103 protein-coding genes and 4 tRNA genes (2 of these 107 running past the window's edge) are annotated in these 112,688 nt (G+C 68.0%); 56 read left to right on the forward strand and 51 right to left on the reverse strand.

Annotated features, from left to right (window positions below; genetic code table 11):
* Nucleotides 1-27 carry the end of a bifunctional [glutamine synthetase] adenylyltransferase/[glutamine synthetase]-adenylyl-L-tyrosine phosphorylase gene (locus ACIOTO_RS15125; protein ID WP_400858460.1) on the forward strand. 2,949 nt of this gene lie to the left of the window's left edge, so the window shows 27 of its 2,976 coding nt (coding positions 2,950-2,976); the start codon falls outside the window, past its left edge; it ends in the stop codon at nt 25-27.
* A 48-nt stretch (nt 28-75) separates the two neighbouring features.
* The gene (locus tag ACIOTO_RS15130; RefSeq protein WP_105710047.1) at nt 76-996 is read left to right on the forward strand and encodes a diacylglycerol kinase family protein; all 921 of its coding nucleotides are present in this window, start codon (nt 76-78) and stop codon (nt 994-996) included.
* A gap of 28 nt (nt 997-1,024) precedes the next feature.
* Here ACIOTO_RS15130 and ACIOTO_RS15135 read toward each other — a convergent pair whose 3' ends face one another.
* The gene (locus ACIOTO_RS15135) at nt 1,025-2,173 is read right to left on the reverse strand and encodes an AI-2E family transporter (protein ID WP_029261807.1); all 1,149 of its coding nucleotides are present in this window, start codon (nt 2,171-2,173) and stop codon (nt 1,025-1,027) included.
* Between the two features lie 371 nt (nt 2,174-2,544).
* Here ACIOTO_RS15135 and ACIOTO_RS15140 point away from each other — a divergent pair, with 371 nt between their 5' ends.
* Nucleotides 2,545-3,366 carry a helix-turn-helix domain-containing protein gene (locus tag ACIOTO_RS15140; RefSeq protein WP_400858461.1) on the forward strand — a complete coding sequence of 274 codons (822 nt, stop codon included), beginning with the start codon at nt 2,545-2,547 and terminating at the stop codon, nt 3,364-3,366.
* 286 nt (nt 3,367-3,652) lie between these two features.
* Nucleotides 3,653-4,267, forward strand: a complete 615-nt coding sequence (locus ACIOTO_RS15145; RefSeq protein ID WP_262001024.1) for a hypothetical protein — start codon at nt 3,653-3,655, stop codon at nt 4,265-4,267.
* Between the two features lie 94 nt (nt 4,268-4,361).
* On the opposite strand, the gene ACIOTO_RS15150 is transcribed toward ACIOTO_RS15145, so the two are convergent.
* Entirely contained in the window at nt 4,362-5,837 is a 1,476-nt protein-coding gene (locus ACIOTO_RS15150) for a LuxR C-terminal-related transcriptional regulator (protein WP_400858462.1), read from the reverse strand.
* A gap of 213 nt (nt 5,838-6,050) precedes the next feature.
* On the opposite strand from ACIOTO_RS15150, the gene ACIOTO_RS15155 reads away from it, so the two are divergent.
* Genes ACIOTO_RS15155 through ACIOTO_RS15175 form a run of 5 tightly spaced genes read left to right on the forward strand, consistent with a single transcriptional unit; the run spans nt 6,051 to nt 11,441 of the window.
* Nucleotides 6,051-6,425 carry an SHOCT domain-containing protein gene (locus tag ACIOTO_RS15155; protein ID WP_029261811.1) on the forward strand — a complete coding sequence of 125 codons (375 nt, stop codon included), beginning with the start codon at nt 6,051-6,053 and terminating at the stop codon, nt 6,423-6,425.
* A 28-nt stretch (nt 6,426-6,453) separates the two neighbouring features.
* A complete protein-coding gene (locus tag ACIOTO_RS15160) occupies nt 6,454-7,410 on the forward strand; it encodes a DUF1214 domain-containing protein (RefSeq protein WP_400858463.1) in 957 nt (318 codons plus the stop codon).
* Nucleotides 7,411-7,438: 28 nt separating this feature from the next.
* Nucleotides 7,439-8,281 (forward strand): tyrosine-protein phosphatase, encoded by an 843-nt coding sequence (locus ACIOTO_RS15165; protein ID WP_400858464.1) that lies wholly within the window; start codon nt 7,439-7,441, stop codon nt 8,279-8,281.
* Nucleotides 8,278-10,581: an arylsulfatase gene (locus ACIOTO_RS15170; RefSeq protein WP_400858465.1), complete on the forward strand. Its 2,304-nt coding sequence runs from the start codon at nt 8,278-8,280 to the stop codon at nt 10,579-10,581. Before ACIOTO_RS15165 ends, ACIOTO_RS15170 begins: the two co-directional genes overlap by 4 nt.
* Before the next feature lie 20 nt (nt 10,582-10,601).
* Nucleotides 10,602-11,441, forward strand: coding sequence for a helix-turn-helix domain-containing protein (locus tag ACIOTO_RS15175; RefSeq protein ID WP_400858466.1), 840 nt, complete (start codon nt 10,602-10,604; stop codon nt 11,439-11,441).
* Nucleotides 11,442-11,970: 529 nt separating this feature from the next.
* On the opposite strand, the gene glnA is transcribed toward ACIOTO_RS15175, so the two are convergent.
* Nucleotides 11,971-13,395 (reverse strand): type I glutamate--ammonia ligase, encoded by a 1,425-nt coding sequence (glnA, locus tag ACIOTO_RS15180; protein ID WP_029262830.1) that lies wholly within the window; start codon nt 13,393-13,395, stop codon nt 11,971-11,973.
* A 146-nt stretch (nt 13,396-13,541) separates the two neighbouring features.
* Here glnA and ACIOTO_RS15185 point away from each other — a divergent pair, with 146 nt between their 5' ends.
* Complete coding sequence (locus ACIOTO_RS15185) at nt 13,542-13,970, forward strand: RDD family protein (protein ID WP_029262829.1); 429 nt, start codon at nt 13,542-13,544, stop codon at nt 13,968-13,970.
* A gap of 9 nt (nt 13,971-13,979) precedes the next feature.
* On the opposite strand, the gene ACIOTO_RS15190 is transcribed toward ACIOTO_RS15185, so the two are convergent.
* On the reverse strand, nt 13,980-14,471 hold the full coding sequence (locus tag ACIOTO_RS15190; protein WP_400858467.1) for an ATP-dependent zinc protease: 492 nt from the start codon (nt 14,469-14,471) through the stop codon (nt 13,980-13,982).
* 20 nt (nt 14,472-14,491) lie between these two features.
* On the opposite strand from ACIOTO_RS15190, the gene ACIOTO_RS15195 reads away from it, so the two are divergent.
* Complete coding sequence (locus tag ACIOTO_RS15195) at nt 14,492-15,679, forward strand: RimK family alpha-L-glutamate ligase (protein WP_029262827.1); 1,188 nt, start codon at nt 14,492-14,494, stop codon at nt 15,677-15,679.
* Between the two features lie 60 nt (nt 15,680-15,739).
* On the opposite strand, the gene ACIOTO_RS15200 is transcribed toward ACIOTO_RS15195, so the two are convergent.
* The gene (locus tag ACIOTO_RS15200; RefSeq protein WP_105710038.1) at nt 15,740-16,450 is read right to left on the reverse strand and encodes a DUF4191 domain-containing protein; all 711 of its coding nucleotides are present in this window, start codon (nt 16,448-16,450) and stop codon (nt 15,740-15,742) included.
* 164 nt (nt 16,451-16,614) lie between these two features.
* On the opposite strand from ACIOTO_RS15200, the gene ACIOTO_RS15205 reads away from it, so the two are divergent.
* Entirely contained in the window at nt 16,615-18,114 is a 1,500-nt protein-coding gene (locus ACIOTO_RS15205; RefSeq protein ID WP_400858468.1) for a hypothetical protein, read from the forward strand.
* 13 nt (nt 18,115-18,127) lie between these two features.
* On the opposite strand, the gene sucB is transcribed toward ACIOTO_RS15205, so the two are convergent.
* From sucB to ACIOTO_RS15220, 3 genes are all read right to left on the reverse strand, one after another.
* Entirely contained in the window at nt 18,128-19,885 is a 1,758-nt protein-coding gene (gene sucB / locus ACIOTO_RS15210; protein ID WP_400858469.1) for a 2-oxoglutarate dehydrogenase, E2 component, dihydrolipoamide succinyltransferase, read from the reverse strand.
* Nucleotides 19,886-19,952: 67 nt separating this feature from the next.
* Entirely contained in the window at nt 19,953-21,326 is a 1,374-nt protein-coding gene (gene lpdA, locus ACIOTO_RS15215; protein WP_400858470.1) for a dihydrolipoyl dehydrogenase, read from the reverse strand.
* 3 nt (nt 21,327-21,329) lie between these two features.
* Nucleotides 21,330-22,802 (reverse strand): leucyl aminopeptidase, encoded by a 1,473-nt coding sequence (locus ACIOTO_RS15220; RefSeq protein WP_400858471.1) that lies wholly within the window; start codon nt 22,800-22,802, stop codon nt 21,330-21,332.
* Between the two features lie 114 nt (nt 22,803-22,916).
* Between ACIOTO_RS15220 and ACIOTO_RS15225 the strand changes: the two genes are divergently transcribed.
* The 3 genes from ACIOTO_RS15225 (at nt 22,917) to ACIOTO_RS15235 (ending at nt 25,957) form a co-directional block, all read left to right on the forward strand.
* A complete protein-coding gene (locus ACIOTO_RS15225; RefSeq protein ID WP_400858472.1) occupies nt 22,917-23,858 on the forward strand; it encodes a proteasome assembly chaperone family protein in 942 nt (313 codons plus the stop codon).
* Between the two features lie 168 nt (nt 23,859-24,026).
* Nucleotides 24,027-25,265, forward strand: a complete 1,239-nt coding sequence (locus ACIOTO_RS15230) for an RNA polymerase sigma factor (protein ID WP_029263253.1) — start codon at nt 24,027-24,029, stop codon at nt 25,263-25,265.
* On the forward strand, nt 25,262-25,957 hold the full coding sequence (locus tag ACIOTO_RS15235; RefSeq protein WP_029263254.1) for a coenzyme F420-0:L-glutamate ligase: 696 nt from the start codon (nt 25,262-25,264) through the stop codon (nt 25,955-25,957). The genes ACIOTO_RS15230 and ACIOTO_RS15235 overlap by 4 nt, the downstream gene beginning before the upstream one ends.
* 63 nt (nt 25,958-26,020) lie before the next feature.
* On the opposite strand, the gene ACIOTO_RS15240 is transcribed toward ACIOTO_RS15235, so the two are convergent.
* Entirely contained in the window at nt 26,021-27,037 is a 1,017-nt protein-coding gene (locus ACIOTO_RS15240) for a sugar-transfer associated ATP-grasp domain-containing protein (protein WP_029263255.1), read from the reverse strand.
* 80 nt (nt 27,038-27,117) lie between these two features.
* Between ACIOTO_RS15240 and ACIOTO_RS15245 the strand changes: the two genes are divergently transcribed.
* Nucleotides 27,118-27,822, forward strand: coding sequence for an alanine racemase (locus tag ACIOTO_RS15245; protein WP_400858473.1), 705 nt, complete (start codon nt 27,118-27,120; stop codon nt 27,820-27,822).
* Complete coding sequence (locus tag ACIOTO_RS15250) at nt 27,819-28,859, forward strand: alanine racemase (protein ID WP_400858474.1); 1,041 nt, start codon at nt 27,819-27,821, stop codon at nt 28,857-28,859. The genes ACIOTO_RS15245 and ACIOTO_RS15250 overlap by 4 nt, the downstream gene beginning before the upstream one ends.
* A gap of 14 nt (nt 28,860-28,873) precedes the next feature.
* Here ACIOTO_RS15250 and ACIOTO_RS15255 read toward each other — a convergent pair whose 3' ends face one another.
* On the reverse strand, nt 28,874-29,092 hold the full coding sequence (locus tag ACIOTO_RS15255; RefSeq protein WP_029263258.1) for a hypothetical protein: 219 nt from the start codon (nt 29,090-29,092) through the stop codon (nt 28,874-28,876).
* A gap of 181 nt (nt 29,093-29,273) precedes the next feature.
* Between ACIOTO_RS15255 and ACIOTO_RS15260 the strand changes: the two genes are divergently transcribed.
* On the forward strand, nt 29,274-31,400 hold the full coding sequence (locus ACIOTO_RS15260; protein ID WP_029263259.1) for a DNA topoisomerase IV subunit B: 2,127 nt from the start codon (nt 29,274-29,276) through the stop codon (nt 31,398-31,400).
* Between the two features lie 60 nt (nt 31,401-31,460).
* On the opposite strand, the gene ACIOTO_RS15265 is transcribed toward ACIOTO_RS15260, so the two are convergent.
* The gene (locus tag ACIOTO_RS15265; RefSeq protein WP_400858475.1) at nt 31,461-33,902 is read right to left on the reverse strand and encodes a DNA topoisomerase (ATP-hydrolyzing) subunit A; all 2,442 of its coding nucleotides are present in this window, start codon (nt 33,900-33,902) and stop codon (nt 31,461-31,463) included.
* Nucleotides 33,903-33,946: 44 nt separating this feature from the next.
* Between ACIOTO_RS15265 and ACIOTO_RS15270 the strand changes: the two genes are divergently transcribed.
* Complete coding sequence (locus ACIOTO_RS15270; RefSeq protein WP_400858476.1) at nt 33,947-35,068, forward strand: alkaline phosphatase family protein; 1,122 nt, start codon at nt 33,947-33,949, stop codon at nt 35,066-35,068.
* A 47-nt stretch (nt 35,069-35,115) separates the two neighbouring features.
* Here the strand turns inward: ACIOTO_RS15270 and sepH are convergent, their stop codons facing one another.
* On the reverse strand, nt 35,116-36,159 hold the full coding sequence (gene sepH, locus ACIOTO_RS15275; RefSeq protein WP_400858477.1) for a septation protein SepH: 1,044 nt from the start codon (nt 36,157-36,159) through the stop codon (nt 35,116-35,118).
* 196 nt (nt 36,160-36,355) lie between these two features.
* Here sepH and ACIOTO_RS15280 point away from each other — a divergent pair, with 196 nt between their 5' ends.
* Entirely contained in the window at nt 36,356-36,649 is a 294-nt protein-coding gene (locus tag ACIOTO_RS15280) for a DUF4193 domain-containing protein (protein ID WP_029263263.1), read from the forward strand.
* A gap of 75 nt (nt 36,650-36,724) precedes the next feature.
* Here ACIOTO_RS15280 and ACIOTO_RS15285 read toward each other — a convergent pair whose 3' ends face one another.
* Entirely contained in the window at nt 36,725-37,189 is a 465-nt protein-coding gene (locus ACIOTO_RS15285; protein ID WP_400858478.1) for a DUF3093 domain-containing protein, read from the reverse strand.
* Nucleotides 37,190-37,201: 12 nt separating this feature from the next.
* Between ACIOTO_RS15285 and dut the strand changes: the two genes are divergently transcribed.
* From dut to dxs, 5 genes are all read left to right on the forward strand, one after another.
* Nucleotides 37,202-37,672: a dUTP diphosphatase gene (gene dut / locus ACIOTO_RS15290; RefSeq protein WP_400858479.1), complete on the forward strand. Its 471-nt coding sequence runs from the start codon at nt 37,202-37,204 to the stop codon at nt 37,670-37,672.
* Complete coding sequence (locus ACIOTO_RS15295) at nt 37,669-38,256, forward strand: DUF3710 domain-containing protein (RefSeq protein WP_029263266.1); 588 nt, start codon at nt 37,669-37,671, stop codon at nt 38,254-38,256. The genes dut and ACIOTO_RS15295 overlap by 4 nt, the downstream gene beginning before the upstream one ends.
* Nucleotides 38,253-38,987: a DUF3159 domain-containing protein gene (locus ACIOTO_RS15300; RefSeq protein WP_029263267.1), complete on the forward strand. Its 735-nt coding sequence runs from the start codon at nt 38,253-38,255 to the stop codon at nt 38,985-38,987. Before ACIOTO_RS15295 ends, ACIOTO_RS15300 begins: the two co-directional genes overlap by 4 nt.
* A gap of 153 nt (nt 38,988-39,140) precedes the next feature.
* The gene (locus tag ACIOTO_RS15305; RefSeq protein WP_105710030.1) at nt 39,141-41,975 is read left to right on the forward strand and encodes an aconitate hydratase; all 2,835 of its coding nucleotides are present in this window, start codon (nt 39,141-39,143) and stop codon (nt 41,973-41,975) included.
* Between the two features lie 159 nt (nt 41,976-42,134).
* Nucleotides 42,135-44,075, forward strand: coding sequence for a 1-deoxy-D-xylulose-5-phosphate synthase (dxs, locus tag ACIOTO_RS15310; protein WP_029263269.1), 1,941 nt, complete (start codon nt 42,135-42,137; stop codon nt 44,073-44,075).
* Nucleotides 44,076-44,114: 39 nt separating this feature from the next.
* Here dxs and ACIOTO_RS15315 read toward each other — a convergent pair whose 3' ends face one another.
* From ACIOTO_RS15315 to ACIOTO_RS15325, 3 genes are all read right to left on the reverse strand, one after another.
* A complete protein-coding gene (locus tag ACIOTO_RS15315) occupies nt 44,115-44,810 on the reverse strand; it encodes an SPFH domain-containing protein (RefSeq protein ID WP_029263270.1) in 696 nt (231 codons plus the stop codon).
* A 140-nt stretch (nt 44,811-44,950) separates the two neighbouring features.
* Nucleotides 44,951-46,351: a glycerol-3-phosphate dehydrogenase/oxidase gene (locus tag ACIOTO_RS15320; RefSeq protein WP_400858480.1), complete on the reverse strand. Its 1,401-nt coding sequence runs from the start codon at nt 46,349-46,351 to the stop codon at nt 44,951-44,953.
* Between the two features lie 47 nt (nt 46,352-46,398).
* Nucleotides 46,399-46,977: a helix-turn-helix domain-containing protein gene (locus ACIOTO_RS15325; RefSeq protein ID WP_400858481.1), complete on the reverse strand. Its 579-nt coding sequence runs from the start codon at nt 46,975-46,977 to the stop codon at nt 46,399-46,401.
* 20 nt (nt 46,978-46,997) lie between these two features.
* Here ACIOTO_RS15325 and ACIOTO_RS15330 point away from each other — a divergent pair, with 20 nt between their 5' ends.
* Genes ACIOTO_RS15330 through ACIOTO_RS15340 form a run of 3 tightly spaced genes read left to right on the forward strand, consistent with a single transcriptional unit; the run spans nt 46,998 to nt 51,142 of the window.
* Nucleotides 46,998-48,620: an FAD-binding oxidoreductase gene (locus tag ACIOTO_RS15330; protein ID WP_400858483.1), complete on the forward strand. Its 1,623-nt coding sequence runs from the start codon at nt 46,998-47,000 to the stop codon at nt 48,618-48,620.
* 1 nt (nt 48,621) lies between these two features.
* Nucleotides 48,622-49,527, forward strand: coding sequence for a YegS/Rv2252/BmrU family lipid kinase (locus ACIOTO_RS15335; RefSeq protein WP_400858484.1), 906 nt, complete (start codon nt 48,622-48,624; stop codon nt 49,525-49,527).
* Nucleotides 49,520-51,142, forward strand: a complete 1,623-nt coding sequence (locus ACIOTO_RS15340; protein ID WP_400858485.1) for an FAD-dependent oxidoreductase — start codon at nt 49,520-49,522, stop codon at nt 51,140-51,142. Before ACIOTO_RS15335 ends, ACIOTO_RS15340 begins: the two co-directional genes overlap by 8 nt.
* Before the next feature lie 64 nt (nt 51,143-51,206).
* Here the strand turns inward: ACIOTO_RS15340 and ACIOTO_RS15345 are convergent, their stop codons facing one another.
* From ACIOTO_RS15345 to ACIOTO_RS15360, 4 genes are all read right to left on the reverse strand, one after another.
* On the reverse strand, nt 51,207-53,351 hold the full coding sequence (locus tag ACIOTO_RS15345; protein ID WP_400858598.1) for a 3-hydroxyacyl-CoA dehydrogenase NAD-binding domain-containing protein: 2,145 nt from the start codon (nt 53,349-53,351) through the stop codon (nt 51,207-51,209).
* 8 nt (nt 53,352-53,359) lie between these two features.
* Nucleotides 53,360-54,568 (reverse strand): thiolase family protein, encoded by a 1,209-nt coding sequence (locus ACIOTO_RS15350; protein WP_400858486.1) that lies wholly within the window; start codon nt 54,566-54,568, stop codon nt 53,360-53,362.
* A 72-nt stretch (nt 54,569-54,640) separates the two neighbouring features.
* Nucleotides 54,641-55,834, reverse strand: a complete 1,194-nt coding sequence (locus tag ACIOTO_RS15355; RefSeq protein ID WP_400858487.1) for a ribonuclease D — start codon at nt 55,832-55,834, stop codon at nt 54,641-54,643.
* A complete protein-coding gene (locus ACIOTO_RS15360) occupies nt 55,827-56,408 on the reverse strand; it encodes a DUF3000 family protein (RefSeq protein ID WP_029263278.1) in 582 nt (193 codons plus the stop codon). The genes ACIOTO_RS15355 and ACIOTO_RS15360 overlap by 8 nt, the downstream gene beginning before the upstream one ends.
* A 25-nt stretch (nt 56,409-56,433) precedes the next feature.
* On the opposite strand from ACIOTO_RS15360, the gene ACIOTO_RS15365 reads away from it, so the two are divergent.
* Nucleotides 56,434-57,588, forward strand: coding sequence for an alpha/beta hydrolase family protein (locus ACIOTO_RS15365; protein WP_400858488.1), 1,155 nt, complete (start codon nt 56,434-56,436; stop codon nt 57,586-57,588).
* On the opposite strand, the gene ACIOTO_RS15370 is transcribed toward ACIOTO_RS15365, so the two are convergent.
* Nucleotides 57,572-58,003 (reverse strand): SufE family protein, encoded by a 432-nt coding sequence (locus ACIOTO_RS15370; RefSeq protein WP_029263280.1) that lies wholly within the window; start codon nt 58,001-58,003, stop codon nt 57,572-57,574. The two genes, ACIOTO_RS15365 and ACIOTO_RS15370, sit on opposite strands and share 17 nt — an antisense overlap.
* Before the next feature lie 19 nt (nt 58,004-58,022).
* Nucleotides 58,023-58,916 carry a sulfurtransferase gene (locus tag ACIOTO_RS15375; protein ID WP_400858489.1) on the reverse strand — a complete coding sequence of 298 codons (894 nt, stop codon included), beginning with the start codon at nt 58,914-58,916 and terminating at the stop codon, nt 58,023-58,025.
* A gap of 145 nt (nt 58,917-59,061) precedes the next feature.
* Here ACIOTO_RS15375 and zapE point away from each other — a divergent pair, with 145 nt between their 5' ends.
* The 3 genes from zapE (at nt 59,062) to ACIOTO_RS15390 (ending at nt 62,074) form a co-directional block, all read left to right on the forward strand.
* Complete coding sequence (gene zapE, locus ACIOTO_RS15380; RefSeq protein ID WP_105710020.1) at nt 59,062-60,099, forward strand: cell division protein ZapE; 1,038 nt, start codon at nt 59,062-59,064, stop codon at nt 60,097-60,099.
* 134 nt (nt 60,100-60,233) lie between these two features.
* Nucleotides 60,234-61,472 carry an ammonium transporter gene (locus tag ACIOTO_RS15385; protein WP_029263283.1) on the forward strand — a complete coding sequence of 413 codons (1,239 nt, stop codon included), beginning with the start codon at nt 60,234-60,236 and terminating at the stop codon, nt 61,470-61,472.
* A 20-nt stretch (nt 61,473-61,492) separates the two neighbouring features.
* A complete protein-coding gene (locus ACIOTO_RS15390; protein ID WP_400858490.1) occupies nt 61,493-62,074 on the forward strand; it encodes a type II toxin-antitoxin system PemK/MazF family toxin in 582 nt (193 codons plus the stop codon).
* Here ACIOTO_RS15390 and ACIOTO_RS15395 read toward each other — a convergent pair.
* From ACIOTO_RS15395 to ACIOTO_RS15425, 7 genes are all read right to left on the reverse strand, one after another.
* Entirely contained in the window at nt 62,040-63,197 is a 1,158-nt protein-coding gene (locus ACIOTO_RS15395) for a DUF1611 domain-containing protein (protein ID WP_400858491.1), read from the reverse strand. The two genes, ACIOTO_RS15390 and ACIOTO_RS15395, sit on opposite strands and share 35 nt — an antisense overlap.
* 168 nt (nt 63,198-63,365) lie before the next feature.
* Nucleotides 63,366-64,241, reverse strand: coding sequence for a DUF1684 domain-containing protein (locus ACIOTO_RS15400; RefSeq protein ID WP_400858492.1), 876 nt, complete (start codon nt 64,239-64,241; stop codon nt 63,366-63,368).
* A gap of 2 nt (nt 64,242-64,243) precedes the next feature.
* Nucleotides 64,244-65,629, reverse strand: a complete 1,386-nt coding sequence (locus ACIOTO_RS15405) for an acyl-CoA thioester hydrolase/BAAT C-terminal domain-containing protein (RefSeq protein ID WP_400858493.1) — start codon at nt 65,627-65,629, stop codon at nt 64,244-64,246.
* Nucleotides 65,626-66,642: an Ldh family oxidoreductase gene (locus ACIOTO_RS15410; RefSeq protein ID WP_400858494.1), complete on the reverse strand. Its 1,017-nt coding sequence runs from the start codon at nt 66,640-66,642 to the stop codon at nt 65,626-65,628. Before ACIOTO_RS15410 ends, ACIOTO_RS15405 begins: the two co-directional genes overlap by 4 nt.
* On the reverse strand, nt 66,627-67,442 hold the full coding sequence (locus ACIOTO_RS15415) for an ABC transporter permease (protein ID WP_215066344.1): 816 nt from the start codon (nt 67,440-67,442) through the stop codon (nt 66,627-66,629). Before ACIOTO_RS15415 ends, ACIOTO_RS15410 begins: the two co-directional genes overlap by 16 nt.
* Nucleotides 67,439-68,203, reverse strand: a complete 765-nt coding sequence (locus ACIOTO_RS15420) for an ABC transporter ATP-binding protein (protein ID WP_091036603.1) — start codon at nt 68,201-68,203, stop codon at nt 67,439-67,441. Before ACIOTO_RS15420 ends, ACIOTO_RS15415 begins: the two co-directional genes overlap by 4 nt.
* The gene (locus ACIOTO_RS15425; RefSeq protein WP_400858495.1) at nt 68,200-69,258 is read right to left on the reverse strand and encodes an ABC transporter substrate-binding protein; all 1,059 of its coding nucleotides are present in this window, start codon (nt 69,256-69,258) and stop codon (nt 68,200-68,202) included. Before ACIOTO_RS15425 ends, ACIOTO_RS15420 begins: the two co-directional genes overlap by 4 nt.
* 192 nt (nt 69,259-69,450) lie before the next feature.
* Between ACIOTO_RS15425 and ACIOTO_RS15430 the strand changes: the two genes are divergently transcribed.
* Nucleotides 69,451-69,837: an SPW repeat protein gene (locus tag ACIOTO_RS15430; RefSeq protein WP_262000996.1), complete on the forward strand. Its 387-nt coding sequence runs from the start codon at nt 69,451-69,453 to the stop codon at nt 69,835-69,837.
* 68 nt (nt 69,838-69,905) lie between these two features.
* Here ACIOTO_RS15430 and ACIOTO_RS15435 read toward each other — a convergent pair whose 3' ends face one another.
* Genes ACIOTO_RS15435 through ACIOTO_RS15445 form a run of 3 tightly spaced genes read right to left on the reverse strand, consistent with a single transcriptional unit; the run spans nt 69,906 to nt 72,014 of the window.
* A complete protein-coding gene (locus tag ACIOTO_RS15435; RefSeq protein WP_400858496.1) occupies nt 69,906-70,346 on the reverse strand; it encodes a GIY-YIG nuclease family protein in 441 nt (146 codons plus the stop codon).
* A 40-nt stretch (nt 70,347-70,386) separates the two neighbouring features.
* On the reverse strand, nt 70,387-71,436 hold the full coding sequence (locus ACIOTO_RS15440) for a 2,3-butanediol dehydrogenase (RefSeq protein ID WP_091036592.1): 1,050 nt from the start codon (nt 71,434-71,436) through the stop codon (nt 70,387-70,389).
* A gap of 26 nt (nt 71,437-71,462) precedes the next feature.
* The gene (locus ACIOTO_RS15445) at nt 71,463-72,014 is read right to left on the reverse strand and encodes a TetR/AcrR family transcriptional regulator (RefSeq protein WP_400858497.1); all 552 of its coding nucleotides are present in this window, start codon (nt 72,012-72,014) and stop codon (nt 71,463-71,465) included.
* 260 nt (nt 72,015-72,274) lie between these two features.
* Here ACIOTO_RS15445 and ACIOTO_RS15450 point away from each other — a divergent pair, with 260 nt between their 5' ends.
* Nucleotides 72,275-73,231 (forward strand): PQQ-dependent sugar dehydrogenase, encoded by a 957-nt coding sequence (locus ACIOTO_RS15450; RefSeq protein WP_400858498.1) that lies wholly within the window; start codon nt 72,275-72,277, stop codon nt 73,229-73,231.
* On the opposite strand, the gene ACIOTO_RS15455 is transcribed toward ACIOTO_RS15450, so the two are convergent.
* Together ACIOTO_RS15455 and ACIOTO_RS15460 are read right to left on the reverse strand one after the other, a co-directional pair.
* Entirely contained in the window at nt 73,209-74,090 is an 882-nt protein-coding gene (locus ACIOTO_RS15455) for a helix-turn-helix domain-containing protein (RefSeq protein WP_029263291.1), read from the reverse strand. The genes ACIOTO_RS15450 and ACIOTO_RS15455 overlap by 23 nt on opposite strands.
* A gap of 60 nt (nt 74,091-74,150) precedes the next feature.
* Complete coding sequence (locus ACIOTO_RS15460; protein WP_400858499.1) at nt 74,151-74,861, reverse strand: SDR family NAD(P)-dependent oxidoreductase; 711 nt, start codon at nt 74,859-74,861, stop codon at nt 74,151-74,153.
* A 128-nt stretch (nt 74,862-74,989) separates the two neighbouring features.
* On the opposite strand from ACIOTO_RS15460, the gene ACIOTO_RS15465 reads away from it, so the two are divergent.
* The gene (locus ACIOTO_RS15465; RefSeq protein WP_400858500.1) at nt 74,990-76,225 is read left to right on the forward strand and encodes a multidrug effflux MFS transporter; all 1,236 of its coding nucleotides are present in this window, start codon (nt 74,990-74,992) and stop codon (nt 76,223-76,225) included.
* Nucleotides 76,226-76,335: 110 nt separating this feature from the next.
* On the opposite strand, the gene ACIOTO_RS15470 is transcribed toward ACIOTO_RS15465, so the two are convergent.
* A tRNA-Val gene (locus ACIOTO_RS15470) sits at nt 76,336-76,411 on the reverse strand.
* Nucleotides 76,412-76,562: 151 nt separating this feature from the next.
* On the opposite strand from ACIOTO_RS15470, the gene ACIOTO_RS15475 reads away from it, so the two are divergent.
* The 3 genes from ACIOTO_RS15475 to ACIOTO_RS15485 all read left to right on the forward strand — a co-directional run bounded on the left by ACIOTO_RS15475 (nt 76,563) and on the right by ACIOTO_RS15485 (nt 76,859).
* Nucleotides 76,563-76,635 (forward strand) — tRNA-Gly (locus ACIOTO_RS15475).
* A 54-nt stretch (nt 76,636-76,689) separates the two neighbouring features.
* A tRNA-Cys gene (locus ACIOTO_RS15480) sits at nt 76,690-76,760 on the forward strand.
* A gap of 27 nt (nt 76,761-76,787) precedes the next feature.
* Nucleotides 76,788-76,859: transfer RNA gene (locus ACIOTO_RS15485), tRNA-Val, on the forward strand.
* Nucleotides 76,860-77,083: 224 nt separating this feature from the next.
* Here the strand turns inward: ACIOTO_RS15485 and ACIOTO_RS15490 are convergent.
* From ACIOTO_RS15490 to ACIOTO_RS15510, 5 genes are all read right to left on the reverse strand, one after another.
* Nucleotides 77,084-78,316, reverse strand: coding sequence for a Dyp-type peroxidase (locus tag ACIOTO_RS15490; protein ID WP_400858501.1), 1,233 nt, complete (start codon nt 78,314-78,316; stop codon nt 77,084-77,086).
* Complete coding sequence (locus tag ACIOTO_RS15495) at nt 78,316-78,849, reverse strand: copper chaperone PCu(A)C (RefSeq protein WP_400858502.1); 534 nt, start codon at nt 78,847-78,849, stop codon at nt 78,316-78,318. The genes ACIOTO_RS15490 and ACIOTO_RS15495 overlap by 1 nt, the downstream gene beginning before the upstream one ends.
* Before the next feature lie 11 nt (nt 78,850-78,860).
* Nucleotides 78,861-79,478, reverse strand: coding sequence for a copper resistance protein CopC (locus ACIOTO_RS15500; RefSeq protein WP_400858503.1), 618 nt, complete (start codon nt 79,476-79,478; stop codon nt 78,861-78,863).
* Between the two features lie 119 nt (nt 79,479-79,597).
* Complete coding sequence (locus tag ACIOTO_RS15505) at nt 79,598-80,203, reverse strand: hypothetical protein (protein WP_400858504.1); 606 nt, start codon at nt 80,201-80,203, stop codon at nt 79,598-79,600.
* A gap of 157 nt (nt 80,204-80,360) precedes the next feature.
* Nucleotides 80,361-82,277 (reverse strand): heavy metal translocating P-type ATPase, encoded by a 1,917-nt coding sequence (locus tag ACIOTO_RS15510; RefSeq protein WP_400858505.1) that lies wholly within the window; start codon nt 82,275-82,277, stop codon nt 80,361-80,363.
* 145 nt (nt 82,278-82,422) lie between these two features.
* Between ACIOTO_RS15510 and ACIOTO_RS15515 the strand changes: the two genes are divergently transcribed.
* Entirely contained in the window at nt 82,423-83,367 is a 945-nt protein-coding gene (locus ACIOTO_RS15515) for a DUF1254 domain-containing protein (RefSeq protein ID WP_400858506.1), read from the forward strand.
* Nucleotides 83,368-83,405: 38 nt separating this feature from the next.
* Here ACIOTO_RS15515 and ACIOTO_RS15520 read toward each other — a convergent pair whose 3' ends face one another.
* Genes ACIOTO_RS15520 through ACIOTO_RS15530 form a run of 3 tightly spaced genes read right to left on the reverse strand, consistent with a single transcriptional unit; the run spans nt 83,406 to nt 86,193 of the window.
* Complete coding sequence (locus ACIOTO_RS15520) at nt 83,406-84,755, reverse strand: cryptochrome/photolyase family protein (protein ID WP_400858507.1); 1,350 nt, start codon at nt 84,753-84,755, stop codon at nt 83,406-83,408.
* A gap of 39 nt (nt 84,756-84,794) precedes the next feature.
* Complete coding sequence (locus ACIOTO_RS15525; RefSeq protein ID WP_400858508.1) at nt 84,795-85,208, reverse strand: hypothetical protein; 414 nt, start codon at nt 85,206-85,208, stop codon at nt 84,795-84,797.
* Nucleotides 85,209-85,242: 34 nt separating this feature from the next.
* Nucleotides 85,243-86,193, reverse strand: a complete 951-nt coding sequence (locus tag ACIOTO_RS15530) for an alpha/beta fold hydrolase (protein ID WP_400858509.1) — start codon at nt 86,191-86,193, stop codon at nt 85,243-85,245.
* Nucleotides 86,194-86,358: 165 nt separating this feature from the next.
* Between ACIOTO_RS15530 and ACIOTO_RS15535 the strand changes: the two genes are divergently transcribed.
* The 4 genes from ACIOTO_RS15535 to ACIOTO_RS15550 all read left to right on the forward strand — a co-directional run bounded on the left by ACIOTO_RS15535 (nt 86,359) and on the right by ACIOTO_RS15550 (nt 90,852).
* Nucleotides 86,359-87,516, forward strand: a complete 1,158-nt coding sequence (locus ACIOTO_RS15535; protein WP_400858510.1) for a sensor histidine kinase — start codon at nt 86,359-86,361, stop codon at nt 87,514-87,516.
* Nucleotides 87,513-88,196 (forward strand): response regulator, encoded by a 684-nt coding sequence (locus ACIOTO_RS15540; protein ID WP_400858511.1) that lies wholly within the window; start codon nt 87,513-87,515, stop codon nt 88,194-88,196. The genes ACIOTO_RS15535 and ACIOTO_RS15540 overlap by 4 nt, the downstream gene beginning before the upstream one ends.
* A 170-nt stretch (nt 88,197-88,366) precedes the next feature.
* On the forward strand, nt 88,367-90,292 hold the full coding sequence (gene thrS / locus ACIOTO_RS15545; protein ID WP_400858599.1) for a threonine--tRNA ligase: 1,926 nt from the start codon (nt 88,367-88,369) through the stop codon (nt 90,290-90,292).
* Nucleotides 90,289-90,852 (forward strand): HIT family protein, encoded by a 564-nt coding sequence (locus tag ACIOTO_RS15550; protein WP_400858512.1) that lies wholly within the window; start codon nt 90,289-90,291, stop codon nt 90,850-90,852. The genes thrS and ACIOTO_RS15550 overlap by 4 nt, the downstream gene beginning before the upstream one ends.
* 1 nt (nt 90,853) lies before the next feature.
* Here the strand turns inward: ACIOTO_RS15550 and pdxY are convergent, their stop codons facing one another.
* Together pdxY and ACIOTO_RS15560 are read right to left on the reverse strand one after the other, a co-directional pair.
* The gene (pdxY, locus tag ACIOTO_RS15555) at nt 90,854-91,705 is read right to left on the reverse strand and encodes a pyridoxal kinase PdxY (protein ID WP_029263306.1); all 852 of its coding nucleotides are present in this window, start codon (nt 91,703-91,705) and stop codon (nt 90,854-90,856) included.
* 45 nt (nt 91,706-91,750) lie between these two features.
* A complete protein-coding gene (locus ACIOTO_RS15560; RefSeq protein ID WP_262000978.1) occupies nt 91,751-93,058 on the reverse strand; it encodes an aminotransferase class I/II-fold pyridoxal phosphate-dependent enzyme in 1,308 nt (435 codons plus the stop codon).
* Between the two features lie 90 nt (nt 93,059-93,148).
* Between ACIOTO_RS15560 and pdxS the strand changes: the two genes are divergently transcribed.
* Nucleotides 93,149-94,042, forward strand: a complete 894-nt coding sequence (gene pdxS / locus ACIOTO_RS15565; RefSeq protein WP_400858513.1) for a pyridoxal 5'-phosphate synthase lyase subunit PdxS — start codon at nt 93,149-93,151, stop codon at nt 94,040-94,042.
* A complete protein-coding gene (pdxT, locus tag ACIOTO_RS15570; RefSeq protein ID WP_105710348.1) occupies nt 94,032-94,643 on the forward strand; it encodes a pyridoxal 5'-phosphate synthase glutaminase subunit PdxT in 612 nt (203 codons plus the stop codon). Before pdxS ends, pdxT begins: the two co-directional genes overlap by 11 nt.
* Here pdxT and ACIOTO_RS15575 read toward each other — a convergent pair.
* The 4 genes from ACIOTO_RS15575 to ACIOTO_RS15590 all read right to left on the reverse strand — a co-directional run bounded on the left by ACIOTO_RS15575 (nt 94,640) and on the right by ACIOTO_RS15590 (nt 99,147).
* Nucleotides 94,640-95,320 carry an alpha/beta fold hydrolase gene (locus ACIOTO_RS15575; protein WP_400858514.1) on the reverse strand — a complete coding sequence of 227 codons (681 nt, stop codon included), beginning with the start codon at nt 95,318-95,320 and terminating at the stop codon, nt 94,640-94,642. The two genes, pdxT and ACIOTO_RS15575, sit on opposite strands and share 4 nt — an antisense overlap.
* Nucleotides 95,321-95,394: 74 nt before the next feature.
* A complete protein-coding gene (locus ACIOTO_RS15580; RefSeq protein WP_400858515.1) occupies nt 95,395-96,765 on the reverse strand; it encodes a reverse transcriptase family protein in 1,371 nt (456 codons plus the stop codon).
* Between the two features lie 301 nt (nt 96,766-97,066).
* Nucleotides 97,067-98,410: an FtsX-like permease family protein gene (locus ACIOTO_RS15585; protein ID WP_400858516.1), complete on the reverse strand. Its 1,344-nt coding sequence runs from the start codon at nt 98,408-98,410 to the stop codon at nt 97,067-97,069.
* A complete protein-coding gene (locus tag ACIOTO_RS15590; RefSeq protein WP_219860756.1) occupies nt 98,407-99,147 on the reverse strand; it encodes an ABC transporter ATP-binding protein in 741 nt (246 codons plus the stop codon). Before ACIOTO_RS15590 ends, ACIOTO_RS15585 begins: the two co-directional genes overlap by 4 nt.
* Before the next feature lie 123 nt (nt 99,148-99,270).
* Here ACIOTO_RS15590 and ACIOTO_RS15595 point away from each other — a divergent pair, with 123 nt between their 5' ends.
* Together ACIOTO_RS15595 and ACIOTO_RS15600 are read left to right on the forward strand one after the other, a co-directional pair.
* The gene (locus ACIOTO_RS15595; RefSeq protein WP_400858517.1) at nt 99,271-100,554 is read left to right on the forward strand and encodes a histidine kinase; all 1,284 of its coding nucleotides are present in this window, start codon (nt 99,271-99,273) and stop codon (nt 100,552-100,554) included.
* Nucleotides 100,535-101,197 (forward strand): response regulator transcription factor, encoded by a 663-nt coding sequence (locus tag ACIOTO_RS15600; protein ID WP_105709979.1) that lies wholly within the window; start codon nt 100,535-100,537, stop codon nt 101,195-101,197. Before ACIOTO_RS15595 ends, ACIOTO_RS15600 begins: the two co-directional genes overlap by 20 nt.
* Here the strand turns inward: ACIOTO_RS15600 and ACIOTO_RS15605 are convergent.
* Complete coding sequence (locus tag ACIOTO_RS15605; RefSeq protein WP_400858518.1) at nt 101,173-102,120, reverse strand: aminoglycoside phosphotransferase family protein; 948 nt, start codon at nt 102,118-102,120, stop codon at nt 101,173-101,175. The two genes, ACIOTO_RS15600 and ACIOTO_RS15605, sit on opposite strands and share 25 nt — an antisense overlap.
* Before the next feature lie 93 nt (nt 102,121-102,213).
* Entirely contained in the window at nt 102,214-103,608 is a 1,395-nt protein-coding gene (locus tag ACIOTO_RS15610) for a pyridoxal phosphate-dependent decarboxylase family protein (protein WP_400858519.1), read from the reverse strand.
* 68 nt (nt 103,609-103,676) lie between these two features.
* On the opposite strand from ACIOTO_RS15610, the gene ACIOTO_RS15615 reads away from it, so the two are divergent.
* The 9 genes from ACIOTO_RS15615 to ACIOTO_RS15655 form a co-directional block, all read left to right on the forward strand.
* Nucleotides 103,677-104,279 carry a hypothetical protein gene (locus tag ACIOTO_RS15615; protein WP_105709977.1) on the forward strand — a complete coding sequence of 201 codons (603 nt, stop codon included), beginning with the start codon at nt 103,677-103,679 and terminating at the stop codon, nt 104,277-104,279.
* A gap of 108 nt (nt 104,280-104,387) precedes the next feature.
* Nucleotides 104,388-105,149, forward strand: coding sequence for a YebC/PmpR family DNA-binding transcriptional regulator (locus ACIOTO_RS15620; RefSeq protein WP_029263315.1), 762 nt, complete (start codon nt 104,388-104,390; stop codon nt 105,147-105,149).
* Nucleotides 105,150-105,194: 45 nt separating this feature from the next.
* Nucleotides 105,195-105,761, forward strand: a complete 567-nt coding sequence (gene ruvC, locus ACIOTO_RS15625; protein ID WP_400858520.1) for a crossover junction endodeoxyribonuclease RuvC — start codon at nt 105,195-105,197, stop codon at nt 105,759-105,761.
* Between the two features lie 27 nt (nt 105,762-105,788).
* On the forward strand, nt 105,789-106,409 hold the full coding sequence (gene ruvA, locus ACIOTO_RS15630; protein WP_262000975.1) for a Holliday junction branch migration protein RuvA: 621 nt from the start codon (nt 105,789-105,791) through the stop codon (nt 106,407-106,409).
* Nucleotides 106,402-107,427, forward strand: a complete 1,026-nt coding sequence (gene ruvB / locus ACIOTO_RS15635) for a Holliday junction branch migration DNA helicase RuvB (protein WP_105709974.1) — start codon at nt 106,402-106,404, stop codon at nt 107,425-107,427. The genes ruvA and ruvB overlap by 8 nt, the downstream gene beginning before the upstream one ends.
* A gap of 72 nt (nt 107,428-107,499) precedes the next feature.
* Nucleotides 107,500-107,901: a preprotein translocase subunit YajC gene (yajC, locus tag ACIOTO_RS15640; RefSeq protein WP_372466779.1), complete on the forward strand. Its 402-nt coding sequence runs from the start codon at nt 107,500-107,502 to the stop codon at nt 107,899-107,901.
* A 56-nt stretch (nt 107,902-107,957) separates the two neighbouring features.
* The gene (gene secD / locus ACIOTO_RS15645; RefSeq protein WP_105709973.1) at nt 107,958-109,706 is read left to right on the forward strand and encodes a protein translocase subunit SecD; all 1,749 of its coding nucleotides are present in this window, start codon (nt 107,958-107,960) and stop codon (nt 109,704-109,706) included.
* Nucleotides 109,706-110,695, forward strand: coding sequence for a protein translocase subunit SecF (gene secF / locus ACIOTO_RS15650; RefSeq protein ID WP_029263321.1), 990 nt, complete (start codon nt 109,706-109,708; stop codon nt 110,693-110,695). Before secD ends, secF begins: the two co-directional genes overlap by 1 nt.
* Nucleotides 110,696-110,775: 80 nt before the next feature.
* Nucleotides 110,776-112,688: the 5' portion of a bifunctional (p)ppGpp synthetase/guanosine-3',5'-bis(diphosphate) 3'-pyrophosphohydrolase gene (locus tag ACIOTO_RS15655; RefSeq protein ID WP_029263322.1), read on the forward strand. 340 nt of this gene lie beyond the right edge of the window; 1,913 of the gene's 2,253 nt are visible here — the first part of the coding sequence; the start codon lies at nt 110,776-110,778; the stop codon falls past the right edge of the window.

The following is a 112,688-nucleotide window of genomic DNA, read 5'->3' on the forward strand; positions in this document are numbered from 1 at the left end:
ACCTTCGAGGAGCTGTTCTACGGATAACCGCCGCCTCGGTTTGCAGTATCGGGCGACGTGTCCCAAGCTGACGATATGACCCCTACGCGCATCGGAATCGTCTGGAATCCCTCGAAGGTCGATCAGAACGTTCTGCAGGACGCGGTGAGCGACGTGTTCGACGAGCAGTACGACATCCGTTGGTGGGAGACGACGCCGGAGGACCCGGGCCGCGGCATGGCCCGGGAGGCTCGCGAAGACGGCCGGGGCATCGTGATCGCCGTCGGGGGAGACGGCACTGTCCGTGCGGTCGCGGAGTCGCTGGCGGGTTCGGAGACGGCCCTCGGGATCGTTCCGCAGGGCACCGGCAACCTCCTCGCCCGCAATCTCGAAGTGCCGCTGAACAACGTCGCCGCAGCCCTCCAGAGGGTTCGGGACGCGGAGCCGCGTCGCATCGATCTCGGTTGGGTGTCGTACGACGGCACCGAGCACGCGTTCGCCGTCATGGTCGGGTTCGGGATCGACGCGCAGATGCTGGTCGAAACCGACGACGACCTCAAGTCGAAGGCCGGCTGGCTGGCCTACGTCGAGGCGATGGGGCGTGCCCTGGCCGGGACCGAGATGACCGACATCACCCTCGCCATCGACGGGGAGAAGGCCGTGGCGGTGCGCGGGCACACCATGCTCATCGGCAACTGCGGAATGGTGCAGGGCGGCATCCGCCTGCTCCCCGATGCCGTTCTCGACGACGGCAAGCTCGATGTGCTCATGATCAGTGCAGACGGCGCCCTGCAGTGGTTGGACACCCTGCGCTCCTTCGTCTGGGACAACGGCATCCGACGGATCTTCGGTGCGACCGATGAGGCGGTCAGCACCGATTCCGCGCGCCACCTGCCCGTCGAGAACATCTCGGTTCAGTTGAAGACGCCTCTCATGTTCGAGATCGACGGTGAGGAGATGGGCGAGCTCTCCGCATTCGAGGTGCGCGTGGAAGCCGGCGCCCTGCTCGTACGCTGAAAGGTGTTCGGCCGGCGGACTGCGCGGGTCAGACGGCGGTGACCGGGGGTACGATCTTCCGGTCCTGAGCGGGGAACGTCACCTTCTGCACGATGATGATGATGCTCGCGGCGACCGGGATGGCGACGAGCGCTCCGAGGATGCCGCCCAATGCGCCACCGGCGACCGCGGCGATGACCACCAGCGCCCCGGGAACCGCGACGGCCTTGCTCATGATCCGCGGCGAGAGCACATATGCCTCGATCTGCATGTAGATCAGGTAGTAGATGATCGCGATCAGTGCGGTCAGCGGCGAGACGAAGAGGCAGATCAGCGAGTTGATGATCGATGCCGTCAGCGTTCCCACCAAAGGGATCATGGATCCGATGAAGGCGATGAGGGCGAGTAGCGCGGGGACCGGCGCCCCGATGATGCTGAGGAAGATCAGGCTCAGGACGCCGTTGATGAGCGCCAAGCTCGCCTGCCCGATCACATAGCGCCCGACCGCGCCGGAGACGTCTTCGAGCAGTCCGCTGAAGGTTCCCCGCTGGTAGGCGGGGACGAAGCGGGCGGCCACATGCTTCATGCTCCGCAGGGACGCCATGAAGTACAGCGTCAGGATCAGGACGATCGTGATGCCGGTGAACCCACCGGCGATCCCCGCGCCGACCGCGAACACGCCGCCGCCGATGTCGAGGAAGTTGTCCGGGTCTCCGACGAAATCGAGGATGCCCTGGACGGCATCCTGGATGCTCGAGCCGAACTGGCCGCTGACGTCTTTGTACCAGGCGCTGGCCATGAAGTCCTCGACCATCTGCGGGCCGTCCTTGATCAGGTTGCTGATCTGCTCGACGAGGATCGGGACGATGGCGAGGATGATTCCCGCGAAGGCGAGGACCACACCGGCGACGACGATGGTGACGGCGGCCGGGCGCGGGAGTTTCTTCTCGATGAACGTGACGATCGGGTCCAGTCCGAGGGCGAGGAAGATCGCCACGCCGATGTAGACGAGCACGGTCGCGAGCTGACCGATGATGCTGCCGACCGCCAACGCGACCAGGACCCCGAGCGCACCGAGCAGACCGAACATGAACGGGTTCGTGCGCGCATATGCGGCCACCGCGTTCGACGGCTGTGACGGCGCGGCTTCCACAGGTGTGCGCGGTTCGGCCTTCGCGATCACTCTTCTACGGCGCATGGTTCCCCCGGTCGATGGTCAGACTCACCAGTTGATCATTCGTGTGCCCGGCGGTCAAGCGCAGAGTCCGCGCGGCGGCGTAGTCGGTCGTCTCGGCACGGCTGCCGGACCGATATGGTGGGATCGAGGGCCCCGTACCCGGGGGGCCGGGCTGCGGTGGGGAACCGCATGGGGAGGGTTTCATTGTGCTGTGGGGACGCGTTTCACCGAGAGAAGTCGACCGGTCGTCGACGTTCGAACCCGACGCGCCACGTGCGCTCAGGGGGAAGCACACGCTGACTCGCTCGCGACGCCGCTGAGGTGGCCGGAGAGAACCGCCCGTCGCCCTTCCCGGCGCTGGGCGTCTGTCGAGCGCGATCGGGAGTCGTGTCGTGCCCGTGACGAGAGCGCGCACGCTGGCCATGTTCGGGAGCGTGCGCATCCGCGAGTTCGTGGCGGGGCGCGATGACGCGCGTTCGAGGCTCGACCGCATGCCGGGACTGATCGGACTGCACAGTGTCCGCTCCGGCAGCATCGATATCGGCTCCCCGTCCGGAACGGTGCGACTGGCGGAGAACGATGCTTTTCTGCTCAACCACGATGCGACCGTTCTGACTTCGCCGCTGAAGCGACTGCGTCTGCTCTCGATCGTCCTGCCCGCGGAGGTGCTCGCCGGGTTCGCGGCGCCGGCGCCGGGCGAGATCCGGCCCGTGTCACCGTCGACGTCACTGCTCGACCCGGCGGTCGCGTTCGCCGAGCGGGCGGCCGTCGTGGACGCCGATCCGGTGAGCGCCTTCGGGAACTACTACCTCGAGCGTCTCCTGCAGGAGATGGTGCTGGGCGTGGCTGTCGAGGCCACCCGTGCCGCGGCGGCCGGCCTTCCGCCCGATCATCATCGCGATGCCCTGAACCTGATCACCGCGCAGGCATCAGATCCTTTGCTGTCGCCGCGCGGCGTCGCCGAGCAGCTCCGGCTTTCCCTGCGTCAGCTGCAACGTGCGTTCCGGGCACAGGGTACGACGGTGGAGCGGGAGATCCGCCGATCGCGCGTCGAGCATGCGATCGGTCTGCTCACGGATCCCGCGTACGACCGCCTGAGCATCGAGGAGATCGGTCGGTACTCCGGCCTCGCCGGCGGGTCGAGCCTGGCGCGGGCGATGGCGCACGAGGGGCGGCGTGCCCCGTCGGAGGTCCGACGGCGACGAGAGGGGTGACCTCCGTCGGCGGTGCGCGTCATACCCAGCGCGACACCCCTGGTCGAGAAAGCGACATGTGCGTGCCGGACGGGAAGTGCCGGTCGTCCCCGCTGCCAGCATGACGGATGGCCGGCCGTACTCCCATTCGCGGCTGCCGCACGAGCGCGGAACCCGCCGCGCGATCCACACGGGTCCAGCGAGTGTGCCGATGCGTCGAAGCTCCGCGTGGCCAGTGCCACGCGGCGAGACGTCGTGACACCGGTCACCCGAGTGGACTGTGCCGACCCCCAAGGAGAACATCGAGATGAATGAGAACGAGAACCAGCGCGGTGCCGGCTTCGACCGCCGCACCGTGATCAAGGCGGCGGCCTGGTCGGCACCGGTCATCGCGGTAGCCGTCGCCACCCCGCTCGCCGCCGCGAGCGAGAACACGCCCGACCCCCAGCCGCAGCCGGCCCCTGGAGGGGGGCTCTCGTCGTGGCAGGGCGGCACCTCGGTCCAGACCTGGACGGCCACGCAGCCGAACCGCGTGCAGGTGAACACGGGGCAGACCCTCGGCTTCAACGCTTTCGACGGCACCACCGGCGACATGGAGCCGGCGGGCAAGTTCACGTCGGGGACCGCCACCGTCACCGTCGCGTGGGGTGCCGGTAACGGCGTGACCAACCCGGGCAGCTACCGCCTCCAGGAGCAGAACCTCCACGGATGGACCCGCGTCGGATCGCTTCCGGCCGACGGCACCTCGGGGAGCGTGACCTACACCTACAGCGGTGTGCTGAACGGCGCGGAGAACCTCGTGCAGCTGCCGGTGCTCTGGCTCCTGCCGTCCGCGGGGGGTGCGCTCGTCGACACGTACGTGAACACCACGCTCTCGTCGGACTTCCTCAGCGAGAAGACCTCCGGCTCGAAGGTGCCGTAACCACCGCGTATCGACGTCGTGATCGGAGAAGCGCCCGCCGGGATGACCGGCGGGCGCTTCGTCGTGCGCGTCTTCTCCCACCGGGCTGTGCACATCATCGGGCAAGCGTCGAGCGCACGGCCTCGCGTCGGGTGGTCACACCGAGCTTCCGGTAGACCGAGCGGATGTGCGTCTTGACGGTCGGGTAGGCCACACCGAGGTGCGCGGCGATCTCCTCGGCCGTCATCGTCGTGCGCAGGCACCCGAGAACCTCGCTCTCCCGCGGCGTGAGCACGCCGGCGAGGCGTCGCGACAGTTGTCCTCGTCGCTCCAGGACGACGGCGAGGAAGGGATCATGACGTGATCCCCGATGCGCGTGTGCGCTGAGGAGGTCACCGATCAGCGGGTCGTCCGACAGGAACGGGGCGAGGATCCGCTCCGACGAGGCGGCCTCCAGCGCTCGGTCCAGGAGCTCGTGTGCTTCCGACCCGCGACCGGCCGCAGACCGCAGCGCGGCGGAGGTGATCAGCGTGCTCACACGTGCGTACCGGGGCAGGGCGCCCGCCGACGCCAACCGCAGCGCCTGAGCCGCGAGCGCTGGCTCATCGAGGACCCGGTAGAGCTCGGCGAGCACTGCGTGCGCCACCGCGGCACCGGGTCGTGTGAGCGCGGGCGCCGCGATGGTTCGCGCGCGCTGGTCATGCCCCTCCGCATGCGCGAGCAGCGCGGAAACCACCCGCCGTAGCGTGTCCCACGGAATGCCGTGCTTGTCGGCCCTGCTCACGCCACGGATCAGCTCGGATGCCGCGTAGTAGCGGTCGTCACGCTTCAACGCGACGAGGCTCATCACCAGGTAGAGGCGGGCGAGGGCTTCGAAGTTGTGGCCGGGAGCGGTATCGGCGACCGCAGGATCCAGGTGGCGGATCGCCTCGTCGTAGTCCCCGCGCCAGTAGGCGATGGTTCCACGATTCGCCTGGGGGAGACCGCCTTCGAAGACGTCCCAATCGGACGGTGCCGCCGCGACCGGGAGCGCATCGAGGGTCTGCTCGGCCTCTGCGAAGAGCCCGGCGTGGGTCAGCGCGAAGGCGAGGTTCGACTGGGCGAGCCGGAAGGTCTCGTCTCGGTCGTGCAGACGCGCCTCGTCCGCTGCGGAGCGGAGCAGTGCGATGGCCTCGCCGAGGTCCCGCCGGAGTCGGACCTCGGTCCACCCCAGCAGGAAGAGCGCGGAGGGATAGTCGTCCTCCGGGCCGCATCGGGTGAGGGCGTCCCGGGCGCGGTCCGCGGCGACGGCCTTGGCGGAAGCATCCGTCGCGAGAAGAAGCTCGGTGAAGCAGACGACGAAGTCCTCTGCGGCGACGCTCAACCCCTGACCGCGCAGGAATGTCGCACCGTGCGAGTCGCCGAGCAGGTCGCGGCAGCACGCGCGGATCAGGAGAACGTGCGCGTCGTGCGGGTCCGGCTGAGCGAGACAGAGCTGCTCGAGTTCGCGGGTCCGGGACTCGAGGATGAGGCGGAGCCAGTTCCGGCGCAGAGCCGTACGGGCGAGCTCCGGATCAGTGGGGGAGATGTCCTCGCGGACGGCGTCGATCACGCGTCAACGATATCGGCGCCGGGAGAGGCGGGGGCGGCGGATGACTCCGGCTCTCATCCGGCGCGGATGAGAAGCGCATTCCGAGGGGGCGGGACTGGCCAGAATTTCAGCGACGCTCGTGTCTTCGGCCAGACCGCAGAACGGGCACCCGACACTGCTCTTCATCCTCGCGGGACGCTAATGCGCTCCGGCGGGAGAACGGAATCAACAGACATGCTCTTCTGGGAAACGCTCGGCTGGATGCTGTGGGCGACCGTCTTCATCGGCTACCTGTTCGCGCTCTTCGCCATCATCGCGGACCTGTTCCGCGATCGCGGCCTGAACGGGTGGTGGAAGGCGGTGTGGGTCGTCTTCCTGATCTTCCTGCCGTTCCTGACCGTCCTGGTCTACCTCATCGCGCGCGGCCAGGGGATGGCCGAGCGGAGCAGCAGGGCGGCGCGTGAATCGGCGGAGGCGACCGAGTCCTACATCCGGGAGGTCGCAGGCAAGACGGCGACCGAGGAGATCGAGGCCGCGGCCCGACTCCGTGATGCGGGCGCGATCAGCTCCGAGGAGTTCGACCGGCTCAAGGCCAAGGCTCTCGCCTGATCCGTTGACACCGATAGCAGGGAACCTCATGCCCGCAACGAAAGTGACCGTGCGCAACTTCGGTCGCGCCGAGTCCGACCTCATGTTCTCCCGCCTCGCGGCCGGGGTCGGACTCGGCGCGTGGAATCACAGCCGCGGCCTGAAGTCTCTCGATGATCAGCCGATCATCCGGCAGAACCGCGACACCCTCTACAGCAGCGCCGTCATCGATGTGCGCGAAGATGTCACCCTCACGCTGCCGGACACCGCGGGTCGTTACATCTCCGCCTTCGTCGTGAGTCAGGACCACTACGGTCCACTGCTGCTGCGGGATGCCGGTCCCCACCTGCTCACCCGCGACGCGATCGGGACCGACTACGCGGTGACCCTGGTGCGCATCCTGGTCGACCCGAACGATGCCATCGACGTCCTGGAAGTGAACCGTCTCCAGGATGCGATCGTCTTGGAGGGTGGCGGCGTGGGGGAGTTCCCGCTGCCGGAGTACGACGAAGCGTCTCAGGCAGAGACCCGCGACGCGCTCCTCACCCTGGGACGCGGCGTCGCCACCTACGACCACGCCTTCGGAACGCCGGCGGAGGTCGATCCGGTCATGCATCTGCTCGGCACCGCCGGCGGCTGGGGCGGCCTTCCCGAATATGAGGCCACCTACATCAGCATCGATGAGGGGCTGCCGGTGGCCGACTACCGGCTGCGGCTCGAAGACGTGCCGGTCGACGCTTTCTGGTCGGTGTCGCTCTACAACGCCGCCGGCTACTTCGAGCAGAACACTCTCGGGGTGAACAGCATCAACAGTCTGACGGCGGTCGCAGACGACGACGGCGGAGTGACCATCCACTTCGGCGCCGACCCGGTGGGCCACTCGAACGCGTTGCCCATCATGCCGGGTTGGAACTACACACTGCGGCTCTATCGTCCGCAGCAGTCGGTCCTCGAGGGAAGCTGGGTCCCGCCGCGCCCTGAGCCGATTCCGACCGACGAACGTTGACGACGGTCGAAGAACAGGAGAAGAGTCGATGAGCATTCCGATCACCCGCCGCATTCCCCTGCGCAGCGCCCCGAACCTGCGTGATCTCGGCGGGTTGCGCGCAGCCGGGGGAGTCCTCCGGTCCGGTGCCGTCTATCGCTCGGCCACCCTCGCTCGGCTGGAAGGCGATGACGTCGAGGCCTTCCTCGGCCTGGGCATCACGACCGTCTATGATCTCCGTACGGTCGGCGAGCGCGGCGCGTCACCCGATCGGTTGCCCGACGGCGTGCGGCTCGTCGGCCTGGATGTGCTGGCCGACAGCACGACGGATGTCGCGGCGGGCGTCGGCCAACTCGCCAGCGACCCGGCCGGGCTCGCTGCGACGCTCGGAGACGGGCGCGGCGTCGAGCTGATGCGCGATTCCTACCGGAACATCGTGAGTCTCCCGTCCGCACTCGCGGCCTACCGGGCGTTCTACCTCGACCTCATCGATCCGGCTCGTCGCGGTGGGGCGCTGTTCCACTGCACGACGGGCAAAGATCGCACGGGGTGGGCGGCGGCTTCGTTGCTTCTGCTGCTCGGCGTCAGCGAGGGCGACGTGCGTGCCGACTATCTCGAGACCAACACCGACTTGCTGCCCGCTCTGCAGCCGCTTCTCGCGGCCGCCGCGGCGAAGGGGGTGGACACGAGATTGCTCCTTCCCGTCCTCGGCGTGCGGGCTGAGTATCTCGACGCAGCGATCGACGAGGCGCACACGAGGTTCGGAGGGATCGAGGGCTACGCCGTGGATGGGCTCGGTCTCGACCCTGCTGATCTCGTCGCGCTGCGTCGGCGTCTCGTCCTCCATGACGGCGAGGCGCAGCCGTCGATCCCCGAAAGGTACTCCTCATGAACCCGCAAGACGTCCTCCCGTTCCCGCCGACCCCGTCTGTGAGCATCGCGGGTCGCACGATGCAGGAATCGGTGTACGGCCAGAGGGCGACTTCGTCTCGGCTTCCCGATGACGCGCCGAACATCCTCATCGTCCTGATCGACGATGCCGGGCCCGGTCTTCCGGACACGTTCGGCGGTGAAGTGCGCACCGACACACTGTCCCGCGTGATCGACGAGGGAATCGGGTTCAACAGGTTCCACACGACCGCGATGTGTTCGCCGACGCGGGCTTCGCTGCTCTCCGGCCGCAATCACCATCGGATCGGGAACGGACAGATCGCCGAGTTGGCGAACGACTGGGATGGGTACGCGGGGGAGATCCCGCGCTCCAGCGCCCTCGCCGCGGAGGTGTTGAAGGACTACGGGTACTCGACCGCCGCATTCGGCAAGTGGCACAACACGCCCGCGATCGAGACCGGAGCCACCGGGCCGTTCCACAACTGGCCCTCCAGCATCGGATTCGAGTACTTCTACGGCTTCCTCGCGGGTGAAGCGTCGCAGTATGAGCCCCACCTCGTGAGGAACACCACGAGCGTCCTGCCGCCGAAGACCGCCGCCGAGGGATACCACCTCAGTGAGGATCTCGCCGACGATGCCATCGGCTGGCTCCGCGACCACAAGGCGCTGGCTCCGGACAAGCCGTTCTTCCTCTACTGGGCGTCCGGCGCGATGCACGGCCCGCATCACATCATGAAGGAGTGGGCGGACAAGTACTCGGGACGATTCGACGGTGGCTGGGACGAATACCGCGAGCGGGTCTTCGCGCGTGCCAAGGCGAAGAACTGGATCCCCGAATCGGCGGAGCTGACCGAGCGGGACGCGCGGATGCCCGCGTGGGATGACATCCCCGAAGACGAACGGGAGTTCCAGACCCGGTTGATGGAGATCGCCGCCGGTTTCGGCGAGCACGCCGACGTGCAGGCGGGACGCGTCATCGACGAGATCGAGGCGCTCGGATACGGGGACAACACCCTGATCATGTACATCTGGGGAGACAACGGGTCGTCCGGTGAGGGGCAGAACGGCACAATCAGCGAACTGCTCGCCCAGAACGGCATCCCGTCGACCGTGCAGATGCACATCCAGGCGATGAACGAGATGGGCGGCCTGGACGCTCTCGGCACGGCCAAGGCCGACAACATGTACCACGCGGGATGGGCTTGGGCGGGCAGCACCCCGTACAAGGGTATGAAGCTGCTCGCCTCCCACCTCGGTGGCACACGCAATCCGTTGGCGGTGCGCTGGCCGGCGCGGATCACCCCGGACTCCACGCCGCGGTCGCAGTTCGTGCACTGCACGGATGTCGTCCCCACCCTCTACGACCTGATCGGGATCACTCCGCCTCGCGAGGTCCGCGGCGTGCACCAGGATCCGATCGACGGATCCAGCTTCGCCGCGGCGCTCACGGACCCGGATGCCGAGGAGACGCACGTCACCCAGTACTTCGAGATCCTCGGCAGCCGGGCCATCTATCACGACGGGTGGATGGCGTCGGCCTTCGGTCCCCGAGCCCCCTGGGTTCCCGGACTGCCGGAGGGGATCGCCGACTGGAGCCCAGACCAGGATGCCTGGGAGCTGTATCACCTCGACGAGGACTGGACGCAGGCTCATGACCTCGCAGACGCGCACCCCGACAAGCTCGCCCAGCTCAAGGAGCTGTTCGCCATCGAGGCGGCGAAGAACAGCGTCTATCCGGTCGGCGGTGGCCTCTGGGTGCCGATCTACCACCCCGAGTTCCGCATCTCGACGCCGTACCGGAGTTGGAACTTCACCGGCGACCTGCGACGGATGCCGGAGTTCATCGCACCGGCGCTCGGGAACCGCGCGAACAGGGTGACGATCGACGCATCGCTGCCGGAGAACGCCGAGGGAGTGCTCTACGCGCTGGGCGGCGCCGGAGGAGGCCTCACGTGCTACCTGGACGACGGCTACCTCTGCTACGAGTACAACACGTTCATCGTTCACCGCACCAAGATCCGGTCCGCAGAGCGGTTGCCTGCGGGGCGCGCGGAGATCGTCGTGGAGACCGGCTACGTCGAAGCGAGGCCGGCCGGACCGCTGCGCATCGACATATCGCTCGACGGCCGGCAGATCGCGACCGGCACCGTGCCCGTCAGCGTCCCGCTGCTGTTCACCGCCAACGACTGTCTCGACATCGGCGTGTGCCTGGGTGGTTCCGTCTCGCTCGACTACTTCGACCGTGCGCCGTTCGCCTTCACCGGTGAGATCCACGCGGTCGACGTGATCTATACGAGCTGACGCCGGCGGTCGAGGTGGAGGTGCTGAAGCAGAGCCTCAGGCACGGGTGGAGTTACGACGCTCGACCGCACGTCTACGAGTACGACGAGACGGCCACCGACGACTTCGGGTTCGCGCGGCTGTGGAGCGGAGGGATGAGTACTGCGCTCCACAGTCGCGCGGGCATCGTTCACGTGGCGGCGATCGTGGAGGGAATCGCCGAGGTGACGGTGGACGGCAGCACCGTGCAGATCGAGGCGGGGCAGATCATCCTGCTCGCCGGCGACTCTGCACTCCGAGCCCACTCGCCGAAACCATGGGCGCGCTACGGCTGGTTCTTCCGCGACAGCATCCTACGGGGGCGGGAGTATCGCCGATTCATGGGTGAGCCGCGGTCGATCACGCGAGAGTCCCTCCTCGCCATGACCTCTGTGGCCAACACATCGCTCGACGCGAACCGAGCCGGGGTGAGGCCCTCCATCCACTCTCGGATCGCGATGGAGCATCTGGTCGCCGCTGCGGCCTATGAGCACTCGGCTCGAGTGCGCACCGATCCGGTGCACCGAGACGGCTTGTTCCTCGCCGCGCAGACGATCATCTCCGAGCGGTACCGCGACCCTGCCCTGACCGTCGAGGCGCTGTGCCGAGAGCTCGCCGTGAGTGCCAGCTCGCTGCATCGCGCCTATCAGCCGATGGGCACGAGCCCGCGGAGAGAGATCGAGCGTCATCGCGTCGCGGAGGGTCTGCGCCTGTTCGCATTGGACGACGGGAAGCGCGGTCCCTCGATGGCGGACATCGCTGCCGATTCAGGATTCACCTCCGTCGTCACGATGCGACGTGCGCTCACGAGGGCGGGGCACCGCTCACCCCGCGGGAATTGACCGCTCCCACGCTCGACGCCGCCGCGCGGCTCGGCGTGCCCGAAGGGGAAGTTGCGACAGAGCAATTCCTGTCACGGAGGACCTCTTTGTCGCAGATGCCGCTCCCGCTCTTCAGTCGGGAATGTCGTGTCGAGAGACTGACACTGCTTCACCACCCGCCGCTGGAAGCCGCGATGGAGCAGCACCCGAATCTGTGACGAAAGGCGAACCATGTCGCATACAGCCTCATGGCTTCTCACGTCACCCCCGGGCGTTCCTTTCCTCGCCTCGGGGAACGACACCTTCACCCCGCACGTGGTATCCCCAACATGTGCGTGGTGATGCTCGCCGGCTCTTCGTGACCGGCTGGAGCGGCGAGGACCTTCGGGAATCATGTTCGGCCCCCAGCCGGACTCGTTCCCGGAGGTCCTCGCAGTCGCGTCGGCGACGTCGTGATCCACTCCCGCTACCGCGTCGCGTACGGGACTGTACGCGGAAGAGCCCGCCTCAGCCGAAGCTGAGGCGGGCTCTTCACGATGCGCTGCGGTCGTCAGACCCCGAAGTACAGCTCGTACTCGAACGGGTGCGGGCGCTGGGCCATCGGCAGGATTTCGTTCTCGTACTTGTACGAGATCCAGGTCTCGATGAGCTCCTTCGTGAACACGCCGCCCTCGAGGAGGAACTGGTGGTCGGCCGCCAGGGCGTCGAGCGAGTCGAGCAGCGAGTTCGGAACCTGAGGGATGTCCTTGGCCTCCTCGGGCGGAAGCTCGTAGAGGTCCTTGTCCACCGGCTCGTGCGGCTCGATGCGGTTCTTGATGCCGTCGAGGCCCGCCATCAGTTGCGCGGCGAAGGCGAGGTACGGGTTTCCGGAGGCGTCGGGCGCACGGAACTCGATGCGCTTGGCCTTCGGGTTGGAGCCCGTGATCGGGATGCGGATCGCGGCGGAGCGGTTGCCGGCCGAGTAGACCAGGTTGACCGGAGCCTCGAAGCCCTTGACCAGACGGTGGTAGCTGTTCAGCGTCGGGTTGGTGAAGGCGAGCAGGGCCGGCGCGTGCGCCAGGATGCCGCCGATGTACCAGCGTGCGATGTCGCTGAGCTGACCATAGCCGGCCTCGTCGTAGAAGAGCGGCTTGCCGTCGCTCCACAGCGACTGGTGCGTGTGCATTCCTGAGCCGTTGTCGCCGTAGAGGGGCTTGGGCATGAAGGTCGCGACCTTGCCCCACTCCTCGGCGGTGTTCTTGACGATGTACTTGAACTTCAGGATGTCGTCCGCCGCGTGGACCATCGTGTCGAAGCGGTAGTTGATCTCCTGCTGGCCACCGGTGCCGACCTCGTGGTGCGAGCGCTCGAGGATGAAGCCGGCGTCGATCAGCTTGAGGGTGATGTCGTCGCGGAGGTCAGCGGTCTTGTCGACCGGGCTCACCGGGAAGTAGCCGCCCTTGTACGGGGTCTTGTTGCCGAGGTTGCCGCCCTCTTCTTCGCGGCCGGTGTTCCAGGCGCCCTCTTCCGAGTCGACGCTGTAGAAGCTGGAGTTCGAGGTGACGTTGTAGCGGACGTCGTCGAAGATGTAGAACTCGGCCTCGGGGGCGAAGAACGCGGTGTCGGCGATGCCCGTCGACGTGAGGTACTTCTCGGCCTTCTTGGCGACCTGACGCGGGTCCTTCGAGTAGATCTCGCCGGTGCGCGGGTTGTAGATGTCGAACAGCATCACGAGGGTGCTCGCCTCGCGGAAGGGGTCGACGTACGCGGTGGTGACGTCGGGGATGAGCTGCATGTCCGACTCGTGGATGCTCGCGAAACCGCGGATCGAGGAGCCGTCGAACAGCTGACCGTCGGTGAAGAAAGCCTCGTCGACCGTCGATGCAGGAATGTTGAAGTGCTGCTGTACACCAGGGAGATCGGTGAAACGGATGTCAAGGAACTTGACGTCGTTCTCCTTGATGTAGGTCAGTACCTCGGACGAATCTTTGAACATGTACGACTCCTGTAATGCGGATCGATGGCTTCACGGCCACTCTGCAGAGTACGGACGGGGGATTTCTCTACGGTATCCGCTTTGTTTCGGGCGTGTTACAGGAGCCCGGCGACGATGCGGCATTTCGCTCTCGGTAGGCTGGGGGAGTGACGGACGCTGTGAACACGTACCCCGGTGAGCGACTCGGACTGCCGGAGTCGGGTCCCGGCAGCATCGCCCGGCCGGGCCGCCGCATCGGGGCACTGCTCATCGATTACCTCGCCGCGACCATCATCGCCACCGCGTTCCTCGGCTACGACCAGTTCGCGCTTCCCACCGAAGCCGGGCTCACGCAGTTCGCGCCGATGCTGGTGTTCGCCGTGCTGCAGATCCTCTTCATCCCTACCGCGGGAGGCAGCCCGGGCCACCGGATCCTCGGAATGCGGCTCGTGCGCCGCGACGGTGCCTGGGTCGGCCTGTGGCGGCCGATCGTGCGCACCCTCCTGCTCGTCGTGGTCGTGCCGGCGGTGATCTGGGACGCCGATCAGCGCGGCCTGCATGACAAGGCCGTCGGCACCGTTCTCATCCGCGCCTGAACGTAGCGTTCAGATCTTGCCGCGGTTGCGGCGACGCGCCTCTCGGGGTGCGCGTCCGCCGAGGAACGATCGTGCCGGGTCGACCGAGAATCCCTGCCGCAGCGCTTCTCTTCCGATGAGCATCCGGAAGCCCATCTCGTCGCGGTTGCTCAGCGTCACCTCGGCGAGCACTTCGCGGTCGACGAGGCGGATCAACAACTCCACCACGAGGCGCTCCTGTGCGTGCCCCGACGAGCTGCGCACGGCGCGCCGGTCGTGGACCGGGCACTCGACGACCACGGCGTCCTCCTGGCTGTCCTGCCAGGGTTTGACCTTGAAACGGACCCAGGGCTGGGCGTCCTGTTCGAACTCGAAGATGTCGAACGCGTGCAGTGAGGAGGTGCGCGCACCGGTGTCGATCTTGGCTTTCAGCCAGTCGACTCCGAGATCGGGCAGGCTCACCCATTCTCGCCACCCCGTAAGGGTGTTTGAATGGGGGGTAGTCCTACTCACCTGATACATCCTGGCAGGAAAAATCCCCCGTGAAGATCGCAGTGCTCTCCCGTGCGCCGCAGGCGTACTCCACCCAGCGACTGCGCGCAGCTGCGCTTCAGCGCGGACACAACGTCAAGGTGCTCAATACGCTGCGCTTCGCGATCGATCTCACGGCCGATGAACCTGACCTCCACTATCGGGGTCGTCAGCTCAGCGACTACGACGCGATCCTGCCCCGCATCGGCAACTCGATCACTTACTTCGGCACCGCCGTGGTGCGGCAGTTCGAGCAGATGGACGTGTACACGCCGAACACCGCGAACGGGATCTCCAGCGCACGGGACAAGCTCCGCGCGAATCAGATCCTGTCACGGCACAACATCGCGATGCCGCCGACGGCGTTCGTACGCAATCGCGCAGACGTGCGTCCGGCGATCGAGCGCGTCGGTGGGGCGCCGGTCGTGATCAAGCTGCTGGAGGGAACCCAGGGGATCGGAGTCATCCTCGCGCCCCAGGTGAAGGTGGCCGAGGCGATCATCGAGACGCTGCACTCCACCAAGCAGAACGTGCTGATCCAGAAATTCATCTCGGAGAGTCGCGGACGCGACATCCGGGCCCTCGTCGTCGGCGACCGTGTCGTGGCCGCGATGCGGCGTTCGGCCGCCGGAGACGAATTCCGCTCGAACGTGCACCGCGGGGGATCCGTCGAGGCCGTCGAACTCGACCCCGTGTACGAACGTGCCGCCGTCCGTTCCGCGCAGATCATGGGGCTGCGGGTCGCCGGCGTCGACATGCTCGAAGGTGACGACGGACCGCTGGTCATGGAGGTCAACTCCTCGCCGGGGCTGCAGGGCATCGAGACGGCGACGAAGCTCGATGTCGCCGGCGCGATCATCGACTACATCGCCGGTCAGGTCGCGTTCCCCGAGATCGATGTGCGGCAACGGCTCACGGTTTCGACGGGATACGGCGTCGCGGAACTGATGGTGCATGGCGCCGTCGACCTGGTCGGCAAGACTCTGGGTGAGGCGGGCCTCTGGGAACGCGACATCACGGTCCTCACGCTCCACCGCGGCGTGAGCGTGATCCCGAACCCGCGCAAGCACGTGGTCCTCGAGGCGGACGACCGACTGTTCTGCTTCGGCAAGCTCGACGAGATGCGTTCGATGGTTCCCGAGCGTCGTCGTCGGCGTGCGAAGGTCCGTCGCCTGCCTCGGCAGCCGCTCTCCGAATGAACGAGAGCGCGGCCGCCCTCAGAGGAAAACGGCCGCGCTCTTCGTTTCAGAGTGCTGGGCTCAACGAGGTCGCTGCGAGCGCACCTTCGTCGGGTCGATCCCCTTGGGGATCGGCAGCGAAGACAGCGACTGCGAGACCGAGTCCACGCGGCGGATGACCGCTGCCATGGTGGTCTTGTCGATGGCCTTCGGGAGCTTCTTGATCGTCTTCGCCAGGTCGGCGATCGCGACCTCGTCCTCGCCGTGCCCGACGTAGAGCACCGTGACGGGAACTCCGTGCGCGACGCGCTGGGCTTTGCTGCGCTCCTCGTTGACGAGGCGGGTCAGGCGGCCCCGCGCACCTTCTCCCACGACGACGATGCCACCGCGACCGATGGTGCGGTACACCGCCTCCTGCGTCTTCGGGTTGATGCCGACGGGCGTCTCCGACGCCTGCCAGCTGCGTCCGAGGCTGGTGCTGAGCACGTGGCCGGTGGCGCCGGGCATGCCGTCGATCTTCGTGTACATGGCCGAAGTCGACATTCGGGTCATGAGGAACAGCGCGCCGAGGACGCCGAGCATGAGACCCGTGATGCCCCAGAGGACGAGCGTCCAGATCTGGAATGGCGGGATCAGGTAGCCGGCGACGAGGCCGATGAGGACGCCGCCGACCAGGATCGCGAGCTGAGCCCACGGAAGCCACGGGTAGGCCTCACGGGTGAACCGGAAGAGGGACTTGATCTGGGAGAAGAACCCAGGACGCTTTTCGGGTTCAGGAGCACGCTTTGCCATGGGGACCAGCCTACCGAGTCCGCGGCCCTCGTGATGTCGGCGTTCGCGTGAAGCGGAGTCGGATGTGACGGCACTCTTCCTGCACATTCTCGGCATCGGCCGGAACCCGTTCGGTGAGGCCCGGATCACGCAGATCCCGGTGTGCGGTGGGCTGTGATGGAGGAATGACAGACATCGGCACGCATGACGCTCGGGGGACGGCCCTTCTTCCGGCCGCGCATCGGGTCGTTCGGGTTCTCGACGCGGATGAGGGGCCGTTCGAGGGCGCACTGGTCACTTCGGGGGACGCAGTGGCGGTGCGGGTGGACGCCTCGGCTCTCGGAGGATGGATCGGATGGCGGCACTCGGGGGCGGAGCATGTGGCCGCACCGATCGACGTCATCCGACGAGGCGGTGGCCACGATGTGCTGCTCCCGTGGTGCACGGATCAGGTGCTGGGGCTCCTGATCCGTCGATCGGCCACGGGGGCAGTGCTGAAACCGGGGGAGTGCTGCACCCTCGTGATCAGCCTGCTGCGCGGTCTCGACGAGATCGGCGATGGTGCGGAGGGGACACGCACCGGAGCATGGTGGGTGACCGACGGCGGACGGCCGATGTTCGTCTTCGGAGCAGGGGTGGATGCGCGAGAAGGAGCGGCGCAGATCGTCCGGCGACTGGGCGAAGACAGCACCGACAAGGTGCTCACGCGGGCGCTCAGCGTGATCGAGAAGGGGCTCGAGAAGGCCGCCACACAGCCGCGCATCCCGCGCCGGCTCCTCGATGTGTGGGAGCAAGAGCTCCTGAGCGTCGCTGCTCCACAACCTCTCGATCGCGGGTCGCATGCGCCGGAGCGTGCGAGGGAGGTCGCGCGCGTGATCACGGCGCATCAACCGGTCCTTTCGCGGAACGGTCAGCGTCTGCGGGCGGATCGTCGCCGCGGGAGCCGGGGGATCGCGACCACAGCCGTGACACTCGCCGACGCCGCGAAGGAGTCCTTCCGGGTCGCGTATGCGCGGATCGCGGCGGGGGTACCGGGGCGGCGAGGCCGAAGGACGGGTGAGGCAGGGGATCAAGGCACGCGGTCGCACTCGCGGCGACGTCCGTTCATCGTGGCGGCAGCCGTGGCGGTCGTCGTGCTCGCCGCGGGCCTGCTGTGGCCGGACGGTGGCGAGCCGGGCGAGGCTGCTGATGCAGGAGGGCGGCGGGCGGCCGAATCGGCATCGGCACCCTCGGGGGGTGAGCCATCGGCCACGCCCGTGTCGGAGGACGCCGGGGCGCACGAGGAATCCGAGGGGTCTACGGAGAAGGGGACGGCGGACGAGACGAGGGCAGGTGGAGATCCGAACAGGAACAGCTCGTCGGGAGGAGCCGATCCTGTGGCCGCAGCGGCAGTTCTGCTCACGACGATCACGACCTGCCGTGCTCGTGCCGACGTCGCGTGCCCTGAGGCCGTGGCCTCAGGGTCTGACGGTGTGGTGAATCAGCTCGGGGCGGCGGAGGGGACCGTCGTCGAGCTGGTCGACGAGTACGGGGACGTCGCCGTCGTGCGGCTCGAGGTCGGTCATGGCGATGAGGAGGCCGGAGAGGTGAACTCTCGGGAACCGGCGCACATGATGGTCGTCCTCATCCGGACGGAAGAGAAATGGCTGGTCCGCGACGTGTATGACGTCGCGGACCAGCCATGAGGTGCTCTATCGGTCAGGCGCCGAGCTGAGCGGCGAACTGCGCCGACTCGAGGCGGGCCTTCACCGCACCCAGGAACCGTGCTGCATCCGCACCATCGATGATCCGGTGGTCGTACGAGAGGGCGAGGTACACGTACGAACGGATCGCGATGGCATCCGCACCGCCGACCTTCACGAGGCCGGGACGCTTGACGACCGTGCCGGTGCCGAGGATCGCGGACTGCGGAAGGAAGACGACCGGGGTGTCGAACAATGCGCCCCGCGAACCGGTGTTGGTCAGCGTGAACGTTCCTCCGGCGAGCTCGTCCGGCTTCAGCTTGTTGTCACGCGTGCGGGCGGCGAGATCAGCGATCTCGTGTGCGATCTGCGCGATGTTCTTCGAGGCCGCGTCGCGCAGCACAGGCGTGAGCAGACCGCGCTCGGTGTCGACCGCGATCGACACGTTCTCGCTCGCCGGGTACACGATGTTCTCACCGTCGACGGTCGCGTTCACGATCGGGAACGCCTGCAGCGCCTCCGCGGTCGCCAGCGCGAAGAACGGCAGGAACGACAGCTTGTCGCCGGTCTTCTCGAGGAACGACGCCTTCACGCTGTCGCGGTAGTCGGCCAGAGCCGTGACATCGACCTCGACCACCGTGGTGAGCTGAGCGGTCTGCTGCATGGACTCGACGGCGCGCTTGGCCAGAACCTTGCGCAGGCGCGACATCGGCTGCGTGGTGCCACGCAGCGGAGACACCTCGAGCGGTGCCGAGGCCGACGCGGCTGCCGCAGCGGGTGCCGTGGCGGTCTCGGCAGCCTTGAGGACGTCTTCCTTGCGGATGCGGCCACCCACACCGGTTCCGGTGACGGAGGCGAGGTCCACGCCCTGCTGTGCGGCGAGGCGGCGCACCAGCGGCGTCACGTACAGGTTGTCGTTCTCGGTGGGCAGCGCGAGCTTCTGTGCGGCCGGAGCAGCAGCGGCAGGAGCCGGAGCAGCAGCCGGTGCCGGTGCGGCGGCGGGTGCGGGAGCGGCGGCGGGTGCGGGAGCGGCAGCAGGTGCCGGTGCGGCGGCGGGTGCCGCGGCAGGAGCGGGAGCCGGGGCGGCAGCAGGTGCCGCAGCGGCCGGTGCCTCAGCTGCCGCTGCCGCGCCGGAACCGACGCGAGCGAGGACAGCGCCGACGGCGACGGTCTCGTCTTCGCCGGCAACGATCTCCTGCAGCACACCGGCGACCGGCGACGGGATCTCGGTGTCGACCTTGTCGGTCGAGATCTCCAGAAGCGCCTCGTCGACGGCGATGCTGTCGCCGACCTGCTTGAGCCAACGGGTCACGGTGCCTTCGGTGACACTCTCGCCGAGCTCGGGAAGCACGATGTCGGTCGCGTCGCCGGCGGGAGCGGATTCTGCAGCCGGCGTCTCCGCGGCGGGTGCGGGGGCCTCAGCGGCAGGTGCGGCCGCAGCAGGTGCGGATTCCGTGGGCGCTGCCTCGGCGGGCGCGGGTTCAGCGGGTGCAGCCTCGGCGGCAGTAGGAGCGTCTCCCGCAGGAGCCGACTCGCTGCCATCGCCGATTCGCGCGAGAAGCGCACCGACCTCGACGGTCTCGTCTTCGGCCACGAGGATCTCCTCGATCACGCCGGAAACGGGGGAGGGGATCTCGGTGTCGACCTTGTCGGTCGAGATCTCGAGCAGGCCCTCATCCGCCTGCACGGTGTCTCCCACCTGCTTGAGCCAGCGGGTGACCGTACCCTCTGTGACGCTCTCGCCGAGAGCGGGGAGGACGACGGATGTGCTCATGACTGAGTCTCCTTCAAGAAGTTGTATGACGCTTGTCTAGCTTAGTGACTCGGGCACCGGTTGGTGCTCAGAGGGCGTGCAGGGGCTTGCCGGCCAGTGCGAGGAAGGCTTCGCCGAGTGCCTCGCTCTGGGTCGGGTGGGCGTGGATCAGGGGGGCGATGTCCTCAGGATGCGCTTCCCAGGCGACAGCGAGCTGTCCCTCGGTGATGAGCTCGCCGACGCGATCGCCGAGCAGATGCACGCCGAGAACGGGGCCGTCCTTGAGCCGGACGACCTTGACGAGCCCGCTCGTCCCGATGATCTCACTCTTGCCGTTGCCGGCGAGGTTGTACTCGTAAGCGGCGACCGCATCGGCACCGTGCTCGGCGATCGCAGCCTCCTCGGTGATGCCGACCGAGGCGACCTCGGGGCTCGAGTACGTGACCTTGGGGATCTGCACGTCCGGGATGTTCGCGGGGGACAGACCGGCGATGCGTTCGGCGACGGCGATGCCCTGCTGGAATCCGCGGTGGGCGAGCTGCAGGCCGGGAACGATGTCCCCCACAGCCCAGACCCCGGGAACGCCGGTGCGCAGGTTCTCGTCGACCGTCACGAAGCCGCGGTCGAGGGTGACGCCTGCCTCTTCGAATCCGAGGTCTGCGGTGACGGGGCCTCGTCCGACCGCGACGAGCAGGTAGTCGGCCGTGAACTCCTTGCCGTCTTCGAGCGTGACGGTGACCGAGGAGTCGTCCTGCGTCGCCGTCTGGAAGCGGACACCGAGCGAGTACTGGATGCCGCGACGACGGAATGCGCGCTCGAGGCCCTTGCTGAGGGCGATGTCCTCGTTTGGAACCAGGTGCGGCAGAGCCTCGATGATCGTGACCTCGGAACCGAAGGAGCGCCACACGCTGGCGAACTCGACGCCGATCACGCCACCGCCGAGGATGAGGACGCGCTCCGGGATGACGTCGAGCGCGAGCGCCTGCTCGCTCGTGAGGATCCGTCCGCCGATGTCGAGGCCGGGAAGTGAACGACTGTACGAGCCTGTCGCGAGCACCACATCGGCGCCGACGTACACATCGTCGCCGACACTGACGCTGCGGTCGGCGTTCAGTCGGCCGAGACCGGCGACGGTGATGATGCCGCGGGCCTTCACGAGGCCTTCGAGGCCCTTGAACTTCTTTGCGACGATGCCCTCGCGGTACGCCCGGACACCAGCTGGATCGATCCCCTGCAGCGTCGCGGTGACGCCGACGGAGGCGGCGTCGCGCACATGCTCGGCGACCTCGGCGGCGTGCAGCAGCGCCTTGGTCGGGATGCAGCCGCGGTGCAGGCAGGTGCCGCCGACCTTGTCCTTCTCGACGAGTGCGACGGACTTGCCGAGCTCACTCGCGCGCAGAGCCGCGGCGTAGCCGCCGCTTCCGCCGCCCAGGACGACGACGTCGAAGGTGTGGGTTGTCATGTGTCATGCCTCCTTGTGGGATGCTGCGGCGAAGGCGACGATCGATCGGACCATCGCCCCCGTGGGGCCCTTCTCCGTGAAGCCGTACGGTGATCCACCGTGCTCGCCGGAGCCGGCGATGTCGAGGTGGACCCAGGGGATGCGCGGGGCGTCCTCGGCCTCGGAAGTGCGGCCGACGAAACGGCGCAGGAACAGACCGGCGAACGAGGCGCCTCCCATCCGGTCACCCATGTTCGCGTTCTGCAGGTCGGCGATGGGCGACTCGAGGGACTCCTCCATGTAGCTGGGGAGCGGCATGTGCCAGGCGGGCTCGTCGACCTGCTCGGCGGCGGCGAGGAACTCGGCGACGGTGTCGTCGTCGCCGAAGACGCCCGTGTGCCGGTGTCCGAGGGCGGCGACGATCGCACCCGTGAGAGTGGCGACGTCGATGATCACGTCGGGTTGCTCGCGACTCGCGGCGACCAGGCCGTCGGCGAGGACGAGCCGGCCTTCGGCATCGGTGTTCTGGACTTCGACGGTCGTGCCGTCGAGGATGCGGATGACGTCGCCGGGACGGAGTGCTCGCCCGGACGGCATGTTGTCGGTGATGCAGAGCCACGCCGTCACGCGCACCGGCAGCTGCAGCGCGGCGATCGCGCGGAGCGCCGCAAGAGACGTGGCCGCTCCCGCCATGTCGAACTTCATCCCGACCATCGACGCCGCGGGCTTCAGGGACAGTCCCCCTGTGTCGAACGTGATGCCCTTGCCGACGAGGGCGATGTGTCGATTCGCACCCGCGGGGGAGTAGTCGAGGCGCACGAGCCGCGGCGGCCGGTCGGAGCCCTGTCCGACGCCCAGGATGCCTCCGAAGCCCTTCTCCGCCAGCTCCTTCTCGTCGAGGATCTCGACCGTGACGTCGAGGTCGGCGACGCTGTCGGCGGCAGTCTGCGCAAGCTGCGCAGGGCTCTGCCACTCGGCAGGCACGTTGACGAGGTCCTTGATCAGCGCCACCGCATCGCCGATGGTCTGGGCATGGGCTGCCTCCTCATCGGTGAGCACCGCGTGGAGGGTGACCGCGGTGGCGCGGGTCTTGCCTTTCTCGGAACGGTATCCGTCGAAGCGGTGGCCGCCGAGGACCGCGCCCTCGGCCGCTGCAGGGGCGAACCCCTCGAGGCCGTCGGCGAGACCGAGCGCGACGTGGTCGAATCCGGTGAGGGAGCGCAGCGCGGCGCCGGCCGCATTGCGCACGGCGGCGGCATCGGGCTTGTCGCCTGCTCCCACGACCGCGAACGGCAAGGTGCTGACCTCGGGGAGGTGCACACGGGCGAATGATCCGGCGGAGCCGGTGAATCCGATGCCGGCCAGCGCGTCCGCCAGGCCGGGGTAGGCGGATAGCGATTCCGCAGACTCGGGAAGAGTGGCGACGACGAGCACTGCGGCATCTGCAGCGCTTCCGGGGAACTGAGCGGTGTTGTGCGAGAGCACGGGAAGCGTCATGTCTTCCATCCTAGGATCTTCGCCGCAGCATGGTCGTCCGCCGCCCATGGGAGTGTTCGCTCTCAGCATGATGCGTCGCGCCCCGGTATCCGGACCTGCTCGTAGCATGGGGGTATGCCCTTCTCCGGTGAGATCCACGAACGTGTCGCGAATGCGCCGAAAGTGCCGCACGGCCTGCCCCTGGTGGTTCTCCTCACCGGTTTCACCGATGCGGGCAGCGCTGTCTCCGGGCTCATCGACCACCTGCGCGAGACCGCGTCGCCCGAGCCGGTCGTCGTCTTCGACAACGACGCTCTGCTGGACTATCGCGCACGGCGTCCGGTGATCTCCTTCGATCAGGACCACCTCACCGAGTTCCGTCCGCCCCGGCTCGAGCTCTCCCTCGCGACGGATGCCCTGGATCGGCCCTTCCTGCTCCTCGCCGGCTATGAGCCGGACTTCGCCTGGAACGCGTTCGGGAGCACGGTGCTGGATCTGGCCGCGGAGTTCGAGGTTTCCGGGCTCCACTGGGTCCACTCGATCGCCATGCCGGTGCCGCACACGCGTCCGATCGGCACGACGGTGAGTGGCAACCGACGCGACCTCACGGTTGCGCATTCGGTGTGGAGGCCGCGCACACAGGTCCCGGCCACCGCGGGACACCTGCTCGAGTACCGCTTCATCGAACGCGGCGAGCGTGCCGTCGGATTCGTGCTCCTGGTGCCGCACTATCTCGCGGAGACGGAGAACCCCGATGCCGTGATCGCCGCCGCCGAGAAGCTCATGGCCTCGACGGGCCTGGTGCTCATGCTCGACGCGGTGCAGGAGCGGCGCGAGGATTACCTGACCCGAGTGGGGGAGCAGGTCGCCGGGAACGACGAGCTGCAGCAGATGGTGCACAATCTCGAGCGCCGGTACGACGCCTATATGGCGGGGCGTAACCCCGACGACGACTCCTATGACGAGGGCGGATTCAGCGAGCGCGACCTGCCCAGCGCCGATGAACTGGCGGCTGAGCTGGAGCGCTATCTCGCCTCTCGTCCCTCCGGCGACGAGGACAAGCCCGGTCGCGGGTGAGATCGATACGGCAGAACTTCGTCGGAATGCGTCCGCATCGCCACACGTGTGCGATACTAGGACTCTGACCCGTTGTCAATCAGTGTTTTCGAACGCTGGACTTGACAAGGGTCTTACTAGTGTCCGAAATGTCCCGGGGCTACACAGCAGCTCCGTGAAAGGCGAAACGTGACTCCTGCCACGACGAAGAACACCCGGACGAAGAAGGCTGCCGAAGAGACGACCGCCGACGCTCCGGTCGAGGCTGATGCGCCCGAGAAGCCCGCGCCGTTGAGCGCAGCGAAGCGTGCTGCCGCAAAGCGCGCCCCCGTCAAGAAGAAGAAGGCCGAGGACGTCGTCGAAGAAGACGAGGCTCCTGCCGTGGCCGCTGTCGACGACGATGAGGACGAAGACGCCAAGCCGAAGTTCACCGAGCCGCTGCCGACCGGCGCGATCGTCATCTCGTCGAACGACGACGAAGACGTCCCGGTCTACTCGACGCAGATCACCGGTGCGACGGCTGACCCCGTCAAGGACTACCTGAAGCAGATCGGAAAGGTCGCGCTACTGAACGCGGCCGAAGAGGTCGAGCTCGCCATGCGCATCGAGGCGGGTCTGTTCGCCGAAGAGAAGCTGTCGGCGATGACGGCGGCCGAGAAGACGAGCCAGCTCGGACTCGACCTGCAGTGGGTCGCCCGCGACGGCCAGCGCGCGAAGAGCCACCTGCTCGGTGCCAACCTCCGTCTCGTCGTCTCCCTCGCGAAGCGCTACACGGGCCGCGGCATGCAGTTCCTGGATCTGATCCAGGAGGGCAACCTCGGGCTGATCCGCGCTGTGGAGAAGTTCGACTACACCAAGGGCTTCAAGTTCTCGACCTACGCCACCTGGTGGATCCGTCAGGCGATCACCCGTGCCATGGCCGACCAGGCCCGCACGATCCGCATCCCGGTGCACATGGTCGAGGTCATCAACAAGCTCGCCCGCGTGCAGCGTCAGATGCTGCAGGACCTCGGTCGCGAACCCACTCCGGAAGAGCTCAGCCGCGAGCTGGACATGACGCCGGAGAAGGTCGTGGAGGTGCAGAAGTACGGCCGCGAGCCCATCTCGCTGCACACTCCGCTCGGTGAGGACGGCGACAGCGAGTTCGGCGACCTGATCGAGGACACCGAGGCCGTGGTCCCCGCAGACGCCGTGGGGTTCACCATGCTGCAGCGTCAGCTGGAACAGCTGCTCGACTCGCTCTCCGAGCGCGAAGCAGGCGTGATCCGCATGCGCTTCGGCCTGGGCGACGGTCAGCCGAAGACCCTCGACCAGATCGGTGACACGTTCGGCGTGACGCGCGAGCGCATCCGCCAGATCGAGTCGAAGACGATGGCGAAGTTGCGTCACCCGAGCCGTTCGCAGTCCCTGCGGGACTACCTCGAATGAGCCAGGCGAACGACGGCAAGGCTCTCGAGGCGAGCGTCGACGGCAAGAACTATGCGCGCATTCCGCTGCGCACTCGCGTGGTCATGCCCGAGGACGACCTCGATGCGATCATCACCGAGTACGCCAAGGACGCGGTGCAGCCGGGCGATCTGCTGTTCGTGACCGAGAAGATCGTGGCGATCACGCAGGGGCGGTCGTACCGTCTCGATGAGATCAAGCCGCGCAAGCTCGCGTTGTTCCTGTCGAAGTACGTCACACGCACGCCGTACGGCATCGGGCTCGGCATGCCGGAGACGATGGAGATGGCGTTGCGGGAGTGCGGTACGCCGCGGATCCTCTTCGCTTCGGCTGTGGCGGCGGTCACCAAGGCGTTCGGTCGCCGGGGAGACTTCTATCGCATCGCGGGCGATAAGGCACGCGCGATCGACGGACCGACCAAGCACACGATCCCGCCGTACAACGAGGCGGTCGTGCTCGGGCCGAAGGATCCCGACGGTGTCGCGGCCCGCCTCAAGAAGCTCGTCGGCGGTCACGCGGAGGTCGCCGTGGTCGACATCAACGATCTCGGTGGCAACATCCTCGGTTCGACGCTCGACAAAGACGGTGAGCGTCGTCTGGTGAAGATCCTCGGCGACAACCCGCTCGGCCAGGGCCTCGAGTCCACGCCGCTCGGTATCGTCCGCGCGATCTGATCTCTCGGAACTCACGAAGAAGGCCCCGGATGCTCGAGCATCCGGGGCCTTTCTCTTCATGGTTCAGAAGCCGATGACCTCACGATAGCGGGGCTTGTGACCGGTGCGGATGCCGGTGACGCTGGGCTTGTTCTCATAGACGCCGGCGCCCCAGTTGCCCTCGACGAGCACGGGGCCGTCGGGGGACACGACGATGTCCCAGCCGACGTACTGCACCTGCGGCACGACACGGGCGACCTCATCGATGAATGCCCGCACCTCGTCCATGTACGGCAACTGGAAGTCGGCGATGCGGAAACCCGAGTCGGGGTGCGTCTCGTGCACGTGCCCGTGCGAGTCGTACCCGGCTCCCACGGCGTGGCCGTTCTCATCGAGCATCGTGTAGAAGCCGCCGAAGGTCATCTGATCGCTGACCTCGCCGCGGCCGAACTTCTGCGCCATCGCGAGGATGTGCGCCTTCTCGCCGTCGAAGAACGCGGTGATGCGGGTGGTGTTCACGGTGCCGGGGCACACGGCCGCCAGGGCGTCGTGCTGACGGATGACCTCTTCGATGAGCAGTTCGCCGCGCTCCAGCAGTCCGCGGTGGAACTCGTTCCAGTCCTCGATGTCGGCAGCGTGGTAGCGGTGCACTCCGGTGCCGGCCTGCCCCACCGGCTCCTTCGTCACGATCGTGCCGAGGCGCTGGGTGAGCTCACGCACGGCGTCGGCGTTGCCTTCTTCGACGACCATCCACTCGCGCTTCAGGAACGCGGAGAACTGCTTGTCGAACTCGACCTTGTCCTGGAAGATCCAGCGGTAGTCCGGGTGGTCGTACCGCTGCGAGAGCTGGTTCGACACCGGATGCGTCATGTAGGTCTCGCGCTCGGCCTTGGTGAGCATGGCGAAGTCGTAGTCGATGTAGTCCTGGAAGCCGACGTTGTGACGGGCGGCGGACCACAGCATGTCGACGATGATGCCGGGTACGGCCTTGTGGTGCTGCTCCGAAGCCTCTTTCGCTCGTTCCACCACCGATCCGACATCGATGCGGCGGGCACGTCCCAGCAGGTAGCGGATGCGGGGCGTGAGGGAAAGACGAGACATATGGCTCCAGGGTCGGGGTCTCCACCAGTCTACGGGGGCTGCGCAGGTCCACCTGGGAGTCGGAAGCTAGGGTGGAGGACGTGTGTGAGACGACTTCCAGCGCCCTGCCGCGAGCGATCATCTCCCGGTCTGCCCTGGCTGCAGGGGCGTCAGCGGCGGTGATCGCCGGCGGGCGCGTCGCCGATCTGCGTCGCGATGCCTGGGGGCACGGCGTGCTCGCTGTCGCTCAGGCGGTGACCGCCGCCGGCGCGGAGCAGGTGCTGGTCGACGCCGACGGAGAGGTCGAGGCGCTGCGTCTGGAGGGGATCGTCGGGGTGACCTCCGGCGACGCCGATATCGATCCGACTCTGTTGTACGGACTTCCTGATGAGTCAGGCGTCCTCGTGACGGAGCCCGTGATGCGCCTGACCGGCCGCGTGATGTCCACCAAGCGCCTTCGTGCAGGCGACGCAGTCTCGTACGGCTACACCTACCGCGCGTCCGCAGACACGACGGTGGCGCTCGTGACGGGCGGTTACGCACAGGGCATCGTGCGAGCGCTCGGGAACCAGGGGCTCGTCGACATCGACGGTGTCGCGCGACCCATCATCGGGCGCGTCGCCATGGACGTCTGCGTCGTCGACCTCGCCGGCTCCGACGTCGAAGCCGGCGCGGAGGTCACCTACTTCGGTGGACACGGCACCGCTGCGGACGGACTCGCCCGATGGAGCACGGTCACCCGGATGGCGGCGGCGGAGCTCGTCACGGTGGCCGGTGCACACGCGGTTCGGGGGTGGGAGGCGTGAGCCGCCCGGAGCTGCGCGTCAGCAGCAGCGTCTTCCGCACGAACATCGAGGCCGTGCGCACGCGGATCGCGCCGTCGGCCCTCATGCTCGTGCTCAAGGACGACGCATACGGACACGGGCTCGCGTGGGCCGTCGAGACGGCGGTCCAGGCAGGCGTCGAGCGGTTCGGCAGCTACGACATCGCAGGTGGACTGAGCGTTCGACGCATCGCCGGCGGGGATGCGCGGATCTTCGCATGGGCGACATCGACGGATGCTGAGGTCGACGACGCCCTCCTGCAGCAGATCGATCTCGGAGTGGGAACGACCGCCTACCTGCGGCGGATCATCACCCGCGCCGAAGCCCTCGGCGTGTGCGCGCGCGTGCACCTGAAGATCGACACGGGGCTGCACCGCAACGGCATCCTGCCGGAGGATTGGGCAGCGACGGTGGCTGAGGCCCGGGCGGCGGAGCGTGCAGGACTCCTCGAACTCGATGGCGTGTGGAGTCACATCGCCGAGGCGAGCGACGAGGAGGACGACGATGCGCAAGAGATGTTCCTGGACGCGGTGCGCGTTGTGGGGGAGTCGGGGCCGGTCCCCGCTTCGCTGCACCTGACCGCCTCAGCGGCATCCTGGTGGCGTCCCGAGATGCGCGGCACGGTGTCGCGAATCGGAGCGTTCTGCTACGGCATCCGTTCCGCCGACGGCCCTGAGCTGCCGGGCGTCCGTCCGGTGGCGAGTCTGGTGGCGACCGTCGTCGATGTCGACGCAGGCGACGCCGTGATCTCGATCGGCAGTTTCGACGGTTTCCCCTCGACGCTCAGGGGTGTCGACGTGGGGACGCCGGACGGTGCCCGGAATCTGATGGCCGTCGATCAGACGACGTCGGTCGTCGCCGGGTGGCCGGGCCTCAGGGTGGGGGACGAGGTCACCCTGTTCGGCGCGGGTGAGCGCGGAGAATCGTCTGCGACCACGCTCGCTGAGAGTATCGACACGGTGGGCGAGGAGATCCTCACCCGGCTGACCGCTCGGGTCCGCCGGGTCGTACAGGACTGACGGGCTGAAGGGCGTCAGACCGCCTGGATCAGGCGTGCTGTCTCGTCGTGCCAGCTGGTCGCGATGCTGCGGAGCTTCTCTTCGTACTTGCGGCCGTGGTGGGCGCAGAACAGGAGCTCGGAGCCGTTCACCTCGGCGGCGATGTACGCCTGAGCGCCGCAGGAATCGCAACGATCCATGGCCGTCAGACGGAACTCGATGGTGGAGGTGTCACGTTCGGTCGTTGCATTCATCTCGGTGCCTCCTCGGGTGTCGGCTTCGCTTGCTGATTTGGTCAATACAACCACGCTGCACCTGTGTGCATGCCCGGTTTGCGGCGTGTTTCGCTCAGCGCGTACGGGACGGGAACGGACTGGACGCGCGCGGGGAGTGTCTGCGGCTGGAGCGCAGGTCGCGAGAATAGACTCAGAGATTGTGAATGCCGAGTATTCTGCCCACCATCTCCAGGTGCTTGAAGGGCTCGAAGCTGTCCGCAAGCGCCCGGGCATGTATATCGGGTCGAACGGCTCGCCGGGCCTCATGCACTGCCTCTGGGAGATCATCGACAACTCCGTCGACGAGGCGGTGGCAGGCAACGGCACGAAGATCGACATCATCCTGCACGCCGACGGCAGCGTCGAGGTCCATGATCGCGGCCGCGGCATCCCCGTCGACGTCGAGCCGCGTACCGGCCTCACCGGCGTCGAGGTCGTCTACACCAAGCTGCACGCGGGCGGAAAGTTCGGCGGTGGCTCCTACGCCGCATCGGGTGGTCTGCACGGCGTCGGCGCATCGGTCGTGAACGCGCTCTCGGAGCGCCTCGACGTCGAGGTGGATCGTGGCGGGAAGACCTATGCGATGTCGTTCCATCGCGGCGAGCCCGGCATCTTCAAGGATTCGGGAGAGAAGCGCCCGGACGCCCCGTTCACACCGTTCCAGGAGAATAGCGAGCTCCGCGTCATCGGCAAGGCGCCTCGCGGCGTCACCGGGACCCGCGTGCGCTACTGGGCCGACCGTCAGATCTTCACGAAGGATGCGGCCTTCCAACTCGCGGAGCTCGAGACGCGGGCGCGCCAGACGGCCTTCCTCGTTCCGGGGCTCGAGATCGTCGTCAAGGACGAGCGCGCTGCCGGTCAGGTCGTCCCGATCCCTGATTCCGACGGTGAGACCACCACGCTCGGCCCCGTCGAGACCTCCTACCTGTACGAAGGCGGCATCTCGGAGTTCGTCGAGTACCTGGCGACCGATCCTCCTGTCACGGACACCTGGCGCATCCAGGGGGAGGGAACGTTCAAGGAGACCGTTCCCGTGCTGCAGGCCGACGGGCACATGGTCTCCACCGAGGTGGAGCGAACGTGCGCCGTCGACATCGCGCTGCGCTGGGGCACCGGTTACGACACCCGCGTCCGTTCATTCGTCAACATCATCTCCACGCCCAAGGGCGGTACCCACCAGCAGGGGTTCGAGCAGGAGCTCCTGAAGGTGTTGCGGACCCAGGTCGAGCAAAACGCGCGCCGCCTCAAGGTCGGCAACGACAAGCTCGAGAAGGACGACGTCCTGGCCGGTCTCACGGCGGTCCTGACGGTCAACGTTCCGGAGCCGCAGTTCGAGGGCCAGACCAAGGAGATCCTGGGCACGCCGGCGGTGCGCGCGATCGTCGCCCAGGTGATCCGCAAGGACCTGGGGGAGCGCTTCAGCTCGACCAAGCGCGACGACAAGAACCAGGCGTCGCAGCTGCTCGACAAGATCGTCTCCGAGATGAAGGCCCGCGTGTCCGCGCGCGCCCACAAGGAGACGCAGCGCCGGAAGAACGCCCTCGAGTCGTCGACTCTTCCCACGAAGCTCGTCGACTGTCGAACGAACGAGGTGGACCGCAGCGAGCTCTTCATCGTCGAGGGCGACTCGGCGCTCGGTACCGCGAAGAACGCGCGCAACAGCGAGTTCCAGGCCCTGCTGCCCATTCGAGGAAAGATCCTCAACGTGCAGAAGGCCTCCGTCGGCGACATGCTGTCGAACGCCGAGTGCGCCTCGATCATCCAGGTGATCGGTGCCGGCTCCGGCCGCACGTTCGACCTCAGCGCCGCTCGCTACGGGAAGATCATCCTGATGAGCGACGCCGACGTCGACGGCGCGCACATCCGCACGCTGCTGCTGACGCTGTTCTTCCGTTACATGCGGCCGCTGATCGAGGACGGACGCGTGTTCGCCGCCGTTCCACCGTTGCACCGGGTCATCGTCATGAACCCGGGGTCGAAGCCGAATGAGACGATCTACACCTACAGCGAGCAAGAGATGCACGCGCTCCTGACGAAGCTCCGCAAGGCCGGCAAACGCTGGCACGAGCCGATCCAGCGCTACAAGGGTCTCGGTGAGATGGACGCCGAACAGCTGGCGAACACGACGATGGACCGCTCCGGCCGTCTGCTGCGTCGCGTGCGCATGGAGGATGCCGAGGCCGCGGGCCGTGTCTTCGAGCTCCTGATGGGCAACGAGGTGGCCCCGCGCCGCGAGTTCATCATCGACTCGTCCGACCGGCTGTCGCGCGAATCGATCGACGCCTGACCCCGATCGGGGGAAGAAACGGGAGAGGGGCCGCGGATCGCCGCGGCCCGTCTCCCGTTCTCAGACGAGTGTGCGGCCGATGCTGCCGATCACGCCGTCGATGGGCTGACCCGAGGCGTCACGTCGTGCTCCGGCTTCAGGGAGCTTGCGCACGGCGCCGGTCGGGTCGACAGCCAAAGGCGGGTTCGGTCCCACCCAGGCGACGGTGAGCCGATCTTCGCCCTTCAGGAACGAGTGCGCGCGCACGCCGCCCGTCGCGCGGCCCTTCGCCGGGTATTCCGTGAAGGCCGAGACCTTCGCACGTCCCGGGTCCGTGCCGGGCAGGATGCTCTCGCCACCGGAGACCGTCGCCACGACGGCCTCCGCCGTGGGATCGACGACGCCGAAGAACAGCACGGTCGCACCGGAGCCGAGCTTGACACCGGCCATGCCGCCCGCAGGTGCACCCTGAGGGCGCACGTTCGCGGCGGGGAAGTGGAGCAGCTGGGCATCGCTCGTGACGAACACGAGATCGGAGTCGTCGCGGGCCTCTGCTGCTCCCACGACCGTGTCGCCGGGCTTCATGCCGATGACTTCGAGGTCGGGGCGCACCGGCAGCGACGACGGGACGATGCGCTTCACCGTTCCCTGCGCCGTCCCGAGGGCGATCGGCGTCTCGCTGTCGAAACGCACGAACCCGAGGATCCGCTCGTTCCTGGTCGTGATCCCGAGGTAGTCACGCAGCGGTGTCCCCGCAGCGAGCTGGACGGAGGTCGCGGGGACGGAGGGCAGGTCGACGGGGGAGAAGCGCACGACACGGCCGAGGCTGGTGAGAGCCCCGATCTCCGCGCGGACCGTCGTCTCGACCGTCGTCAGGATCGCGTCGTGCTTGCTGCGGCGTGCCGGAACCGTGAGCTCCTGTCCCTCACCGAGGTCGACCCGCACGGCGCGGCCCGTGGTGGAGAGGACAAGGGCCGTGGGGGCGTCGGCGATCTGCAGATCGACCGCTCCCTTGGTCGCTCGTGGCTTCGGGGGAGCGGCGTTCATCAGAAGCGTACGGCGCGGTGTGCCGTAGGCATCGGCCGCAGCATCGAGCTCCTTGGCGACCACGCCGCGCAGGAGCACCGGGCTGCCGAGCAGCTCACGGAGCGAGGCGATCTCCGCCAGCAGCGCATCGCGCTCGGTCTCGAGCTCGATGCGTGAGAACTTGGTCAGGCGCCGCAGTCGAAGCTCGAGGATGTACTCGGCCTGCAGCTCGCTCAGATCGAACACCGAGCGCAGACGTGTGCGCGCCTGCTCCGAGTCGTCGGAGGAGCGGATGACCTGGATGACCTCGTCGATGTCGAGGATCGCGATGAGCAAGCCCTCGACGAGGTGAAGACGTTCCTCGCGGCGCGCGAGGCGGTAGCGACTCCGCCGCGTGATCACTTCGAGGCGATGGCCCACGTAGACGCTCAGCATCTCCTTCAGGCCGAGGGTGCGCGGCTGGCCGTCGACGAGTGCGACGTTGTTGATGCTGAACGAGTCCTCGAGCGGGGTCAGGCGGTACAGCTGCTCGAGGACCGCGTTCGGGTCGAACCCGGTCTTGACGCCGATCGCGACGCGAAGCCCGTGGTTGCGGTCGGTCAGATCGGTGACGTCGCTGATCCCCTGCAGCTTCTTCGCCTGCACGGCGTCGCGGATCTTCTCGATCAGGCGTTCCGGGCCCACCATGTAGGGCAGCTCGGAGACGATGATCCCGGTGCGCCGCGGACCCAGGGGCTCGATCGACGTCTTACCGCGGACCTTGAGCGCTCCGCGTCCGTTCGCGTACGCGTCCTTGACGCCGTCGAGACCCATCAGGATGCCGCCCGAGGGGAAATCGGGACCGGGGACGAACTCCATCAGCTCCTCGGTGGTGGCATCCGGGTTCTCGAGCAGGTGGGTCGCGGCCGCCACGACCTCGATGAGGTTGTGCGGCGCCATGTTCGTAGCCATGCCCACGGCGATACCGCTGGCGCCGTTGACGAGGAGGTTCGGGAACGCGGCCGGCAGCACAGCCGGCTGCTGGAACTGACCGTCGTAGTTCGGGATGAAGTCGACGACATCTTCGTCGAGGTTCTCGGTGAGGGCGAGCGCCGCCGCGGCAAGCCTGGCCTCGGTGTACCGCGCAGCCGCCGGACCGTCGTCGAGGGATCCGAAGTTGCCGTGGCCGTCGATCAGGGGCACACGCAGCGCCCACTCCTGCGCGAGACGAACCAGCGCGTCGTAGATCGCGGAGTCGCCGTGAGGGTGGAGCTTTCCCATCACCTCGCCCACGACACGGGCGCTCTTGACGTGGCCGCGGTCGGGGCGCAGCCCCATCTCGGCCATCTGGTACAGGATGCGGCGTTGCACCGGCTTCAGACCGTCACGGGCATCGGGCAGAGCGCGTGAGTAGATCACCGAGTACGCGTACTCGAGGAACGAACCCTGCATCTCGGCGGAGAGATCGATGTCCTGGATGCGCTCCTCGACGGGCTCGGGCGGCGGGGTTTTCGGCATGGACTTCCTGAGGGCGTACGGGAGCCTGTGTCAGACTGGCTCGGATGTCCCTCATGCTACCGTCCGCGTCGCCCAGCGCCCGGAGCGTCGTCGGGGTGGCGGACGACCTGTTCGCCGCGCTCCGAGGCGGATCCGAGGTGCTTCCGCGTGCGGGCTCCGTCGTCCTCGTCGTCGTCGACGGTCTCGGGGCGATCAGCCTCCGCGCACATGCTGGTCACGCCCGCACACTGACGGCCGGCATGGCGAAGAAGGATGTCGCGCAGTCGGTGTTCCCCTCGACCACGGCCGCCGCACTCACCAGCATCGTCACGGGAGTGTGGCCGGGGGAGCACGGCCTCGTCGGCTACCGGGTGCTCGATGTGAACCGCGACGTGCTCGTCAATCAGCTCAGCGGCTGGGAGACCGACGGGATCGACCCGCTCACCTGGCAGCCGGTGCCGACCATCTTCGAACGGGCAGGTCGCGACGGACACGAGAGCTTCGCGGTCGGATTCGCCGGATACGCGCACAGTGGATTCACGAAAGCCACGCTCCGAGGCGCGGAGTTCGTCGCCGCGACCACGGCGGCAGCGCGCATCGAAGCCGCGTACACGCTCGCCCAGACCCACCCGGGATCCCTCGTCTATTGCTATCTGCCCGAGGTGGACAAGGCCGGCCACAAGCACGGGATCGCGTCTCGCGAGTGGGTCGCGGCGCTCGAGGACATCGATGCCGCTCTGGCCACGCGGGTGCCACCGGCCGTCGGGGTGCTCGTCACGTCGGACCACGGGATGGTCGACGTCGGAGCGGATCGCCAGGTCGTGTTGGAAGAGTCGCATCTGCGGGGCGTGCATCACGTCGGTGGCGAGCCGCGGATGCTGCACGTCTACCTCGACCCCGACGCCGACGCCGCGGCGGTCTCTGCTCGGTGGCGGGCGGATCTGGAGGGGGTCGCCGACGTCGTCACCCGCGAGGAAGCCACCCGCGGCGGACTGTTCGGCGCGACTGTCACCGCAGCAGCGTCGGCACGGATCGGCGACCTGCTCGCCATCGCCCGCGGCACCTGGGCCCTCTACGACGGCACTGCGGCCGACCAGCGCGGGCGCGGCATGATCGGGCAGCACGGAGCGCTCACGCCCGAGGAGCGGCAGGTGCCCCTGATCAGGCTCGGCGCGTTCGCGCGCTGACGCTGCCAGCGCGAACCGGCAGAGGAGCCGTCACTCCTCGGCGCCGCTCACTCGTCGGTGCGAGCTCCGAAGACGATCTCGTCCCACGAAGGCATGGCATTGCGGCGGCGACGGCGACCGCCGGAGTCGCCGGCGTCGGAAGGGGCGGCCTCGGCCGAAGGCTGCGCCGGCTCGGGCTCGTCATCGGGCTGCTCGAGGGCGTCGAACAGCGAGATCGGGTCGGAGTGCTCGTCATCGTCGGGCTCGTCGAGTAGCGGAGCGGTCTCGCGCTGACCGCGACGGCGACGGAGCGCCTCCAGCAGGTCGGCGGTCTCGGGGCTCGTGTTCTGTGCGGAGGGAGCGCGCTTGATGGCGGCATCCTGCGCGGCGATGTCGGAGCGCTCCGGGAGCGAGGGGTCTTCGAACTCCGCTTCCGGCGCCGGAAGCAGACGCGGACCGAAGGCGCCGGAGTCGAACCGGCTCTCGTCCTTGTAGGGGGAGTTGGTGCGTTCCGCATCCACGGCACGAAGGCGCGGGATGAGCCCTTCGGGCAATGATCCCTGGCGCGAGAGCTGGGTGGCGTCGGCATTCAGCGGCGAGAGAGCGCTGCGGCGAGGGTCGAAGCTCCAGCGGGCATCGTGGTCGACGTCGTTCGCCGTGAATTCGAGCTTGATCGTCCAGCTGGAATCCTCTTTCCAACTCGCCCACCGCTCCGCCGTCGCTGCGACCTCGGCGAGCTTCGCGCGGACCGCGACGCCGAAGGTCGGCTGGGCGTCTGGTTCGACCTCGCTGCCGATCAGCACGGGAACCGCGAGTGCCTGGCCGATGATGTGCTCGCGCTCGGCGAGGACCGGACCTTCGAAGCGGGCGACGTCGTCGACGCTGATTCCCAGCAGTTCGGCGACCTCGGGAGCCGTGAGTCCGGCGCGGATCTGCGCCTGGATGTCGCGCGGGCTCGCGGCGAGCTTCTGCGCGGTGGGCTCTGCCTGGCGGGTGGCGCGACGGATCTCACGCTGCAGCACGTCGTCGATGGGCAGCGAGAACCGCTCGCCCGACTCGGTCGCGAGTACGAGGACTCCTGCTTCTGTGCCGACGATGGTGACGTTTTCCATGCGAATGCCCCTCTGATGGGTGTCCGTTCATGGTGTCACGCATGCGGCGTCTGGGCCGGGAATACCCTGGGCGTGCCGTGAGTTTGCTCTGTCGCACGGACCGCATTTGCGTTATGTCTCCGGGTCGTGCAAACTATGGCCGCCGATACCCGACGGCGCACCACCCACTCGCACCATGAAAGTGGAGATCTACCGCATGGCAACCGATTACGACGCCCCCCGAAAGAGCGAAGACGACTCCGAGTCGATCGAAGCCCTCAAGGAGCGTGTGCCGGACAAATCTTCCGGCTCAAGCGGGGACGAAGACTCCGACAACCCGTCGAACTTCGACCTTCCGGGTGCCGACCTCTCCGACCTCGAGCTCGACGTCGTCGTGCTGCCCGCGCAGCAGGACGAGTTCACGTGCATGAGCTGCTTCCTCGTGAAGCACCAGTCACAGCTCGACCACGAGGGCGCATCCGGGCCCATCTGCAAGGAGTGCGCTGCGTAAGCAGTCCTCCGAGCGACGTCTCACGCGCCCCCGACCGTTCGGTCAGGGGCGCGCTGTCGTATGCGGGCGGGCCCGTCAGGAACGGGCAGCGCGGATGGCCGCCGCGAGTCGGTCCGGCGTTCGGGTCGAGATGCTCCACGTGTCGACCGGGTCGTCCGCGTCGAGATTCGGAACGACGACGATCCCGTCGATCCCGCCGCGGATCAGGTGCCAGCCGCGTGCGGGGAGACCGGGACCGCGTGCCTGTCGGGCTTCTTCGCCGACGAGCGCCAGCGGTTCGCCGAGGTGCTCGACATCGATGTGTGCGCGACCGGTGCGCAGGATGCGGCCCTCCACCGACACGACCGGCGTCGCCGCGATGAAGCCGAGCACCAGGAGCGCGGAGACGGCGGCGCCGACGATGAGCGCGAAGGTCGACCCGATGGGCACGAAGACGAGAGACACCATCGGTCCTGCCACCGCGACGGTGACCAGCAGCCAGAGGCTGGGCGAGAGTCGTTCGCGGTAGTGGACACGTGCGTCTGTGGCGGGGTTCTGCATTAGCCTCATGGGGTGACCGATTCCGTTGATGTCCCCATTATCGCTGCAGTGGTGCCCGGATACGCACATCCGGGCGATGCCGGCGCCGATCTGGTCGCGGCCGAGGCTGCGCATCTGGAACCGGGCGAGCGCGCTCTCGTGGCCACTGGAGTCCGGATCGCGCTTCCCGACGGATATGCCGCTTTCGTCGTTCCGCGCAGCGGGCTGGCGGCCAAGCACGGGATCTCCATCGTGAACTCGCCGGGGACGGTCGACGCCGGGTACCGGGGCGAGATCAAGGTGAGCCTGATCAATACCGATAACAGGAGCGCGTACGATGTGGCCGTCGGCGATCGCATCGCGCAGCTGATCATCATGCCGGTGACACGCGCCACGTTCATCTCGGTGGACGAGCTCCCGGACAGCGTCCGCGGCGCCGGCGGTTTCGGCTCCACCGGGTACCAGGCGGGGCTCACGCAGAACGAAGCGGGACAGAACAGATGACTGACAACAACGCGACCCCCTCCAAGTCGGCACCCGCGAACCGCGGCACCGACGGACCTTTCGATGACTCCGAGGCGAACCCGGTTCGCCCGTACATCGACCTGGGCGGGATCAAGATCCTTCCACGCGAGGGGCTGAACCTCCGGCTCGAGGTGGAAGAGCAGACCAAGCGTATCGTCGCCGTCGGCCTCGACTATGCGGAATCTTCGCTGCAGGTGCAGCCGTTCGCGGCGCCGCGCTCCGGCGGACTGTGGGATGAGACGCGCGTGCAGCTACGCGACCAGGTCAAGGCGCAGGGCGGCCGCGTCGAAGAACGCGACGGCCCGTTGGGCAAAGAGCTCCTCGCCGAGGTCCCGGCGACCGCGAGCGAAGGTTCCGGACTGCGCCTCGCCCGATTCATCGGCATCGACGGTCCCCGCTGGTTCCTTCGCGGCGTGATCGGCGGAGCGGGTGCGTCGGATCCCGAGGCCGGCGCCAAGGTCGAGGATCTGTTCCGCTCGATCGTCGTCGTCCGCGGTGGCTCTCCGATGCCCCCGCGTGATCTGATCCCACTCAAGATGCCGGCGACCCCGGGCTCCGCGTGAGCGTCCCCGAACCCGACCCGGAACGCGAGAAGAGCACCTCCGAGATCCTCGGGGCGGCTCTCGGCAGCGCCGCCCGCCGTGCCGGGCTCGACCCGGCGGAGACCGCCAGCACGCACAAGGTCGTCTGGTCGGCGATCGGCGGGGTCCGCGGCATCCTCGAATCGGTGCTGCCGAGCCTGGCCTTCGTGATCATCTTCACGATCCGCCCCGAGCCGCTGATCCTGTCGCTCGGTATCTCGGTCGGCCTCGCTGCGGTCTTCACGATCGTCCGCCTCGTGCAGAAGTCGCCGCCCTCCGCGGCGATCGGCGGACTCGTCGCCGCGGCCGCCGCGGCTGCGCTCGCGCTGTGGACCGGTCGCGGAGCAGACAACTTCGTCCCGGGTCTCATCACCAACGCGGTCTACGGTTCGGTCATCCTCGTGTCGGCCCTGATCGGGTGGTCGTTGATCGGCCTCGCGGTCGGTTTCCTGATGGGGGAGGGCACCACCTGGCGGAACGATCGGCGCAAGCGCCGCGCCTACTTCTGGCTCGGGATCGCGTGGGCTGCGCTGTTCTTCGCCAGACTCGCCGTGCAGCTCCCGCTGTACCTCGCAGGCGATGTGACCGCACTCGGCACGCTCAAGCTCATCATGGGCCTCCCGCTCTTCGCGCCGTTGATCGCGGTCACCTGGCTCGTCGTACGCGCTCTCCATCCGCGTGGTCCGTCGCGCGAAGACGCCGCCGAGGCATGATAGATTTATCTTGACATCAAGATAAATCGCAGGCTTTCGCCGGTGAGCTGCGCGGAGCAGACTGGTTAGGTCCGCCTTGCTAGCCGCAGGGGCTCGCTGGCGAGCAAGATGGAGGCGCCTGTCGCTCCCATCCGAATAGAAGGAGACGGATTCGTGTCCACGGTGAACAGCTTCGGTGCCAAGAGCACCCTGACAGTCGGCAGCACCGACTATGAGATCTTCCGCATCGACACGGTGCCCGGTTTCGAGAAGCTCCCCTTCAGTCTCAAGGTCCTCCTGGAGAACCTGCTTCGCACCGAGGACGGTGCGAATGTGACGAAGGCGCAGATCGAGGCGCTGGGTTCGTGGGATGCCGCGGCAGAGCCCAATACCGAGATCCAGTTCACGCCCGCACGCGTGGTCATGCAGGACTTCACCGGTGTGCCCTGCATCGTCGACCTCGCCACGATGCGCGAGGCCGTGACGGCCCTCGGCGGTGACGCGAACAAGATCAACCCGCTCTCGCCCGCCGAGATGGTCATCGACCACTCCGTCATCGCCGACCTGTTCGGCTCGGAGAACGCCCTCGAGCGCAACGTCGAGATCGAGTACGAGCGCAACGGCGAGCGCTACCAGTTCCTGCGCTGGGGCCAGACGGCCTTCAGCGACTTCAAGGTCGTCCCGCCCGGAACCGGCATCGTCCACCAGGTGAACATCGAGCACCTGGCCAAGGTCATCTACGACCGCGACGTCGACGGCGTGCTCCGCGCATACCCCGACACCTGCGTCGGCACCGACTCGCACACCACCATGGTCAACGGCCTGGGTGTGCTGGGCTGGGGTGTCGGCGGCATCGAGGCCGAGGCGGCCATGCTCGGCCAGCCCGTGTCGATGCTGATCCCGCGTGTCGTCGGTTTCAAGCTCTCCGGCGAGATCCCCGCCGGCGTGACCGCGACCGACGTCGTGCTCACGATCACCGACCAGCTGCGCAAGCACGGCGTGGTCGGCAAGTTCGTCGAGTTCTACGGTGAGGGCGTCGCCTCTGTGCCGCTCGCGAACCGCGCCACCATCGGAAACATGTCTCCCGAGTTCGGCTCCACGGCGGCGATCTTCCCGATCGATGACGTGACCCTCGAGTACCTGCGCCTGACCGGCCGCAGCGAAGAGGCCGTCGCGCTGGTCGAGGCGTACGCCAAGGAGCAGAAGCTCTGGCACGACGCGAGCGTCGAGCCGACCTTCAGCGAGTACCTCGAGCTCGACCTCGGCACCGTCGTGCCGTCGATCGCCGGCCCGAAGCGCCCGCAGGACCGTATCCTCCTCTCCGAGGCGAAGGCCCAGTTCGAGCACGACATCCTGGGCTACACGACGGCGTCGACCTCCGACGACATCGTCGACCTGGAGTCGAAGCACTCCTTCCCTGCATCCGACCCGGGCTCTGTCCCCGGCGAAGAGGAGCCGACCACGCGTCCGGTGCACATCAACAGCGGCGCTCCGGCGAACGCTTCGAAGCCCGTGCCGGTCACGACGCCGTCGGGGGAGAAGTACATCCTCGACAACGGCGCCGTCACGCTCGCCGCCATCACCTCGTGCACCAACACGTCGAACCCGTCGGTGATGATCGCCGCCGGTCTCGTCGCACGCAAGGCGCTGGAGAAGGGCCTGAAGCAGAAGCCGTGGGTCAAGACCACGCTCGGCCCCGGCTCGAAGGTCGTCACCGACTACTACGAGAAGTCCGGCCTGGACAAGGACCTCGAGGGCCTCGGCTTCTACACGGTCGGCTACGGCTGCACGATCTGCATCGGCAACTCCGGTCCTCTGATCGAAGAGGTGTCGGAGGCGATCAACTCCCACGACCTCGCCGTCACGGCCGTCCTCTCGGGCAACCGCAACTTCGAGGGGCGTATCAGCCCCGACGTGAAGATGAACTACCTCGCCAGCCCGCCGCTGGTCATCGCCTACGCGCTGGCCGGGTCGATGCACTTCGACTTCGAAAACGACGCGCTCGGCAAGGGCACCGACGGTGAAGACGTCTTCCTCAAGGACATCTGGCCGACTCCGGCCGAGGTGCAGGAACTCGTCGACTCCTCGATCTCGCGCGAGCAGTTCATCAAGCAGTACGCGACGGTCTTCGACGGCGACGAGCGCTGGCGCAGCCTGCCCACGCCGGATGACGCGATCTTCCAGTGGGACGAGAACTCGACCTACGTCCGCAAGGCGCCGTACTTCGAGGGCATGACGATGGAGCTCACCCCGGTGAAGGACATCGAGGGCGCACGTGTCATGGCGACTCTGGGTGACTCGGTCACCACCGACCACATCTCGCCCGCCGGAAACATCAAGGCCGGCACGCCGGCGGCCCAGTACCTCACGGAGCACGGCGTCGACCGCAAGGACTTCAACTCCTTCGGTTCGCGTCGCGGCAACCACGAGGTCATGATCCGCGGAACCTTCGCGAACATCCGTCTGAAGAACGCGATGGTCGCGGCCGTCAACGACGGACAGGTCGTCGAGGGTGGCTTCACGCGTGACTTCACGCAGCCGGGCGGCCCGCAGTCGTACATCTACGACGCGAGCATGAACTACCAGGAGCAGGGCACGCCCCTCGTCATCTTCGGTGGCAAGGAGTACGGCTCCGGTTCGTCGCGCGACTGGGCGGCCAAGGGCACGAGCCTGCTGGGCGTCAAGGCGGTCATCACCGAGAGCTTCGAGCGCATCCACCGCTCGAACCTGATCGGCATGGGCGTCGTCCCGCTGCAGTTCCCCGCCGGCGAAAGCTGGGAGTCGCTGGGCCTCGACGGCACCGAGATCGTCTCGATCACGGGGCTGGAAGAGCTCAACAACGGTGTCACGCCCAAGACGGTCAAGGTCACGGCCACCCCGAGCGAGAACTCGCCCGAAGGCAAGCAGCCGGTCGAGTTCGACGCGGTCGTCCGCATCGACACACCCGGTGAGGCGGACTACTACCGCAACGGCGGCATCCTGCAGTACGTGCTGCGTTCGCTGGTCTGATCGCACAGACGAAGGGACTCCGATCCATGGATCGGAGTCCCTTCGTCATGTCAAGGGGGGGGGCGGCGCTCACCGGGTTCTCCCCACCTGGCGCGGTAGGATCGACGGGCGTCCGCACCCTCGTCGGGCGCTTCTGGCGAAGCCTGTGAGGAGGCGCAGATGCCCATTCTTCCGAGCATCTCAGGACCCCGTGATCTGGACGCGCTATCGACCGTTCAACTGGAGGAGCTCGCCACCGAGATCCGCACATTCCTGGTCGAGAACGTCTCGCAGACCGGTGGTCACCTCGGCCCGAATCTGGGCGTCGTCGAACTGACGATCGCTCTGCACCGGGTCTTCTCGTCTCCGGACGATCCGTTCATCTTCGACACGGGGCACCAGTCCTACGTGCACAAGCTCCTCACGGGGCGCCAGGACTTCTCCGGCCTACGCGTGCGGGGAGGCCTCGCCGGGTATCCGCAGCGCAGCGAGAGCGCACACGATGTCGTGGAGTCGTCGCATGCATCGAGCTCGCTGAGCTGGGCGGACGGGATCTCCCGCGCACTCACCGCCACTGGTCGCGCGGATCGACATGTCGTCGCTGTCGTCGGCGACGGGGCCCTCACCGGCGGAATGACGTGGGAGGCGTTGAACAACATCTCCGATGACAACGACCGGAACCTCGTGATCGTCGTCAACGACAACGGTCGCTCATACGCGCCCACCATCGGCGGGATGTCGCGGTACCTGAACCGGGTGCGCACTGCGGCGGCATACAAGGATCTGCACCAGCGCTCCGACCGCCTGTTCCGTGCGTTCGGTCCTGTGGGCCGCGCGGTGTTCCGCGGGGTTCGCGGCGGAACCCACGGCTTCCTCTCCCGCTTCACCAACAATGAGGCGCTCTACTCCAACCTCGACATCAAGTACCTCGGTCCCATCGACGGACACGATCTCCCCGCTCTGCTCGAGACGCTCGAGCTGGCGAAGTCGTACGGCGCCCCGGTCATCGTGCACACGATCACCGAGAAGGGACGCGGTTACCAGCCCGCCCGAGACGACGAGGCCGACCAATTCCATGCGGTGGGGAAGATCGACCCCGCGACGGGTGAGACGCTGTCTTCCGGCGGTCGCGGCTGGACCGACGTGTTCTCGGACGCCCTCGTCTCGGTGGGGGAGCAGCGCAGCGATGTCATCGCGATGACGGCCGCCATGCTGCGACCGACGGGCCTCGCCCCGTTCGCCGAGCGGTTCCCCGATCGCGTGTACGACGTGGGGATCGCCGAGCAGCACGCGGTCGCCTCCGCCGCGGGGCTGGCATACGGCGGACTGCACCCCGTCGTCGCGCTCTACGCCACGTTCATGGGCAGGGCCTTCGATCAGGTGCTGATGGATGTCGCACTGCACCGTGCGGGCGTGACCTTCGTGCTCGACCGTGCCGGTGTGACCGGCCCCGACGGTCCGAGCCACCACGGGATGTGGGATCTCGCCATGTTGCAGATCGTCCCGCACATCCGCATCGCCGCTCCCAGGGACGGCGCGCGTCTGACTGAAGCGCTGAGCGAGGCCGTTCAGGTCGACGACGCGCCTACGGTCATCCGGTTCCCGAAGGGCGAGGTCGCCGCCGACCTTCCCGCCATCGAGCGCTTGAAAGACGGTGTGGACGTGCTCGCCCGGGGGGAGTCGGAGGACGTGCTGATCGTCGCCATCGGCCCGTTCGCCGAACTCGCGCTCGACGTCGCAGAGCGTCTTCGGGCGCAGGGCATCGGTGCCACCGTGATCGATCCGCGCTGGGCGATCCCGGTGCGACCGTCGGTGATCGAGCTGGCAGCACATCATCGTCTTGTGATCACCCTCGAGGACGGTATCCGCGTCGGCGGCATCGGCACGCGGGTGCGTCAGGTCCTGCGTGAGGCCGGCATCGACACGGCGGTGGACGAGCTCGGCCTGCCCGACGAGTTCATCGATCACGCCTCTCGGGACCAGATCCTCGCGGATGCGGGACTCACGGCGCCGAAGATCGCCCAGGACATCGTGTCGCAGGTGCTCGGTACCAGGATCCCGAAGGCGCGGGATGCGGGCGAGACGGGGACGATCGACCTGCCCCTCCACGAACGCCACTGATGCGCTGAAGGACCCGCCGGTCCGAATCGAGGGGGAGCGTCAGTTCAGGGCGTGCAGTGCGGCGACGGCCTGCGCGCCGCGATCCACGTCCCGGAGCGCCGTCGACATCAGGTATCCGTCGGTCAACGCGTCGCCGGTGACCATCACGCGCACGAGCTCCACCCCGCAGGCGCGACGGACCTCCTCGGCGCTGGCTGCGATCACGCGCGCGTTGATCTCGTCGTTGTGCGGCAGCTCCGTGCCGTCGAGGCCCCGGATGACGTCTCGCAGGGCAGCCCCGACGATGTTCGAGGCGCGTTCCTTGACGTTCACGACGTCGAGCTCGAACACCCGGAGATCGCGTCCCGTCGGTATCGGGCGCCATTCGAACGACGCGTGCACGCGATGCTGGTGTCCGCTCGCACCGCCCATCTCGCGGACGGGCAGGTCGGTCGCCCGGCAGCGCACATCGATGAGTCGATACCAGTAGAACAGGGGGAAAGCGCCATGTGAGCCGGGGTCGAGGACGACGACCTCCCCGACAGCCCCGCCGCGAGCGGTCGGACGGCGCTGCGGACGGTTGCGGATGATGGGCTTGCCGTTTCGGGTCCGGATCGCGGCCCAGCCTTCATCGACCGTGACGACGAAGAGCTTGAGGAGCGCGGGAAGGACCAGGAGCAGGGTGAGAACCGCGGTGCCGGTCTTCAGGAGCCCTGACATCCCCTTGCCGCCCAGCATCGTGAAGAGCATGTCCATGACACCACTGTGCCGGGTCGCGGCGTGCCGGCGCGCCATCGGGCGCCAGGGTTCGGGGGAGTTCATGCGCTGTTCGCCACGCGTTCTCCGGGTCGCTGTGCGGTGGATACGCGGCGGCTCGAAGCCGCCCGGGGACAGGCTCAGACGAGGTCGGCCACGGTACGGGCGACGACGGCCTCGACCCCGGCATGACAGCGTGCGCGATCGGCGTCCACGAGCCCGACACGCGTGCGGCGGTCGAGCACATCGTCGACGGTCATCGCCCCCTCGACCCGCACGGCGAACTCGACCTCGGCGGAGGTCAGCCCCGTCGCGTCGTCGAGCAGCTCTCCGGAGTCGGGCACCACGCGATCGACGAGCCGCACAGACGCCGTCCGACTCGGTGCCGCCTGGAGGCCGTGGGTCCGGGAGGCGAGATCGACGGCATCCTCGGCCATACGTCGATAGGTCGTCAGCTTTCCGCCGAGCACGGTGACGAAGCCTGAAGCGGATGTCGTCACCAGATGCCTGCGCGAGACGTCGGCGGTGGAGGCCGTGCGGCTGTCGACCAGCGGCCGCAAACCCGCGAACGCGCCACGCACCCGATCACGTCCGACCGGTGCCGTGACCACGCGGTTGAGGCTTCTCAGCAGGAAGTCGATCTCCGGCTCGGTCGGTTGAGCGACTCGGGGCACGGCACCGGGAGAGTCCTCGTCGGTGAGCCCGACGATCACGCGGCCGTACGCCTGCGGCAGCGCGAAGACGTAGCGGCTGATCGAGCCCTCGTGCGGAATCGTGAGTGCCGTCGACGAGATCCCGAGGTCGGCGGCATCGAGCACGATATGGGTTCCCCGGCTCGGACGCACGCCGATCGCCTCGTCGAGCGCGCCGGCCCAGACACCCGTCGCGTTGACGACGGCACGGGCGCGGATCTCGAACCGCTCGCCCGTGATGGTCTCTTCGACGGCGGCACCGGCTCCGTGCAGGGCTATGGCTCGAACCCGCGTGAGTATGCGGGCGCCGAGGGCCGCGGCCGTGCGGGCCACGGTCGCCACGAGGCGCGCGTCGTCGACCAGCTGGCCGTCGTAGGACAGCATTCCCCCGCGCAGACCATGACGATCGAGAGCGGGCACGAGCCGGAGGGCCGTGCGTGCCGTCACGAGGGTAGGGGCAGGCAGCACCGAGCGGGGTGTGCGTGCCCGCATCCGGAGCAGATCGCCCATTCCCATGCCGACGGCGCCCGCGGTGCGCTGCCGGAACGTCACGTCGCGGGAGAAGGGCAGGAGCTGCCCGAGCGGGCGGATCAGATGCGGGGCGATCGTGGTCATGAGGAGATGGCGCTCGTGTGCGCTTTCCCTCGCAGTCGCGACGTCACCCGTGGCGAGATAGCGCAGGCCGCCGTGCACGAGCTTCGAGCTGAAACGGCTGGTCCCGAAGGCGAGGTCCTCGGCTTCGATCAGTGTCACGGTGAGGCCGCGGGATGCCGCGTCGAGTGCGGCTCCCACGCCCGTGATCCCGCCTCCGACGACGAGCACGTCGACCTGCTCATCGGCCGCGTGCATGAGATCGATCCTCCGTCGCGCGACATTGAGCGCGGATGAATGCCCGGTCATGGGCGGAGCAGCCCGTCGAGTGCGGCTCGTAGCTCACGTTCCCACGCGTCTTCCGAGATGAGGTCGGCCACTGTTGCGTGGGAGAGGACGGCGGACTGCGCGATCAGCAACAGCATGACCGCGATCTCCTGCGGTGCGCCCTGTCTCACCGAGCCCCCGGTCTGTGCGGCGTCGATGGCGGTGGCGAGCCATCCGAGGATCAGGCGCTGGCTGGATCCGACCCGCTGCAGGGTGTACCGCGTGAAGGCTTCGGGCTCGTCGGCGAGCAGACGCCTGTAGAGGGTGTCGTTCCGGAACAGCATCGTGAAACGCAGCACGTCGTCGACGAGAGCGGTCCTCGTACGCGCATCGGCCGAGAAGGTCCGGAGTATGCCGTCGACGCGGCGCAGCAGAGCTGCTCTGACGACGTCGTCGGCATCGCTCCAATTGCGATAGATGGTCGGACGGCTGAGATCGGCGCGCCGGGCGAGCTCGGCGATCGTGACGCCGTGCACGCCCCGGCGCTCGATCAGCGCGTCGGCGGCATCGAGGATCCTCGTCTGCGTCGCGTCCCACAAAGGTTGACGTTCTTCCATGATGTGTCACACTGTAACGCATGGGCCAAGACAATGGCAGGGTCGATGCGGACCCGTCGATGAGATGGAACGGTTGGGGCGATCCGGCCAAGGCTAAAGAACTTCCCCTGCCGGTGCGCGCACTGCTGCCGATACTGCTCGGACGCGTACGCAGACCTGCAGCGGCCGTCGAAATCGAGGACGTGCGGTTGGCGCCATCACGGTTGACCGCTGAGGACCACGCCGCACTGTCCGCAGCTGTCGGCCCCGCGCACGTCGACGTCACGACAGAGGCACGCATCCGTCATGCCGGTGGGCGTTCGACGCCGGACCTCCTCCGTCGCCGTGAGCCCGATCAAGACGCCCCGGATGCGGTGGTTCGTCCCGCCCATCACGACGAGGTCCGGGCGTGTCTCGACGTCGCGGTCGCGCGGGGGATCGCGGTCATCCCGTTCGGCGGCGGTACGAGCGTCGTCGGCGCACTCGACCCGGAGCGGGGAGCGCATCATGCGGTCGTGAGCCTCGACCTCCGGCGTCTCAGTGGTCTCGTGAGGCTCGACGAGGTCAGTGGCGAGGCCGTGCTCGCTGCGGGGACGACGGGGCCGGAGGCGGAAGCGCTGCTGTCTGCGCACGGGCTCGAACTCGGACACTTCCCGCAGAGCTTCCGCTACGCGACAATCGGAGGCTTTGCCGCCGCACGCTCGTCGGGACAGAACTCGGCGGGGAACGGCCGCTTCGACACCATGGTGACCGGCATCAGAGTGGCGACCCCGACCGGCGACATCGAGCTCGGACGATCGCCGGGTTCCGCCGCCGGGCCCGACCTGATCCGGGTGTTCCTCGGGTCGGAGGGCATCTTCGGTGTCATCACCGAGGTGCGGGTGCGGGTGCATCCGATCCCGCGCGAGCGCGTGTTCGAGTCGTGGTCGTTCCCTGACTTCACCAGCGGGGTCGAGGGTCTGCGGCGAGTGGCGCAGCAGGGCAACGGCCCCACGGTCATCCGGCTGTCCGATGAGGCGGAGACGGCAGTGAGCCTCGCCCAGGTCGGCAAGATCGGGAAGGTCCTCGCGAAGGGCGCCAGCGTCGTCACCGTGTACGAGGGCGAGGGGATCGATGAACGCCGGACCCGTGTCAGCGCGCACCTCGCTGCCGCCGGTGGCATCTCGTCGGGGACGGGCCCGGCGGAGGATTGGCTGAAAGGCCGGTTCGATGGTCCCTACCTGCGGGATTCACTGCTCGACGCCGGGGTCTTCTGCGAGACGCTGGAGACCGCGACGACCTGGACGAATCTGCAGACGCTGCGGTCAGCCGTCGAGACGGCGCTCAAAGGCGGCTTCTCCGCGGCCGGGGCGAAATCGTATGTCATGTGCCACGTGTCGCACATCTACCCGACCGGAGCGTCGCTCTACTTCACGGTGCTCGCCGGCGTCCGGGCCGATCCGCTCGGGGCGTGGGAACTCGTCAAGGCGCGAGTCAACGACGCGATCATCGCCGCCGGCGGCACGATCAGCCATCACCACGCGGTCGGTCGGGATCACGCCCCCTGGCTGAGTCAGGAGATCGGTGAGACCGGTATGCGCATCCTCTCGGCGATCAAACGCGAGCTCGACCCGGCGGGCATCCTGAACCCCGGCGCCGTGATCCCCCTCGAACGGAACGACTGACGTGGCCGCGCACATCGCGGTGCTCGCGAATCCGTTCTCCGGCAAGGGCCGGGGCGGGAGAGCAGCCGACGCCGCCGTCCTGCACCTCCGAGATCGCGGTGCCGAGGTGCGTGCCTACGCGGGCGCGTCCGCGGCCGATACCGCCCGGCTCGCCGTCGCAGCTCTGGTGGACGATCCGCGTGCACTGGTGGTGGTCGGCGGCGACGGCACGCTGTCGGGCATTCTCGACACGGTGTGTGCGTCAACCGTCCCGGTGGTCCTGATTCCGGCCGGCACGGGGAACGACCTCGCACGTGCTCTCGGATTGCCGCGAAACGATGCTGCTGCCGCCGCGGAGCTCGCACTCAGGGGCGTGCCACGACGGATAGACGTCGGTGAGGTCACGACGACAGGTGGAAGACGGAAGTTCCTCACGATCGCGGCGTTGGGATTCGATGCGAAGGTCAGCGACCGCACCAACCGGCTCCGTTGGCCTCACGGCGCACCGCGCTACTACCTCGCCCTGCTGATCGAACTCGTGCGTCTGCGACCGATGGACTTCACACTCTCCGTCGACGGCGAAAAGCCCACGCGATCATCCGGCACGCTCATCGCCGCCGGCAGCACATCGAGCTACGGTGGCGGTATGCCGATCTGCGCGGGCGCAGTGCCGGACGACGGGCTGCTCGACATCGTGCACGTCGCTCCGCTCGGCCGACTGCGGTTGCTGCGGCTCTTTCCGCTGCTGCTGCGGGGGACGCATCTGAGTCGACCGGAGGTCGTCCATCGCCGAGCACGCACCGTGACGGTCGCGGCGCCCGGCCTCGTGGTCTACGCCGACGGTGAGCGGATCGGTGAAGATGAATGCACGATCGCGGTGCTGCCCGGAGCGCTGACGATGCTGGTCCCGGGGGAGAGCGATGACTGACTTCGACGAGGACGTCGTGATCGTCGGCTCCGGGTTCGGCGGCTCCGTCGCCGCGCTGCGACTGACGGAGAAGGGGTACCGGGTGCGCGTCTACGAGGCCGGCCGCCGCTTCGAGGACGAGGACTTCGCGAAGACGAGCTGGAATCTGCGTCGCTACCTGTGGGCGCCGATGCTCGGATGCTTCGGCGTGCAGCGCATCCATCGCCTTCCCCACGTGATGATCCTGGCGGGTGCGGGCGTGGGCGGCGGGTCGCTCAACTACGCCAACACGCTCTATCAGCCGGGCCCCGCCTTCTTCCAGGACGTGCAGTGGCGGGGTATCGCTGAGTGGGAGTCGGAACTGTCGCCGCACTACGTCACCGCGAAGCGGATGCTCGGCGTCGTGGAGCACTACCCGCACACCGGACCTGTCGAGCGGATCATGGCCGGGGCTGCCGAGGATCTGGGGGTCGGCTCGACTTTCCGGCAGGCCCCCGTCGGGGTGTGGTTCGGGAAGCCGGGGGAGCGTGCGCCCGACCCGTTCTTCGACGGCCAGGGACCGGACCGCACCGGCTGCACACTCTGCGGCAACTGCATGGTGGGCTGCCGCGTGGGCGCGAAGAACACGCTGATGAAGAACTACCTCGCTCTCGCGGAGCGTCGAGGCGTCGCGATCGAGGCGCTGCGCACGGTGACCGAGGTGCGTGAACTCCCCGGCGGCGGTTTCACGGTCACGACGCAGCAGAGCGGTGCCTGGTTCCGTCGCGCGCGCCAGACGGTGACGGCAGAGCAGGTCGTGTTCGCCGGCGGAACCTGGGGCACGCAACAGCTGCTGCACCGGATGAAGGCGTCGGGCGCGCTGCCACACCTCTCCGATGCCCTGGGGCGTCTCACCCGTACCAACTCGGAAGCACTCGACGGCGCGGTGGCGACGAGGGTTCCCGAATCCCTGCAGCTCGCGCGAGGCATCGCGATCACCACCTCGTTCCACGTCGATGAGCGCACCCACGTCGAGAACGTCCGCTACGGCCCGGGTTCGAACCTGATGGGTGCGCTGGCGACCGTACTCGTCCCCGGCGATCGTCGCCTCGGCGTGCGTCTGCGCAGCTTCATGACACAGGTGCTCCGCTCTCCGGTACGGCAGTTCCGTCTCGGGAACCTCAGACGGTGGAGCGAGCGCGGAATCATCGCACTCGTGATGCAGACGGCGGACAACTCTCTGACCCTGTCCCTGCGCAGGCGCTTCGGTCGACTCGTGATGACCAGCGCACAGGGACACGGCGAGCCGAACCCGAGCTACCTCCCTCAAGCGCACAGCGCCGCTGCGGCGATCGCGGCCCGGGTCGAGCAGGAGGGGGGAGAGCCGGCGGAGGCACGCGGATCCTGGCCGGAGGTCTTCGGCATCCCGCTCACCGCGCATTTCCTCGGCGGTGCGGTGATCTCTGCTGCGCCCGAAAACGGCGTGGTCGATCCCTATCACCGCGTCTGGGGGTATCCGGGGTTGCACGTGGTCGACGGTTCGGCTGTGCCGGCGAACCCCGGCGTGAACCCGTCGCTCACGATCACCGCTCTGGCCGAACGGGCTCTTTCGTACTGGCCGCGTCGCGGCGAAGCGGACACCCGCCCGTCGCCGTAGGCGGCTGCCTCCGGAGACGACGAAGGGGCCGCATCTTCCGATGCGGCCCCTTCGGGGATGATGATCAGCGGTGCTCGACGCCCCGGATCTGCGGCGTGTGGAACGAGCCGCCGAAGGCCCGCTCGGAAGCACCTTCGCGGTCGAGATACGGCGACGCACCACCGTCGATGAACGGCCAGCCGGCACCGAGGATCAGGCAGAGGTCGATGTCTTCGACCTCGGGCACCACACCCTCGTCGAGCATCAGCTTGATCTCCTGTGCGAGGCCGTCCTGCACGCGCTGCAGGATCGTCACCGCGGAAGCGGGAGACTTGCCCACGGCGGGCTTCAGGACCTTCTCGGCCTGCTTCGTCCAGCCGATGACGCGCCCGCCCTTGTCCTTCTCCACGACCGCGTCGAGCTCGGCGAGAGCGTGGAAGTTCTCGTTCGCGTAGAACCGGTCGGGGAACGCCTGCACCATCGTGTCCTGCACGTGAGCGGCCACCTTCCAGCCGACCAGGTCGATCAGCTGGAACGGACCCATCGGCAGACCGAGCGGACCGAAGGCCTTCTCGACATCCGCGATCGGAGTGCCTTCGTAGACCGCGCGAGCGGCCTCGCCCATCACCTTGGCGAGAAGGCGGTTCACGACGAACCCGGGCGCATCAGCGGTGAGGACCGCGTTCTTGCCCAGGCTCTTCGCCACGACGAACGCCGTCGACAGTGCCGCCTCCGACGTGGTCGGCGTCTTCACGATCTCGATCAGCGGCATCACCGCGACCGGATTGAAGAAGTGGAAGCCGACCAGACGCTCGGGGTGTGCGAGCTTCGAACCGATCTCCTCGACCGACAGCGACGAGGTGTTGGTCGCGAGGATGGCATCTTCGGCGATGATCTGCTCGATCTCCCCGAACACCTGCTGCTTGACGCCGACCTCTTCGAACACGGCCTCGATCACGAAGTCGCAGTCCGCGTAGAGGCTCTTGTCGGTGGTGCCGGTGACGAGGGCGCGCAGCTTGTTGGCGGAGTCGGAGTCCAGACGACCCTTGGCCTCGAGTTTGCCGATCTCCTCGTGGATGTAGGCGACGCCCTTGTCGACGCGCGCCTGGTCCAGGTCGGTGATGAGCACGGGCACCTGGAGCTTGCGCACGAAGAGCAGCGCGAACTGGCTCGCCATGAGGCCGGCGCCGATGATGCCGACCTTGGTGACCTTCTTCGCGAGCTGCTTGTCGGGAGCGCCGACGGGTCGCTTCGCCCGCTTCTGCACCAGATCGAAGGCGTACATCGACGCGGCGAACTGGTCGCCCGTCACGAGTTCGGCGAGAGCTTCGTCCTCACGGGCGAAGCCCTCGGCCTGGGTGCCGCTCTTCGCCTTGTCGAGCAGTTCGAGCGCGGCATAGGGCGACTTGGGCACGCTGCCGATCTTCGACTCGAGCATGCCACGCGCCATCTTGATGGCGATCGGCCACTTGGTGAGGCGCTCGATCTTGCCGGGCTCGTTCTTGCGCTCGACCTTCTTGCCGCCGAGGACCGCATCCGCCCAGGACAACGAGTCCTCGAGGTAGTTGGCAGCGGGGAAGATCGCATCGAAGATGCCCAGATCGAACGCCTGCTGCGGCTTCAACATGCGGTTCTGCTTGAGCGGGTTCGAGATGACGACCTCGAGCGCGTTCTCGATGCCGATCAGGTTCGGCAGCAGATAGGCGCCACCCCAGCCGGGGATGATGCCGAGGAAGACCTCGGGGAGTGCGACGGCCGCGGCAGAGGAATCGACCGTGCGGTAGCTGGAGTTCAGCGCGATCTCCAGGCCGCCGCCCAGGGCGAGGCCGTTCACGAAGGCGAACGACGGCACCCCGAGGTCACCGAGCTTGCCGAGCACCTTGTGGCCGAGCTGCGCGATGAGGCGTGCGTTGTCGCGCGATCCCACCTTGCTGATGTCGGACAGATCGGCGCCGGCCGCGAGGATGTACTGCTTGCCGGTGATGCCGACGGCCTGGATCTCGCCGTTCGCCGCACGTGCCTTGAGACCGTCCAGGGTCTCGCCCAGCTGCGTGAGAGTGGCCGGCCCCAGCGTGTTCGGGCGCGTGTGGTCCCGGCCGTTGTCGAGCGTGATCAGGGCGAGTACCTTGCCCGAGGCCAGTCGGATGTCGCGCACAGGCGACTGCGTGATGACCTCGCCCTCGGTGAGCGCCTGGATGGGGGAGAAGTCGATGTCGTCGTAGTTCGTCACGTTCGCGCTCACTTCTTCTTCTTCTTGCCGTCGTAGTGCGGGTTCTCCCAGATGACCGAACCGCCCTGGCCGAGGCCGACGCACATCGCGGTCAGACCGTAGCGGACGTCGGGGCGCTCGGCGAACTGCGCCGCGAGCTGGATCATGAGACGCACACCGGATGCCGCGAGCGGGTGCCCGAGCGCGATCGCGCCGCCCCACTGATTCACGCGGGGATCGTCGTCGGCGATGCCGAAGTGGTCGAGCAGCGAGATCACCTGGATGGCGAACGCCTCGTTCAGCTCGAACAGGCCGATGTCGGCGATCGTCAGACCGGCCTTCTTGAGGGCCTTCTCGGTCGACGGGATCGGGCCGATGCCCATGATCTCCGGCTGCACACCGGCGAAGGCGAAAGAGACCATCCGCATCTTCGGTGCAAGCCCGAACTCCTTCACCGCGCCGCCGCCGGCGAGCAGCGACATCGTCGCGCCGTCGGTGAGGGGGGAGGAGGTGCCCGCGGTGACGCGCCCGTGCGGACGGAACGGCGTCTTCAGCGCCGCGAGGTCCTCCATGGTGGTCTGCGGGCGACGACCCTCGTCCTCGGTGGCAAGACCCCAGGCGCCGTCGGCACCCTTGGTGGCCACAGACACGAGGTCGGGCTGGATCTTGCCGGCGTCGTACGCGGCCTGCACCTTGTGCTGGCTGAGCATGCCGAACCGGTCGGACCGCTCCTTGGTGAGGTGCGGGAAACGGTCGAAGATGCGCTCGGCGGTGACACCCATGTTGAGCGCGCCGGGATCGACCATCTTCTCCGCGACGAAGCGCGGGTTCGGGTCGGCGTTGCCCCCGATCGGGTGATGACCCATGTGCTCGACACCGCCGGCGAGGGCGAAGTCGTACATGCCGACGCCGATCGAGGCGCCCATCGTGGTGACGCTGGTCATCGCGCCGGCGCACATGCGCTCGACGGCGAGTCCGGGGACGGTCTGCGGCAGCCCCGCGAGGATCGCCACCGAGCGACCGAGGGTCAACCCCTGGTCGCCGGTCTGGCTCGTCGCGGCGATCGCCACATCGTCGATGCGGTCGGCCGGGACGGCAGCGTTGCGCTCCATCAGGCCGATGGTCGCCTTCACGGCGAGGTCATCCGCGCGGGTGTTCCAGTACATGCCCTTTTCGCCGGCGCGCCCGAAAGGGGTGCGTACTCCATCGACGAAGAAGACGTCCGAGATCTCGGCCACTCTGCCTCCAAGTTAGTGCGTGGCCTCAGTCTATGAAGCGCGCGAAACGGGGAGGAATCGGTTGGATCGAACCTACGAAGCGTCCGCCGGGGTGGTGTCGGGCGATTGCGCCGCCTCTACAAAGGCGTCCGCGATCTTCTGTGCAGTCTGTGCAATCTGCCAGGGGCGCGCTCCGAGGGTCGCGAGTGCTGCGGAGATCTCTTCCGGAGTCTCACCGGGAAGATCCCACGCGACGCGACGCAGGTACTCGGGCGTGAGCAGGTTCTCGGTGGGCATCCCCAGTTCTTCGGCAACCGCTTCGACGACCGGACGCGCGGCCTTCAGGCGGGCATCGGCTTCCGGATTCCGGTCCGCCCAGGCACGCGGGGGCGGAAGGGTGTCACTCGGCACGCGCTCGCGGGGCAGATCCTCCGATGCGCGGCCGTCGACGATCGCCTGCCACCAGCGGTCGAGCTGGCTGCGGCTGGCGCGGCCCTGGAACTCCTTGACTCCGGCGAGCGCCTGCTTCGACGTCGGATTCGCCATGACAGCCGCGACCAGCGAGCGGTCGGGCACGAGCCTGCCGGGAGAGACGTCCTGAGCCTGCGCGTAGGCCTCTCGGGCCTGCCAGAGGGAGCGGGCCACGGCGAGATTGCGGGAGCCGCGCACCTGGTGCAGTCCACTGAGTCGACGCCACGGATCCTCGCGCGGCGGCTTCGGAGCCCGGGCGAGGGTCGCGGCGAACTCCTCGGCGGCGAAAGCGGTCTTGCCCTGCTCCTCGAGCTCCTGGACGAGGACGTCTCGGACATCGATCAGGTGGAGCACGTCGAGAGCCGCGTACTCGAGCCACGAGTCCGGCAGCGGACGCGTCGACCAGTCGGATGCCGAATGCTCCTTCTTGAGGACGATGCCCAACGTGTCCTCGACGACCGCGCCGAGTCCGACGCGCTCATGGCCGAGCAGTCGGGAGGCCAGCTCGGTGTCGAAGATCACCGGCGGCTCGAGGTGCAGCTCGCGCAGCGACGGCAGGTCCTGGCTCGCGGCGTGGAGCACCCACTCGACGTCGCCGATCGCCTCCTGGAGCGGGGCGAAGTCGCCGATCGCCGGCGGGTCGAAGAGGAAGACGCCCGCATCGCGGCGGAAGACCTGCACGAGGAAGGCCCGCTGCGAGTAGCGGAAACCGGACGCACGCTCGACGTCCACGGCGACGGGGCCGGTGCCGGCGGCGAGCACGGCGCAAGCCGCGCGGAACTCCTCGGCATCCGAGATCACGGAGTATTCAGTCACGTACAGCCTTTCGCGCGCCGATCACGGCGATGCCCTCGGAGCCGGGCGGAAGCCCCGCCAGCATTCCGACCAGCTCGGCCCATGCTTCGACGTGCGGTCGGAACGGGCCCTCCGGAGTCCAGGACGCCCGCAATTCTATCTGGGCACCGTCGCCTTCGACGGCGAGCCCTCCGAAACCCTTCGACAGAGTCTTCGTCGAGGTGCCCGATGCCGAGTGATAGACGGCATCGCGCGAGTCGAGTGCATCGACCAGCCAGGACCACGTCACGTCGGCCAGAAGAGGGTCGGTGCCGATCTCGGTCTCGAGCGGCGCCTGCGCGAAGATGACGATGCGCCACGATCCTCCCCACGCGCCCGGCTCGTCGGGATCGTGCAGCAGCACGAATCGGCCGGTGCCGTAAACGGACTCCCCGTGGTCCTCCGGCCGGACGTCCGCGGCGAGCGCGAGGGCGAACGGAGCGAGGCCCTGGGGGGTGGCGATCTCGCGCACCGTGATGTCATCGCGGAACGTGGTCTCGCGCAGCTCAGCCACAGCGCTGTCGAAGGGTGTCCCGGCTTCGGGGTGTGCGGTCACGGCAACAGGCTAGAGTCAGGAAGCGATGAAGAGTCTCAGGCACGCCGTTACGCTCCTTGTCCCTGCCCTGCTCGCCTTCGGAGCGGCGTTCGCATTTCTCGTGTTCGCCGTCGCCCGGCGGGTGGTCACGCCCATGCGCCGCCCGACGGACACCGAGATCCTGGCCGTCGACACGGGAGCCCAGACGATCGAGCTGCAGCGCACCCTCGATACCGAGCTGCCCGGCCGGTACGGACTCTTCACCACCGGCACCTATGGCTACGTCAAGCTCGGCGCCGTGCTCAGTGCCGACGGCAAGAGAGTGCGCCGCAAGCTGCTCACGCAGATCGAGCCGGGTTCCCGGGTGGACCGCGCAGCCTCGTTCAGCGGGTACTACTACTCGTCGCCCAGTGAGCTTCATCTGCGCTGGGAGAACGTACTGATCGGTTCTCCTGCGGGCCCCTGCCCCGCGTGGTACTTCCCTGCGTCGTCATCGACCTGGGTGATCCAGGTGCACGGGCGCGGTGCCACGCGTGCGGAGTGCCTGCGGGCCGTGCCGGTGCTGCACGCGGCCGGTCTGCCCAACCTCGTGGTGTCGTACCGCAATGACGGCGAGGCGCCCCGCACCCGGGCCGGCGCCTACGCGCTGGGCGCATCGGAATGGCGGGATGTCGATGCCGCGATCGCCTACGCGCTCCGACACGGCGCGGAGCGCGTGATCCTGATGGGGTGGTCGATGGGCGGCGCCGTTTCGCTGCAGGCCGCAGTCACCTCCGGGCATCGCGACCGCATCGCGGGGATCATCCTCGAGTCCCCTGTCGTCGACTGGCGGACTGTGCTGCGCTTCCAAGCTCGGATGGCCGGAGTGCGCGCACCGTTGCCGACCCTCGCGATGGGCGCCCTGCAATCTCCGCTCACCGCACGCCTGAGCGGAGCTGATGAGCCGATCCTGTTCGATCGCCTGGACATGGTCGCCCGCGCCGATGAGTTGACCGCACCGATCCTCATCCTGCACAGCGACGACGACGGCTTCGTTCCCGCCGACTCCTCGCACGCGCTGCAGGAGGCACGCCCCGACCTCGTCACGATGCCGAGGTTCACCGTCGCGCGGCACACCAAGCTCTGGAACTACGACGAGACCGGGTGGAGCACGGCGATCACCGACTGGCTGGATGCACAGGGGCTCAGCGCTTCTGAATGACCTGGTTCTTCGCGCGCATGAGCATTCCCGTCATGCCGCCGATCCGCAACGGGGAGACCGCCTTGGTCAGACCGATCGACTGCGGGTAGTCGTTCGGGATCGCCAGCACCTCGTCGGCGGTGAGTCCGGTGAGGCCCTGCACCAGGATGCTCGCGAAACCGCGCGTGGTCGGAGCCTCCGGCGGAGCCGTGGCGTGCATCGTGACGATGTCGTCGTCCACCTCCACGTGGATGTACACGGGGGACTGGCACTCCGCGACCCGCTCGTACATCTCGGGGTGGGCGGCGACCTCGTCGGACACGTCGGGGAGCTCGTCCGAGTATTCGAGCAGCAGCAGGAGCCGATCGGACTCCGGGGTCTCCAGGAAACCGTCTCGGATCTCGGCCAGTGCCTCAGGAACTTCGCTCGCGCTCATCCCTGTCATTGTCCCACGTTCAGATGGATCCCGGCTCGGCGCCGGTGACGATCGGCACCCGAACGGCGCTGCCCCACTCCGTCCAGGAACCGTCGTAGTTGCGCACGTTCTCGAAGCCGAGCAGGTGCTTGAGCACGAACCAGGTGTGGCTCGAGCGCTCACCGATGCGGCAGTATGCGACGACGTCAACGCCGTCGTTGAGACCGGCGCCCTCGCGGTAGATGGCGTCGAGCTCGGCGCGGCTGCGGAATCCGCCGTCCTCGGCCACGGCCTTCGCCCACGGCACGCTCTGCGCCGTGGGGATGTGACCGGCGCGCAGCGCCCCCTCCTCGGGGTAGGCGGGAGCCGTGGTGCGCTCTCCGCTGTATTCCTCGGGCGAGCGCACGTCGATCAGCGGGTTGCCGATGTGCGCGAGCACATCCTCCTTGTAGGCGCGGATGACGGAGTCGTCGCGCTCCACGACGGGGTACTCGGTCGCCGGGCGGTTCGCGGGCTCGCGGGTCAGCTCGCGACCCTCGGCGATCCAGCGGTCGCGGCCGCCGTCGAGCAGACGGACGTCTTCGTGGCCGAAGAGCGAGAAGACCCACAGTGCGTACGCAGCCCACCAGTTGTTCTTGTCGCCGTAGATGACGACGGTGTCGTCACGCGAGATGCCCTTGCGGCTCAGCAGCTCGGCGAAGCCTTCGCCGTCGACGTAGTCCCGCACGACGGGATCGTTGAGCTCCGTGTGCCAGTCGACCTTCACCGCGCCGGGGATGTGGCCGGTCTCGTACAGCAGCACGTCCTCATCGGACTCGACCACCACGAGCCCCGGCGTTCCCAGCCGTTCGGCGAGCCACTGGGTGGTGACGAGTCGGCCGGGCTCGGCGTACTCGGCGAACTTGGGGGAGGAGGAATCGAACTCGATGGCCATGGGGTCTCCGAAGCGTTGAGCGGACGAGGGTGCGGGTGCAGACGGCGTAGTGTTGATCCGTCCCTTCGACGATAGATCCCCGCCGAGCACCCTGCGCCCGATTCGTAAGACTTCGACACAGGCGAGCACCCGATTCAGGACTGTGATGACCGACCCGACCAGCCGCACCGGAATCGTGCACCTCACCGATCGTCAGCCGACGGTCACCGGACCGGAGATGCTCGCGAGCCTGGTGCCGCCGCCCCAGTTCGACACGGCGACGTTCGACAGCTACCGGGCCGATGCCGCCTATCCGTCCCAGGAGGAGGCCAAGGAGACGCTGATGCGTTTCTCCGGTCGGGGAGCCCCGGTCAAGCGCGGCGGATTCTTCAGCCGCGCGAAGAAGGAACCCGAGCTCAAGCCGGGCGTCTACCTGGACGGCGGTTTCGGAGTCGGCAAGACCCACCTGCTCGCATCCATCTATCACGCGATGCCGGCACGTCGGAAATACTTCGGCTCGTTCATCGAGTACACCGCACTGGTCGGGGCGCTCGGCTACAAGAACACGGTCGACCTGCTCAAGGGCGCCGACCTCCTCTGCATCGACGAGTTCGAGCTCGACGATCCGGGCGACACGATGGTGATGACCCGGCTGATCGGCGAACTCGTGCCGACGGGGACGCGCCTCGCCGCCACCTCCAACACCCCGCCGAACGCCCTCGGTGAGGGCCGCTTCGCGGCGCAGGACTTCCTCCGCGAGATCCACGCCATGTCCGACAGCTTCCAGACGCTGCGCATCGATGGGGTCGACTTCCGTCAGCGCGCGCTCGACGGGCACGCCGTGGTGCTCGACGATGACGCTTACGAGGCCGCATCGGCCGCAGCCGCTCAGGGGAGCGCAGCCTCGGACGATCGGTTCGACGACCTGATCCGCCACCTGGCCCAGGTGCACCCGTCGCGCTACATCCGTCTCATCGAGGGACTCGGCCAGGTCGGGTTGCGCGGCGTGCGTCAGCTCACGGACCAGTCCGAGGCTCTGCGGTTCGTCGCTTTCGTGGACCGCGTATACGACGCCCAGATACCGATCATCGCGACCGGCCTGGGACTCGACTCGGTGTTCTCCGACGAGATGCTCGCCGGCGGATACCGCAAGAAGTACCTGCGAGCGGTCTCTCGGCTCAACGCCCTGACGCATTCTGCGTAACCCCTAAGGCCCGCGTAACGCGATGTTCACACCCGGGGCAGCCCTGTAACAGCGGGGAAACAAACCTCACGCATGCGCGAAACGGCGCGTCGTCACACTGAAGCTCTCAATTACTTCGGATGTGAGGTTTTCCTATGGATGCTCCCGGCAACATCTCGTGGGCGATCACCGCGACAGCGCTGGTCCTGCTCATGACGCCCGGCGTCGCCTTCTTCTACGGCGGTCTCGTCAAGGCGAAGAGCGTCGTCAGCATGATGATGATGAGCTTCGGCTCGATCGGTCTTGTCGCCGTGCTGTGGATTCTCTTCGGCTTCTCGATGAGCGCCGTCGACAGCCCGACCGCCTTCGCCGGCAACCCGTTCGCCGACTTCGGGCTCTCCAGCCTGGCGTCCGGTGAGGGCTCGAACGTCGCTCTCCTCGGCGTCGCCTACGGTGCGACCTTCGCGATCATCACCGTCGCGCTGATCTCCGGCGCGATCGCGGACCGCGCCAAGTTCGGCAGCTGGCTGATCTTCGCCGGAATCTTTGCCACGGTCGGCTACTTCCCGGTCGCCGCGTGGGTCTGGGGTGGCGGTTGGATCATGAACCTCGGCACCACGCTCTTCGGTGAGGACAGCGGGATCGGCGTCATCGACTATGCCGGCGGTACCGCGGTGCACATCAACGCGGGTGCGGCCGCCCTCGCCCTTGCGCTGGTCCTGGGCAAGCGCATCGGCTTCCAGAAGGGCATCCTCAAGCCGCACAACGTGCCGCTGACGCTGCTCGGCGCCGCACTGCTGTGGTTCGGCTGGTTCGGCTTCAACGCCGGTGCGGAGTGGCTCGCGGAGGACATGGGCGGCGTCGGACTCATCGGCCTGAACACCCTCGGAGCCACGGCTGCAGCGATCCTCGGCTGGATCCTGGTGGAGAAGATCAAGGACGGCAAGCCCACCTCGGTCGGCGCTGCTTCCGGTGCGGTCGCGGGTCTCGTTGCCATCACCCCGGCGTGTGCCAACCTGACGCCCGGCTGGGCACTGCTGCTCGGCGCCCTCGCCGGTGTGGTCTGCGCCCTCGCGATCGAACTGAAGTTCCGTCTCGGCTTCGACGACTCGCTCGACGTGGTCGGCATCCACCTCGTCGGCGGACTCATCGGCACCCTGTACCTCGGCTTCTTCGCCAGCGAGACCGGCCTGTTCGTCGGTGGCGACGCCCGTCAGCTCGCGGTGCAGGTCATCGCGGCGCTCGGTGTCCTGATCTACTCCTTCGTGGTCGCCTTCATCATCGGCTTCGCGATCGAGAAGACGATCGGATTCCGTGTCACGAACGAGGACGAGATCGCCGGTGTCGACCAGGTCGTGCACGGCGAGGAGGGCTACGCACTCGCCGACGCATGATCTGCGGTTAGGGTGACCGTGTGAGCAAGACCAACGGCATCCTGACAGCACTCGTGGACATCCTGCTCAAGACAGTGGGGTCCGGCCGGGCGTCTCGGACGACAGATCCGAGACGCCCGGACGCGCGTCTGCGCACAGCGCAGGAGCGAACCGGAACCGGGACCTCGTCGGGGCCGGCGCAGGAGCGTGGCACCGCGACCGTGCGCATCGATCCCAGCCGGATCCGCGACCTCCAGGTCGCGTATTCCCCCCAGCGGGACGGAGCTCCGGATGCGGGCGAGATCGTCTGGACCTGGGTCCCGTACGAGGAGAACGACGGACGCGGCAAAGATCGCCCCGTTCTCGTGATCGGACGCGAATCGGCGGACCGCGTGTATGCCGTGCGCATGACGAGCAAGCCGCATGACGGCGATCGCGACTACCTGTCGATCGGCACGGGTGCGTGGGATTCGCAGGGGCGTGAGTCGTGGGTCGACGTCGAGCAGCTGTACAGCGTGCACGAGCGAGGACTGCGGCGGGAGGCCGCCGTCCTCGACAAGCGCCGTTACGACCGGGTCGGAGCCGCTCTCACGCGGCTGTACGGGTGGTCTGTCGCGGGGTGAGAGCGGGGAATGCCTGGAGGACCATCTCGACGAGCTCGGACAGCGGTCGAGTCAGGGGGTCTGTCGCAGGGAGACCCGTGTCGAGCTCGATCTCGTCGATCGCTCCGGCCAGCTGATCCGCGGAGAGGTTCTCGTGGTTCACGGTCACCCCGATCACGCGGGTGTCGGCGAAGGCCTCGATCAGAGCGATCTCGCTCGTGACGGTCGGCATCGCGACCATCGGGAAGTCGCCCAGGACCGTGCGACCAGGTGCATGCTGCACGATCACTCCCTCGGGCTGGCTGCCGCGGAGGATGTGCGCCGAAGTAATGTAGGCCGGGTGGCTGAGCGCGCCCTGGCCTTCGACGATGATCACGTCGGGGTGCTCGCCCTCGAACGCGGCGACCACCTGGTTCTCGACCTCGCCCGAGCAGAACTGCGGCACGAGTGCGTCGAGCGCGACGCCGTAGCGACCGCCCTGGATGATCGTGGTCTGTCCGGTGCCGACCATGACGGCATGGATGCCGCGCTCATTGAGCGCACGGACGAGGATCGTGGCCGTCGTGCGCTTGCCGATCGCGCCGTCGGTACCGAGGATCGTGATGCGCGGGCAGGTCACGTCGAAGATGCGCCCGGAGAAGAGGTGCAGATCCTTCTTGTCCTTGGGGCGGCGGATGTCGGTGATGGTCACCCCGGCGAGCAGGGCGGCGGCGACGAACTCCGCGTCGTCCGTGAGGAACTCGTGGAGCCCGTTGATGATGTGCATGCCACGGGCGATGCCGTCGAGCAGCACGGTGCGCTGGTCGGCCGAGAGCAGCCCGTCGGCGGGAGCGACTCCGCAGATCAGGTAGTCCGGGACGTGGCCGGCGTGCGCGATCGCCGTGGCGAGGCCGCCGAGGATCGGGATGCCGTTCGCGGTGCCGTCCAACAGCATCCCGGCGTCTGCGCCGGCGTGCGTGCTGTCGATGACGCTGAGGATCTCGTACTTCTCGGAGTGGCGGACGAGTCCGTTCGCGGTCTTGCCGTCCTGCTCACCGAACTGGCCTTCGCAGTACACGATCGCCGTGGTGCCGACCGGGAGCGCGATGGGCTCCGCCCAGGCGTGCGCGGGGTCGATGGAAGAGGGAACTGACGGGGTGGGCATGACGCTCCTCGGTCTCACACAGAGGAGGCGACGGAGAACGAAATGACCCAGAAGGCCCGTTGGTCGACGAGAAGTCTTCCCTGATGCCGGCAAGATGCCGACACCCTCACCGTAGCAGTGCTCGCTGGGACTGGGCCGTTGGTCGTCGCGGCCCCTCGCAGAGCGGGGTCAGGTGCTCTGAAAGGTCAGTACCCGGTCGATGTCGACATCCGGCTTCTTCTCGCCCGCCGCCACTTCGAAGTCCAGGTGGTTCTGGCTCGGCGGGAGGGGGCAGGTGACAAAGTTCGTGAACGCACAGGGGAGCGCGGTCAGATAGTTGAAGTCGATGTGGTCGATCTCCTGACCCGCCTCGTCCGCGAACTGCAGCTCGACGACCCGTCCGGCACCGTACGTCGTCTTCCCGCTCGTCATGTCGCGGATGTGCGCGACGGGTTGCACGCCGTACGCGGCATCCTTGCCGATCAGTGCGAGCTCATACGTGCGGCCGCCGTGCTCGAACGCCAGCGTCCCGATGCGCGCCGTGGTCTCGCGGACCCCGGTCTCGACCGTGACCTGCTCGACGTCCTCCCGCACGGCGGGCGTGAAGCGGGCGGGGATGCGCCAGGCCGGGTCGTAGTCGTATGCGGCGAGGCCGGAGAAGTCCTTGCGTGCGGATTCGCGGGGGTCCCGCACCCGCACCGCGAAGATGCGGTCGCCATCGTCGGTCGTGCGCGGGATGGTCTCGACCTCGCTCACCCCGGAGTAGACGGGGACGCTGCGCCCGTGGCCGTAGGTCTGGTTGCGCCCGGGCACGATCTCGACGGTGCCGGTGGGGTACTCGCCGTCGACCGCGAGGTTCGGACCGTCGGTCGGCGGCGTGTACAGGACCTTGCCGTCCGACACGCCCCATGTGCCGGGAAGACCGTCGAGGACGAGGCCGTCGTCGCCGTCGCGGAGCCAGTGCTGAGCGACCAGCGCCGTCCAGCCGTACGGGCGCGCGAGCTCCGAGACGCGGGTATGACGCCACTCGCGCCACTGGCCTTCCAAATGCTCCTTCGCGGGCATGACTACCGTCCTTCTTCCTGGGAGTGGGTCGCGTTGTCGGCGGACGACGCCGCGCGTTCCGCCGTGCGGTGGATGAATGCGCAGACCTGTTCGAACGAGTCGGCGCCGGCGATGGCGATGCCGCGTGGCGTGCCGCCGTTCGAATAGCGCACGCCGGAGACCGGGTGCAGACGTTCGATGTCGGTGCTGGGGAGGTGAGGGAGCGCAATGCCGTGCCCGGCCTCCTCGTAGTCGAGGTGCAGGCGTTCCGCGGCATGCCCGTGTCTCGCCAGCGTGTCGAGCACGATGCGCGATGCCATGCTGGACGGCCACGCGCGATCGTCGAGCCCGGAGACGCATGCGACGGGGCCGGTAAACCGTTCGATCGGGATGCGTGACGCACGGGCGAGGGCGCGATCGTGGAGGCCATCGATGTACACGTCGCGGTGGCGTGTCGGTGCGGGCTCGTCGTTCCAGGGGTGCCAGGTCACGCCGGTGTTGTCGTGCCACAGATGCTCGAGCGGTTCGCCATCGCGCGTCCAGGTCGGGCCGTTCCATCCTTCGGTGGGGTCGGCGGCACCCTGCGCTCCGAAGGCGAACGCTGCGGGGACGAAGGCGGCGACCCCGAGGACGAGGTCGGGATAGGTCGCGGCCAGCAGCAGGGACAGTTCGCCACCGCGGGACTGCCCGCTCACGATCGGGCGCCCGCCGATCGGTGAGAGCTCGGAGACGACATACCGGAGGGCGCGCTCGAAGTACTCCAGCGGCGTGCGGGAGATGTGGTCGGGCAGACCGGGTGCCCGGAAGTATCCGAGCGCGAGCGCTTGTATGCCGTGGGAAGCATACTGCGCGGCGCGAGCCTCGTTGATGCTCCCGCCGGAACCGTTGAGCACGATCACGGTGGGAAGAGGACCGTCGTGCGGCGGGCGGAACAGCGTGCCGACGAGCCCGCCCGTGCGCACCTCGGCTCTCTCGACGCCGTCACCGCTGAGGCGCTGGGTCACCTCGATTGCGATCTCTGCGGCGCCGGCACCGTCGCCGGGTTGATCGAGGTATCCGGTCCCCGGTTCGGCCCAGGCGGTGAGGACGGTCGACAGGGGACGCGCGACGTCGATGGGCTCAGCGGATCCCGTCGTGCCCTCCTCGCGGCGCTGCGACCAGAACAGGCCCATCGAGTCCGCCACGCGGTAGTCGCCGGACACCGGAGCCTGCGTCCCGAGGTCGATCTCCCCGACGTCGTCGGCGAGGAAGGTCGCCTGGGCCGCCCAATCGCCACCGTCGCGCGCCGTGACCGCGCGCACGGTGACCAGAGATCCCGGCACTGCGCCGCTGATGCGGATCTCTCGTCGTTCCGTCAGGAGGCCGATCTGCGGAATCACGCTGAGCGTCAAGGATGCAAGGGCGCTCATGTACCGGGTGCTTCCGACGTTCGTGCGCGCAGCCAGGATGCTGCCTCTTCGGAGACGCGGATCGCGTCTGGAAGGTCTGCCGGGTTGCTCGCGAGCGCATCGAAGCGCGCGGGGAGGTGGCCGCCGGCGCCGCGCCACTCGCGATCCAGTGCGGCCGTGCCCTGCGCGATGTCGGCGCCTCCCGCACGAGCGGGGTCGAACGCGATGAGGACCGCGCCTCTGCTGGACGGGGCAGCGGGGTCGGTGACCCGCCCGCCGACGGCGACACCGGCCAGGAGCTCGACCACGAGTCCGGTGAGCGACCCGACGAGGCCCGCGGGGAGGAGAGCGGCGGCGGCGGCGGGATCCGTGGTGGGCTCACCGGCCGCGTCGACTGCACTGCCCTCCGGGAGGGACACGCCGGCGCCGCGAGCCTCGCGGACCGCAGCGAGCGTGAGCGTCGACGTGGCGTAGTCGACCACGAGCGGGGGAGCATCGGCACGGGGAACTCCGACGGCCAGCGGATTCGTGCCGATTGCGGCGGCTTGTCCGCCCCACGGTGCGACCGTCGCCGGTGACTGCGCGGCGAGCAGGGCGACAGCGCCGCGCGTGGCGAGCGCGCGGGCAGCGAGTCCGAGGATGCCGAGGCCGCCGGCACCGCGGATGCCGACGATGGCGAGTCCGTGAGCCGTGACGTTCCTCGCGGCATGCCGCACGGCCGAGGCGAGTGCGACCACTCCGAGCACGCCGGTCGCGTCGACGGACACGATCGCGGCGTCGTCGATGCGCGTGGGCGCGGCGGGTGCCGACGCGGATTCGACCTCTTCGAGCCGCTCGAGGTCGCGCGCCAGCATCCGGATGCCGAACTCGGGAAGGCCGAGCAGCTCAGCCTGGATCAGCCAGAACGCCGCCAGCTCGATATCGGCCGGATCGCTGTGCGGCGCCGCAGCCCGGAGCACCGCGCGCAGGTCCGTGAGCGTCTCCTGAGCATCGAGGTTCATCGTGTGCGTCCCGCCGTTCAGTACTTGACCCACGGCACGACGCGCCGCTCGAGCAGAGCCCAGAGCGCGGTCGCGCCGTAGCCGAGCACGGAGATCGTGACGATGCCGACGTACATCTTCGACACGGCGAACGTCCCCCACGAACTCCAGATCATGTAGCCCAGCCCGCTGTTCGCACCGACGAACTCCGAGGCCGCGATGATCACGAAAGCTCCACCCGTGGCGAGTTTGATGCCGGTGAAGATCGACGGCAGCGCATAGGGGAACGAGACGGTCATCCACCGCTGCAGCCGCGTCGCGCCGTTGGCGTTGGCGACGTCGTTCAGCAGCGGCGGCGTCTGCATCACACCACCCAGCGTGTTGAAGAGCAGATAGAAGAACACACCGATCGCGACGATCACGTACTTGCTCGTCTCCCCGAGGCCGAAGATCAGCAGCAGCAACGGGAAGATCGCGACCTTCGGTACCGGCAGCAGAGCCGAGAAGATCGGATCGAGGAGCAGTCGCAGCGTGCGCACCGAACCCAGCAGGATGCCGAGGATGATGCCGGGCACCGCGCCCAGCACGAAGCCCACGGCGATGCGCGACAGCGTGATCCCGATGTTCTCCAGCAGGACTCCCGAGGCCAGCAGCTCGAAGAACGTCTCGATGATGGAGGTCGGCGCGGGGAAGAAGCGCGAATCGAGGAGCCCGGTACGGCTCGCGATCTCCCAGACGAGGAGGATCAGCAGCGGTGTGTACGGGCCGAGCCTGCGCACCCACACGGATCCGCGTTCGGCCTGCACCGCCTCCTTCAGCTGCGCCTCGATCTTCGGGTCGGCGATCGTCGTCATGACGCCAGCTCCTGTTCCGTCGAGTTCTCCAGCAGCGACCACAGCCGCGCCGTGATCTCGCCGTAGCGGGGGTCGCGGCGAAGACCGGCGATGTCACGCGGCCGACCGAACGGCACCTCGATGTCGTCGATGATGCGTCCGGGGCGATGAGACATCACGACGACGCGGTCGGCGAGCATCAGCGCCTCGTCGACGCTGTGGGTGATGAACATCACGGACTTCGACGTGCGCTCCCAGATCTGCAGCAGCTCCTGCTGCAGCGTCACCCTGGTCTGCTCGTCGAGTGCTCCGAAGGGCTCGTCCATGAGCAGCAGGTCGCCGTCATCAGCGAGCGCGCGGGCCACCGAGGTGCGCTGGCGCATCCCACCGGAGATCTGCGCCGGGTAGAACCCGCCGAACTCGGAGAGCCCGACGAGGTCGAGCAGCTGATCGACCCGCTCGGTGCGCTGTACACGAGAGAGACCGCGCAGTTTGAGCGGGTACCCGATGTTCTGGGCGACGGTCAGCCAGGGGAACACGCCGTGCTCCTGGAACACCACCGACGGACGGCTCGAGGTCTCGATCGTGCCGAGACTCGGCTTCTCGAGGCCCGCCGCGAGCCGGAGCAGAGTGCTCTTCCCGCAACCGGACGGGCCCAGCACGCAGACGAACTCGTTGTCGGCGATCTCCAGGTCGATGTCCTGGAGGGCGACGAGAAGCTCGTCCTTGCGGTCGGCGTTCGCGTAGGCCTTCCAGAGTCCCTGGACGCGGAGGCCGCTCATTTCTTCGACGAGGCGAGGTCGCCGCTCTCCTGCAGGGCGATCGCGTCCTTCAGGATGTCTGCGCGGTAGATGTCCTCGATGCCGGAGTCGCCGTCGAACTCGAGCGCATCGCGGTCCCGGAAGAACTGCTCCTGCCGGGCGACGTCCTCCCAGTCGATGGCGCCGCTCGGGTCCTGCGTGGTGAGCGCGATGGAGGTCAGCGTCTCGACCGGCAGATCGGTGTACTCGGCGATGATCTCCTGGGTGGCGGGGTCGTCCCAGCCGCCGTCCTCGAGTTCGTTGACCGCCTTGAGGTAGGCCGCGGTGAACGCGGTGACCGCAGCGGGGTGCTTCTCGACGTACTCGGTGTTGAAGACCATCGCGCCCAGCTCGACGCCCGCTTGGTAGTCGATGGGCAGCAGCTCGTGCGCGATGCCCTGCGCGATGACGGCGGACGAGATCGGCTCGATCGACCAGCTCGCATCTACGGAGCCGTTGGCGAGGGCGGCGGGGATGTCGCCGGGGCTGAGGTTCACGAGCTCCACGTCGTCGACGCTCAGACCGGCGGACTCCAGCGCGAGCGCGACGGAGTAGATGCCGAATCCGCCGTCACCGGGGATTCCGATCTTCTTCCCCTTCAGGTCGGCGGCGTCCTCGACGTCGGACGCGTCGGACGCGATCAGGGGCGAGGGGTTGGCGCCCGACTCCGGGATGCGGGACACGCTCGCGATCACCGAGAGCGAGGCTCCCGCCTTGGTGGCGTTGAACAGACCGGCACCCCAGGTCGCGCCGCCGGCGGTGATGTTGCCGGTGCTGACCTGCTGGTACGTCTCGCCCGAGCTGCCGCCCTTCGCGACGAGCTCGACGTCGAGACCGGCGTCCTCGAAGTACCCGTTCTCCTCGGCGAGGAAGAAGGGCGCGTAGTCCGCGTACGGCGAGTAGAGGAAGGTGATCTTGGGGGCGTCCTCCGCGGTCTCGGTCGCTTCTCCCGACCCGGACGAGCCGCAGGCGGTGACCAGGAGTGCGCTGGCGAGGACGAGAGCGGTACCCGCGAGGGCGCGGCGACGAGAGGTCATGATCTTGCTCCAGGGGGTTCGGGTGGGGTGCACGGGAAGCACCTGGTCTCGAATCTATCGATTCGATGTGCTTCGGTTTTCCCTCCGTCGTCATATTCCGACACCGACGCGGCGGCGGGGAGGCAATCCGATCCGGTACGGGCTTCGAACCAGTGATGAGTCGCATCCAGCGGCGACATACAAGGAGGAATCATGCGTTTCATCCCCACCAAGGTCCACGGAGCCCTCGACTACATCGTCGGCATCGCGCTGATCGCCGCGCCCTGGCTGTTCGGCTTCGCGAGCATGGGCGGAGCGGCGGTCATCATCCCGATCGTCCTCGGCGTCGGGCTGATCGTGTACAGCCTGTTCACGAAGTACGAATGGGGTCCCTTCGGCGTCATCCCGATGCCGGTCCACCTCGTGTTCGACATCGTCGCCAGCCTGTTCCTGGCCCTTTCTCCGTGGATCTTCGGTTTCGCGGGCGAGGCGCTCAATGTCTGGCTCCCGCACGTCGTCGTGGGTGCCGCCGTGATCGTCGTCGTGATCTTCTCGCAGCCGCAGCCCGCGAACGCTCGGGGCCGCGTCGCGACCGCCTGATCGACTCCCGGACGCGATGCCGGGCGACTGGACTTCCCGAAGCGGTCGCCCGGCATCGTCATGCGTGCCTACGGGAGCTCGTCGGTGCCCTGCAGCGAGCGGCTCAGCCAGCGCGCATAGAGCGTCCACGGGTCGCCCTCGCATCGGAGCGCGGCGACATGCGCCCGCAACTCCGCAGTGAGGGTGAACCACTCACCGCCCTCGCGTATCGCGGCGAACTCGCGGTGGCGCTGCTGCTCGACGGAGCGGTCGCCGCGTTCGAACGCGAGCAGCTCCTGGTGCCGGATGCTCGCGAGGCGCTGTCGGGGACGTCTGCTGGTGCCGATCTTCACCCGGTCGTCGTACCGGATGTAGTAGACGACATCGACGCGGGGGAGAGGGAGGTCGGGGTCGGGGGCATCACCGTAGCGCCACCCGCAATCGGCACAGCACCAGGCGCCCTCGGTCCGCACCCCCTGCATGCTGCCGCAGAGCGCACAGGGGCTCGGGAGGGCGCGTTTCGTCGGCACCGAAGCAGACTACGCGCGCCCTCCGACACCCGGACCGGCCTCAGCCGGCGTGCACGAGGATCTTCGCCCCCGCACCGCCGCGCAGCGCGTGGATCGCGTCGACGACGTTCTCGAGTGGGGTCTCCTGCACCCAGCCGGTCGTGTCGTAGACGCCACGGGACATGGCCTCGATCACGGCGTCGAAGTCCTCGGGAAGATAAGCGAGTGCGCCCGCGATCTCGGTCTCGGCCATCACGAGCTGCGTGGGCAGGAAGTCCATCGTGCGCTCGTGGATGGCGACCACCACCACGCGGCCGCCGGGGACCAGGCTGGCCAGTGACGAACTGATGGCTGCGCCCACTCCCGCCGCATCGAAGGCGACGTCGACGCCTTCGCCGTCTGTGAGGGAGGCGACGGCGGCGGCGAGATCCTCATTCACCGGGTCGACCACGGTGGCGCCGAGGGCTGCGATGATCGCGCGACGCTCCGCACTGGGCTCCGAGACGAGCACACGCTCGACGCCGCGGGCCCGCAGGGCGAACCACACGCCGATGCCGATCGGTCCGGCGCCAGCGATGAGCGCGGTACCGCCCGACTCGACGCCACTGCGGGAGACCGCATGCCACGCGACCGACATCGGCTCGACGAGGGCGCCCATACGCAGATCGACGTTTTCCGGCAGCACGTGCAGCTTTGTCGCGTCGACGGTCGTGAACTCCGCCATGCCGCCACCGTCGGAGCTGAGCCCGTGGAAGCCGATCTTCTGGCAGGCGTTGAACATGCCGCGACGGCAGGCGGGGCATTCGCCGCAGTAGTAGATGGGCCAGACGGCCACCCGGTCGCCCACCGCGACGCCGGTCACGCCCTCGCCGAGCTCGACGACCGTGCCGGAGAACTCGTGGCCGAGGATCTGGGGCAGTGTCGAACCCGTCACGGGGTGCGGGTGGTCGAGGTCGAGCCCCGCGGCCTCGGGGGAGTAGTAGACGTGGAGGTCGGATCCGCAGATCCCCGCATACGCGTTGCGCAGCTTGACCTGTCCGCGTCCCGGGGTGGGCTCGGGGACCTCTTCGATGCGCAGATCTTCCTTGGCGTGGAACAGTGCGGCCTTCATTGTTTTCTCTCCTTCTCCGGTGGCCGTCATCGCAGCCACCACTCCGGTGACGCCGCGAGGATCAGCCTCACGGCACGGTCGATGTCGTCGTCGTCGCTCCGCAGCCACTCCTCGATCGCGCCCACGGTGCCCGCAGCGGCGTACGCCACGGCGATCCGCATCGCGGACGCGTCCGCCGCGAACACGGGCGGAACGATCTCCGCGTGCAGCTCGGCCCACAGCAGCAGGCCGGAACGGATGGATGCCTCCAGGTTGCTGCGGACGGGGGCGGCAAGCAGGGGCTGCATCGCCCCGCGGTACACCGAAGCCCGTCGTCGGATGTGCTCCAGGAGAGCCCGTTCGCCATCGCCGATGGCATCCGTCTGCGGCAGGATCTCCATGGCGGCATCGATCTCGGCGGAAAGCGCGTCGGCGAGGAGCTGCACCGGACTCTCCGCGTGCCGGTAGAAGGTGTCTCGGGTGACACCCGCCGCCGCGCAGATCGAGGAGACGGTGACTTCGCTGATCGGCATCCGACCGGCGAGGTCGAGCACCGCGTCACGGAGGCTTTCTCGAGAACGTCGCGACCTCGCATCCATGGCAACAGCCTATCTGACAGTTGTCAGATAGGCGCCTCTTCTGCGTCTCGGATCACGCGCCTAGTCTCGAGGGGAGCGGATCTTCGCGTCCGACAGCGACAGTGAAGACCGGTGTAGTGAGGGGAGCGGAGATGGTGAGCAGGTCCTGGCGCGGTCCGATCGCATGGATCGTCGTGTCGGCTGCATCGATCGCCCTTGTGGCGTGTGCACCGACGACGTCCACTCCGTGGCCCTCGAGACTTCCCGATGGCTCGGGACCGGTGTCCGCAGGAACCGAAACCACGATCATCGAGAACCTGGCGGCGCCCTGGTCGATCGCCTTCCACGAGGGAGCGGCACTGATCAGCGAGCGCGACAGCGCCCGGATCGTCGAGGTGTCGGACGACGGCGATGTCCGCGAGGTCGCGGTGGTCGATGGCGTCGAACCGGGTGGCGAAGGCGGCTTGCTCGGAATCGCCGTGCACGAGCGTTATCTCTACGCGTACTCCACCGGCGCGGACGAGAACCGCGTGCAGCGCTTCCCCCTCACCGGGTCGCCCGGCTCCCTCGGCCTCGGCGCGCCGGAGACGATCCTCGACGGCCTGGCCGCTGCGTCGAATCACAACGGCGGTCGTATCGCGTTCGGCCCCGACGGCACGCTGTACGTGACGGTGGGTGACGCGGGGGACCGGGAGAGTGCCCAGGATCCGGGGTCACTGTCGGGCAAGATCCTCCGCATAGCCCCCGACGGCAAGGTCCCGGCGGACAACCCCATCGCGGGATCGCCCGTCTACAGCCTCGGTCACCGCAACCCCCAGGGTCTGGCCTGGGACGAGGGCGGCACGCTGTACGCGAGCGAGTTCGGACAGGACACCTGGGATGAGCTGAACGTCATCGAACCCGGCGAGAACTACGGCTGGCCCGTCGTCGAAGGCATCGCGGATCGCGACGAGTTCATCGACCCGGTGCAGCAGTGGGCGCCGGATGCCGCCAGTCCGAGCGGCATGGCGATCGCGGAAGGCGCGGTGTTCATCGCGAACCTGCGGGGGGAACGGCTGCGCGAAGTGCCGCTGGACGATGTCTCGTCGTATGCGGAGCACTTCACCGAGGCCTACGGACGGCTTCGTGATGTCGTGGTCGCCCCCGACGGTGCGCTGTGGGTGCTCACGAACAACACCGACGGTCGCGGCGAACCCGGCGACGGCGACGACCGCGTCATCCGTGTGCCGCTCGAGTAGCCCCGGTCGCGTCCGCGCCCCAGGAAGCGAGGAGTCGGAGTCGTTCGGCGGAGGGTGAGCCGGGCTCAGCGCTGTAGATCAGCATCACCTGGCCCGGTTCGGCCGTGAGCGCGAGCTCTTCGTAGACGAGGGTCAACTCGCCGACGACCGGATGAGTGAAGCGCTTGATGCCCGAACCGTGCGTGCGCACGTTGTGCGCCGCCCAGAGCGTGCGGAATGCCTCACTGCGTGTGGAGAGCTCGCCGACGAGGTCCTGGATGCCCTTGTCGTGCGGGTCGCGGCCCGCCTCGGCGCGGATGACGGCGACACACATCTCGGCGAAGAGGTCCCAATCCGGGTAGAACTCGCGTGCCGCAGGATCGAGGAACTGGAATCGGGCCAGGTTGGGTACCCGGCCGCCATCACCGATCACCGGTGAATAGAAAGCGCGGCCGAGCGCATTCGTGGCGATGAGGTTCTGCCGCTGGTCGCGGACGAACGCCACTGCCTCCGTCACGGAATCCAGTGCCCACTGCAGGCTGGGTCGCGGAGCTCCCGCCTTCGCCGTGCGACGTCGAGCGCGTCCGGAAGAGGGAATGCCGTCTGCGGCGCGAGCGAGGTCCAGCAGGTGCGCATGCTCGGCGTCGTTGAGCTGGAGCGCGCGCGACACCGCCTCCAGGACTGAGGAGGAAGCGCCGGCGATGGCACCGCGTTCGAGCTTGGAGTAGTACTCGACGGAGACTCCGGCGAGGAGCGCGACCTCACTTCGACGCAATCCGTCGACGCGCCGGTTGCTCCCGGCGGTGAGACCGGCTGCCTCCGGGGTCACGCGGGCGCGCCGGGTCATCAGGAACTCGCGGACCTCTGCTCGATTGTCCATCAGGTCAGCGTAGATCCGATGCGCGCGGGAAGGGACGTCCTGAGAGGGCACCTCTCGGTGTCACGGATGCTCCCGTACAGGTACACGCGTGACCTCGGCGAGAGCCGCAAGCAGCGCTTCCTGGAAAGCCGGGTCAGCGGCGGCTGGTGCCGGACGCTGAGTCGTGAGGTGATGCCAGTAGCCGCCAGTGCGCGGGCCGGCCGCATCCTGGGTTGCGAGACGGACTTGCGTGAGATGCCCCTGCTCGAGATCGTCGGAAGCACTCGGACCACCCATGCGGGTCGGAACCCAGCCCGGATCGACGGCGTGGACGGCGGTGTCCGGCCATCGATCCGCCAGGGAGAGGGCGAACGCGGTGACCCACAGCTTGCTGTCGCTGTACGACGCCGTGCCATCGGTCAGTCCGCGCAGGTCGGTGGTGCCGCCACGGTGCATCGAGCTGCTGAGGTAGACGAGTCGGCGGGGAGGGCGTATGAGCATGGTCAGCACGTAGGGGGCGATCGTGTTCACTCGTGCCGCATCCGGCGGCTGCAGTGCGCCCGCGTTGTGCACGACGGCATCGAAGTGCCCGAAGGCGTCGACCTCGAGGGCAAGAGCCCGCGTGGCGTCGAGGTCGGAGAGGTCTGCGGCCACGGCGCCCCGCCAGTCTCCGGAGGGAACGCGGGTCGAGGTGCGGGCATGCACGACGACGTCATGCCCCTGGTCGGAGAGGTCCTGGGCTGTGGCGAGCCCCAGCCCGGTCGACGCTCCGGTCACGAGGATCAGTGCCATCGGCACTCCTTTCGTCTCGGTGGTGCTCTCTCATTCTGCGCAGGGATCGGCGCCACGAGGGATTCTCTGTCGGTACACCCTTCGTCGGGGACTCCCGCTTTTCGGGGGACCGGTGGACGCTGGAATCCATGACACCACCTGTCGCGCTCTCTCGGCGGCTCCTGCCCGCACTGCTTCTGGTCCTGACCGTGTTCGGTCCGATCTCGATGGACCTCTACCTCCCGGCTCTTCCTGCGCTCACTCGCGACCTCGGCTCGGCGACTTCCGTCGCGCAGCTCACGGTCACGGCGTGCCTCATCGGACTCGCGGTCGGACAGCTGACGGCGGGACCGCTGTCGGACCGGCTCGGGCGGCGTCGCGTCCTGCTGGTCGGCATCGCTGCGTACGCGGTGACATCGCTTCTCTGTGCGTTCAGCCCGACGGTCGAGTTCCTGATCGTCGCTCGCCTGATCCAAGGGCTTGCCGGCGGCGTCGGCATCGTCATCGCCAATGCCGCGGGACGCGACGTGTACGCGGGTGGTCAGCTGATCCGCTTCTACGGGCGCCTCACGGTCGTCGGCGGGTTGGCGGCGATCATCGGGCCACTGCTCGGGGGCGTGCTCACGGCTTTCACCGATTGGCGGGGCCTGTTCGTCTTCCTCGCCATCGCCGGTCTCGCGATCCTGGCAGCGACGGTACTCTTCTTCGGAGAGACACTGCCGGTCGAGCAGCGCAGCACGGGAGGCCTCCGCCACACTCTGGACGACTTCCGCACTCTGCTGAGCGACCGGGTCTTCCTGGGAGCCGTCCTGAATCAGGGCTTCCTCTATGCGGCACTGTTCGCCTACCTCGCCGGTGCGACCTTCGTGCTGCAGGACGTCTACGGGCTCACACCGCAGGGGTATGCCGCAGCCTTCGGAGCGAACTCCGCCGGGTTCATGGTGTGCGGGTACCTCGCCGGTCGCGCGGCGGAACGGTGGAGCGTGAGGGGCACTCTCGCGGTCGGAGTCGTCGTCACGTCGGCCGGCGCGCTCGGACTGCTGCTGGCAGGTCTGACACCGCTGCCACTGTGGGCCGTGCTCGCCGCGCTGTTCACACTCGCCAGCGGAGTGGCCGTCGCGTCGCCGCCCGCGACCACCCTCGCGCTCAGCGAGCATCCGCAGTCGGCGGGGACGGCCTCGTCGCTCCTAGGCGTGGCGCGATTCGGGTTCGGCGGCGTCGCGGCACCGTTCGTCGGTCTCGCGGGTGCGTCGAGCATTCTGCCGCTCGGGATCGTGACGACGGTCTCGGCGGCGCTGGGCGGCCTGTCGTACCTCATGCTCGCGCGGGCTCGCCGCGCGGCTGTTCTGCCTGCATCCGGGAGCGAGCTCGCGGCGAGGCACTGATCCGCGCTGCGATCCTCAGCGAGGCCGCGTCCGGGGGAGGGGAGCGGAAGCTGGACGCCGGGCTGTGAAGGTCGGAAGCCCCGCACACCGGGAGGTGTGCGGGGCTTCTCTGGTGGGCGATACCGGACTCGAACCGATGACCTCTTCCGTGTGAAGGAAGCGCGCTACCAACTGCGCCAATCGCCCATACCCGTGGGGTACGTCAACCGATACTACCCGACGCTCAGAGGCCGTACGGACCACTCTGTGAGACACGCGCGAGATTCGCTGCGGGTTTGGCGGAGGGGGAATCTTCGGCTAATGTTTCATGAGTGCCCGGGACAACCGGGAACGAAATGCGGATGTAGCGCAGTTGGTAGCGCACAACCTTGCCAAGGTTGGGGTCGCGAGTTCGAGTCTCGTCATCCGCTCGAGTGCAGAGGGTCTTCTTCGGAAGACTCTTCGCACGTGGGGTCAATCCACACGGTGGCGTGGCCGAGCGGCTAGGCACCGGCCTGCAAAGCCGTTTACACGGGTTCGAATCCCGTCGCCACCTCACGGTAAAACTGAATAGCCCCAACGGGCGCGATTGGCGCAGCGGTAGCGCGCTTCCCTGACACGGAAGAGGTCACTGGTTCGATCCCAGTATCGCGCACAGACAAACCCCCGGTCTTCCGGGGGTTTTTTCGTGCCCGGGAGCTGCTGCCCGGGCGTGCCCCTCGACGGATCGGTTCACCTGTCGGACGGATTCCCTGGGCGGCGGCCGTAGCACGGCGCTTCTCCCGACGGGTGTGCACGCTCCCTACGGGCGTACCGGCGGACACCTGATCCCGGCGACTCGGTCTCCGGAACCAGGCGTCCGCACCGTTCACGCCCGGATCATCGTCCCCTCAAAAGAGTGTCCCCGATGAACCCGCCCTCCGTGCAGCCGGGCGGGATCGCGAACACGGCGGACCCGATCGGGGTCGTCCATTCGTTGAGGAGGTCGAGTTCGTCGAGGCGCCGCTGCATCGGGATGAACTGCCGTTCGATGTCGGCCTGGAACGAGACGAACAGCAGCCCGGATTCCGAGACCTCCGCACCGGCCGGCCGCTCGTCGTAGTTGTACGCGCGTCGGAAGATGCGCTCGGCCCCTTCGCCGCGGGCGCGCCGGATGTGCGCGAACTGCGGGATGACCGGGAAGCCGATCGCGGTCTTCGCCTCGAAGTCTGGTTCGTCGAACTCCTCGCTTCCTGTGAGGGGGGCACCGTTGGCGAGTGTCCTGCCCACCGAAGCATCGCGTCCGCTCCGGTCGAGGCGGTCCCACTTGTCGAGGTCCATCCGGATTCTGCGGATCACCATCCCGGTGCCGCCGGCGAGCACTCCCTCGTCGATCCACACGACGCGATCGAAGTCCTCTGTGCCGGGCTGCGGGTTGGTGGTCCCGTCCACCTGTCCGAACAGGTTGCGCATGGTCGTTCCGGGCCGCTCCGTCCCATAGGCGCGACGGAATCCCTGCTGGGTCCAGCGGATGCTCGCGAAGCCGCGCGCGTCCTTCAGCAGCATCCGCGTGGCGTGCGCCACCGTCAGGGGATCGTCGCCGGCGATCTGCAGCAGGAGGTCGCCGTCCGAGAACTCCGGGCGCAGCCGATCCACCCCGAAGGCGGGGAGGGGCGCGAGCCATGCGGGGGTCGAACCTCCCGCTCGCCCGACGAAGCCCGGACCGACGCCGAACGTGACCGTGAGGCGCGCCGGCGACGAGGCGAGTTCCGGCTCGGAGTCGGCGAGGGCGGGGAGCCCTTGCGTGAGGCGCGCCGCGTCGTCGGTCAGGAGTCGCATGAGTCGGGCGAGGGCATCTCGGTCGACATCGTCGTGGAGGTCCAGGCCGACGAAGGCGCCGTGGGCCTGGGCAGCGGTGTCGATACCGGCCTGATGGGCGCCGAAGAACGGCACGGTCTCGTCTCCGTTCATCGGCACGGATGCGGGTTCCGGCGTGGCGTCCGGTCGATTCAGGGCGAGGTCCGCTCCGACGGCCGCGACCGCGCCGACACCGGCGACAGCTCCTCCGAGGAGGAACTGCCGCCGGGTCGACCCGGTGCGGGGGGAGCGGGCGCCCTCAACGGGCGCCGTCATCAGTGATCCATACCGTCGTGCTCGTCGCCGCCCTCGTAGTTCTCGTTCGCGCCCGAGTAGTCCTTCACGGGGGCGGTGAACTCGTAGGTGGAGTCGTCATCGAACGTGAGGGTGAAGGAGACATCGGTTCCCGCGGCGAGCGGGCCGGTCAGGTCCATCATCATGATGTGGTTCGCCCCCGGCTCCAGCGCGAGCTGCCCGCCGGCGGGGATCACGAATCCGCCGTCGATCTCGCGCATCACCATCTCGCCGGCGTCGTTCTCGACCGTCTCGTGCAACTCGAGCATGGTCGAGGCCGCAGAGGTGACGGAAACCACGGTCGCATCGCGGTCGCCCGTGTTGACGAGGGTCCCGAACGCGGCGGACATGCCTTCGTCGGCGGACTTCACCCAGGCGTCTTCGATCCTGACGACGTCACCGGCGGGGCGGCTCTCGGTCTCGACCGGTGCCGCCTCCGGAGTGCACCCGGTCAGAGCGAGGAGCGAGACCGCGATCACGGCCGCGAGACGGGGGAGGTTTCTGGTGGTGTTCACAATGGTGCCTTTCACAGGTCATCTGCCGCAGGGCCGCCGGTCTCCGGCGGTGCGGCTGCCGTCCGAGGACGGCGGAGGAATCGAATGAGCACGAGGATCAGGACGGCTGTGGCCGCCCCGCCCGCGCCGATGAGCAGCACTCTGAGCGCGCCGCCCGATTCTGCGTTCTGATCCGTCTGCTCCGAAGTGTCCGCGGGCGCGGCCGTCGCATCGCCGGTGTCCGATGTCTGTGCCATCGGATCGGCGTCTCCCACGGTGAAGGGGATGACCCCCGCGATGGGGTGACCGTCTTCCGAGACGACCTGCCAACGCACCTGGTAGCCGCCGGTCGGCAGCCCGGGTGCGAGCGACGCGGTGACCGTGCGTCCGGCCACTGTGACGTCGCCGGCGACCCAGTCCTCGCCCGACGCATCGACGACCAGGACGACGGCCCCGGTCAGAGACTCATCGAGCACGAGGAGCTCGCCCGAGAACGTCATCGTGATGTCCTCCGGCGGGGTCGTCAATCGTTCGTCGACAGCGGGTGTGCTGGAGATCAGCTGGTCGTGGGCGGACGCGGGCGTCGCGATCGCGAGGGTCGCGATCGTCGCCAACGCCAGCCCGGCCGCGATCCTGCGGACAGGGGACATGGGAATGGCCTCTCATCGGACGTCGCCGGAGCGACGAGCGTGCATGCGTTCAGAGCCCGCGCGCATCGAATGCGCGCGGCGGGACACAACACTCGGCCGGGACCGGCCGAGGATGCGGATCAGATCGCCGCGGTGAGAGGTGGGGCTCGGCCGCGCAGAGTCGCGAGGAGAACCAGATCGGATGCGTGCGCGACATCGAACCGGCCGTGGAGTCGGTGGGCGACGCGAAGAGCCGGAAGAGTCAGCACCTGATCGGCACGACGTCGTACCCACCGCACCAGCTGGACCGCGAGGTCGCGCAGCGCGAGCAGCAGGCGTTCGCCGCGGTACAGCGCGGCCACGGTCAGCAGACCGGCGAGCGCGTGCCCGAGCCACATCGAGGCGTCAGCGGTGGCGACTTCGGGGATGCCGTTCACCGCCGGCAGCACGAGGGGTGTGCCGTGCACGTGCGGCGTCGAGACGCCGGACGGGGTGACCGTGCCGAGGACGAAGAGCACATGGAACAGGAACTGACTCGCGGCGACGGAGATGCCGAGGCGGATCAGCGACAACGAGCGGCCCGCGAGCAGCACGCTGATCATGAACGAGAAGACCCAGGGGACGAGGATGCCGACGGTACCGGGCATCTGCCCTCCGCCGGAGACGTGACCGGCCAGTGCGATGAAGATCGCGAGTGACGAGGCAGCGAAGCCGCGGACGACGGCTGGCTTCCTGGACTCGGTCACGGTTCCAGTCTGGCATGACCTCCGCGACGTCACCGGCGGCTTCGACCGATCGTCCTGGAATCGCCACGGTGCTGTCACCGCGTCTCCTGGACTGTGCCCCCACTCACCGAAGAATGGACAGGATTCGCGTTCGACCAGTGAGCCGGGAGTCCGCGTCTCACGTCATCCGTTGAGGTGAATCGTCGCGCTGTTCGGCGCCCGTGCGGGGGGAGATGGAGGCGGCCGGGAGCACTGTCCTGGGGCCGCCCAGCGCGCGGAGCGCGTACAGGATGGTCGCGAGGTCGACGAGTTCCTGGACGAGCGCCCCGACGACAGCGGGGATGAGCCCGGTCATCGCGACGATCATGAGTCCGATGCTCAACCCGATGCCGATCCAGATCGCGGTGAGAGCGACCCGCAGCGTGTGACGACCGATCGAGACGGCGTCGACGAGCTTCGCCAGCGAATCGACGAGGATCACGACGTCGGCGGCATCGCCAGCTGCCGTCGCGCCCTTGGCTCCCATGGCGACGCCGATGTCCGCGGCGGCCAGGACGGGTGCGTCGTTGACGCCGTCGCCGACCATCATGACCGGGCGCGGTTGCAGCTCAGCGGCGAGAGCGACCTTCTCGGGCGGCAGCAGTTCAGCGTGGACCTCGGAGATGCCCACCTGATGAGCCACCGACTCCGCCGTCGGGCCGACATCGCCCGTGAGCATGACGATGCGATCCACCTCGTGTGTGCGCAGCCACGCGATGACAGCCGCTGCTTCGGGCCGCGGATGGTCGGCGAGGACGAGCACCCCGGCGAAGCGACCGTCGACCGCGACGTATGCTGCGGCCTGGCTCAGCTCGAGCGTCGCCCGCGCCGTGTCGGGCGCGAGAGCCGCCACGTAAGCGGGCTTGCCCACCACCACGTCTCTTCCGTCGATCTCGGCGACGACACCGTTCGTGGCCTCCTCTCGAGCTTCGGCGGCGCCGAGGAGCGTGATTCCGCGCGCCTCTGCTGCGCGGCGGATCCCCTCGGCGAGCACGTGCGTCGAGTACTGCTCCGCCGAGGCGGCGAGCTGCAGGACCTCATCCGCGCCGAAGCCGTTCGCGGGCCGGACGTCGACGAGCTCCGGTCGGCCCTGAGTGAGCGTGCCCGTCTTGTCGAACGCGGCCGACCGCACACGGGCGATCAGCTCGATGACGGCCCCTCCCTTCATGATCACGCCTGTCTTCGCCGCACGCGAGAGACCGCCGAGGAACGCGACCGGGGCAGCGATCAGGAGCGGGCAGGGAGTCGCGAGCACGAGGACTTCGGCGAATCGGGATGCCTCGCCCGATACGGCCCAGGCCGTCCCTGCCAGGACGAGTGACACCGCGGTGAACGGAATCGCGAAGCGGTCGGCCAGGCGGACCACCGGCGCGTGGGAGTCTTCCGCGGCGTGCACGAGCGCCACGATCTGCTGATATTGGCTGTCCGCGCTGCTGCGGACGGCACGGATCCGCACGGCACGGCTTCCGTTGATGGACCCGGACAGCACCTCGTCTCCGGATTCACGTGACACGGGCATGCTCTCACCGGTCAACGAAGACTCATCGAACGTGCCTGATGACGTGAGGAGCTCGCCGTCGACCGGGACGATCTCCGACGGGCGCACGAGGAGTACGGCGCCGACGGCGACCTCGTCGACGGGCACATCCCTGACCTCATCCGACTCCGCGGACTCCGCGTGCACGAGCACGTGTGCGATGCGCGGAGACCGATCCAGCAGAGCCGAGAGGTCACGCTTCGCTCGACGGCCGGCGAAGTCCTCGAGGGCCTCTCCGCCGGAGAGCATGAGCACGATGATGAGCGAGGCGATGTACTCGCCGACGGCCAGCGTCGCCACCATCGCGACCACCGCCAGGATGTCGAGGCCGACATGGCCGCGGAGTACGTCGCGCACCATTCCGACGAGGGTCCAGACAACGAACACCGCCACGTAACCGGTGGCGACCCAACGTCCGAGGGCCGGGGCATCGACCGCGTGGAGGACCAGCACGCTCACGAACACGAGGACGGTCGTCGTGATCGCCGGATATCGCCAGAGCACGCGGAGAAACCTCATGCCCCAGCTTCCCGCGTATCGGTGCGCACGTCCACCGCGGCGGAACGACTCGCGGATGCAGCGCGAGACGCGGCGATTCCGCGCGCCTCACCGGCGACCGTCCCACCCGATAGTGTGTGGGCAACAGAGCAGCGAGGAGCCCCGGATGAGTGCCCAGATCGTCGATGTCGACAACTTCACGCGGGTAGAAACCGACACGATGATCGACCGGATGCTGCCGATCATCGGCGGGGTGGGCGTGTTCCACCACGACCGTGCGCTCCCGCCCCTGGAGCAGCAACCGGTGATTCGACAGAACCGCGACACGCTCTATTCGGTCGCGATCATCGATCTCAGTGGGGGCCCCGTCACCCTCACGCTGCCGGAGGTCGGAGACCGGTACGTATCGGTCATGATCATCAACCAGGACCACTACATCAACCGTGTCTTCCATCGGGCAGGCTCCTATCCCCTCACGATCGAGGAGTTCGAGACCCCGCACGTCATCGCCGCGGCACGCATCCTCTTCGACCCGGCAAGTCCGAGCGACCTCGAAGCGGTGAATGCGATCCAGGATCAGATCACTCTCACCGCGAGCGGCACTCAGGAGTTCTCTCACCCCGAATACGACCACGACAGCTACGTCGAGGTTCGCGAAGCCCTGCTCGTGCTGGGCAAGACGATGGGTGGACTGTCGGGATGCTTCGGAGCGAAGGAAGACGTCGACCCCGTGCGTCACCTGGTCGGCACGGCGCTCGGCTGGGGTGGCCTTCCCGATGCGGAGGCGTCGTACATCAACATCGACCCCAAGCTTCCCGTCGGCCGCTACACCATGACCTTCCGAGACGTGCCCGCCGACGCGTTCTGGTCGGTCAGCGTCTACAACGCGGCCGGCTACTTCGAACCCGGGCCGATCGGCGCCACGAACGTCAACTCCGTGTTCGCCACCAAGAACGAGGACGGATCGACCACCGTGCGCCTCGGCGACCACGGCGACGATGCCGCGAACTCCATTCCCCTCCCGGAGGGCTGGAACCTCCTGATCCGGCTCTACCGGCCGCGGCTCGGTGAGCTCGCCTCATGGAAGGTGCCGGAGATCATCGCCGGCTGACCACACCCCGGCGGTGCAGACCTCGCCGTCTTCGAGCATCAGGAAGGCGCTCGTGGCGCCCGCTTGACCTCGTCGTACGCCGCGAGCGCGGCCTTCCTGGTCTCACCGAGGTCGACGATCGGTTCGGTCGGTGCTTCGGATGCCCACTGCGAGATGTAGAGCCCCTGCGGGTCGAACTTCTTCGCCTGCAGCTCGGGATTGAAAACGCGGAAGTACGGGGCCGCATCGGCACCGGAGCCCGCCACCCATTGCCAGTTGAACGGGTTGTTGGCCTCGTCGGCGTCGACGAGCGTGTCCCAGAACCACTCCTCGCCGAGTCGCCAGTCGATCAGCAGGTTCTTCACGAGGAAGGAGGCCACGACCATCCGGACGCGGTTGTGCATGTAGCCCGTGTGCCAGAGCTCCCGCATTCCCGCATCCACCAGCGGCACTCCGGTCTCGCCGTGCTGCCAGGCTTCCAGATGCGTGGGATCGAGGGGCGGCCAGGGGAATGCGTCGAACTCGCGACGCAGATTCCGGGTCGCGAGGTCGGGGGAGTGGTACAGCGTGTGCCAAGCGAACTCCCGCCAACCGAGCTCGGAGAGGAATCCGCCGGCACCGTCCACGCCGACGGCCTCGTGCCAGACCGTGAAGGGGCTGATCTCTCCCCAGCGCAGCCGCGGGGAGAGCAGCGAGGTCGCACCGGCAGCGGGTTCGTCGCGCGCGCGGTCATACGAGGGGAGGTCGTGAGCGAGGAACTCCGTGAGGCGTCGCCGGGCGGCGGGTTCCCCAGGCGCCCAGGTGTCGCGCAGGCCCCCGGCCCAATCCGGCCGGGTGGGCAGCAGATCCCAGTCGTCGAGAGCATCGGAGGCGGGGACATGATCCGGGCCATCGACTGTCCGTGGCTCCGGAAGCGGCGCGCGTGGTGCCGGCAGCGCGAGACACGCGCGCCAGAACGGGGTGAAGACGGAATAGTGCGTGCCGCTGCCGGTCGTCACGGTCCACGGCTCGTGCAGCAGGGATGCTGCGAACGACGCGACCTCGAGCCCCTCGGCCCGGAGCGACGATTTCAGCGATGAGTCGATCTCGCGCTCGGCGCCCCCGTACCGTCGGTTCCAGAACACGGCGCCGGCGCCGACATCCGCCACCGCCTCGCGGACGACGTGCCCTGCGGCGCCGCGACGCAGCACGAGTGCACCGCCACGCTCACGGAGACGCTCGTCGAGCGATGCCAGCGAGTGGTGCAGCCACCAGCGGGCTGCGCCGCCGAGGGGGCGGACGCCCGGTGACTCCTCGTCGAGCAAGTAGAGCGCGATGACCGGTTCGCCTCGATCGATCGCCGCGCGCAACGCCGGATTGTCGGCGAGCCGGAGGTCGTCGCGGAACCACACCAGTGAGGGGGAAGTCATGTGACCATTCTCTTCGAGCTCACGGGGATGGTCCGTCGCTCAACGCCGACGGAGATTTCGGCGGCGGGGTGTCTCGCCGCCGGTCGACCACAGCGCCCACAGCACCAGGACCGGCTGCAGGAACAGCCGGCCGAATCGTCGAGCATCCGTGTCGAGTCCCGGTGTCGAGCGCTTGGTCTGCCACTGGTGGATGTTCCCGGGCATCACGGCGACGAAGAACGCGGCTGTCGCCCAACCGATGCGGCGTCGCTCCTTCGGCAGCGCGAGAAGCCCCGCCGCGAGCGCGACTTCTGCGGCACCGGAGGCGATCACGATCGTGTCCTTGTCGAGCCTGGTCAGGCGAGTCGCCCAATCCGGCACCACCACCCGGAACCCGCGGGTGCTGAGGAAGTGGCCGACGCCGATCGCGCCGAGCGCGATCGCCAGGATCCATCGTGCGACTGCTCTGTCCATCCGTTCACGTTACGTGATGTCCAGAGCTCCGGCGTCACTCCGCGGCGGGCATCCTGGTGCGCTCCCACGAGCGGAACTCGTCGACGATCTCCGGCGTGTGCGTGTGGTGGAGGTAGTGCGTCCCATCGAGCGGCACGACCGTTCCATCGTCGACGGCCGCGGCCTGCTCCTCGTGCAGATCCACCCAGGTGGGGACCGTCGGATTGTCGGACACGACGAACAGCAGCAGCGGGAGGTCTACGGGGAAGCTCGTGCCGAGCGCATCCTCGAAGTTCGCGTGGAGCAGGGACATCGCGTTCAGGTAGGTGGGGCTCAGCGTGTTCCGGTTGGTGAGCAGGGCGAACTGCTCCTGCGCCTCTGCGGAGTAGACGGACTCGTCGTAGCCCGTGCCACGGAACGACGCGATCAGTCGCACCAGCCCCAGGTTCTTCGCCGCACCGAAGAGCCCGACGGGCAGCTCGGTGTCCGAGCCGGGCTGTCCGGGGACGCTGCTGTCGATTCCGACGAACGCCCGCACCTCATCGGGATAGCGGTTCGCGAACTGGATGCCGTAGATGCCGGCGATGGAATGCCCCATCAGGACGTAGTCGTCGACGCCGAGCTCCTGCAGAGCGGAATGCGTCTCGGTCACGATGTTGTCGGTGGTTCGGGCGCGATCCGTACCGTCGCTCAGCCCGTAGCCGAACGGCTCCACCACGATGACGCGGTGATCCTCGGCGAGTTCGGTGACGAGCGGCTCGAAGTCGAGCACAGGCGATGCGGTGCCGAAACCCGGGAGGAGCACGATGTCCTCAGAGCCTTCACCGGTGATCATGACGTTCATCTCGTGCCCGTCCACGGTGACCTTCTGCCCGTACGGCTCGATGCGATCCTGTTCGACCGCGGTCGCCACCGCATTGCCGACGGTGGTGGCCACCAGCCCGACGGCGATCACGGCGACGACGGACGTGAGCGCGATGAGCACTCTCTTGACGGGCTTCTTCATGCCGACCTCTCTCGGCGCACGCGCTGTGCGCCCTCATCCCAGCGTGCCGTGCGGCATCCGCCGCCGCGTCGCCCTGCCGCAGACAGACGTGTACTGCGATCGCAGTACACACAGCTCATCCCGGCGGAGGATCCGGGAGTCGGCGTCGCGGTGAATACTGGTGTGATGCCGGCACCTCGTCCTTCAGGAATCGCGGCGCCGCTCTCCGACCTGATCGCTGTGGTCGTGGTGGTCGTGTTCGCCGTGTCACCCTTCCCGGACGAGGCGTTCCGCGCGACCGGATGGCTGCTCGTCGTCGCCCTCGTCCCCGCGGCCGCGATGCCGTTCCGCCGCCGGCATCCCCTCGTCGTGCTCGTCGTCAGCCTGCTGTGCGCAGTGGTCCTGGCATTCGCGGGTGTCCTGTCGCCGAGCGCGCTCATCGCCATGGCGATCAGTGCCTACGCCGTCGTGGACCGTCGAGGGCGACTCGTCGGGATCATCGCTGTGACCTCGGCGACGGCGATCGTCTTCTTCTCGAACGCGATCCCGCTCGGCGGGGATCTCGTCGATGCCCGCGCGCTGCAGTTCGTCTTCATCATCGCCCTCGCCGGAGCACTGGGGGACGCGACCAGGTCACGACGCGAGTTCGTCTCCGCCATGACCGAACGCGCGGAGCGGGCCGAGCGGGGGAGGGACGAGGAAGCGCGACGACGTGTCGCCGAAGAACGGGTGCGCATCGCGCGCGATCTGCACGACGTGGTCGCGCACCAGATCTCGGTCATCAGTCTCAATGCGGGCGTCGCGTCATCCGCGTTGGAGACCCGCCCGGAGCGTGCGCGGGAGGCACTGAGCACCATCCGCCGTTCCTCTCGCACCGTGCTCGCCGACATCGGTGGGCTGATGGCGCTGCTGCGCTCCGACGATCCGGATGATGTTCGCGACCTTCGTCCGCAGGTCGGCCTCGCCGGTCTCGACGAGCTGGTCGTGCAGTTCCGCGAGGCGGGGCTGCGCGTCGATCTCCAGGACGATCCCGATCGGCCTGCTCTGTCGCCTGCCAGTGATCATGTGGCTTACCTCGTGGTCCTCGAAGGATTGACGAATGCGCACAAGCACGGAGCGGATGGCGCGGCGACCGTGCGGCTCCGAGCGGACGGCGGGTCGCTCCGTGTCGTCGTCGACAATCAGGTGGCGACGGAATCCGAGGCGGTGTCGCGTGCGGGTGGCCACGGGCTGCGTGGACTGCGCGAGCGCGTGGTCGCGGTCCGGGGAGATGTGCAGACCGGCCGCGATGGAAGCGCGTTCCGCCTCGAGGTGCGGATCCCCCTCGACGGAGGTGCACGATGATCCGGGTGCTCGTCGTCGACGATCAGCCGTTGGTGCGGCAGGCGGTCCGCGACATCCTCGTCGACGGCGGCATCGAGGTGGTGGGCGAAGCAGCGAACGGGCGTGAGGCGGTGTCCGCGGTGCGCGAGTCGATGCCGGACGTCGTGGTGATGGACATCCGGATGCCGGAGCTCGACGGCATCGCCGCCACCGCGCAGATCATGAGCGCGGCGCAGTCCACCGCGACCCGCGTGCTCATCCTGACGACCTTCGAGGAGGACGACTACGTGGTCGCCGCACTCCGCGCCGGTGCGAGTGGCTTCATCGGCAAAGGGGCCGAGCCGGACGACATCGTCAGCGCCGTGCGAGTGGTGCACCGCGGTGAGGCTCTCCTGTCCTCGGCGGCAACACGGTCGCTGATCGAGCGCTCCGTGCTGCCGCAGCATCCGCGAGCCGATGCCTGGCACACCGAGCCGCTGCGACAGCTCACGGAGCGGGAGCGCGAGGTGCTGCTGCTCGTGGCGGGCGGGGCGTCGAACCAGGACATCGCGAACCGCCTCGTGATCTCACCGCACACCGCGAAGACCCATGTGAACCGCATCATGTCGAAGCTGCACGCACGCGATCGTGCGCAGCTCGTGATCCACGCGTACGAGTCGGGGATCATCGTCCCCTCGCGCGGCGCCGACCAGCCGGGCTGAGGGTGACCGACGGCGGCACCGGTCACGGTGTCCGACACCGTCGCGAAGCGGTCAGGACCCCGTGATCATGCGAGTAACCTGGACACCGACCCAGATGGAGAGTTTCTGTGCCTGAAAACGCCCGGCCGCACGATGGCTTCGCCCTGTTCACTGACCGAAACGTCGTCGCGATGCGCGTCAACGGCGATCTCAAGGACCTCGCCACGACCGTGACCGACACCGACGAGGTCGAGCCGGTCACGATCGACAGTGCGGATGGGCTGAACATCCTCCGCCACTCGGCTGCCCACGTGCTGGCGCAGGCGGTGCAGCGCATCAACCCGCAGGCGAACCTCGGCATCGGCCCGCCCATCACCGACGGGTTCTATTACGACTTCGGCGTGGAGACCCCGTTCACGCCTGACGACATCAAGGCCATCACGAAGGAGATGCAGCGCATCGTCCGCGAGGGCCAGCGCTTCGTCCGCCGTGTCGTGACCGACGACGAGGCGCGCGCCGAGCTCGCGGACGAGCCGTTCAAGCTCGAGCTCATCGGGCTCAAAGGCGGGAAGGAAGCCGCCGAGGGGGCCTCCGTCGAGGTCGGCGAGGGTGAGCTGACGATCTACGACAACACCACCCGCGATGGCGAGGTCGTCTGGAAGGACCTCTGCCGCGGGCCGCACCTGCCCAACACGCGCATGATCGGCAACGGCTGGGACCTCACCCGCATCGCCGCCGCCTACTGGCGCGGCAGCGAGAAGAACCCGCAGCTGCAGCGCATCTACGGCACGGCGTGGCCGACCAAGGACGAGCTGCGTGCCTACCAGGAGCGCATCGCCGAGGCGGAGCGCCGCGATCACCGCAAGCTCGGTGCCGAGATGGACCTGTTCTCCTTCCCGGACGAGATCGGCTCCGGACTCGCGGTGTTCCACCCCAAGGGCGGCATCATCCGCTACGAGATCGAGGAGAACCTGCGTAAGCACCTGCTGCGCAACGGATACGACCTCGTGAACAGCCCGCACATCACGAAGAAGGACCTCTTCATGACGTCGGGTCACCTGCAGACCTATGCGGACGGCATGTTCCCCCCGATGCATCTCGACGAGGTCGTCGATGAGGAGGGCAACGTCACCCGTCAAGGGCAGGACTACTACCTGAAGCCGATGAACTGCCCGTTCCACAACCTCATCTTCCGTTCGCGCGGGCGTTCCTACCGCGAGCTGCCGCTGCGTCTGGCCGAGTTCGGGACGGTCTACCGCTACGAGAAGAGTGGGACGCTGTCGGGTCTGACCCGCGTGCGCGGCCTGACACAGGACGACGCCCACATCTACGTCGCTCAGGACCAGGTCAAGGACGAGCTCACGACGAACCTGAACCTCGTCCTGGACCTGCTCCGCGACTACGGCCTCAACGACTTCTACCTCGAACTGTCGACGAACGAGGTGGGGAACCCCAAGTTCCTCGGCGAGCCGGAGCAGTGGACCACCGCGATCGACACGTTGCGTGAGGTCGCGATCGAGTCCGGACTCGAACTCGTCGCCGACCCCGGCGGCGCCGCCTTCTACGGTCCGAAGATCTCCGTACAGGCACGCGACGCGATCGGACGCACCTGGCAGATGTCGACCATCCAGCTCGACTTCAACCAGCCCGACCGGTTCGAGCTGGAGTACACCGGACCCGACGGGCAGAAGCACCGGCCGGTCATGATCCACCGCGCGCTCCTCGGTTCGGTCGAGCGCTTCTTCGCGATCCTCCTCGAGCACTACGCCGGCGACTTCCCGCTCTGGCTCGCGCCCAGCCAGGTTGTCGGCGTCCCGGTCGCGGAGCAGTACGGAGACTATCTGGACGACGTCATCGCGCAGCTGCGCGATGCGGGCGTCCGAGCCGACGTCGATCACTCCGATGACCGCATGCAGAAGAAGATCCGCAACCACACGACGGCGAAGGTCCCCGTCATCCTCATCGTCGGGGAGCAGGATCGGGCCGCGGGCACGGTGTCGTTCCGCTTCCGCGACGGCACGCAGGAGAACGGTGTCCCGGTCGAGGATGCGGTGCGTCGGATCAGCGCCGCCATCGCCTCGCACGCGCTCGTGCTGAAGGCAGGGGACCTGGCGTGACCGAGGGGGAGCGGCCGCTGGAAGACGCCGGGCGCCTCGCCGGCGTTCCGGACGAGTTCCAGCGGCTGTGGACCCCGCACCGGATGGCCTACATCCAGGCGGGCCCTGAGCCGCTGCGGGAGGAGTGCCCGTTCTGCGAGGCTCCGAAGTTCCCCGACGAGGAGCGGCTGGTCGTGGCGCGCGGCGAGACGGCCTACGTGCTGCTGAACCTGTTCCCGTACAACTCGGGGCACCTGCTCGTGTGCCCGTATCGCCACATCGCCACGTACGACCAGGCGACGCCCGCCGAGGTCGCCGAGATCGGTGCCCTCACACAGACGGCCATGCGTGTGCTGCGCGAGGTGTCACGCTGCGACGGCTTCAACATCGGCATGAACCAGGGCGCGGTGGCGGGCGCCGGCGTCGACGCCCACCTGCACCAGCACGTGGTGCCGCGGTGGACATCGGACGCCAACTTCTTCCCGATCATCGCGAAGACCAAGGCGCTTCCGCAGCTCCTCGGCGAGGTGCGGGAGGCCGTGGCGAACGCCTGGCCGGCGTCGGAGCCTGCTGCGGAGTAGCTCAGCGCACCTGACGGGCGGTGAACTGCATCTGCGGGTTCGCGTAGAACTCCTGCGCCTCGACGAGCTGCAGCTCGCGCTCACCGGATTCGAGCGTGGCTTTCAACAGGTCGTAGACGCTGGATGCCGTGCGCTCCAGAGCGATCTTCGCGCTGCCGGTCTCGACGTAGTGCGCCGTGAACAGTGCCGCGGTCACATCCCCGGAGCCGTTCGCCTTCATCGGCAGGTGCGGGGTCTGCACCAGCCAGGCGCCCTGCGCGTCGGCGGCGAGCATCTCGATGGTGCCCTCTTCGCGGTCGGGCCGCTCGACGCTCGTCACCAGCACGGTGCTCGGACCCATCGCGTGGGCGAGGTCGACGGAGGCGAGGGTGGACTCGAGGGTGTCCGGCTCGGTGTCGGTGAGGAAGCCGAGCTCGAACTGGTTCGGCGTGATGATGTCGGCGACCGGGACGACGCGCTCTCGCAGCAGCACCGGGATCGCCGGGGCCACGAAGCACCCCGACTTGGCGTTGCCCATGACCGGGTCGCAGGCGTAGACGGCGCTCGGGTTCGCGGACTTCACACGGGCGACCGCGTCGATGATCACGTCTCCGATGCCTTCGCCGCCCTGGTAGCCGCTGAGGATCGCGTCGATCTGGCCGAAGACGCCACGCTCCTCGATGCCGGTGATGACTTCGCGGACGTCGTCCGGAGCGATCATCGGTCCGCGCCAGGCGCCGTATCCGGTGTGGTTGGAGAAGTTCACGGTGTAGACCGGCAGCACCTCCACGCCGATGCGCTGCAGGGGGAACACCGCGGCGGAGTTGCCGACGTGCCCGTAGGCGACGGCTGACTGGATGGAGAGGATCTTCATTCTCCGGCTCTTTCGTTCAGGGCAGGCAGGTGCCCGCGAGGATGGTCATCGCCCGGCGGCGACGAGGTCGGCGACGAGGGTCTCGGCCTCGTCATCGGACAGGTCGTGCACGGTCAGGCGCAGATGGTGGGATGGGTCCGCGCGGTCATCGAGCGCGAAGTCGTCGCCGGTGCGGGCCAGCCACCCTCGGCGCATCAGCCGATCGGCGACGAGGCGCGCGGGTTGCGGCAGTTCGACCCACAGGCTCATGCCGTCGGATGCGGTCGCATCGATGCCTCCGGCGCGCAGGCGCTCCGCGAAGGCGGCATTCCGCTCCGCGTAGTGGGCAGCCGCTGCGGCGACCTCGGTCATCACGGCGTCGTCGGTGAGCTGCGTCAACGCGAGACGCTGCAGCAGGTGGCTCACCCAGGTGGTTCCGGGACTCAGACGCATGGCGAGCCGTTCCGCTGTCTCGGCATCCGTCGCCGCGATCGCGAGGCACATGTCGGGTCCGAGGAACTTCGACACGGAGCGCACGAGCGCGAACCGACGGTGGTCGGGACCGATGAGCGACTCGTACCGGCGCTGCGAGAGCATCGAGAAATGGTCGTCCTCGATGATCAGCACGTAGGGGTGGTCGGCCAGTACCGCTCGCAGTTCGGCGGCCCGCGTCGCGGTGAGGCTCGCTCCGGTGGGGTTCTGCGCGCGCGGGGTGCAGATGATCGCGCGGACTCCGGCGTCCAATGCCGCACGCAACCCGTCGACGGTCATGCCCTCGGCGTCGACCGGCACCGGAACGGCCCGGTACCCGCCGAGTCGCACGGTGTGGATGCTCGCCAGGAAGCACGGGTCCTCGAGCGCCACGGCGTCGTCGCGCATCAGTGCCTGCGCGAGCAGCCGCTCCACGGCGTCGACGGCACCGCTGGTGACGGTGATGCGGAAGTCGACGTCATCGAGGTCGGCGGCGATCCACCGCCGTGCCCAATCCTCGAGACCACGATCGATCACGGGCTCGCCGTAGAGGACGGGGCGCGAGGCGATGGTCATCAGTGCGGGTGCCGGATCGGGGATGAGGCGTGGGTCCGGGTTGCCGGTGCCGATGTCCCGGAGGACAGTGTCGGGGGCGTAACCCTCCTGCGCCACGGTTTCGTGGCCCGCGACCACGGTGCCGGCACGCCCGCGCGAGACCACGAGACCGGCCTGAGCGAGCTGGCGGTACGCAGCCACAGCGGTGTTGCGATTCACGCCGAGGGTCGCGGCCAGCTCGCGCACCGGGGGGAGGAGGCTACCGGGCTGCAGGGATCCGCGATCGCGCAGCGAACGCACGCTGTCGGCGATCTCCGAAGCGGTGGTACCTGTGATCTGGTCGCTCATGATCCTCCTCAGCGATTCTAGGTCGAATCGGACAGTGCTACGTTTGATCTAGATCAAAACCCACTTCGGTGCATCCGACAGGAGTTCCCCATGACCGAGCAGACAACCACCGGATCCTCGCGCGTCAAGCGCGGCCTCGCCGAGATGCTCAAGGGCGGCGTCATCATGGACGTCGTCACCGCTGAGCAGGCGAAGATCGCCGAAGACGCGGGCGCCGTGGCCGTCATGGCGCTCGAGCGCGTGCCGGCCGACATCCGGGCACAGGGCGGGGTCTCGCGCATGAGCGACCCCGACATGATCGACAGCATCATCGATGCGGTCTCGATCCCGGTGATGGCGAAGGCGCGCATCGGGCACTTCGTCGAGGCTCAGGTGCTGCAGGAGCTCGGCGTCGACTACATCGACGAGTCCGAGGTGCTCTCCCCGGCCGACTACGTGAACCACATCGACAAGTACGAGTTCACCGTGCCGTTCGTGTGCGGTGCGACCAACCTCGGAGAGGCGCTCCGCCGCATCAACGAGGGCGCCGCGATGATCCGCTCCAAGGGCGAGGCCGGCACCGGCGACGTCTCCGAGGCGATGAAGCACATCCGCAAGATCCGTGGGGAGATCGCGGCCCTCGCTGCGCTGCCCAAGGACGAGCTGTATGTCGCCGCCAAGGAACTGCAGGCGCCCTACGACCTGGTCTCCGAGATCGCCGAGACCGGCAAACTCCCGGTCGTGCTCTTCGTGGCCGGAGGGGTTGCGACCCCCGCAGACGCCGCGATGATGATGCAGCTCGGAGCAGACGGCGTGTTCGTCGGCTCGGGCATCTTCAAGTCGGGCAACCCCGCCGAGCGCGCCAAGGCCATCGTCAAGGCCACCACGTTCTTCGATGACGCCAAGGTGATCGCCGAGGTCTCGCGCGGGCTCGGCGAGGCGATGGTGGGCATCAACGTCAGCGACCTCCCCGCGCCGCACCGTCTCGCCGAGCGTGGCTGGTAACACCCGCGTCGGAGTCCTCGCGCTGCAGGGCGACGTGCGCGAGCACGCCGCTCTGCTCGCGCACCTGGGCGCCGATGTCGTGCTGGTGCGCCGACCGGAAGAGCTCTCGTCCGTCGACGGCCTCGTGATCCCCGGCGGCGAGTCCAGCGTGATCGACAAGCTGTCCCGCATCTTCGGGATGCAGGAGCCGATCCGCGCCGCGATCGGTGCCGGACTGCCCGTCTACGGCACGTGCGCCGGACTCATTCTGCTGGCGGACACGGTGCTCGACGGGATCGACGGCCAGGAGTCCTTCGGCGGGATGGACATCGACGTCCGTCGCAATGCCTTCGGGCGCCAGACGGAGTCGTTCGAGACGCAACTCGCCGTCCCCGCTCTGGGGGAGCTTCCGGTGCGCGCGACGTTCATCCGCGCCCCGGTGGTCGAGCGTGTGGGCCCCGGTGTCGACGTCTTGGCATCGCTCACGGACGGCACGGTGGTCGCCGTCGAGCAGGGCAGCCTGCTCGGCACGAGCTTCCACCCGGAGGTCGATGGCGAGACGCGCTTCCATGAGCGCTTCCTCGACAAGGCCCGGACCCGTGCGGGGACGTACGCGCGCTAGCGCCGGTGGGAGAGCAGCCAGTCGTACAGCTCGGGGTTGTCGTAGGTCTCGGTCCAGGAGTCGTGGCCGACGCCCGCGTATCGCGTGAACCGCACGTCGGCGCCGAGTGTCCGAAGTTCGGTGGTGATCTCCTCCGTGGCGGAAATCGGCACGACATCGTCGGCGTCGCCGTGGAAAGCCCAGACGGGCAGGTGACGAATCGGCTCAGCACTCTGCATCCAGAGCCCCCCGCAGATCGGTGCGATCGCGGCGAACCGATCGGGATAGCGCACCGCCAGGCTCCAGGTCCCGAAGCCGCCCATGCTGAGCCCGGTCACCGATATGCGGGCCGGATCGACGCGGTGCGTCGAGACGACCTCGTCGACCAGCCCGGACAAGGTCGAGAGCTCCGCGACCCACTGACTCGACTCACCGCACTGCGGGGTGACGAGGACGAAGGGGAACTCGTGCCCGTCATCCGCCAGCCGCGGCGGGCCATGCACCGCGGCGAGGTCGAGGTCGGAACCTCGTTCGCCCGCACCGTGCAGGAACAGCACCAGAGGCCAGAGCCTGCCCGGGTCGGAGTCGTAGTCATCCGGAAGGTGGACGAGATACCGCAGTACGTCTGCCGGGGTCGGCGCGTCGTCGCGCACGTCCGACGTGCGAACGGCAGGAGTGATGTGTCGTGATCTGCGCATGCCTCCATCCTGCGCCATCCGTGCCGGTCGTCCGACGGTAGGGTCACTTGGCCACTCGTGCCTGGTCGCACCGGTCACCAACGGATACGCAGAAACTCCGCCCGGAGTTTCGCGCCTCGCTGGGGGTTCAGGCTCTCGACCCACGAGATGCGGCCGAGCAGATGTGCGCGGAAATCGTCGAGTCGGCGGTGATTCTGACTGCGCGGACCGTGCACGACGCAGTTGTGGATCGTCGCCTTGAGCCGGTCATAGTCGTCTCGTGAGACATTCGTTCGCTGGTTGACGACGATTCCGGTCACGCTCTGCCTGACGCCCTGGCGTCGGACCCTCGTTTTGTGCGGGTTGGCCACGTGCCCCTCGTCCTCGATGATCCGCTGCACACCGCGGATGAAGGCATCAGGTCGCTTCGCGAGTCTCGGACCGCCGCTGAACGCGAGGTCATCGGCGTATCGCGTGTAGGTCGCGTCGACGGCATCCGCCCATCCCGTCAGCCGTGAGTCGAGGCGCCGGATGGCGAGGTTGGCAAGCATAGGCGAGGAGGGAGCGCCCTGCGGCAGATGACTCGTGGCCAGAGCCCGACGCAGGGCGAACCGCTCGTCGGATGATCCGCCCGGTGGCATGGCAGCAAGCACGCGCGGAGGAACGGCGTTGGTGCACAGCCCGGTCACGACGTGCGCGACGGGTTCGGACAGTCCCGACTGCCGAAGTGTTCCGTAGATGCGACCGCCCGTCACGCGTGAGAAGAACGTGGTGAGGTCGAGGGATATGACGATGTCGGCCCCCGTGTGGAGCGCCGCCCCGGTGGCCGCGCTGCGACCGGGCATGAAACCGTGGGCGGCATCGTTCACGGCTATGAGGCCGAGCACCTGTTCCAGGAGACTGCGCTGCACACGGCGCATCCGTTGCTCCGGGATCTCTAGCAACCTGGGGATCCGCCCGTGCCGTGTGCGCCACTCGTACCGGTAGTGGTGCAAGGCCCCTGCGCGCGCGCGCCGATTCCAATGTTTCGTGTCGGCGAACCACTGGAGCCGGCCGACGTCCAGATCGAGCATGGTGGCGAGATCTGGGATGCTGTCGATGCGGGGAAGAGCGCCCGAGGGCGGCTGCGACGACGACGGACCGACTACGTGGTGGTGGATGCGCAGCGGCGAACGGCGCTCGTCGGCTTTGCGCACCGCTTCGGCGAAATCGGGCGAACGGAGGATCACCGACGTCAGCAGTCGCGGGGCATCGACAGGCGGGCGGACGAAGGAAGTCAACACGTCGCCGACGAGCGGAGAGAGCCAACGGCGACGCGCTCCCATGACGTACGCGCCGGCCTCGACGAGCTGCTCCTTCGCCCAGACCTCTGAGGCGAGGAAAGCATCGGCCAGAGAGGCGGCCACCAACGACGGCAACGGTCGCGGCGTGCGCCCCAGCACGCGTGATGCGGTGGAGGGCGCCATCAGCGGGCAGCCGCGGAGCGGGGGCCGGGCGTGCAATGGCCTGCGTACGACTCGTCCATCAGTGCGGGCACCGGTCTGCGCGAAGCGCAGTAAGGCGCCTGCGGCGTTCGTTCCAGGTCAGACTGCGTACCCCGGGGTGACCCCGGAGAGAGCGGAACACGTCGTGAACCACTCGCCTCGTCCGCAAGCCATCGCACGCGGCCACGATAGCAAGGAACACCAACGTCCGGATGGCGTCGCGGCCCTTCGCGAGTATGCGAGCGCGTCAGCCCCTGCGGCCGCGCCCGGATCGCGACTGTGTCTACTCCACGGCGAGGGAGCGGGGAATCTCGGTGCCGAGCGCGGTGACCGTCGGCAGCACCGTGGCGGCCAGGAGCAGGGCGAGTCCACCGCCGGCGATCAGCCCGATCGTCGGGAACGCGATGACGGGGCCGGGCAGCGAGAGCTTTCCGGCGATGACGAGGCCTCCGACCGCAGTGGCGGCCACCCCCAACATGGCCGCAGTGACCGCATAGGCCACAGCTTCCCAGATCGCGGTGAGCACGATCGCAACGCGCGTGGAGCCCACGGCCTGGATGAGCGCGAATTCCCGCTCGCGGGTATGACCGGACATGAATACGGTCGCCGCGGCCGCCACGCCCGCGAGGAGGAGGGGCCCGCCGAGGAGGATCACGACTCCCTCGGGGGCGAGATCGAATCCCGCGTCGCTGCCGTTTCGCGCGGCTTCAGCTGCGGCCATCGTGGCGCCGGTCGTGTAGAGCCCGCCCGCGAGGGCGATCGCAACCATGAGCGGACCGATCGCCGCGCTCGAGCGTGCCAGGCGGTAACGGGCGGAGTTCCGGGCGAGGAACCACGTCGCGGAGACCATTGTCGGCAGTAGCGAAGTCCAGCCGCGGAGGACGAGAGGGAACACCACCGGCCCCGCGGCTGCGAGGGCGGCCGCGATCAACGGCGTGAACAGGATGGCCTGCCCCGAGAAAGCGGACATCGACGCGTCGACGTCGAGGTTCATCGCGAGCGCCGTGGTGCCTCCGAGCGCGGACACGGTCAGGATGATGCGGAACCATCCCATCCGGATCCGCGGGGGTTCCGCATCACGCAGCGCCTCGATGGCCGGGGTCCGGCTTGCCCGTCGCGCGCTGCGCAGTCCTCCGAGAACCACGGTGAGCGCAACCGCGGCGATCACGATGAGGCCGCTGCCGATACCGAGGTGGAGGCTCACACCCTGCATCTCGGGCCACTCCCGGAACACCCAGACGAAGAGGGACGGGAACATCAGCAGCGCGAGGAGCCAGCCGACGAACGCGCCGATGATGCCGATGACGCCGAGCTGGGTGAGAACGACGACGGCGACCAGCGCGGGCCGGACGCCGACGAGCTGCCACAGCGCGTAGTCCCGCAGCTGCAGGGCGATCGTGAGGTTCGCCGTGGAACCGAGCACGATGAGCGCTGTGATGGCCGCGAACATGATCACAGCGGAGCTGGTGCTGGCGAGCCCCTCCTGCACGGCGCCACCGTGGAAGGCACCCGTCTCGAGCAGACCGGCGGCGTGCGCACCGACGAATCCGGAGGTGACGGTCACAGTGAGCACTCCGAACCAGACGCGCCACCGCATGATCAGATCGGAGACGATCAGGGCGATCATGCCGAAGCCCCGGCGAGAGTGATCGCCTCGAGAACCTGTTCCGGAGTGGGCCGTCGCAGTTCTCGATGAATGCTCCCGTCGCGGAGCACGAGGACGCGATCGGCGAGCCCGGCGGCCTCGAGATCGTGGGTGACCATGACGACGGATCTGCCATCGCCCGCAGATGCGCGAAGCAGGCGGAGCACGTCGGCGCCCGTGGCCGTGTCGAGCGATCCGGTGGGTTCATCCGCGAACACGATGTCCGGCCGCAGGGCGAGCACGCGGGCGATGGCGATCCGCTGCTGTTGGCCGCCCGAGAGCTGTCCGGGGCGATGCCCGCCACGGTCCGTCAGGCCGACGTCGGCGAGCGCACGGTCAACGTCCGCGCGCTGCACGCTCTGCCGCGCAAGCCGGGCGGGAAGCGCGATGTTCTCCCGCGCCGTCAGCGAGGGGATGAGATTGAAGGACTGGAACACGAATCCGACGTGACGGCGACGCAGGGCGGCGAGCGCGCCGCGCCGAAGGGACGAGAGCTCTCGACCTGCGAGGTGGACGCTCCCGGTGTCGTAGGGCTCGAGACCCGAGAGGCAGTAGAGCAGGGTCGACTTGCCGGAACCGCTCGGACCGACGATGCTCACCATCTCGCCGGGATGCACATCGAGGGATATCCCGCGCAGGACGGGGACGCGCGGCTCCTTCCGACCGGTTCCGGGGAATGTCTTCTCGAGGTTCGCGGCGCGAATCAATGGTTCGATCACGCCCCCATTCGAGCGCGCACCGGGAGGCGGCGCGAGAGACCGGAGTGGACAGTCGCGGTAGAGCTGGCTCTACTCTTCGCTCGATCGCCCGCTGCCCGGCTCCGCGATCCGTAGGGTTGAGGCATGAGAGCGCCGACCATGTGGCACGCGGTGATGCGCGCACCCTGGCGGTTTTTGTTCGGCGCGTGGCCATGGCGCGCGCTCGGCTACCTGTCGGCGAGCGTTGCGATCGGTCTTCTGCTGCTGCCGATCGCCATCCTGACGTTGCTGTTTCTGCCCCTGTGGGGCATCGTGATCGGCGCGCTCGAGCGGCGACGTACCCGGCTCCTGGGTTTTCCTGCTCAGCCGTCCGGTCACGTTCCCCTCCGGCGCGACCAACGTCATATCTGGCTGTCCGTGCGGATGAACGAGGGAGCGACCTGGAGGGAGACCGTCGCGCTGCTGGTCGATCTGGTCGTCGGCTGGCTCGTGCTCGCCGTGCTGTTCTTCCAAGGCCTGCTGCTCGTGCTCCTCGTCTACGTCGCCGTGTCCGGCGTGCGTGGACCCACGCGGCTCAACCTCTTCGGCGACGTCTGGATCGTCGCGACTCCTCATACCTGGTTGCTGCTCGTCCCGATCGCCGCGCTCTCGCTGTGCGTGTTCGCCTACGCCAACGCCGTGCTCGCCGCAGGCCAGGCCACATTGCTGCGTTCGCTCTGCGGTCCTCGACTGCACGAGATGACGCGCAACGTGGAGCGTCTCGTGCAGTCGCGCGCTGCGCTGGTCGAAGCCTTCGAGGCGGAGCGGCGGCGCATCGAACGCGACCTGCACGATGGCGTCCAGCAAGAGCTCGTGACGCTCGCCGCGCGCCTCGGCATGGTGAGTCTCGAACTCGACGACCTCGACGCGACGGGTTCGGACACTGCCCTGGTCCGCGGTGCGCTCGACGCCGCCCAGGGACAAGCGGAGCACGCGATGGCGACGCTGCGGGACACCGTGCGCGGCATCCACCCTGCCGTTCTCACCGATCACGGTCTCCGAGCGGCCCTGGACGAGTTGGCCGACCGGGCGCCGATCCCGCTCCGGCTCGAGATCTCGGACCTGGGCAGGCTTCCAGCGCCCGTGGAGACAGCCGCATACTATTTCGTCACGGAGGCGATCAGCAACGCGGCCAAGCACACTGTCGCGACCAGGCTTACCGTGCGTGCCGGGGTGAGGCACGACGTCCTCGACGTGCTCGCCACCGACGACGGACAGGGCGGAGCGGATGCGAATGGCGGAACGGGCCTGCGAGGACTCACCGAACGCGCCGCCACCCTCGGTGGTCGGTTCACGATCGACAGCCCGGACGGCGGGCCGACGACGCTCCACATGACGATGCCGCTGCATAGGGAATGGGCGGTGCCGGATGCGTCTGCTGCTCGCTGAAGACTCCGCTCTGCTGCGTGAGGCGCTCACGGCTCTGCTCGAACGGCTCGGCCACGTCGTCGTCACGACCGCGCAGTCGGCGCCCGAGCTACGGGAGGCGTTCGAGCGCTTGGCCGCGGCCGGCGATGCGCCCGACCTCGTCGTGACCGACGTGCGCATGCCGCCGGACGACACGGACGATGGGCTCCGCGCCGCGCTCGACATCCGCGCCCTGCACCCGGCGCAACCGGTCATGGTGCTCTCCCAGTACATCGCGGACACGTACGCGCGGGAACTGCTCACGCTTCCGGGTGGCGGCATCGGCTATCTGCTGAAAGATCGGGTGAGCCGTGTCCGCGACTTCGCGGTCGCACTCGACACGGTCGCAGCGGGTGGCACCGTCATCGACCCGGACGTGGTCCAGCACCTCCTGAGCAGCTCGCGCCAGGGACCGCTCGACGCGCTCACCGGTCGCGAGCGTGAGGTGCTCGGCCTGATGGCAGACGGACAGTCGAACTCCGACATCGCCGACTCACTCACGCTGACGGACGCGGCCGTGAGCAAGCACATCGGCAACATCTTCACCAAGCTCGGCCTCGGACCTGTCGAGGAGAACCGCCGAGTGCGAGCGGTGCTGACCTACCTCGACGCCGCGCGATCCTGAACCTGCAGCAGGGCGGCGAGCCACCGCAGCGCGGGTCCGGCTTGCGCCCGCTGGAATGCGCGGAGTCCGGGAAGCTGCGGTATCTCCGGTTGCGCCTGTGCGAACCAGAGGTAAGACGCGAAGCCCGAGATGACCGGCAGCATGTCGTGAACGGGCGGGGCTCCGTGCTCTTCGAACAGCGGCCATGTCTCTTCGCACGCGGGACCGCCCGATGCCTCGACGCTCGGCAGCAGACAGGGGAGATCGATCCAGGGGGCTCCGCGGCGGGCGTGCGGCCAGTCTACGAATCGTGCGTGCCCATCACTGATGAGGATGTTGTCGGCCCGCACGTCGTCGTGGGCGATGACGTCTCCGCCGACCGCAGCACGGAAGCCCTGTTCGATGCGCAGCAGGTCGGTCATCCGCCCACGCACCATGGCCGGGAGACCTGCGAGCAGACGCTCATCGAGGGAGATAACCTCCCATCGGGTGAAGTCGGACATGCTGTCGGCCGCGTCAGGCAGATCGAGCGGCGCTTTCGTCGAGGCCACGATGCGGAGGGTCGCAGCGATCGAATGCAGATCATCCGCCGACCAGGGGCTGCCGGGATGGTGTCCGTCGATCGCTTCGAGCACGAGCGCGGAACCGGCAGTCTCGTCGACCTCGCCCAGCACTGCCGGGGCGACCGTCGGTGGCAGCGTCGCGAGCACCTGCATCTCGGTACGGAGGAAGTGCAGGGAATCAGGATGCCAGTCCCGCGCGCAGGCCTTCACGAAGGCCTTTCCCTTCGTGGTGGTGACCACACCCGCGTAGGACGCGCTGAATCCGCTCTGGGCCGGTTCATCGCGGACGAATCGTCCTCCGATCACGTCGACGATGCGCGCGCGCAGCACCAGGGGGAGTGCGGTCCACTCCGGTCGAAGGCGATCGGCGCCTGCGCTCATCGTGTCGTTCCCTTCGCTCGCAGCGTCGCGGCATCCCCGGGGCACGGGTTCCTCGACGCTAGCAGCAGCCGGCGGAAGGGCCAACGATCTCGATCATTCGGCGCGTGAACCCGCGGCGACCAGGCCGCGGATGGCCTCGACGGTGCGGTCGACATCCTCCGGGGTGGTCGCCCACGACGACATCGAGCACCGCAGGGCCGCACGGCCGCCCCACTCGGCACCCGTCATGGCCGCCGTCCCCTCGGTGAGGATCGCCGCGCCGAGCGCGCGCGTCGCCCGGTCGGAGCCGAGGTGGAACATGACCTGGGTATAGACGACGTCGTTGATGACTTCCACTGTCTCCACGGATCGGAGCCCCGCAGCCATCGCGACGGCGTTCGCGTGCAGACGGTCCATCAGCTCGGCGATGCCCGAGCGTCCGAGACTGCGCAGCGCGGCCCACGCGGGAACCCCGCGGGCGCGTCGCGAGAGCTCGGGCGTCACATCCCACGGGTCGAGCCCCGAATAGATCAGATAGTCGCCTCCGGTGCGGAACGCCGCGATGGAGTCCGCCGGGTCGCGCACGATCGCCATGCCGCAGTCGTAGGGCGCGTTCAGAGTCTTGTGGGCGTCCGTCGCCCAGGAGTCGGCATCCGCCATCCCCGCGGTGAGGTGGCTCAACCCGGCAGACGCCGCCGCCCACAGCCCGAACGCGCCGTCGATGTGCACCCAGGCGCCGTGACGCCGCGCGATGGGGATCAGCGCGGCGAAGTCGTCGAAGGCGCCGGTGTGCACCTCTCCCGCCTGCAGACACACGATGAGGGGGCCGTCGCCGCCGGCGAGAGCCTGCTCGAGCGCATCCCGGCTCATACGCCCTTGATCGTCGGACGGGACGACCGTCAGTTCCGCCCGCCCGATCCCCAGGAAGCGTGCGGCGCGGTCGATGGACCCGTGCCGGTCCGCGCCGACGACGAACCGCAGCGGGGGAGAACCGTGGAATCCCTGCTCGGCGATGTCCCACCCTGCGCGCGCCAGCACCGCATGTCGAGCGGTGGCGAGGCAGGTGAAGTTGGCGAGCTGCCCGCCCGTGACGAAACCGACGCTGGCGGTCGCGGGGAGGCCGAAGAGGTCGAGCATCCACTGCCCGGCGACGCGTTCCATCGCGACCGTGGCGGGTGTGAGGGTCGACGAGCCCGAGTTCTGATCCCACGCCGAGACGAGCCAGTCGGCGGCGAGGGCGGCCGGATGGGTGCCACCGATCACGAAGCCGAAGAACCGGCCGCCGGGGATCGCGACGAGGCCGGGATCGGCGAGCACGGCCATCTCCTCGACCACAGTCGCGGGATCCATGCCGTGTTCCGGGAGCGGGCCGCCGAAGGCCGTCAGCATGTCGTCGAGTGAAGCCCGTGGCCACACCGGTCGCTCGGCGACCGAGTCGAGGAAGCGGAGGGCGGCGTGATGCGCGGTATCCAGTGCGCGCGACCTGTCGTCAGGAGCCATCTCGTTCATGCCTCAGGCCTACACCCGGGTGTCTTCTCGCGCCAGAGGTCGCGCGACGCCTCGGTAGGGTTGAGCGCATGATCGGCGCACGGGAATGGCAACTCATCGGCCTGAACAACCTCTACATGAATCTGCAGCGACTGCATGTCTACGATCGCGCGTCGGCGATGATCAACGGGGCCGCCGAAGACGAGGCGCGCACCACTGCGCTGCGCGGATGGATGGACGCGGTCGTAGCGGCGATGGAGCCGGTGCTGCAGGGCGGAGAACTCGATCAGGCGACGCAGGAGTCTCTCCTGCCGCTGGTGCCGTGGCTCCGTGACGAGGTCGCCCGCTACTACGCCCTGCACGATCCCACCGCCCCGTTGCGGGATCAGGCCGCGTTCGGAGCAGCCCACGTGCTCGCCTGCGACTACCAGACGAAGGGCGAGCGGGCGATCGCCGAAGCGGTCGGCAAGCCGGAGGAAGCCGATCGCCTCCTCCAGCGCGTCCCCATGATGATGGCGCTCGTCCGGCAGGCGAACACCGCGGTCGGAACCTGTGCCGAGGGTGAGCCGAGCGACGAGGTCGCGGGGTACATCACCGAACATGTGCGCGTCGCGCGCGGCGATGAATCGCGCATGTTGCTGCAGATCGGTGCGGCCCCGGTGACCCTGCAGGGCCGCGACCCGCGCGAATGAGGGCTGCGCGGACGGCCGCGGTGGACGCCGCTCGGTCGACCGCGGCTTTTCGATAGAATGGACGACGCCCTGGGCACGTTCCGGGGCGGATACGACGAGCGGAGACTTATGTCCGGGCATTCCAAGTGGGCGACCACGAAGCACAAGAAGGCCATCATCGACTCCAGGCGCGCGAAGTCCTGGGCCAAGCTCATCAAGAACATCGAGGTCGCCGCGAAGCTCGGCGGACCCGACCTGGCGGGCAACCCGACGCTCTTCGACGCCGTTCAGAAGGCCAAGAAGACGTCCGTCCCCAAGGACAACATCGACCGCGCGGTGAAGCGCGGTGCGGGCATCGGTGGCGAAGCCGTCGAGTATCTCTCGATCATGTACGAGGGCTACGGACCCAACGGCGTCGCCCTCATGATCGAGTGTCTGACCGACAACAAGAACCGCGCAGCCGCTGAAGTCCGCACGGCCCTCAGTCGCAACGGTGGGACTCTGGCCGACCCCGGCAGCGTCGCCTACAACTTCAGCCGCAAGGGCGTCATCGTCGTCGGCTCCGAGGGAACCACCGAGGACGACGTCATGATGGCGGCGCTCGAGGCGGGAGCCGAGGAGATCGAGCCGCATGCCGAGGGCTTCGAGGTCATCACCGAGGCGACCGACCTGGTGGCCGTGCGCAGCGCGCTGCAGGAAGCCGGGATCGACTACGAGTCGGCGGACGTCGAGTTCGTCCCGAACCTCAAGGTCGAGATCGACGCCGACACCGCTCGGAAGGTCTTCCGCCTGATCGATGCTCTCGAAGACAGCGAAGACGTGCAGAACGTGTTCACCAACTTCGACCTGTCGGCCGAGGTGCAGGCCGAGCTCGAGAACGACGACGCGTAGGCGCGCCGGACGGCCGGTGTCTCCTCGCGCGCCTAGCCTGGGGGAGTGACCTCCTCTCTGCGCGTGCTCGGCATCGACCCCGGGCTCACGCGTTGTGGTGTCGGGATCGTCGACGTCGATGCTTCGCGTCGCGGCACGCTGGTGCACGTGGGAGTGATCCGGTCATCGCCGGACGCGGAGACCGGCGATCGTCTCGCGATCGTCGCCGCTGGCATCCGCGCCGTGATCGCTGAGCACCGCCCGGACGCGGTCGCGGTCGAGCGCGTCTTCGCCCAGCAGAACACCCACTCCGTGATGGGGACGGCTCAGGCCAGCGGAGTCGCGCTGCTGATCGCGGCCGAGTCCGGGTTGCCCGCCGCCACGCACACGCCGAGCGAGGTCAAGGCCGCCGTGACCGGCTACGGTGCGGCCGACAAGCGGCAGGTGCAGACCATGATCGCGCGCATTCTGCGCCTGGATGCGCTTCCGCAGCCGGCTGACGCCGCGGACGCCCTGGCGATCGCGCTGTGCCACGCCTGGCGTCGCGGCGGACCCACTGCATCCGGGCAGGGGTCGCTGACTCCGGCGCAACGGGCATGGGCGGACGCCGAGAAGCGTGTCGCTCGAACATAGGTCCGAACCACGCCCTAGGCTGAGGGGATGATCTCCTCACTGCACGGCGTCGTCCTGCATGCGACGTCCGATCAGGTCGTCATCGACGTGGGCGGTGTCGGGTTCGCCGTCGCCGTCCCTGCCGACGTCGCACACACCGCGACCGTGGGGGAGAAGCTCCTCCTGCACACGAGTCTGATCGTCCGCGAGGACTCGCTCTCCCTGTTCGGCTTCGCGGATCGCAGCGAGCTGGAGATCTTCGGACTGCTGATCAGCGTGACCGGTGTCGGACCGAAGTCGGCGCTGGGGGTGCTCTCGCACCTCACGGGCGATCAGATCGCCGAAGCCGTGACCGCGGAAGACGACGCGCCGTTCCGGAGGGTCTCCGGCATCGGGCCCAAGACGGCGAAACTCATCGTGCTGCAGCTGGCCGGCAAGGTGCAGGCTTTCGCGGCACCGTCGAGGCCCGTGATGTCGGGCGGCACCGACGTGGTCACGCAGGTGGCCGCGGCGCTGGTCGGCCTCGGCTGGTCGGAGAAGGTCGCCGCCGAGGCGGCAGCCCAGACGGCATCCGAGGCGACGGAGGCCGAGCGGGCGACCGTGGCCCTGCTGTTGCGACGCACCCTCGCGCTCCTCGGCCCCGCGCAGGGAGGCCAGGCTCGTGGCTGACCCCCTCGACGCGACCGAACCCTCCGACGAGACCGAGCTCGCCATCGAGGGCGCACTGCGCCCGACCAGCCTGGGCGATTTCGTCGGACAGCAGAAGGTGCGCGGACAGCTGCAGCTGCTGCTCGAAGCTGCGCGCATCCAGAGCCGTCCTGCCGACCACATCCTGCTCGCCGGCCCCCCGGGGCTCGGGAAGACGACCCTGGCGATGATCGTGGCCCACGAGAGCGAGCGGCCGCTGCGCATGTCGAGCGGCCCGGCGATCCAGCACGCCGGCGACCTCGCAGCCCTGCTCTCCAGCCTGGTGCCGGGGGAGGTGCTCTTCATCGACGAGATCCATCGCATGGCGCGCTCCGCAGAGGAGATGCTGTACCTGGCGATGGAGGACTACCGGATCGACATCATGGTCGGCAAGGGCGCCGGAGCGACGAGCATCCCGCTCGAGCTCTCTCCCTTCACACTCGTCGGGGCCACGACGCGATCCGGTCTGCTGCCGAATCCGCTGCGCGACCGATTCGGATTCACCGGACACCTGGAGTTCTACGACGAGCCCGAGCTCGAGCAGGTCATCGCCCGTTCGGCCGCGGTCCTCGGCGTCGACGTGCCGACCGATGCGCTCTCCGAGATCGCACGCCGCTCTCGAGGCACCCCCCGCATCGCGAACCGCCTGCTGCGCCGGGTCCGCGACTACGCCCTCGTGCACGGCGAGGGCGGGGCCACGATCCACGACGTGCGCGCGGCGCTCGAACTCTACGACGTCGACGCGATCGGCCTCGACCGGCTGGACCGCGCGGTGCTGGAGGCGCTGGTCCGCCGTTTCCGCGGAGGACCGGTCGGCCTGAGCACGCTCGCCGTGGCGGTCGGCGAAGAGGGCGAGACCGTGGAGAGCGTGGTGGAGCCGTACCTCGTTCGCATCGGCTTCCTCGGACGCACGCCGCGCGGTCGTGTGGCGATGCCGGAGGCCTACGCGCATCTCGGCGTCGCGCATCCGGACGGGATGCTTAAGTTGGATGACCTATAATCACTGAAGACTTCCCGGTTACCTTCGCGCGCCCAAAGGCTGGAGCGTGCACCTGAGAAAGGCGCTTCCCCCATGCCCATGGAATTCCTGCTCTTCGGCCTTCTCGCCGTCCTCCTCGTCTTCATGATCTTCAACACGCGCAAGCGCACGAAGCAGATGAAGGCCGAGCAGGAGGAGAAGGCGACCAAGACCGTTCCCGGCGCCAAGGTGCTCCTGCAGGGCGGCATCTACGGGACGATCGTCTCGTACGACCCTGACGACCTCGACACGCCCGCGCTCGTCGAGATCGCGCCGGGCACCATCATCGACGTCCACAGCCAGGCGATCCTCCGCGTCGTCGAGCCCAAGGACGCGATCGTCGACGCCCCTGTCGATGTGATCGAGGAGCCGGCCGTCGACGAGGCGGCCGCCCCCGCGCTCGAGACTCCCGAGGAGACGCGCGCTCGCCTCGAGCGCGACGCCGACGACAAGTAATCTCCGCGGCCGGCGCGGCCCTTCGGATCTCCGTCCTCCCAGAAAGCTGAACACACGTGGCTTCATCTTCTCCCGTCCGTCACGCCTGGCGGGTCCTCCTCGGCCTGCTCCTCGTGACGGGTGTTCTGTTCGGCATCAACTCGCTGGGCGTGTACGTCATCAAGGACGCCGAAGGCCAGCCGGTCAGTTCCTGGACTCCTGAGCTCGCACTGGACCTGCAGGGCGGCACCCAGATCGTCCTCAGCGCCGAGACCGAGGACGGAGCGGCTCCCACGCAGGAGCAGCTCGACCAGGCCGCGGCGATCATCCGCCAGCGCGTGGATGCGTCGGGTGTGGCCGAGGCCGACATCACGACCGAGGGTGGACAGAACATCGTCGTCCAGATCCCGGGCGAGGCGGATGCGCAGACTCGTGAGCGCATCCAGGCGAGCGCGCAGCTCGAGCTGCGACCCGTGCTGTACACGACGGCCGCGAGCACCGAGTTCGTCGGGGAGGATGGGAACTCCACTCCGTACCCCAGCCCGGACCCGTCGCTGAATGCGACGCCGACCGCCGAGCCGACCGACGCGAGCGACCTGTCATGGGTGACGGACAAGCTGGCAGCGGAGTTCCAGGCCTACGACTGCGAGAACCCGGACAACGACCCCGCCCGTGCCCCGAAGGACGAGCCGGTCGTCGCCTGCTCCCCGGACAAGGCGCAGAAGTTCCTCCTCGGACCGGCCGAGCTCGACGGCACCGCGATCACGGATGCCTCCGCGGGTCGCGATCAGAAGTCCGGCGCGTGGATCGTGCAGCTGACCATGAACGGCGAGGGCGGCGATGCCTTCGGCAAGGTCAGCACGCGTCTCAACCAGAACCGCATCGACGGTCTGTCCCCGCGCGATCAGTTCGCGTTCGTGCTCGACGGCGACGTGATCAGCGCTCCGCGGATGAACGGCGTCATCCTCGACGGCCGTCCCAGCATCTCGGGCAGCTTCACGCAGGAGACGGCGACGACGCTCGCCGACCAGCTGAAGTTCGGTGCCCTGCCGCTCAGCTTCGTCGTGCAGAGCTCCGACACGATCTCGGCGACTCTCGGAACCCAGCAGCTGCAGATCGGTCTGATCGCGGGTCTCATCGGTCTCGCACTCGTCGCGATCTACTCGCTCATCGTGTATCGCGCGCTCGGTTCGGTGATCATCGCCTCGATCGCGGTGATGGCCGTCCTGACCTACATCATCATCTGCATCCTCGCCTGGCGGCTCGGCTTCCGTCTCTCGCTCGCCGGCGTCGCCGGTCTGATCGTCTCGATCGGCTTCACCGCCGACTCGTTCATCGTCTACTTCGAACGAATACGAGATGAGCTGCGCGACGGCAAGTCGATCACCGCCGCGGTCGAAGACGGCTGGGGCCGCGCGAAGCGGACCATCTACATCTCGAAGTCGATCAACATCCTGGCTGCGGTCGTGCTCTACATCCTCGCCGACGCCACGGTGAAGGGCTTCGCCTTCACACTCGGTCTCACCACCCTGATCGACGTGTTCATCTTCGTGATCTTCACGCACCCGGTGATGCAGCTCCTTGCGCGCACCCGATTCTTCGGCGGCGGTCACAAGCTCTCGGGCCTCGACCCCGAGGCGCTCGGTGCGGTGTACCGAAGCCGGTCCCAGTACCGGGAGGTCTCGACGGCATCGGCCGGTCGCGGTGCGAAGAACGCCCGCTCCCGGGGCGAGGCGGATCGCCGCCAGACCATCGCAGAACGAAAGCGCGCCGAGGCACTCGCGGGCGACAGACCCACCAAGCCCGGAAGTGAGGGAGACGCCTGATGCCTTCCATGAATGAGTTCGGAAACAACCTCTATTCCGGCAAGACCTCTTTCCCGTTCGTCGGCAAGCGTCGCCTGTGGTTCATCATCGCCATCGTGCTCGTCGTCGGTTCGGCCCTCGTGCCGCTCATCCGCCCCATCCAGTTCTCCATCGAGTTCACCGGTGGGTCCCAGTTCACGGTGCAGGCGCCCGACACGGTCGATCAGGACACCGCGAAGGAGGCCGTCCAGTCGGTCGTGCCGGGAGCCGCGACCAAGGTCGTCGTCCTGAACGGGAAGGACATCCGCGTCCAGACCGACCAGATGAGCGCCGCCGAGACGCAGGACGTCGCGGAAGCCCTCGCCGACGCCTACGGTGTGGAGCCCGCCAATGTGACGTCGTCGTTCATCGGCCCGGCCTGGGGCGAGAACGTCACGAAGCAGTCGCTGTGGGGTCTCGCGATCTTCCTCGCCCTCACGTTCCTGATCCTCGCGATCTACTTCCGCACGTGGAAGATGTCGGCGGCGGCGATCATCGGCCTGCTCGACGTGCTCGTCATCACGGTCGGCGTCTACGCGCTGGCGGGCTTCGAGATCTCTCCGGCTGCCGTCATCGGCTTCCTGACGATCCTGGCGTACTCGCTGTACGACACCACTGTCGTGTTCGACAAGGTCAGGGAGAACACCACCGAAGACGGGGAGAAGTCTGCCCGACTGTTCGGCGAATCGGTGAACCTCGCCGTGAACCAGACCCTCGTGCGCTCGATCAACACGTCTGTGGTCGCGGCGTTGCCGGTCGGTGCCGTGCTCTTCATCGGCGCCTTCTGGCTCGGTGCGGAATCGCTCACCGACATCTCGCTGTCGATCTTCGTCGGCATCCTCGTCGCGACGTACTCCACGCTGTTCGTGGCCGCACCGCTCTACTCGCTGTTCCGCGAGAACGAGCCCCAGCTCAAGGAGCGCGACGCCCGCATCCGCGAGGCTCGCAGCCGGGCGTCCGTCGAAGCCTGAGGGGTCCGGGCCGAGGGTGCTCCGAGCGGAAGCTCGGCGCCCTCAGCACGCGTAGGATGAAGTGATCGGGAGGTGAGTTGATGGCGGAACCGCAGACGTCATCGCAGGGTTCGAGTCTGCGACGACTGGTTCCCCGCATCTTCTCCCGCGCGTCCCGCATCAACGACCTCGACAACTTGATCCGCACGGTGCGTGCGAATCATCCCAAGGGCGACTTCTCCGTCATCGAACGCGCATACGCGGTCGCGAAGGAGAAGCACGAGGGGCAGAAGCGCCAGAGCGGCGAGCCGTACATCACGCACCCGCTGGCTGTCGCACAGATCCTCGCCGAGCTCGGTCTGGGCCCGCGGGCCATCGCTGCGGCGCTCCTGCACGACACGGTCGAAGACACGGGCTACGCGCTGACCGATCTCACCGCCGAGTTCGGCGACGAGGTCGCGATGCTCGTCGACGGCGTGACCAAGCTCGACAAGGTCAAGTACGGCGAGAGCGCGCAGGCCGAGACGGTCCGCAAGATGATCGTGGCGATGTCGAAGGACATCCGGGTCCTGCTCATCAAGCTGGCCGACCGCCTGCACAATGCGCGCACCTGGGGTTTCGTCCCACCGGAGAAGGCCACGAAGAAGGCCAAGGAGACGCTCGAGATCTACGCCCCGCTGGCGAACCGTCTCGGCATCCAGGCGATCAAGTCCGAGCTCGAAGACCTCTCGTTCGCCGTGCTGCACCCGAAGATCTACAACGAGATCCACAGCCTCATCGCGCAGCGGACCCCGCAGCGCGAGAAGTATCTCGCTCAGGTGGTCGAGGAGATCGACGAGGATCTGCGCGATCTCCGCATCCGCGGCAAAGTCGTCGGGCGCCCGAAGCAGCTCTACTCGGTGTACCAGAAGATGGTCATCCGCGGCCGCGAGTTCGACGACATCTACGATCTGATCGGCATCCGCGTCCTCGTCTCCTCGGTGCGCGACTGCTACGCCGTCCTGGGTGCGATCCACGCTCGCTGGACGCCGCTGCCCGGCCGGTTCAAGGACTACATCGCCACCCCGAAGTTCAACCTCTACCAGTCGCTGCACACCACGGTCATCGGTCCCGCCGGTCGCACGGTCGAGATTCAGATCCGTACGCACGAGATGCATCAGCAGGCCGAGTACGGTGTCGCCGCGCACTGGATGTACAAGGAGCGGATGAACGGCGGTGGCAAGACCGAGGTCCGCGCCTCCGACACGGACATGGCGTGGCTCGCGCACATCTCCGACTGGCAGGCCGAGACCGCTGACCCCGGTGAGTTCCTCGACTCGCTGCGCTTCGAGATCGGTGCGAAGGAGGTCTACGTCTTCACGCCCAAGGGGCGGGTGATCGGCCTGCCGGCCAGCGCGACTCCCGTGGACTTCGCCTACGCGGTGCACACCGAGATCGGCCACCGCACGATGGGTGCCAAGGTCAACGGGCGCCTCGTGCCTCTGGAATCGGAACTCAAGAGCGGTGACGTGGTCGAGGTGTTCACCTCGAAGAACCCGGATGCCGGCCCCAGCCAGGACTGGCTCGGTTTCGTCGCGAGCACCCGGGCGCGGAACAAGATCCGCGGCTGGTTCACCAAGGAGCGCCGCGAAGAGGCCATCGAGCAGGGCAAGGAGGCCATCGCCCGCGCGATGCGCCGTCAGAACCTGCCGCTGCAGAAGCTGATGAGCCAGGACTCGTTCGCCGAGGTCGCGCGCGGGCTGCACTACGAAGACGTCTCGGCGCTCTACGCGGCGGTCGGCGAAGGACACGTGTCGACGCAGTCGGTGCTCGAGAAGGTCACGGCTCTGGTCGCGGCCAACGACCCCAGCACGGGCGCCATCGATCTGCCCGGGAGCGTCCCGACGCGTGAGCCGCGATCCGGCGACTCCGGCGTGCTGGTGCGCGGCGCCAACGACATCCTGGTGAAGCTGGCCAAGTGCTGCACCCCGGTTCCCGGTGACCAGATCGTCGGATTCGTGACGCGCGGTAGTGG

This window comes from Microbacterium sp. NPDC087592, from assembly GCF_044743585.1.
Taxonomy (GTDB): domain Bacteria; phylum Actinomycetota; class Actinomycetes; order Actinomycetales; family Microbacteriaceae; genus Microbacterium.

Bases quoted from the DNA above. Each gene is read 5' to 3' on its own strand.
- ACIOTO_RS15270 (WP_400858476.1), top strand. From the start codon at position 33,947: ATGTCCCTCATGCTACCGTCCGCGTCGCCCAGCGCCCGGAGCGTCGTC.
- ACIOTO_RS15580 (WP_400858515.1), bottom strand. From the start codon at position 96,765: ATGGCGCCCTCCACCGCATCACGCGTGCTGGGGCGCACGCCGCGACCG.
- ACIOTO_RS15440 (WP_091036592.1), bottom strand. From the start codon at position 71,436: ATGAAGGCCGCACTGTTCCACGCCAAGGAAGATCTGCGCATCGAAGAG.
- ACIOTO_RS15330 (WP_400858483.1), top strand. From the start codon at position 46,998: ATGGGCCAAGACAATGGCAGGGTCGATGCGGACCCGTCGATGAGATGG.
- ACIOTO_RS15620 (WP_029263315.1), top strand. From the start codon at position 104,388: ATGTCCGGGCATTCCAAGTGGGCGACCACGAAGCACAAGAAGGCCATC.
- ACIOTO_RS15165 (WP_400858464.1), top strand. From the start codon at position 7,439: ATGAGCATTCCGATCACCCGCCGCATTCCCCTGCGCAGCGCCCCGAAC.
- ACIOTO_RS15575 (WP_400858514.1), bottom strand. From the start codon at position 95,320: ATGCGCAGATCACGACACATCACTCCTGCCGTTCGCACGTCGGACGTG.
- ACIOTO_RS15560 (WP_262000978.1), bottom strand. From the start codon at position 93,058: ATGAGCGACCAGATCACAGGTACCACCGCTTCGGAGATCGCCGACAGC.
- ACIOTO_RS15510 (WP_400858505.1), bottom strand. From the start codon at position 82,277: ATGAGGTTTCTCCGCGTGCTCTGGCGATATCCGGCGATCACGACGACC.
- ACIOTO_RS15190 (WP_400858467.1), bottom strand. From the start codon at position 14,471: ATGTATCAGGTGAGTAGGACTACCCCCCATTCAAACACCCTTACGGGG.
- ACIOTO_RS15155 (WP_029261811.1), top strand. From the start codon at position 6,051: ATGCTCTTCTGGGAAACGCTCGGCTGGATGCTGTGGGCGACCGTCTTC.
- ACIOTO_RS15400 (WP_400858492.1), bottom strand. From the start codon at position 64,241: ATGCCCGCGAAGGAGCATTTGGAAGGCCAGTGGCGCGAGTGGCGTCAT.
- ACIOTO_RS15340 (WP_400858485.1), top strand. From the start codon at position 49,520: ATGACTGACTTCGACGAGGACGTCGTGATCGTCGGCTCCGGGTTCGGC.
- ACIOTO_RS15205 (WP_400858468.1), top strand. From the start codon at position 16,615: ATGACAGACATCGGCACGCATGACGCTCGGGGGACGGCCCTTCTTCCG.
- ACIOTO_RS15145 (WP_262001024.1), top strand. From the start codon at position 3,653: ATGAATGAGAACGAGAACCAGCGCGGTGCCGGCTTCGACCGCCGCACC.
- ACIOTO_RS15135 (WP_029261807.1), bottom strand. From the start codon at position 2,173: ATGCGCCGTAGAAGAGTGATCGCGAAGGCCGAACCGCGCACACCTGTG.
- ACIOTO_RS15615 (WP_105709977.1), top strand. From the start codon at position 103,677: ATGATCGGCGCACGGGAATGGCAACTCATCGGCCTGAACAACCTCTAC.
- ACIOTO_RS15595 (WP_400858517.1), top strand. From the start codon at position 99,271: ATGAGAGCGCCGACCATGTGGCACGCGGTGATGCGCGCACCCTGGCGG.
- thrS (WP_400858599.1), top strand. From the start codon at position 88,367: ATGCGCGTCAACGGCGATCTCAAGGACCTCGCCACGACCGTGACCGAC.
- ACIOTO_RS15395 (WP_400858491.1), bottom strand. From the start codon at position 63,197: ATGCCCACCCCGTCAGTTCCCTCTTCCATCGACCCCGCGCACGCCTGG.
- ACIOTO_RS15325 (WP_400858481.1), bottom strand. From the start codon at position 46,977: ATGGAAGAACGTCAACCTTTGTGGGACGCGACGCAGACGAGGATCCTC.
- ACIOTO_RS15130 (WP_105710047.1), top strand. From the start codon at position 76: ATGACCCCTACGCGCATCGGAATCGTCTGGAATCCCTCGAAGGTCGAT.
- ACIOTO_RS15235 (WP_029263254.1), top strand. From the start codon at position 25,262: ATGAGCCAGGCGAACGACGGCAAGGCTCTCGAGGCGAGCGTCGACGGC.
- ACIOTO_RS15600 (WP_105709979.1), top strand. From the start codon at position 100,535: ATGCGTCTGCTGCTCGCTGAAGACTCCGCTCTGCTGCGTGAGGCGCTC.
- lpdA (WP_400858470.1), bottom strand. From the start codon at position 21,326: ATGACAACCCACACCTTCGACGTCGTCGTCCTGGGCGGCGGAAGCGGC.
- ACIOTO_RS15320 (WP_400858480.1), bottom strand. From the start codon at position 46,351: ATGCACGCGGCCGATGAGCAGGTCGACGTGCTCGTCGTCGGAGGCGGG.
- ACIOTO_RS15170 (WP_400858465.1), top strand. From the start codon at position 8,278: ATGAACCCGCAAGACGTCCTCCCGTTCCCGCCGACCCCGTCTGTGAGC.
- ACIOTO_RS15420 (WP_091036603.1), bottom strand. From the start codon at position 68,203: ATGAGCGGCCTCCGCGTCCAGGGACTCTGGAAGGCCTACGCGAACGCC.
- glnA (WP_029262830.1), bottom strand. From the start codon at position 13,395: ATGTTCAAAGATTCGTCCGAGGTACTGACCTACATCAAGGAGAACGAC.
- ACIOTO_RS15370 (WP_029263280.1), bottom strand. From the start codon at position 58,003: ATGAGCGCGAGCGAAGTTCCTGAGGCACTGGCCGAGATCCGAGACGGT.
- ACIOTO_RS15515 (WP_400858506.1), top strand. From the start codon at position 82,423: ATGAGTGCCCAGATCGTCGATGTCGACAACTTCACGCGGGTAGAAACC.
- ACIOTO_RS15460 (WP_400858499.1), bottom strand. From the start codon at position 74,861: ATGGCACTGATCCTCGTGACCGGAGCGTCGACCGGGCTGGGGCTCGCC.
- ACIOTO_RS15500 (WP_400858503.1), bottom strand. From the start codon at position 79,478: ATGTCCCCTGTCCGCAGGATCGCGGCCGGGCTGGCGTTGGCGACGATC.
- ACIOTO_RS15525 (WP_400858508.1), bottom strand. From the start codon at position 85,208: ATGGACAGAGCAGTCGCACGATGGATCCTGGCGATCGCGCTCGGCGCG.
- ACIOTO_RS15365 (WP_400858488.1), top strand. From the start codon at position 56,434: ATGAAGAGTCTCAGGCACGCCGTTACGCTCCTTGTCCCTGCCCTGCTC.
- ACIOTO_RS15520 (WP_400858507.1), bottom strand. From the start codon at position 84,755: ATGACTTCCCCCTCACTGGTGTGGTTCCGCGACGACCTCCGGCTCGCC.
- zapE (WP_105710020.1), top strand. From the start codon at position 59,062: ATGACCGACCCGACCAGCCGCACCGGAATCGTGCACCTCACCGATCGT.
- ACIOTO_RS15530 (WP_400858509.1), bottom strand. From the start codon at position 86,193: ATGAAGAAGCCCGTCAAGAGAGTGCTCATCGCGCTCACGTCCGTCGTC.
- ACIOTO_RS15385 (WP_029263283.1), top strand. From the start codon at position 60,234: ATGGATGCTCCCGGCAACATCTCGTGGGCGATCACCGCGACAGCGCTG.
- dxs (WP_029263269.1), top strand. From the start codon at position 42,135: ATGCCCATTCTTCCGAGCATCTCAGGACCCCGTGATCTGGACGCGCTA.
- pdxY (WP_029263306.1), bottom strand. From the start codon at position 91,705: ATGAAGATCCTCTCCATCCAGTCAGCCGTCGCCTACGGGCACGTCGGC.
- ACIOTO_RS15540 (WP_400858511.1), top strand. From the start codon at position 87,513: ATGATCCGGGTGCTCGTCGTCGACGATCAGCCGTTGGTGCGGCAGGCG.
- ACIOTO_RS15610 (WP_400858519.1), bottom strand. From the start codon at position 103,608: ATGAACGAGATGGCTCCTGACGACAGGTCGCGCGCACTGGATACCGCG.
- ACIOTO_RS15405 (WP_400858493.1), bottom strand. From the start codon at position 65,629: ATGAGCGCCCTTGCATCCTTGACGCTCAGCGTGATTCCGCAGATCGGC.
- secF (WP_029263321.1), top strand. From the start codon at position 109,706: ATGCCTTCCATGAATGAGTTCGGAAACAACCTCTATTCCGGCAAGACC.
- ACIOTO_RS15160 (WP_400858463.1), top strand. From the start codon at position 6,454: ATGCCCGCAACGAAAGTGACCGTGCGCAACTTCGGTCGCGCCGAGTCC.
- ACIOTO_RS15415 (WP_215066344.1), bottom strand. From the start codon at position 67,442: ATGACGACGATCGCCGACCCGAAGATCGAGGCGCAGCTGAAGGAGGCG.
- sucB (WP_400858469.1), bottom strand. From the start codon at position 19,885: ATGAGCACATCCGTCGTCCTCCCCGCTCTCGGCGAGAGCGTCACAGAG.
- pdxS (WP_400858513.1), top strand. From the start codon at position 93,149: ATGACCGAGCAGACAACCACCGGATCCTCGCGCGTCAAGCGCGGCCTC.
- ACIOTO_RS15465 (WP_400858500.1), top strand. From the start codon at position 74,990: ATGACACCACCTGTCGCGCTCTCTCGGCGGCTCCTGCCCGCACTGCTT.
- ACIOTO_RS15200 (WP_105710038.1), bottom strand. From the start codon at position 16,450: ATGGCAAAGCGTGCTCCTGAACCCGAAAAGCGTCCTGGGTTCTTCTCC.
- ACIOTO_RS15490 (WP_400858501.1), bottom strand. From the start codon at position 78,316: ATGACGGCGCCCGTTGAGGGCGCCCGCTCCCCCCGCACCGGGTCGACC.
- ACIOTO_RS15280 (WP_029263263.1), top strand. From the start codon at position 36,356: ATGGCAACCGATTACGACGCCCCCCGAAAGAGCGAAGACGACTCCGAG.
- ACIOTO_RS15265 (WP_400858475.1), bottom strand. From the start codon at position 33,902: ATGCCGAAAACCCCGCCGCCCGAGCCCGTCGAGGAGCGCATCCAGGAC.
- ACIOTO_RS15240 (WP_029263255.1), bottom strand. From the start codon at position 27,037: ATGTCTCGTCTTTCCCTCACGCCCCGCATCCGCTACCTGCTGGGACGT.
- ACIOTO_RS15445 (WP_400858497.1), bottom strand. From the start codon at position 72,014: ATGGATGCGAGGTCGCGACGTTCTCGAGAAAGCCTCCGTGACGCGGTG.
- ACIOTO_RS15535 (WP_400858510.1), top strand. From the start codon at position 86,359: ATGCCGGCACCTCGTCCTTCAGGAATCGCGGCGCCGCTCTCCGACCTG.
- ACIOTO_RS15225 (WP_400858472.1), top strand. From the start codon at position 22,917: ATGCCCTTCTCCGGTGAGATCCACGAACGTGTCGCGAATGCGCCGAAA.
- ruvA (WP_262000975.1), top strand. From the start codon at position 105,789: ATGATCTCCTCACTGCACGGCGTCGTCCTGCATGCGACGTCCGATCAG.
- ACIOTO_RS15315 (WP_029263270.1), bottom strand. From the start codon at position 44,810: ATGGACATGCTCTTCACGATGCTGGGCGGCAAGGGGATGTCAGGGCTC.
- ACIOTO_RS15295 (WP_029263266.1), top strand. From the start codon at position 37,669: ATGACTGACAACAACGCGACCCCCTCCAAGTCGGCACCCGCGAACCGC.
- sepH (WP_400858477.1), bottom strand. From the start codon at position 36,159: ATGGAAAACGTCACCATCGTCGGCACAGAAGCAGGAGTCCTCGTACTC.
- ACIOTO_RS15455 (WP_029263291.1), bottom strand. From the start codon at position 74,090: ATGGACAATCGAGCAGAGGTCCGCGAGTTCCTGATGACCCGGCGCGCC.
- ACIOTO_RS15605 (WP_400858518.1), bottom strand. From the start codon at position 102,120: ATGAGCGCAGGCGCCGATCGCCTTCGACCGGAGTGGACCGCACTCCCC.
- ACIOTO_RS15220 (WP_400858471.1), bottom strand. From the start codon at position 22,802: ATGACGCTTCCCGTGCTCTCGCACAACACCGCTCAGTTCCCCGGAAGC.
- yajC (WP_372466779.1), top strand. From the start codon at position 107,500: ATGCCCATGGAATTCCTGCTCTTCGGCCTTCTCGCCGTCCTCCTCGTC.
- ACIOTO_RS15430 (WP_262000996.1), top strand. From the start codon at position 69,451: ATGCGTTTCATCCCCACCAAGGTCCACGGAGCCCTCGACTACATCGTC.
- ACIOTO_RS15375 (WP_400858489.1), bottom strand. From the start codon at position 58,916: ATGGCCATCGAGTTCGATTCCTCCTCCCCCAAGTTCGCCGAGTACGCC.
- ACIOTO_RS15285 (WP_400858478.1), bottom strand. From the start codon at position 37,189: ATGCAGAACCCCGCCACAGACGCACGTGTCCACTACCGCGAACGACTC.
- ACIOTO_RS15255 (WP_029263258.1), bottom strand. From the start codon at position 29,092: ATGAATGCAACGACCGAACGTGACACCTCCACCATCGAGTTCCGTCTG.
- ACIOTO_RS15425 (WP_400858495.1), bottom strand. From the start codon at position 69,258: ATGACCTCTCGTCGCCGCGCCCTCGCGGGTACCGCTCTCGTCCTCGCC.
- ACIOTO_RS15585 (WP_400858516.1), bottom strand. From the start codon at position 98,410: ATGATCGCCCTGATCGTCTCCGATCTGATCATGCGGTGGCGCGTCTGG.